At 30.5% G+C, this 115,343-nt stretch carries 111 protein-coding genes and 2 pseudogenes (2 of these 113 cut by a window edge); 22 read left to right on the top strand and 91 right to left on the bottom strand.

The window, feature by feature from the left end; all coding sequences use genetic code 11:
• Window positions 1-371, top strand: partial view of a GNAT family N-acetyltransferase gene (locus tag F6464_RS00215; protein WP_225318002.1) — the 3' portion only. It extends 163 nt beyond the left edge of the window; 371 of the gene's 534 nt are visible here — the last part of the coding sequence; its start codon lies beyond the left edge, outside the window; it ends in the stop codon at window positions 369-371.
• Window positions 372-502: 131 nt separating this feature from the next.
• Here the strand turns inward: F6464_RS00215 and F6464_RS00220 are convergent, their stop codons facing one another.
• Window positions 503-1,684, bottom strand: a complete 1,182-nt coding sequence (locus F6464_RS00220; RefSeq protein WP_151105738.1) for a hypothetical protein — start codon at window positions 1,682-1,684, stop codon at window positions 503-505.
• A gap of 132 nt (window positions 1,685-1,816) precedes the next feature.
• Window positions 1,817-3,100: a fumarylacetoacetase gene (gene fahA / locus F6464_RS00225; protein WP_151105739.1), complete on the bottom strand. Its 1,284-nt coding sequence runs from the start codon at window positions 3,098-3,100 to the stop codon at window positions 1,817-1,819.
• A 110-nt stretch (window positions 3,101-3,210) separates the two neighbouring features.
• On the opposite strand from fahA, the gene glyA reads away from it, so the two are divergent.
• Complete coding sequence (gene glyA, locus F6464_RS00230; RefSeq protein ID WP_151105740.1) at window positions 3,211-4,485, top strand: serine hydroxymethyltransferase; 1,275 nt, start codon at window positions 3,211-3,213, stop codon at window positions 4,483-4,485.
• Window positions 4,486-4,557: 72 nt separating this feature from the next.
• Here the strand turns inward: glyA and lpxD are convergent, their stop codons facing one another.
• From lpxD to F6464_RS00250, 4 genes are all read right to left on the bottom strand, one after another.
• A complete protein-coding gene (lpxD, locus tag F6464_RS00235) occupies window positions 4,558-5,556 on the bottom strand; it encodes a UDP-3-O-(3-hydroxymyristoyl)glucosamine N-acyltransferase (protein ID WP_151105741.1) in 999 nt (332 codons plus the stop codon).
• Between the two features lie 74 nt (window positions 5,557-5,630).
• Window positions 5,631-6,197, bottom strand: coding sequence for a PhnA domain-containing protein (locus tag F6464_RS00240; RefSeq protein WP_151105742.1), 567 nt, complete (start codon window positions 6,195-6,197; stop codon window positions 5,631-5,633).
• 49 nt (window positions 6,198-6,246) lie between these two features.
• Window positions 6,247-6,711, bottom strand: coding sequence for a pantetheine-phosphate adenylyltransferase (gene coaD / locus F6464_RS00245; protein WP_151105743.1), 465 nt, complete (start codon window positions 6,709-6,711; stop codon window positions 6,247-6,249).
• Between the two features lie 98 nt (window positions 6,712-6,809).
• Window positions 6,810-7,784: a D-alanine--D-alanine ligase gene (locus F6464_RS00250; protein WP_151105744.1), complete on the bottom strand. Its 975-nt coding sequence runs from the start codon at window positions 7,782-7,784 to the stop codon at window positions 6,810-6,812.
• Between the two features lie 254 nt (window positions 7,785-8,038).
• Between F6464_RS00250 and F6464_RS00255 the strand changes: the two genes are divergently transcribed.
• Together F6464_RS00255 and F6464_RS00260 are read left to right on the top strand one after the other, a co-directional pair.
• Window positions 8,039-8,623, top strand: coding sequence for a PASTA domain-containing protein (locus F6464_RS00255; protein ID WP_394349378.1), 585 nt, complete (start codon window positions 8,039-8,041; stop codon window positions 8,621-8,623).
• Window positions 8,613-9,656, top strand: a complete 1,044-nt coding sequence (locus tag F6464_RS00260; RefSeq protein WP_151105746.1) for an RluA family pseudouridine synthase — start codon at window positions 8,613-8,615, stop codon at window positions 9,654-9,656. Before F6464_RS00255 ends, F6464_RS00260 begins: the two co-directional genes overlap by 11 nt.
• Window positions 9,657-9,672: 16 nt before the next feature.
• Here F6464_RS00260 and ypfJ read toward each other — a convergent pair whose 3' ends face one another.
• The 16 genes from ypfJ to F6464_RS00340 form a co-directional block, all read right to left on the bottom strand.
• A complete protein-coding gene (gene ypfJ / locus F6464_RS00265) occupies window positions 9,673-10,533 on the bottom strand; it encodes a KPN_02809 family neutral zinc metallopeptidase (RefSeq protein WP_151105747.1) in 861 nt (286 codons plus the stop codon).
• Window positions 10,534-10,560: 27 nt separating this feature from the next.
• Window positions 10,561-14,025, bottom strand: a complete 3,465-nt coding sequence (locus F6464_RS00270; RefSeq protein WP_225318003.1) for a PAS domain S-box protein — start codon at window positions 14,023-14,025, stop codon at window positions 10,561-10,563.
• A gap of 697 nt (window positions 14,026-14,722) precedes the next feature.
• Entirely contained in the window at window positions 14,723-15,499 is a 777-nt protein-coding gene (locus F6464_RS00275; RefSeq protein WP_151105749.1) for a hypothetical protein, read from the bottom strand.
• Window positions 15,500-15,543: 44 nt separating this feature from the next.
• Window positions 15,544-16,908 carry a DUF5723 family protein gene (locus F6464_RS00280; protein ID WP_151105750.1) on the bottom strand — a complete coding sequence of 455 codons (1,365 nt, stop codon included), beginning with the start codon at window positions 16,906-16,908 and terminating at the stop codon, window positions 15,544-15,546.
• 63 nt (window positions 16,909-16,971) lie between these two features.
• Complete coding sequence (locus F6464_RS00285; protein ID WP_191963299.1) at window positions 16,972-17,661, bottom strand: RluA family pseudouridine synthase; 690 nt, start codon at window positions 17,659-17,661, stop codon at window positions 16,972-16,974.
• A 188-nt stretch (window positions 17,662-17,849) separates the two neighbouring features.
• Complete coding sequence (panB, locus tag F6464_RS00290; RefSeq protein ID WP_151105752.1) at window positions 17,850-18,668, bottom strand: 3-methyl-2-oxobutanoate hydroxymethyltransferase; 819 nt, start codon at window positions 18,666-18,668, stop codon at window positions 17,850-17,852.
• Between the two features lie 156 nt (window positions 18,669-18,824).
• Window positions 18,825-19,796, bottom strand: coding sequence for a YeiH family protein (locus tag F6464_RS00295; RefSeq protein ID WP_151105753.1), 972 nt, complete (start codon window positions 19,794-19,796; stop codon window positions 18,825-18,827).
• A gap of 102 nt (window positions 19,797-19,898) precedes the next feature.
• Window positions 19,899-20,600, bottom strand: coding sequence for a hypothetical protein (locus F6464_RS00300; RefSeq protein ID WP_151105754.1), 702 nt, complete (start codon window positions 20,598-20,600; stop codon window positions 19,899-19,901).
• Window positions 20,590-21,387, bottom strand: coding sequence for an urease accessory protein UreD (locus tag F6464_RS00305; RefSeq protein ID WP_151105755.1), 798 nt, complete (start codon window positions 21,385-21,387; stop codon window positions 20,590-20,592). Before F6464_RS00305 ends, F6464_RS00300 begins: the two co-directional genes overlap by 11 nt.
• Window positions 21,384-22,022, bottom strand: coding sequence for an urease accessory protein UreG (gene ureG / locus F6464_RS00310; protein ID WP_151105756.1), 639 nt, complete (start codon window positions 22,020-22,022; stop codon window positions 21,384-21,386). The genes F6464_RS00305 and ureG overlap by 4 nt, the downstream gene beginning before the upstream one ends.
• Window positions 22,023-22,048: 26 nt before the next feature.
• Window positions 22,049-22,735: an urease accessory protein UreF gene (locus F6464_RS00315; RefSeq protein ID WP_151105757.1), complete on the bottom strand. Its 687-nt coding sequence runs from the start codon at window positions 22,733-22,735 to the stop codon at window positions 22,049-22,051.
• Window positions 22,728-23,231, bottom strand: coding sequence for an urease accessory protein UreE (gene ureE, locus F6464_RS00320; protein ID WP_151105758.1), 504 nt, complete (start codon window positions 23,229-23,231; stop codon window positions 22,728-22,730). Before ureE ends, F6464_RS00315 begins: the two co-directional genes overlap by 8 nt.
• A gap of 45 nt (window positions 23,232-23,276) precedes the next feature.
• Window positions 23,277-24,998: an urease subunit alpha gene (ureC, locus tag F6464_RS00325; protein ID WP_151105759.1), complete on the bottom strand. Its 1,722-nt coding sequence runs from the start codon at window positions 24,996-24,998 to the stop codon at window positions 23,277-23,279.
• Window positions 24,999-25,003: 5 nt separating this feature from the next.
• On the bottom strand, window positions 25,004-25,321 hold the full coding sequence (ureB, locus tag F6464_RS00330; protein WP_151105760.1) for an urease subunit beta: 318 nt from the start codon (window positions 25,319-25,321) through the stop codon (window positions 25,004-25,006).
• A 26-nt stretch (window positions 25,322-25,347) separates the two neighbouring features.
• Complete coding sequence (gene ureA / locus F6464_RS00335; RefSeq protein WP_151105761.1) at window positions 25,348-25,650, bottom strand: urease subunit gamma; 303 nt, start codon at window positions 25,648-25,650, stop codon at window positions 25,348-25,350.
• A gap of 197 nt (window positions 25,651-25,847) precedes the next feature.
• The gene (locus F6464_RS00340) at window positions 25,848-27,275 is read right to left on the bottom strand and encodes an L-serine ammonia-lyase (protein WP_151105762.1); all 1,428 of its coding nucleotides are present in this window, start codon (window positions 27,273-27,275) and stop codon (window positions 25,848-25,850) included.
• A gap of 293 nt (window positions 27,276-27,568) precedes the next feature.
• Between F6464_RS00340 and F6464_RS00345 the strand changes: the two genes are divergently transcribed.
• A complete protein-coding gene (locus F6464_RS00345; RefSeq protein ID WP_151105763.1) occupies window positions 27,569-28,399 on the top strand; it encodes an ATP cone domain-containing protein in 831 nt (276 codons plus the stop codon).
• Between the two features lie 2 nt (window positions 28,400-28,401).
• Window positions 28,402-29,757, top strand: a complete 1,356-nt coding sequence (locus F6464_RS00350; RefSeq protein ID WP_151105764.1) for an MBL fold metallo-hydrolase RNA specificity domain-containing protein — start codon at window positions 28,402-28,404, stop codon at window positions 29,755-29,757.
• A 13-nt stretch (window positions 29,758-29,770) separates the two neighbouring features.
• On the opposite strand, the gene F6464_RS00355 is transcribed toward F6464_RS00350, so the two are convergent.
• The 30 genes from F6464_RS00355 to F6464_RS00495 form a co-directional block, all read right to left on the bottom strand.
• The gene (locus tag F6464_RS00355; protein WP_151105765.1) at window positions 29,771-30,163 is read right to left on the bottom strand and encodes a hypothetical protein; all 393 of its coding nucleotides are present in this window, start codon (window positions 30,161-30,163) and stop codon (window positions 29,771-29,773) included.
• 5 nt (window positions 30,164-30,168) lie between these two features.
• On the bottom strand, window positions 30,169-30,399 hold the full coding sequence (locus F6464_RS00360) for a hypothetical protein (protein WP_151105766.1): 231 nt from the start codon (window positions 30,397-30,399) through the stop codon (window positions 30,169-30,171).
• Window positions 30,400-30,440: 41 nt separating this feature from the next.
• Window positions 30,441-31,718 (bottom strand): NRAMP family divalent metal transporter, encoded by a 1,278-nt coding sequence (locus tag F6464_RS00365; protein WP_151105767.1) that lies wholly within the window; start codon window positions 31,716-31,718, stop codon window positions 30,441-30,443.
• Window positions 31,719-31,778: 60 nt separating this feature from the next.
• A complete protein-coding gene (locus F6464_RS00370; RefSeq protein ID WP_151105768.1) occupies window positions 31,779-32,126 on the bottom strand; it encodes a DUF6799 domain-containing protein in 348 nt (115 codons plus the stop codon).
• A gap of 155 nt (window positions 32,127-32,281) precedes the next feature.
• Window positions 32,282-33,340: an MlaD family protein gene (locus F6464_RS00375; RefSeq protein WP_151105769.1), complete on the bottom strand. Its 1,059-nt coding sequence runs from the start codon at window positions 33,338-33,340 to the stop codon at window positions 32,282-32,284.
• A 20-nt stretch (window positions 33,341-33,360) separates the two neighbouring features.
• Complete coding sequence (locus F6464_RS00380; RefSeq protein WP_151105770.1) at window positions 33,361-34,137, bottom strand: ABC transporter ATP-binding protein; 777 nt, start codon at window positions 34,135-34,137, stop codon at window positions 33,361-33,363.
• A 4-nt stretch (window positions 34,138-34,141) separates the two neighbouring features.
• Window positions 34,142-34,900 (bottom strand): MlaE family ABC transporter permease, encoded by a 759-nt coding sequence (locus F6464_RS00385; protein ID WP_151105771.1) that lies wholly within the window; start codon window positions 34,898-34,900, stop codon window positions 34,142-34,144.
• An 8-nt stretch (window positions 34,901-34,908) separates the two neighbouring features.
• Complete coding sequence (locus tag F6464_RS00390) at window positions 34,909-35,412, bottom strand: TspO/MBR family protein (RefSeq protein WP_151105772.1); 504 nt, start codon at window positions 35,410-35,412, stop codon at window positions 34,909-34,911.
• A gap of 192 nt (window positions 35,413-35,604) precedes the next feature.
• Entirely contained in the window at window positions 35,605-36,444 is an 840-nt protein-coding gene (locus F6464_RS00395) for a universal stress protein (protein ID WP_151105773.1), read from the bottom strand.
• Window positions 36,445-36,746: 302 nt separating this feature from the next.
• Window positions 36,747-38,387, bottom strand: a complete 1,641-nt coding sequence (locus F6464_RS00400) for a L,D-transpeptidase family protein (RefSeq protein ID WP_151105774.1) — start codon at window positions 38,385-38,387, stop codon at window positions 36,747-36,749.
• A 390-nt stretch (window positions 38,388-38,777) separates the two neighbouring features.
• Window positions 38,778-39,434 (bottom strand): BON domain-containing protein, encoded by a 657-nt coding sequence (locus tag F6464_RS00405; RefSeq protein WP_151105775.1) that lies wholly within the window; start codon window positions 39,432-39,434, stop codon window positions 38,778-38,780.
• Window positions 39,435-39,641: 207 nt separating this feature from the next.
• Entirely contained in the window at window positions 39,642-40,529 is an 888-nt protein-coding gene (locus tag F6464_RS00410) for a DnaJ C-terminal domain-containing protein (RefSeq protein WP_151105776.1), read from the bottom strand.
• Between the two features lie 19 nt (window positions 40,530-40,548).
• On the bottom strand, window positions 40,549-40,722 hold the full coding sequence (locus F6464_RS14445) for a hypothetical protein (protein WP_191963300.1): 174 nt from the start codon (window positions 40,720-40,722) through the stop codon (window positions 40,549-40,551).
• A 29-nt stretch (window positions 40,723-40,751) separates the two neighbouring features.
• The gene (locus tag F6464_RS00415) at window positions 40,752-43,061 is read right to left on the bottom strand and encodes a glycosyltransferase (protein ID WP_151105777.1); all 2,310 of its coding nucleotides are present in this window, start codon (window positions 43,059-43,061) and stop codon (window positions 40,752-40,754) included.
• A 28-nt stretch (window positions 43,062-43,089) separates the two neighbouring features.
• Entirely contained in the window at window positions 43,090-44,136 is a 1,047-nt protein-coding gene (locus tag F6464_RS00420) for a glycoside hydrolase family 130 protein (protein ID WP_317132223.1), read from the bottom strand.
• Window positions 44,137-44,259: 123 nt separating this feature from the next.
• The gene (locus tag F6464_RS00425) at window positions 44,260-44,937 is read right to left on the bottom strand and encodes an ABC transporter ATP-binding protein (RefSeq protein ID WP_151105778.1); all 678 of its coding nucleotides are present in this window, start codon (window positions 44,935-44,937) and stop codon (window positions 44,260-44,262) included.
• A gap of 2 nt (window positions 44,938-44,939) precedes the next feature.
• Window positions 44,940-46,196 carry an ABC transporter permease gene (locus tag F6464_RS00430; protein ID WP_151105779.1) on the bottom strand — a complete coding sequence of 419 codons (1,257 nt, stop codon included), beginning with the start codon at window positions 46,194-46,196 and terminating at the stop codon, window positions 44,940-44,942.
• Complete coding sequence (locus F6464_RS00435) at window positions 46,196-47,281, bottom strand: efflux RND transporter periplasmic adaptor subunit (RefSeq protein ID WP_151105780.1); 1,086 nt, start codon at window positions 47,279-47,281, stop codon at window positions 46,196-46,198. Before F6464_RS00435 ends, F6464_RS00430 begins: the two co-directional genes overlap by 1 nt.
• A gap of 58 nt (window positions 47,282-47,339) precedes the next feature.
• On the bottom strand, window positions 47,340-47,645 hold the full coding sequence (locus F6464_RS00440; protein WP_151105781.1) for a cupin domain-containing protein: 306 nt from the start codon (window positions 47,643-47,645) through the stop codon (window positions 47,340-47,342).
• Between the two features lie 17 nt (window positions 47,646-47,662).
• Window positions 47,663-48,277, bottom strand: coding sequence for a hypothetical protein (locus tag F6464_RS00445; RefSeq protein WP_151105782.1), 615 nt, complete (start codon window positions 48,275-48,277; stop codon window positions 47,663-47,665).
• Window positions 48,278-48,439: 162 nt separating this feature from the next.
• Window positions 48,440-48,874: an Hsp20/alpha crystallin family protein gene (locus tag F6464_RS00450; RefSeq protein ID WP_151105783.1), complete on the bottom strand. Its 435-nt coding sequence runs from the start codon at window positions 48,872-48,874 to the stop codon at window positions 48,440-48,442.
• Window positions 48,875-49,202: 328 nt separating this feature from the next.
• Entirely contained in the window at window positions 49,203-50,285 is a 1,083-nt protein-coding gene (locus tag F6464_RS00455) for an AI-2E family transporter (protein ID WP_151105784.1), read from the bottom strand.
• Window positions 50,286-50,308: 23 nt separating this feature from the next.
• Window positions 50,309-52,837 carry a cation-translocating P-type ATPase gene (locus F6464_RS00460; protein ID WP_151105785.1) on the bottom strand — a complete coding sequence of 843 codons (2,529 nt, stop codon included), beginning with the start codon at window positions 52,835-52,837 and terminating at the stop codon, window positions 50,309-50,311.
• 158 nt (window positions 52,838-52,995) lie between these two features.
• Complete coding sequence (locus F6464_RS00465; RefSeq protein ID WP_151105786.1) at window positions 52,996-53,367, bottom strand: heavy-metal-associated domain-containing protein; 372 nt, start codon at window positions 53,365-53,367, stop codon at window positions 52,996-52,998.
• Window positions 53,368-53,613: 246 nt separating this feature from the next.
• Window positions 53,614-54,048 carry a response regulator gene (locus F6464_RS00470; RefSeq protein WP_151105787.1) on the bottom strand — a complete coding sequence of 145 codons (435 nt, stop codon included), beginning with the start codon at window positions 54,046-54,048 and terminating at the stop codon, window positions 53,614-53,616.
• 3 nt (window positions 54,049-54,051) lie between these two features.
• Entirely contained in the window at window positions 54,052-56,328 is a 2,277-nt protein-coding gene (locus tag F6464_RS00475) for a PAS domain-containing hybrid sensor histidine kinase/response regulator (protein WP_151105788.1), read from the bottom strand.
• 1 nt (window position 56,329) lies between these two features.
• Window positions 56,330-56,914 carry a helix-turn-helix domain-containing protein gene (locus tag F6464_RS00480; protein WP_151105789.1) on the bottom strand — a complete coding sequence of 195 codons (585 nt, stop codon included), beginning with the start codon at window positions 56,912-56,914 and terminating at the stop codon, window positions 56,330-56,332.
• 96 nt (window positions 56,915-57,010) lie between these two features.
• Window positions 57,011-57,493 (bottom strand): universal stress protein, encoded by a 483-nt coding sequence (locus F6464_RS00485; protein WP_151105790.1) that lies wholly within the window; start codon window positions 57,491-57,493, stop codon window positions 57,011-57,013.
• Window positions 57,494-57,688: 195 nt separating this feature from the next.
• Window positions 57,689-58,543, bottom strand: coding sequence for a polysaccharide deacetylase family protein (locus F6464_RS00490; RefSeq protein ID WP_151105791.1), 855 nt, complete (start codon window positions 58,541-58,543; stop codon window positions 57,689-57,691).
• A gap of 3 nt (window positions 58,544-58,546) precedes the next feature.
• Window positions 58,547-59,632 (bottom strand): hypothetical protein, encoded by a 1,086-nt coding sequence (locus F6464_RS00495; RefSeq protein ID WP_225318004.1) that lies wholly within the window; start codon window positions 59,630-59,632, stop codon window positions 58,547-58,549.
• Between the two features lie 436 nt (window positions 59,633-60,068).
• Here F6464_RS00495 and F6464_RS00500 point away from each other — a divergent pair, with 436 nt between their 5' ends.
• The 7 genes from F6464_RS00500 to F6464_RS00530 all read left to right on the top strand — a co-directional run bounded on the left by F6464_RS00500 (window position 60,069) and on the right by F6464_RS00530 (window position 64,182).
• Window positions 60,069-60,278 carry a dodecin family protein gene (locus F6464_RS00500; protein WP_151105792.1) on the top strand — a complete coding sequence of 70 codons (210 nt, stop codon included), beginning with the start codon at window positions 60,069-60,071 and terminating at the stop codon, window positions 60,276-60,278.
• A complete protein-coding gene (locus F6464_RS00505) occupies window positions 60,265-60,924 on the top strand; it encodes a dienelactone hydrolase family protein (RefSeq protein WP_151105793.1) in 660 nt (219 codons plus the stop codon). Before F6464_RS00500 ends, F6464_RS00505 begins: the two co-directional genes overlap by 14 nt.
• Window positions 60,908-61,555: a phosphoribosyltransferase gene (locus tag F6464_RS00510; RefSeq protein ID WP_151105794.1), complete on the top strand. Its 648-nt coding sequence runs from the start codon at window positions 60,908-60,910 to the stop codon at window positions 61,553-61,555. The genes F6464_RS00505 and F6464_RS00510 overlap by 17 nt, the downstream gene beginning before the upstream one ends.
• Window positions 61,552-62,895, top strand: coding sequence for an erythromycin esterase family protein (locus F6464_RS00515; protein ID WP_225318005.1), 1,344 nt, complete (start codon window positions 61,552-61,554; stop codon window positions 62,893-62,895). Before F6464_RS00510 ends, F6464_RS00515 begins: the two co-directional genes overlap by 4 nt.
• A gap of 35 nt (window positions 62,896-62,930) precedes the next feature.
• Window positions 62,931-63,257 (top strand): four-helix bundle copper-binding protein, encoded by a 327-nt coding sequence (locus tag F6464_RS00520; RefSeq protein WP_151105795.1) that lies wholly within the window; start codon window positions 62,931-62,933, stop codon window positions 63,255-63,257.
• Window positions 63,258-63,330: 73 nt separating this feature from the next.
• Entirely contained in the window at window positions 63,331-63,552 is a 222-nt protein-coding gene (locus F6464_RS00525) for a DUF2188 domain-containing protein (protein ID WP_225318006.1), read from the top strand.
• A 108-nt stretch (window positions 63,553-63,660) separates the two neighbouring features.
• Window positions 63,661-64,182, top strand: coding sequence for a hypothetical protein (locus F6464_RS00530; RefSeq protein ID WP_317132224.1), 522 nt, complete (start codon window positions 63,661-63,663; stop codon window positions 64,180-64,182).
• A gap of 184 nt (window positions 64,183-64,366) precedes the next feature.
• Here F6464_RS00530 and F6464_RS00535 read toward each other — a convergent pair whose 3' ends face one another.
• From F6464_RS00535 to F6464_RS00575, 9 genes are all read right to left on the bottom strand, one after another.
• Entirely contained in the window at window positions 64,367-65,596 is a 1,230-nt protein-coding gene (locus tag F6464_RS00535) for an amylo-alpha-1,6-glucosidase (RefSeq protein ID WP_151105796.1), read from the bottom strand.
• Window position 65,597: 1 nt separating this feature from the next.
• A complete protein-coding gene (locus F6464_RS00540; protein WP_151105797.1) occupies window positions 65,598-66,740 on the bottom strand; it encodes a glycosyltransferase family 4 protein in 1,143 nt (380 codons plus the stop codon).
• Between the two features lie 17 nt (window positions 66,741-66,757).
• A complete protein-coding gene (locus tag F6464_RS00545; RefSeq protein ID WP_151105798.1) occupies window positions 66,758-67,387 on the bottom strand; it encodes a PIG-L family deacetylase in 630 nt (209 codons plus the stop codon).
• Window positions 67,388-67,968: 581 nt separating this feature from the next.
• Window positions 67,969-70,380 (bottom strand): PAS domain-containing sensor histidine kinase, encoded by a 2,412-nt coding sequence (locus tag F6464_RS00550; RefSeq protein ID WP_151105799.1) that lies wholly within the window; start codon window positions 70,378-70,380, stop codon window positions 67,969-67,971.
• A 218-nt stretch (window positions 70,381-70,598) separates the two neighbouring features.
• Window positions 70,599-71,291 carry a phosphoribosyltransferase gene (locus F6464_RS00555; protein ID WP_151105800.1) on the bottom strand — a complete coding sequence of 231 codons (693 nt, stop codon included), beginning with the start codon at window positions 71,289-71,291 and terminating at the stop codon, window positions 70,599-70,601.
• 40 nt (window positions 71,292-71,331) lie between these two features.
• Window positions 71,332-71,979: an alpha/beta hydrolase family protein gene (locus F6464_RS00560; protein WP_151105801.1), complete on the bottom strand. Its 648-nt coding sequence runs from the start codon at window positions 71,977-71,979 to the stop codon at window positions 71,332-71,334.
• Window positions 71,980-71,997: 18 nt separating this feature from the next.
• Entirely contained in the window at window positions 71,998-72,516 is a 519-nt protein-coding gene (locus F6464_RS00565) for a YciE/YciF ferroxidase family protein (RefSeq protein ID WP_151105802.1), read from the bottom strand.
• 224 nt (window positions 72,517-72,740) lie between these two features.
• On the bottom strand, window positions 72,741-73,169 hold the full coding sequence (locus F6464_RS00570; RefSeq protein ID WP_151105803.1) for a hypothetical protein: 429 nt from the start codon (window positions 73,167-73,169) through the stop codon (window positions 72,741-72,743).
• 77 nt (window positions 73,170-73,246) lie between these two features.
• Window positions 73,247-73,918 (bottom strand): BON domain-containing protein, encoded by a 672-nt coding sequence (locus F6464_RS00575; RefSeq protein ID WP_151105804.1) that lies wholly within the window; start codon window positions 73,916-73,918, stop codon window positions 73,247-73,249.
• A 389-nt stretch (window positions 73,919-74,307) separates the two neighbouring features.
• Here F6464_RS00575 and F6464_RS00580 point away from each other — a divergent pair, with 389 nt between their 5' ends.
• Window positions 74,308-75,357, top strand: coding sequence for a response regulator (locus tag F6464_RS00580; protein WP_191963301.1), 1,050 nt, complete (start codon window positions 74,308-74,310; stop codon window positions 75,355-75,357).
• A gap of 144 nt (window positions 75,358-75,501) precedes the next feature.
• Window positions 75,502-75,957, top strand: a complete 456-nt coding sequence (locus tag F6464_RS00585) for an Hsp20/alpha crystallin family protein (protein WP_151105806.1) — start codon at window positions 75,502-75,504, stop codon at window positions 75,955-75,957.
• An 89-nt stretch (window positions 75,958-76,046) separates the two neighbouring features.
• Here F6464_RS00585 and F6464_RS00590 read toward each other — a convergent pair whose 3' ends face one another.
• The 3 genes from F6464_RS00590 to F6464_RS00600 form a co-directional block, all read right to left on the bottom strand.
• Window positions 76,047-76,502 carry an OsmC family protein gene (locus tag F6464_RS00590; protein WP_151105807.1) on the bottom strand — a complete coding sequence of 152 codons (456 nt, stop codon included), beginning with the start codon at window positions 76,500-76,502 and terminating at the stop codon, window positions 76,047-76,049.
• A gap of 343 nt (window positions 76,503-76,845) precedes the next feature.
• Window positions 76,846-77,466 (bottom strand): hypothetical protein, encoded by a 621-nt coding sequence (locus tag F6464_RS00595; RefSeq protein ID WP_151105808.1) that lies wholly within the window; start codon window positions 77,464-77,466, stop codon window positions 76,846-76,848.
• Between the two features lie 95 nt (window positions 77,467-77,561).
• The gene (locus tag F6464_RS00600) at window positions 77,562-78,446 is read right to left on the bottom strand and encodes a universal stress protein (RefSeq protein ID WP_151105809.1); all 885 of its coding nucleotides are present in this window, start codon (window positions 78,444-78,446) and stop codon (window positions 77,562-77,564) included.
• A gap of 1,208 nt (window positions 78,447-79,654) precedes the next feature.
• Between F6464_RS00600 and F6464_RS14750 the strand changes: the two are divergent.
• Window positions 79,655-79,768 (top strand): annotated as a pseudogene (locus tag F6464_RS14750) (hypothetical protein); the annotation flags it as partial.
• 211 nt (window positions 79,769-79,979) lie between these two features.
• Here F6464_RS14750 and F6464_RS00610 read toward each other — a convergent pair.
• Together F6464_RS00610 and F6464_RS00615 are read right to left on the bottom strand one after the other, a co-directional pair.
• Window positions 79,980-81,305: an ammonium transporter gene (locus F6464_RS00610; protein ID WP_151105810.1), complete on the bottom strand. Its 1,326-nt coding sequence runs from the start codon at window positions 81,303-81,305 to the stop codon at window positions 79,980-79,982.
• A gap of 331 nt (window positions 81,306-81,636) precedes the next feature.
• Entirely contained in the window at window positions 81,637-82,014 is a 378-nt protein-coding gene (locus tag F6464_RS00615) for a PH domain-containing protein (RefSeq protein ID WP_151105811.1), read from the bottom strand.
• A gap of 93 nt (window positions 82,015-82,107) precedes the next feature.
• Here F6464_RS00615 and F6464_RS00620 point away from each other — a divergent pair, with 93 nt between their 5' ends.
• Window positions 82,108-83,643, top strand: a complete 1,536-nt coding sequence (locus tag F6464_RS00620) for a YifB family Mg chelatase-like AAA ATPase (RefSeq protein WP_151105812.1) — start codon at window positions 82,108-82,110, stop codon at window positions 83,641-83,643.
• A 51-nt stretch (window positions 83,644-83,694) separates the two neighbouring features.
• On the top strand, window positions 83,695-84,453 hold the full coding sequence (gene yaaA / locus F6464_RS00625) for a peroxide stress protein YaaA (RefSeq protein ID WP_151105813.1): 759 nt from the start codon (window positions 83,695-83,697) through the stop codon (window positions 84,451-84,453).
• Between the two features lie 13 nt (window positions 84,454-84,466).
• Here yaaA and F6464_RS00630 read toward each other — a convergent pair whose 3' ends face one another.
• The 13 genes and pseudogenes from F6464_RS00630 to F6464_RS14780 all read right to left on the bottom strand — a co-directional run.
• Entirely contained in the window at window positions 84,467-86,053 is a 1,587-nt protein-coding gene (locus F6464_RS00630; RefSeq protein WP_151105814.1) for an MDR family MFS transporter, read from the bottom strand.
• A 10-nt stretch (window positions 86,054-86,063) separates the two neighbouring features.
• Window positions 86,064-87,143, bottom strand: coding sequence for an HlyD family secretion protein (locus F6464_RS00635; protein WP_151105815.1), 1,080 nt, complete (start codon window positions 87,141-87,143; stop codon window positions 86,064-86,066).
• 17 nt (window positions 87,144-87,160) lie between these two features.
• Window positions 87,161-88,507 carry a TolC family protein gene (locus F6464_RS00640; RefSeq protein WP_151105816.1) on the bottom strand — a complete coding sequence of 449 codons (1,347 nt, stop codon included), beginning with the start codon at window positions 88,505-88,507 and terminating at the stop codon, window positions 87,161-87,163.
• On the bottom strand, window positions 88,497-89,120 hold the full coding sequence (locus F6464_RS00645; RefSeq protein ID WP_151105817.1) for a TetR/AcrR family transcriptional regulator: 624 nt from the start codon (window positions 89,118-89,120) through the stop codon (window positions 88,497-88,499). The genes F6464_RS00640 and F6464_RS00645 overlap by 11 nt, the downstream gene beginning before the upstream one ends.
• A 161-nt stretch (window positions 89,121-89,281) precedes the next feature.
• Window positions 89,282-90,043, bottom strand: a complete 762-nt coding sequence (trpA, locus tag F6464_RS00650) for a tryptophan synthase subunit alpha (RefSeq protein ID WP_151105818.1) — start codon at window positions 90,041-90,043, stop codon at window positions 89,282-89,284.
• Between the two features lie 47 nt (window positions 90,044-90,090).
• Window positions 90,091-90,411, bottom strand: a complete 321-nt coding sequence (locus tag F6464_RS00655) for a gamma-glutamylcyclotransferase family protein (RefSeq protein WP_151105819.1) — start codon at window positions 90,409-90,411, stop codon at window positions 90,091-90,093.
• Window positions 90,412-90,432: 21 nt separating this feature from the next.
• Window positions 90,433-91,614: a tryptophan synthase subunit beta gene (trpB, locus tag F6464_RS00660; RefSeq protein WP_151105820.1), complete on the bottom strand. Its 1,182-nt coding sequence runs from the start codon at window positions 91,612-91,614 to the stop codon at window positions 90,433-90,435.
• Entirely contained in the window at window positions 91,598-92,221 is a 624-nt protein-coding gene (locus F6464_RS00665) for a phosphoribosylanthranilate isomerase (protein WP_151105821.1), read from the bottom strand. The genes trpB and F6464_RS00665 overlap by 17 nt, the downstream gene beginning before the upstream one ends.
• Window positions 92,222-92,224: 3 nt before the next feature.
• A complete protein-coding gene (gene trpC, locus F6464_RS00670) occupies window positions 92,225-93,004 on the bottom strand; it encodes an indole-3-glycerol phosphate synthase TrpC (protein WP_151105822.1) in 780 nt (259 codons plus the stop codon).
• A 2-nt stretch (window positions 93,005-93,006) separates the two neighbouring features.
• Entirely contained in the window at window positions 93,007-93,999 is a 993-nt protein-coding gene (gene trpD / locus F6464_RS00675; RefSeq protein WP_151105823.1) for an anthranilate phosphoribosyltransferase, read from the bottom strand.
• Between the two features lie 89 nt (window positions 94,000-94,088).
• On the bottom strand, window positions 94,089-94,685 hold the full coding sequence (locus F6464_RS00680; RefSeq protein ID WP_151105824.1) for an anthranilate synthase component II: 597 nt from the start codon (window positions 94,683-94,685) through the stop codon (window positions 94,089-94,091).
• A 53-nt stretch (window positions 94,686-94,738) separates the two neighbouring features.
• On the bottom strand, window positions 94,739-96,139 hold the full coding sequence (locus F6464_RS00685; RefSeq protein WP_151105825.1) for an anthranilate synthase component I family protein: 1,401 nt from the start codon (window positions 96,137-96,139) through the stop codon (window positions 94,739-94,741).
• 297 nt (window positions 96,140-96,436) lie between these two features.
• Window positions 96,437-96,789, bottom strand: a pseudogene (locus F6464_RS14780) (IS982 family transposase); the annotation flags it as partial.
• A gap of 157 nt (window positions 96,790-96,946) precedes the next feature.
• Between F6464_RS14780 and F6464_RS00690 the strand changes: the two are divergent.
• Window positions 96,947-98,074 (top strand): cysteine desulfurase family protein, encoded by a 1,128-nt coding sequence (locus F6464_RS00690; protein ID WP_151105826.1) that lies wholly within the window; start codon window positions 96,947-96,949, stop codon window positions 98,072-98,074.
• Window positions 98,075-98,132: 58 nt separating this feature from the next.
• On the opposite strand, the gene lpdA is transcribed toward F6464_RS00690, so the two are convergent.
• The 3 genes from lpdA to truA form a co-directional block, all read right to left on the bottom strand.
• On the bottom strand, window positions 98,133-99,521 hold the full coding sequence (gene lpdA / locus F6464_RS00695) for a dihydrolipoyl dehydrogenase (protein WP_151105827.1): 1,389 nt from the start codon (window positions 99,519-99,521) through the stop codon (window positions 98,133-98,135).
• A 239-nt stretch (window positions 99,522-99,760) separates the two neighbouring features.
• The gene (locus F6464_RS00700; protein ID WP_151105828.1) at window positions 99,761-101,521 is read right to left on the bottom strand and encodes an ABC transporter ATP-binding protein; all 1,761 of its coding nucleotides are present in this window, start codon (window positions 101,519-101,521) and stop codon (window positions 99,761-99,763) included.
• Between the two features lie 148 nt (window positions 101,522-101,669).
• The gene (gene truA, locus F6464_RS00705) at window positions 101,670-102,404 is read right to left on the bottom strand and encodes a tRNA pseudouridine(38-40) synthase TruA (protein ID WP_151105829.1); all 735 of its coding nucleotides are present in this window, start codon (window positions 102,402-102,404) and stop codon (window positions 101,670-101,672) included.
• A 131-nt stretch (window positions 102,405-102,535) separates the two neighbouring features.
• Here truA and F6464_RS00710 point away from each other — a divergent pair, with 131 nt between their 5' ends.
• Window positions 102,536-103,033: a metallophosphoesterase family protein gene (locus F6464_RS00710; protein WP_151105830.1), complete on the top strand. Its 498-nt coding sequence runs from the start codon at window positions 102,536-102,538 to the stop codon at window positions 103,031-103,033.
• On the opposite strand, the gene F6464_RS00715 is transcribed toward F6464_RS00710, so the two are convergent.
• The 3 genes from F6464_RS00715 to F6464_RS00725 form a co-directional block, all read right to left on the bottom strand.
• Window positions 103,030-104,727 (bottom strand): ATP-binding protein, encoded by a 1,698-nt coding sequence (locus tag F6464_RS00715; protein WP_151105831.1) that lies wholly within the window; start codon window positions 104,725-104,727, stop codon window positions 103,030-103,032. The two genes, F6464_RS00710 and F6464_RS00715, sit on opposite strands and share 4 nt — an antisense overlap.
• Window positions 104,728-104,824: 97 nt before the next feature.
• A complete protein-coding gene (locus tag F6464_RS00720) occupies window positions 104,825-105,487 on the bottom strand; it encodes a response regulator transcription factor (RefSeq protein ID WP_151105832.1) in 663 nt (220 codons plus the stop codon).
• 134 nt (window positions 105,488-105,621) lie between these two features.
• Window positions 105,622-106,035 (bottom strand): DUF4293 family protein, encoded by a 414-nt coding sequence (locus tag F6464_RS00725; RefSeq protein ID WP_151105833.1) that lies wholly within the window; start codon window positions 106,033-106,035, stop codon window positions 105,622-105,624.
• 182 nt (window positions 106,036-106,217) lie between these two features.
• On the opposite strand from F6464_RS00725, the gene rho reads away from it, so the two are divergent.
• Window positions 106,218-107,942, top strand: a complete 1,725-nt coding sequence (rho, locus tag F6464_RS00730) for a transcription termination factor Rho (RefSeq protein ID WP_151105834.1) — start codon at window positions 106,218-106,220, stop codon at window positions 107,940-107,942.
• A 91-nt stretch (window positions 107,943-108,033) separates the two neighbouring features.
• Here the strand turns inward: rho and F6464_RS00735 are convergent, their stop codons facing one another.
• The 4 genes from F6464_RS00735 to F6464_RS00750 form a co-directional block, all read right to left on the bottom strand.
• Window positions 108,034-109,134: an endonuclease gene (locus F6464_RS00735; protein WP_151105835.1), complete on the bottom strand. Its 1,101-nt coding sequence runs from the start codon at window positions 109,132-109,134 to the stop codon at window positions 108,034-108,036.
• Between the two features lie 122 nt (window positions 109,135-109,256).
• Window positions 109,257-110,339: an endonuclease gene (locus tag F6464_RS00740; protein ID WP_151105836.1), complete on the bottom strand. Its 1,083-nt coding sequence runs from the start codon at window positions 110,337-110,339 to the stop codon at window positions 109,257-109,259.
• A 176-nt stretch (window positions 110,340-110,515) separates the two neighbouring features.
• Window positions 110,516-111,733 carry an RsmB/NOP family class I SAM-dependent RNA methyltransferase gene (locus F6464_RS00745; protein WP_151105837.1) on the bottom strand — a complete coding sequence of 406 codons (1,218 nt, stop codon included), beginning with the start codon at window positions 111,731-111,733 and terminating at the stop codon, window positions 110,516-110,518.
• Window positions 111,734-111,839: 106 nt separating this feature from the next.
• Window positions 111,840-113,816, bottom strand: coding sequence for a KUP/HAK/KT family potassium transporter (locus tag F6464_RS00750; protein WP_151105838.1), 1,977 nt, complete (start codon window positions 113,814-113,816; stop codon window positions 111,840-111,842).
• 200 nt (window positions 113,817-114,016) lie between these two features.
• Here F6464_RS00750 and F6464_RS00755 point away from each other — a divergent pair, with 200 nt between their 5' ends.
• Window positions 114,017-114,688 (top strand): carbonic anhydrase, encoded by a 672-nt coding sequence (locus F6464_RS00755; protein WP_151105839.1) that lies wholly within the window; start codon window positions 114,017-114,019, stop codon window positions 114,686-114,688.
• 77 nt (window positions 114,689-114,765) lie between these two features.
• Here F6464_RS00755 and F6464_RS00760 read toward each other — a convergent pair whose 3' ends face one another.
• Window positions 114,766-115,221 carry a sensor of ECF-type sigma factor gene (locus F6464_RS00760; RefSeq protein ID WP_151105840.1) on the bottom strand — a complete coding sequence of 152 codons (456 nt, stop codon included), beginning with the start codon at window positions 115,219-115,221 and terminating at the stop codon, window positions 114,766-114,768.
• A gap of 25 nt (window positions 115,222-115,246) precedes the next feature.
• Window positions 115,247-115,343 carry the 3' end of a hypothetical protein gene (locus tag F6464_RS00765; RefSeq protein WP_151105841.1) on the bottom strand. 323 nt of this gene lie beyond the right edge of the window, so the window shows 97 of its 420 coding nt (coding positions 324-420); the start codon falls outside the window, past its right edge; the stop codon is at window positions 115,247-115,249.

Raw genomic sequence — 115,343 nt, forward strand, 5'->3', positions numbered from 1 at the left:
TGTTCTATTCAGACGAAATGTTGCACAAGAATTTAGAAAGTAATCACCATTTTATTCTAGCAAAGGAAGAAGAGAAAAGTTTAGGGTTTGCTTCTTATGAACATCATTATCAAAACAAACACCAAACCCGATTGCATAAATTATATGTATTGCCACAAGCTCAAAAAAGAGGAGTAGGTCAGTTGCTTATTGAAACAATTGAAAATAAATCAAAAGCAAAGAATGATTTATCAATATCCTTAAATGTAAATCGAAATAATTGCGCTTATCTTTTTTATAAAAAAATGGGTTTTCAAATTGTTGAAGAAGAAAATATAGCAATTGGGAATGATTATTTTATGGAAGATTATAAGATGGAAAAGGTATTGTAATCTCTTTAAGTTTAATTCATTACGGCTATGTTTTAATTTTTACCACAAATTATAAAAATTTGCGAGCCTAAGGTCAATATTTTTTTGAATTTGTTCTGTCGAAGTAATTTATTTAAAGAAGTGATTTAAACTTATTTTCTAAACTTATTTTTAGTGATTATATTTTTTAATTTTGCTTTCAAATCTTCTCCAGTATCATAAACCATTTGTTCACTAGAAGGATACGGAACTGCTCGTTTGTCAAAATAGAAGTAATTATCATCCGAAGCCCTGCGATCCCCTTTGTAAGTAGAATATATATTCTCGAAAATATATTCACTTGTAAGTGGAAAAGCTTGTAGCAATTGATTGGATTTAAAATCTAAATAATCTACTTTGGCGGTAATTTGGCATGATTTTAATTGTCTGATTTCATAAATATGAATTCCAACTGTTTTCATATTGTCAACCATAATTTCTTTTCCTTTATCATCTATAACCACTTTTCCATTGGCATCTAATAATTTTATTTGACCGTCTTTTATTTGACGTTCTTTATCAAATTCTTTTTCTTTTGTTTGTTCAGGTGAAATATTTATTTCTCTAAAATTAATAGTCATTCCGTAGTCATAATTAATACCTTTTTGTTTGTTACTCTGATAAATAGTCCATTTATCGTTGAGTCCATAAGTACTAAAATTTAGTAAATCATTTTGCAAGCGTACAGGAATTATTAGATTAGTTTCGTTTTTAGTATTTACAAAAACATAATCTGTACCTTTAAATTGTGCTTCATCCATTAGTTTTAGCACATCTTTATAATTTGAATTTATCTGGTTTAAATAAATCAAATCATCATAAGCTCTTCTAAAATTCATTTTGTTTGAAGTAAGTAATAAAGCTTTGGCATTAGTATATAAATAATTAGACAATGCGTTTTTACTAGAAATAATTTCTTCACTATAATTTTCTAAAGGGAAAATCGCATTTCTACCTTCTTTTAATAATACTAACGGAAGTAGTGGTTTTATTTTTTCCTGACGGTTATTTAATTGCAAATATAAATTGTATAATTTTTCGATTTCACGAGGATTTGCTTCTTTTACAAGAAAATTAATAGTATTTAAATCACGTTCTTTCGCTTTTGCAAAAGCTTCTTCTAGCAAGTAAATATAATCTTGTTTGCCTTTTTTATCCTTACTAGTGCGTAAACTAGAAATAGCATTATCAATTGCTTCATCATAATTTCCTGAGCTCAATAAACTTTGAGTTTGTTTAACTCCGCAAGCGGAAATAATTAGAATGAATACTATTAAAGGAGTAATTTTTTTCATGTTAAATTTTTTTATAAATTTAGTATTTAATTTTTTTTGAATTCTTTAAAAAATTCTTTTTGAAATCGAACAACGATGCCAAAAAAATCCGACAGTTTTAATTTGTCGGATTTTAATACTTAAAAAAATTATCTACTTCCTCACAAAAGGTGGTAATAATTTATTAGCTACTTCACCAAAACCTATCCTCACCTCATTTTTTTTACAATATCCTTTAATGATTACGGTATCATTATCATTTATAAATTTACGTTCGGTACCATCTTTTAAAACTATGGGATTTTTACCACCCCAAGATAATTCAAGCATCGAACCATAATTGGACGGTGTTGGTCCCGAAATTGTTCCAGAACCCATTAAATCACCAGAATTAACTCGACAACCATTAGAAGTATGATGCGCTAACTGTTGGCTCATTGACCAATACAAATATTTAAAATTTGAATTAGAAACTAGAGTAGCTTCACCATTTTCGGGTTTAATTATTACTTCAAGATTAATGTCAAAAGTATGCTTGCCATTTTGTTGTAAATAGGGTAGAGGATTAGGATTTTGTTTCGGCCCTTTTGTTCTAAAAGGTTCTAAAGCATCCATAGTAACTATCCAAGGAGAAATTGATGTTGCAAAGTTTTTAGCCAGGAACGGTCCTAAAGGTATATATTCCCATTTTTGAATATCTCGTGCGCTCCAATCATTTAGTAAAACCATTCCAAAAATATAATCTTCAGCTTGGTGAACAGGAATATTTTCCCCCATTATATTCACATCAGTAGTAATAAATCCCATTTCAAGTTCAAAATCAATAGATCGTGAAGCTCCAAAAACAGGAGTAGTTTCTCCATTTGGCAACATTTGTCCCATAGGTCTGTGTATCGGGATTCCAGACGGAATTATGGATGAACTTCTGCCATGATATCCTACAGGAATATGCAACCAATTGTCTAAAAGTGGGTTTTCGGCATCACGAAACATTTTTCCAACATTAGTGGCATGCTCTTTACTTGAATAAAAATCAGTATAATCACCAATTAAAACAGGTAATTGCATTTCTACATCTTTCATCTTACAAACAATAATTTCTTTGTGATCAGTATTATCTCTTAATAAAGGATTAGTGCTTTCAAAAATTTCAGAAATTCTATTTCTAACCAATCGCCAAGTTTTTTTTCCATCTGATATAAAATCATTCAAAGTGTCTTGCATGAACATATCATCAGTTAATTCTATACCTTCAAAATAATTTAATTGTTGTAAAGCTCCTAAATCAATCGCGTAATCACCAATTCGAGTACCAATAGTAATAACATCATCCTTTGTAATAAATACACCAAAAGGGATATTCTGTATTGGAAAATCGCTGTTATTTGGTACATCTAACCAAGACTTAATTTTTGGATTATTGGCTGTTATTAACATTACGTTGTGTTGATATTATGTTGAAAATTCATTTATCAAATATATCATTATATGTCAATTTAACAAACTGTTTTTGTAAATTTGCATAGTTTTTAACTAAAAATTATAAAATGCAACACGATGAACAAATCTTCAATTTAATTCTTGAAGAACAAGACAGACAAATTCACGGTATTGAGCTTATTGCATCAGAGAACTTTGTAAGTGATCAGGTAATGGAAGCAACAGGCTCTTGCTTAACCAATAAATATGCTGAAGGATATCCAGGAAAGAGATACTACGGAGGTTGTGAAGTAGTTGATATAGTAGAGCAAATTGCTATTGATAGAGCTAAAGAATTGTTTGGAGCTGAATATGCTAATGTACAACCACATTCTGGTTCACAAGCCAACACAGCAGTTTATCATGCTTGTTTAAAACCAGGCGACAAAATACTTGGTTTCGATTTATCTCACGGTGGGCATCTTACTCATGGATCTCCCGTAAATTTTTCTGGCAGACTATATGTGCCATCTTTTTATGGCGTTGAAAAAGAAACGGGAAGATTTGATTATGATAAAATTCAAGAAATTGCTACTCGTGAAATGCCAAAAATGATTATAGCAGGTGCATCAGCCTATTGTCGTGATATGGATTTTGAAAGATTTAGAAAAATTGCAGATTCTGTTGGAGCTTTATTATTAGCCGATATTTCTCACCCTTCTGGATTAATAGCTAAAGGGTTGATGAATGATCCAATACCACATTGTCATATTGTTACAACAACTACTCACAAGACTTTACGTGGACCAAGAGGTGGTTTGATTTTGATGGGGAAAGATTTCGAAAATCCATTTGGACTAACTACACCAAAAGGAGAATTAAGAATGATGTCTAACCTATTAGATTTAGCTGTTTTCCCTGGAAACCAAGGCGGTCCTTTGATGCATATAATTGCTGCAAAAGCGGTTGCATTTGGAGAATGTTTGAGTGACGAATTTTTTCATTATTCTGTTCAAGTACAAAAAAATGCAAAAGCAATGGCAGCTGCATTTATAAGAAGAGGGTATGATTTAATATCGGGAGGTACTGATAATCACATGATGCTTATTGATTTACGAAATAAAAACATTACTGGTAAAGAAGCTGAAAACGCATTAGTAAAAGCTGAAATTACAGTTAATAAAAATATGGTACCGTTTGATGATAAATCGCCATTTGTTACCTCAGGTATTCGAGTGGGTACTCCAGCCATTACTACTAGAGGTTTGGTTGAAGCAGATATGGAAATCATTGTAAACTTGATTGATAAAGTTTTGATGAACCACACCAATGAAGCAATTATTGAAGAAGTTGCCGATGAAGTAAACGAAATGATGGGAGAACGAGCAATGTTCGTTTTCTAAGATTCATATTTAGTAAAACAAAATCCCTGTAAAAGCAATTTTACAGGGATTTTTTTTGAAATTAATAGTAAATTATTTAGACGATTCTTTTACCAATCGTTTTAAAATAGCCCATTGTTTTAAGGCGTCTCTTGCTTCTACAGCAGGGTAACCCAACATTACTTTTCCAGCTGGAATATCTCCTGTAACCCCAGATCCAGCACCTACAATAGCTCCGTCACCTATAGTAGTATGGTCTTTTATAGAGGCACTTCCTCCTATAATTACTCCGTTGCCTAAAGTTACTGAACCAGCCAATCCGCTATTTCCAGCCATAATACAAAAACGACCTAGCTTGCTGTTATGACCAATTTGAACCAGATTATCAATCTTACATCCATCACCTAAAATTGTAGAACTGAATTTTCCTCTATCCACACAAGAATTGGCACCAATTTCTACATTATTTCCTATGATTACATTTCCTATTTGAGGAATCTTGACTAATCCTCTTTCCGGATCGGGACGAAACCCAAAACCGTCTGCACCAATCGTAGCATTGGGATGAAAAATACAATCAGTTCCTATATGGCATCTTTCTCTAATTACGGTTCCTGACCAAATTATTGTATTTTTTCCAATGGTACAATCGTCAAGAATAGTAACATTTGGGTATATAGTTACATTATCACCCAGTTGCACATTAGGACCAATATAACTTCCCGCACCAATTCTAGTCCCATTTCCTATAACAGCCGTTTTATCTACAATAGCTGTAGGATGAATATCAGTATGGAATAGGGGAGTTGGTGGAGCAAAAAGTGATAGTATTTGCGACATCGCCAAATCAGCATTTTTTACTTTAATGAACGCTTTATTCTCGCCTGGTTCTATCGAAATATCTTCATTTACAACAGCTACACATGCTTTTGAATTTGCCCAAAGCTTTTCATATTTTTTGTTTCCAATAAATGAAATTTCAGTTTCACACGCCATTTCTAATTGTTCTGGCGCAGTAATAGTATGGTTTGTATGTCCAACAATAGTACCTTTTAAAATGTCATTTATTTCTAGAAGAGAATAGGATTTCATTATTTTCGATATAATTGGTTAGTATATAATTCTCAAATTAAGTAAATTTGAGTTGAAATACCTAAAGATAATATTTATATTTTCTTCACGTATTGAGTGATGATTACAATTTGTTGCCCATCGACTTTTCCTTCAATGTATTCCCCATTTTCGTGATCTAGTCTAATGTTGCGCACAGCAGTTCCTTGTTTGGCAACCATGCTGGAACCTTTCACTTTTAAATCTTTGATTAAAACTACTGAATCACCGTGTTCTAAAAGGACTCCGTTACTATCGCGATGAATGATTTTATTTTCATCGGCTTCGCCTTCACCAGTTGCTTGTGCCCAGGCTAAAGTGTCCTCGTCTAAATACATTTGGTCTAGTAATTCATGATTGCGCAAGCGACTCAACATTCGCCATGAAACAACCTGAACAGGCAAATGTTCGCTCCACATGCTATCATTTAGGCATCGCCAAAGGTTTGTGTCCATTTTTTCAGGATTTTCGATTTGGTCAATGAAAGTTGTATTTATTAAAATAGTTTCGTCAATTCCTCCTTTTCGTTTTGGCAAAACTTGATATGCTTTTAAATCGTTAGTAAGTCCAGAAAGTTCACATTTTCCTCCACTTCGTTTTTCTAATTCTCTTTCTATACTCATTGTTTTAGGGCTTTTATTTTTGTGATTTTTGTATTATTTAAACTAAATTCTACTTTTTGTTTTTTACTCTAACGGCTTCAGGAACCAACATTTCGTATTGACCTCCATTTCTAATAACATCTCGAACAATACTCGAACTAATATAAGAAGTATTTGCAGCCGTTAATAAAAACACCGTTTCAATTTTAGATAAACGTCTGTTAGTGTGTGCAATGGCTTTTTCGAATTCAAAATCAGCAGGATTACGAAGTCCACGAAGGATAAAATTGGCTTTGAGTTTTTTGCACAAATCAATAGTTAAACCTTCATAAGTAACCACACTCACTTTTGGTTCATCGGCGAAAGCTTCTTCTATAAAACGAGTTCTGTCTTCTAAAGAGAACATGTATTTTTTTTCGGCATTGACACCAATAGCAACAATGATTTCATCAAACAAAGGAATGCTTCTTTTGATAATGTCATAATGCCCTAAGGTGATGGGGTCAAAGGAACCTGGGAATATTGCTTTTTTCATTATTATTTTATCAAAATGGAACGCGGATGAAACTAATTTTCAAACGCAGATTTATACTGATTTTTATTTATTTTTCACAAAGTTAACGAAATTATACTTTATTTAGTTAAAGCCAATTCTATAGCATTAGTAAACAAATCTTCTAAAGAAATTCCTGCTGCCTTGGCTTGTTGCGGAATTAAACTTTCAGTGGTCAATCCAGGAATGGTATTCATTTCGAGCATGTGAGGTTCGCCATCGACAATGATGAATTCACTTCTTGAGAATCCTTTCATTTTTAAAACTTCGTAAGCACGTTTTGCAATGACTCCAACTTTTTCGGTCATTTCGTCTGAAATTCGGGCTGGAGTAATTTCTTGCGATTTCCCTAAATATTTGGCTTCGTAATCGAAGAAATCATTTTCGGAAACGATTTCTGTAATTGGCAAAACGGTAATTTTTCCTTGATAATTGATGACTCCAACAGAAACTTCAGTTCCGTCTAGAAAACTTTCGATGATGATTTCGTTGTCTTCTTTGTAGGCCACTTCTATGGCGATAGGCAATTCGGCTTCGGTTTTTACTTTAGATATCCCAAAACTAGACCCAGATTTATTGGGTTTTACAAAACAGGGCATTCCAACTTTTGCTGCTATTTCTTTAGTATCGATACTATCGCCTTTGTTGAGGTAATAGGAAGTAGCTGTTTTTATTCCGTAGGGTTTTAAAACAGATAACAAATCACGTTTGTTGAATGTTAATGCTGCTTGATAATAATCGCAGGAAGTTTGCGGAATTTGAAGCAATTCGAAATAGGCTTGCATTAATCCATCTTCTCCTGGTGTGCCATGAATGGCGTTGAACACTGCATCGAAAGTAATTTTTGTTCCGTTTACGGTTACTGAAAAATCGTTTTTATCTATAGGAACTTCGGTTTCATTGTCATCGACAAATACCCATTTTTCTTTAAAAATATGGATTCGGAAACCACTGTATTTGGTTTTATCTAAAAATTGATAGACGACATTACCGCTAATGAGTGAAATTTTATACTCACTAGAATAGCCTCCCATGATAATTGCAATATTCTTCATTTTATAACAGAATTTTAAATTGATGACCAAAACCATAGCCCTGATTGCAGCGATATCCTTTTTCTTTTTTTTATTTTGAGGTACGAAACAGTGAAAAAAGGAAAAGATGAAGCGTAAAGCAGGAAATAGCTCCTAAAAATTGTACACAAAATTATCATTTTTTTTGGAATGAATTGCCTTTACTATTTTTATATCTTTGCACAAATATTTTTTTTATGAGTTTACGCAATTACCTGACTAGTAAAGTCTTTTTTATGCAGATGCTAATAGCAATATCGATTGTATTGGTTTTGGGCTATTTGTTTTTTCATTGGCTGACTTATGTTACTGATCATAATGAAGAAATTATGGTCCCTAATTTAAATAATTTGAGTGAACTAGAAGTAGAAGAAAAGTTAGATGATTTGAATTTAGAATACGTTTTGCTTGATAGTGTAGATTTTGATAAACGCTTTAAAAAGCATTGTGTAGTAGAGCAAGACCCTATTGCTGGAGCTAAGGTTAAGGAAGGCAGAAAGATTTATATTAAAATTAATTCGTCGGGTTTCAAGACAGTTCAAATACCAAATTTGATTGAGAAAACCTACCGACAAGCGGTTCCTACCCTTAAATCGATTGGATTGGAAGAAGGAAAGATTACCTATAAACCGTATTTAGGAAAAGATATGGTTCTTGAAATGTATTTGAATGGTAAGAAATTAAATCCTGGGGATAAAGTTTTTAAATCATCAAAAATTGATTTGGTTTTAGGTGATGGGAATGTAGGTTTTGATGATACAGAGTTAGTAGATAGTTTGTCTACTCCAGCAATTGAAGAAACCCCTGTTGATGGACAATAATAGTGATTTTCAGGAAATTGTAGAGGACGAATTGTTTGAACATTTTAGATTTGATGTTCCTAAAGGGCAATTATTATTGCGGATTGATAAATTTTTGATGAATTTGATTCCGAATGCTACTCGAAATAAAATACAAAATGCGGCTACTGCGGGCAATATATTTGTAAATGACATTCCGGTTAAATCAAATTATAAGGTAAAGCCATTAGATGTGGTTCGGATTTTATTATCGCATCCACCATTTGAAAACAGAGTTGATCCTGAAAATATTCCGTTAGATATTGTTTATGAAGATGCTTCTTTACTACTCATCAATAAGCCAGCAGGTTTAGTAGTGCATCCTGGTCACGGAAATTATACTGGGACTTTAGTAAATGCCTTAGCTTATCATTTTGAGAATTTACCCATGAACAGCAGTGAACGCCCTGGACTTGTACATCGAATTGATAAAGACACAACAGGACTTTTAGTGATAGCGAAGACCGAGGCAGCTATGTCGCATCTAGCCAAGCAATTTGAGGCTAAAACATCTGAAAGAGAATATATTGCTATAGTTTGGGGAAATGTAAAAGAAGAGCAGGGAACTATAGAAGGCAATATTGCCCGACATGTAAAAGATAGAATGCAAATGGCGGTTTTTGCCGATCCAGAAATTGGAAAACCTGCTATTACTCATTATAAAGTTTTAGAACGTTTTGGATACGTAACTTTAGTTTCTTGTATTTTAGAAACGGGTCGTACGCATCAAATTAGGGTTCACATGAAGCATATTGGTCATCCTTTATTTAATGATGCCCGTTATGGTGGCGACTTGATTTTGAAAGGAACCACGTTTACCAAATACAAACAGTTTATAGACAATTGTTTTAAAATACTACCACGACAAGCACTTCATGCCAAAACATTAGGATTTATACATCCTACTTCAGGCGAGATGTTGCGTTTTGATACCGAATTGCCTCAAGATATGAAAGAGGTCATCGAAAAATGGCGGGGGTATTCTAAATTGAATATGGTTGATGAGGACGAATAATCAAAAGAGTCAATTTCTAATTCAACTCAGCAAAAGTATCTCCTTGATTAATATTTCCTGATTTGAAGCCTTTATTAAACCAATACATTCTTTGTTCAGAAGTTCCATGAGTAAAACTATCGGGAACTACATGACCTTGCATTTTACTTTGTATGGCATCATCGCCTACAGCATTAGCAGCACTTAAGGCTTCTTCTATATCGCCGGCTTCTAACATTTGATTTGTGTTTTGGTTGTAATGCGTCCATAAGCCTGCAAAAAAATCGGCTTGGAGTTCTAATGCAACTGATAGTTTATTGGCTTCGGCTTCTGATTTTTCTTCTTGCAATTGCCTCATTTTTAAGGAAGTTCCTAATAAAGTTTGGACATGATGACCTACTTCATGAGCAATTACATAAGCAATAGCAAAATCACCACCTTGAGCACCAAAACGAGTTTTTAATTCTTCGAAGAAAGCTAAGTCCATGTAAACTTTTCGGTCACTAGGGCAATAAAATGGGCCAGAGGCTGAAGTTGCAAATCCACATGCAGTTTCTACATTATTTCTAAACAAAACCATTTTAGGCTCTTCATATGTAAGCCCATTTTCTTGAAATATTTTTTTCCAAACGTCTTCCGTATCCGCTAAAACGGTGCTTACAAATTCGCCCATTTTTTGATCAGCTGCTGATAAAGGTTCTGCGTTTTGGGTTTCGGTATTTTGACCTTGTTGTAATTGTTCTAAAATTGGAGTAAGTTGTTGTGCATTTTGTCCTCCAAAAAGATTAATTAATAAAATTATAATTCCAATAGCTCCTCCACCAAGGGCAACTTTACCGCCTGAAAAGCCTCTTCGGTCTTCCATATTATCACTTTGTCTTCTTCCTATCCATTTCATGAGTTTTCGTTTTAGATTAAAATTAGTTTAAACTATACTAATCCATTTAGAAATTATTTTTTCTATAGTATCTTTTACAAATGGTTTTGATGCGTAATCATCCATTCCAGAAGCTATACATCTTTCTTTTTCTCCAACAATCGTTCCTGCAGTAAGCGCAATAATTGGTATATGATTATTTGAAGGTTCCAACTTACGAATTTCCTGCGTAGCTTCATAACCATCCATTGTGGGCATTTGAATATCCATAAAGATAATATCAGGATTTATTTCTTTATATTTTTCTACTCCCTCTTTACCATCAAAAGCTACATGAATTGTACTATTTGGAATAATTTGTTTTATTAATGTTTTTGCCAAAAGCATATTAATTTTATTATCTTCTATGATTAAAACTTGAAACTGTTTGTTATCAAATTTTTTGTTCATTATTTCAATTTCTGTTTTTGGCAATAAAATAGTATCTTTTTCTTTTTTAAGGCTAGTTTTTATTTTTGCAATCTTGAAAGTTACATCAAAGAAAAAAGTACTTCCCTTACTAAATTCGCTTTCTAATTGTAACTTGCTATTCATCAAACTTAATAATTGGTTGGATATGGTTAATCCTAGTCCTGTTCCGCCAAATTTTTTGGTCATCGAGCTGTCTTCCTGAGAAAATGCTTCGAATATTTTCTCTTGATTTATTTTCTTAATACCGATTCCAGTATCTTTAACATAAAATCTTAATTTACAATCTTCATAGTTTGACTCAATAACAGAAATATTCAATTCTACGCTACCCTTTTCAGTAAATTTTAATGCATTGCTCAATAAATTAATTAATATTTGTTTTAGTCTAACATAATCTATAAAAAGTGATTTTGGTACGTCCTCGTTTATGTTTAGAAATAGTTTTATTTTTTTTGTTTCTGATTCATATTTTATCAATTCAATCACATTGTTACACAATTCAATTATATTGTATTTTTCAATATGAAGTTCTAGTTTACCGGATTCAATTTTGGAAAAATCAAGAATATCACTAATAACTTCCATTAATGAATTGGCAGATTGATTAATAGTATTCATATACTGTTTTTGAAAATCCTCTAATTTAGTATTCATTAACAAATCAGTAAAACCAATAATTCCGTTTAAAGGTGTTCTAATTTCATGACTCATATTAGCAAGAAACTCTGATTTTGCTTTACTGGCAGCTTCAGCATATTCCTTGGCTTTTATGGCCTCTTCGGATTCTTTTTTGTTTGTAATATCAAAATATATCCCTACGGTATATTCAATAGTATTATTTTTTGAGATTGCATCTCCAAATTCTTCTACCCAAATATACTCTCCACTTTTTCTTTTTATCCTATAAATAGAATGAAAAGGGACCCCAACTGATAAACTTTCTCTTTGACTATTCATAATTTGTTCACTTTCATCTGGATGAATTAGGGACAAATACGATAAGTTATGTTCAATAAAATCTGATTTAGAATACCCTGTCAGTATTTCAACTTTATCATTAATATATACTTTTGTTGAAGTTTCGTCATACTTAGACAAATAGGCAGTTCCGGGGATGTTATTTGCTAATAATTTAAATTTATCTTCACTTTCACGAATTGCAATTTGGTTAGAAATTCGTTCTAAAGATGACGCAATATTGCTAGCTAATGTTTGTAGAATATTTATTTCATCATCAGACCAATTTCTTTCATTTTCACAATCATCTAAACCTATAAACCCAGTGAATGTGTCTTTAATAAAAATAGGAAAAATTAATATTGATTTTATATCATTATCTTGTAGCAATTTTTTAAAAACTGTATTCTCTAATTCATTTGTAAAAGCATTATAATGTTTTCTGTTTTTTATTTTTTCTAAAATTTCAGAAAAATCGTCATGCGTAAAATTGCGTAAAGGCGTAATTTGTAATTGAATATTTTCTTTACCCCACTTGTATTTTTGTCTTATTAAATTTGTCTCAGGATCATTTTCATAATAATAGATGTGGTCTACATTTGTTACTTTTCCTATTATTGGATAGGTTTCTTTAAAAATATCAATTTGATTATCACTTAACAAGAATTTCTCAGTACACATAGCCATTGCCGAGAGTAATTCGCTTTTATAAGATAACGCTTTTTCGGCTTCTAATCGCATTTGAGAAGTGCCCGCAATTACAATCAAATCAGAAACAGAACGTGCATAGTTTATGTCTTCATTGTCCCAGTTTTTTATTTTTTCTGTAGCTTCTAAACAAATAATTCCTTTTAATTCACCGTCTATAAAAACTGGAGTATCAAGTAATGAAACGATATTATTGATAGGGAAATAATCGTCACAAAATTCTCTTATCATTGTATTTGAATATACATCGTTTACTATGATTTGTGTTTCATTTTCAATTAATTTGAAGTAGTTGGGATAGTCTTTCTTAGTCAAAGACATACCCTCTTCAAATTTATTTATAGCACTAATGTATAAGAATTTACATTTAACTTCGTTTTTATCATAGTTCCAGTAACTTACTCTATTTACTTCAAGAGTTTTTGTGGTAATCTCTAAAATATTTTTTAAAATGCTATCAAAATTCTCATCAACCGAATAACTCTTTATTGTAAATTCATTTAGCGCTTTATTATACTTTTCAATTTTTTGTTGTCTATTCAGATTTTCTATTTCAATATTTTTAAGAATAGAAATATCTCTAGCAATAGCTGAAAAACCAATGATTTTCATGGAATCATTTCTACGAATAATTACTTTTTGAGAGACCCATAATTTTTCACTATTCTTTTTTATTAAAGGAAATTCAATACTAGGAAAATCATTTTTAGTATCTTCTATATTCTTATAAAACAGAGATACTTTTTTTATAAAATCTTTATGGATAAACTCTAAATAATTTTTGTTAAGGATTTCCTTTTCTGTATATCCAAGAGATTTAATTGTAAAATCATTTACAAAAGTAAAGTGGCCTTTATCATCAATTTCAAAAATAATATCTGTAGCGTTCTCAATTAAATTTTTATACTTATTTTGAATTCTATATTCATTTGTTACATCCTGACCAACACCGATAATTAAATTTTCTGAGAATTTTTTATCTTTCCATTGAATGAATTTATAGTCGCCATTTTTACATTTTAGTTTTCTAACGTGCAGTCTATTATCTATAAAATCTTCATGATACGCTTCGCCAATAAAATCAGGATCTTCGGTAAGTTTCCAAAAACTAAATCCTAAAACTTCTTCAGGAGTGTACCCTAAAATTGCTAGTATAGTTTCGCTACAAAAACATAATTCACCCTTTTTATTTGTAGCAATCGTAAGCATATTCCCTTTATTTATAATCGCGTCAGTAAATTTGAGTTTGTCTGTTAAGTTAATAAATGAGATATATTTAATATGATTTACAATTAAAACTAAAAAACTATAGTTGAGTAATAAAACTACTGTTTTGGTTGGAATTATTTTAAATATTAAAACGATTAATAAAAACAAAAAAGTTATGAAAGAAAAACACCAATATATTTTTATTGGTTTTAAAACAACATAGGCAATAAAAAAACAGACAATAAAAGCTATTATAGGAATTATATCGTTAGGGAAGAGGATTAAATTTCTAAAGATGTAAGCAAAGTAGAATAAAAAAAGTACAATAAAAATGTGCTTGATATTGCTAAAAAAAAAACTTTGATTTAGTGGATAAAATATATATAGTTAAAAATAGAAAACCAATAATACAATTAATTAACAACAAGCTTTTTGGTCTTAATTTAAAAAAATGAAAAATAATTTCAATTATTGGAATAATGATACCTAAAAATAGTATGTAATTCTGGTATTCCTTTTTGGCAAGATATGCTTCATTAACTTTATTTATAAATTTTGTATTTATGATTGATTTTAAGTTGTAAATTTTATAAATGAGCACGCTACATAAACCAATTAAAATTAATGCCAATTCAGCTTGTTGATTTATATTGATATGTATGTATAGTTTGGAAATACAATTCATTTTTGGAGATGTTTACTAACATAAAAAAATGTGAATTAATAGATGTCATTAGACAAATTATGTCAGATTTTTTATGTTATAAGGTTAGATTTGGGGGCGGGTGTTGTCTGTAAATATAGGATTTATTTTACATAAATCATAATTTATAGTAAAATTTATTTTGTGGCTTTTTATTAAAAATTATTCTAAAAATGCTTCTAATTCGCTTTTTTCATCTATTCCAATAATTTCATTATAAATAATAAAATACATGGAATACATAAATGGAAATGTAAAGAAAATACCGATGCAAAATCCAATTAGACCAAGACAGGCCATTATAGCACTAACGATAAGTAATGCTAATAAAACAAAAACTTGTTTTGAAACTATGGTGAAACTTCCTTTAATGGCTTCGAATGCAGGAATTTTTCCAAAAATGATAAGAGGAATCGTTAAGAAATTAAAAAATGATATAGCATAGCTTAGTAATGCACCAATAAATCGTATGCCAGATGACTCTAATACAGTGCTAATTCCTAAAGAAAAAATTGAGACTATGGTAGTTGCTATAAACAAGTCTTTTAGAAAGTCACTTTTATAATAGTCAAAAGCGGTAGAAACTGAAAACTCTTCATTTTTGCTTGCTTTATAGGCCATTTTCAGAATCCCAGCTGAAAAAGGGGCCGTTATTCCAGCAAATATTGAAATGCTAAGAGTATAAATAAGTACAGTTGTACCTGAAAAATTTTTTGGTTCCAGTTGTGACATATTTTCTGTTATGGTACTAAACCCCCAAAAAGCAGTAAAAACACCAATAAAAAGAGCAACGATAATTATTGAAAATAGGATAAATGTAAGACCAGCAATTAGTGCAATTTTTTTGTAGTTTTCGATCGCTTTATTAAAAATGGTTCCAAAATCAATTTCATATCCATGCTCTTGAATAGCAGCTATTTTTTCGTTTACGTTTTCCATTTTTAATTATTTTTAGAATTTATATTACAAGTTAGAATATATTTTTATCGAAGACCATATTGAAAACCAATATAAAAGTCGGCTTGCTTGGTATCACTTGTTAATGCGGTTAGTATTGAGCTAGAACCCAAATAAAAACCACAAATTCTTAAACCAAAACCACCTGTAGTTCCTGATATTTCATTATCAGCCCAAGAAGAAAATAACTCGTAATTTTTAAAGGAAAATCTTGGAGTTACCGATACAACATTTTGGGTAATAATTTGATCGTTTTTGCCATTGTCATTCAGTTTTTGTTGGGTGTAAAGCGTAAGATAAAACTTTGAAATTACTTTTATATCTGCATATCCTGAAAATACAGTAGGTAGATTTACTTTAAAATTGGCATTTCCGCCATCTGTTTTAGTTAAAAATCCTTCGTTAATAAGTAGTTTTTCAATTTCTTGCAAACTTTCAATATTTGTGAATTTATTTAAGTCTAAAAATTGAGTATTTGGTAGAGGTAATCTTGGTATTTTTAAATCATAATTTATGGAAGAATTATTATCCGATTTAAATGTCATCGAACCTATATTTTTTACTGCAGCTCCAATATTCAGTTTATATTCTTCTTTATCTTTATTTTTCCATTGATAGTTTATCCCAAAATCAGCTGCATAGCCGCTTAAGCCGCCAAAAACAGATTTCGAATAGTCACTAAAATCTACAAAACTGTTGGCAAGATTTCCTGAATAAGCAAAATTGACATTGGCAGTTGCATTTCTGATGGTTTGCTCAGTTGTATTATTAGTTATAGTTCCAGTAAACTGACTTACACCAAAATTAGCATACGAACCAGGAAACAGTAGTTTTAAGGTTACACCAGCACTAAATTTTTTTGTATCAGTAGCATATAAATTTCTAGCAACCGAAAGACCAACTTCTCCCCAAGTTGTTCCGTTTAATCTTTGATTATAGTCATTTTTTATTTTTGTAGGTTCTCCTCCAATAGATTGGATAGCTTGATTAAGGATAGCATCTCCTAAGCTAGGGTTTACATCTACAACTGATGCTTTAATATATCCTTTGGTATTAAAACCAAAAGACCATTTTTTTAATCGCATGGCAAATCCAGGACCGTAAATTTCAGAATCTAATCTAAAATTTACAGGTTTTTCACCTTTGAATAATAGGTCTTCTAAATTTTCCCCATCAACAATATCATTAAATCCAACAATATTATTTGAAACTATAGTACTTACAGAAAAAAGATTGACTTCATACTTAGAACTTAAATTTGAAAGTTCAGCTGGATTATTGCTCACATTGAGTAAACCAATTCTTTTAGAAGTATTTATTCCAGATAAATGGTCTTGTGCTGAAACAACAAAAAATTGTAGGCTTAAGAGAAGTAGGAGTGGCTTTTTCATTTAAATTAGATTTAGTGATTGATTGTTAAATATATCTTAAATGTAAAAATACATTTTTTTTATTTAAATAGCATTCCAAATAACATCATTTGGTACTGGTGCTATAATTTCAATATTTTCCTTTGTAACGGGATGTGTAAAAACTAATTTTCTTGCATGAAGATGAATGCCTCCATCTGGATTACTTCGGTCAAAACCATATTTTAAGTCGCCTTTAATTGGAGATCCAATCACAGCAAGTTGAGCACGAATTTGGTGATGGCGACCCGTGTGTAAATTAATTTCTAAAGCGAAATAATTGTTTAATTCTTTGATGATTTTATACTCTAAACTGGCAATTTTACTTTCAGGCACTTCTTTTAAATGTGCTTTAGAAGTATTATTTTTCTCGTTTCGTTTTAGATAATGAATAAGTTTGTCTTCAGGATTTTGAGGTTTATTTTTAACGACTGCCCAATAGGTCTTCTGAGTTTCTCGATTGCTAAATAATTCATTCATTCGCGTTAATGCTTTGCTAGTTCTAGCAAAAAGAACGATTCCTGTTGTTGGACGATCTAAACGATGAACAACCCCTAGAAAAACTTCTCCAGATTTATTGTACTTATCTTTAATGTATTCTTTAACAACTTCACTTAATGGTTTGTCTCCTGTTTTATCTCCTTGTACAATATCTCCAACACGCTTATTAACAATAATAATATGATTGTCTTCGTGAAGAATTTGGAGGTTGTTTTTGTTGGAAAGGATTTTCATTTGGATTTTTAGACTTCTTAGATTTTTAGACTTTTTAGATTTTTAGACTTTTTAGATTTTTATAGTAAGATTTAAATTTAGGAGTCAATTTTATAATTTCAAAAAGTTGAAGAAATAAAGATTATAATTTATTAATTTTATTAATAATTCTAGAAATCTAAGTAGTCTAATTAATCTTTGATTCTAAACTAATATTGCTCTTTCTCATTTGGAAAATCTCTCGATTTTATGTCAGCAACATATTGACCGATTGCAGAAGTCATACCTTCGAATAAATTCATATAGCGTCTTAAAAATCTTGGGCTAAATTCGTTATTCATGCCTAGCATATCGTGAATTACAAGTACTTGTCCGTCAACACCTCCGCCAGCACCAATTCCAATAACAGGAATAGAAATACTTTGTGCTACTTTTTCGGCTAAGTCAGCAGGGATTTTCTCAACAACTAGAGCAAAACAGCCTAAACTTTCGAGTAATTTTGCATCTTCAATCAATTTTTCAGCTTCTTGATCTTCTTTGGCACGAACCGTGTAAGTGCCAAATTTATAAATAGATTGTGGAGTTAAACCTAAATGTCCCATTACAGGAATACCAGCGTTTAATATTTTTTTTATAGAATCTTTAATCTCACTTCCGCCTTCAAGCTTCACAGCGTGACCGCCACTTTCTTTCATGATTCGAATTGCGGAGCGTAAAGCAGCTTTAGAGTCTGACTGATAACTTCCAAAAGGCAAATCAACAACAACTAATGCTCTTGAAATTGCTCTAACTACACCCGATGCATGATAAATCATTTGATCTAAAGTAATAGGTAAAGTAGTTTCATGTCCTGCCATAACATTCGAAGCAGAATCTCCTACTAGAATGACATCTACACCAGCTGTGTCTACAATTTTTGCCATAGTATAATCATAAGCGGTAAGCATAGATATCTTCTCACCATTTGCTTTCATTTCAATGAGTGATTTGGTAGTAATTCTTTTGTAATCCTTTTTTGAAACAGACATAATAGATGTATTTAAGATGGTAAAAGTACTAAAATTGTATTGGGTTGAGTAGCACAGACAAAAATTAAATTAGTAAATGATAATTTTAAATTAGTATTACTATCTATCGGAATAAAAATCTAGCTGTAAAAAAACTGAAGAATCAAATAGTAGAAATTAAACCAAAGTTAAAATACTCAATAAAGTTGAAATAGATATAATTATCCATAAAACAACCCCTTGAAATAATGGTTTGTAACCTACTGAAGTGAGTACTTTCCTTGACAATCCACATCCTATAAGAAAGAGTGTTAGGGTTAGTGTGGCTTTTGCAAAACTGGTTACATAGTGACTGTAATTCTGTACTAACGGAGAATAGGAATTAGCAATCATCGCAAGGATAAATAATCCAATAAAATAAGGAATTTTGATTTTGGTTCCTTTATTTTTAAAAATAATTGTCGATAAGAAAGCAATAGGTATTATCCATAACGCCCGAGCTAATTTGACTGTAGTGGCTACTTCTAAAGCATGTGGACCATACTTGCTTGAGGCTCCAACTACTGAACTGGTATCATGAATAGCGATTGCACACCACAAACCAAATTGATTTTCGGTTAAGTTTAGATAATGTCCGATAAATGGAAATACTATTAATGCTACAGAATTCAAAATAAAAATGGTGCCTAAAGCAACTGATATTTGTTTTTCATCGGCTTTAATAACCGGAGAGATCGCTGCAATTGCACTTCCGCCACAAATAGCTGTTCCAGAAGCTATTAAGAAAGAAATCTTTTTTTCAATTTTAAGTGCTTTACCTAATAAAACTCCAATGATTAAAGTGCCAACAATCGAAAGTACCGTAAAGACAATACCTTCTTTTTCTGCTTTCATTGCCGAATTTATATTCATTCCAAAACCCAATCCAACTACTGAAATTTGCAATAAAATATGAGTGGCTTTATGATTTAAATTCAAATAGGGATGACCAATAAATTGAGCAATGATTAATCCCATTAACAATGCAATAGGGGGTGAGATTAATGGCGACAAACACAAAACAACAAAAAACATAAAAATCACTTCACGAGTAGTGATACTTTTGTCTAGAATGCTTTTTTTTGAAGAATTTTCTTCAGGAGTCGTCATCTTTTTCTTGTAATTTGTATTTTTATATTCAACTGTAATTAGTTGTTTATTAATGATTTTTAGTTATATTATTGATATTTAACTTTAAGTAATTATTTTTAATTACCAATCCGTAAATACCATTCCAGCTCCACAAATAAATACCGTTAAACCTCCTAAAGTATGCATGTGTTTTTCTAATTTTTCGGTATTAAATAATGAAATGCTATAGTAACCAAGAAACACCATAACAATCATGGTTACTAATGTAAAAGTAGTATATACAATAATAAGTATTAGCATATCTTGCCACGAATGTTGTGCAGCAGGAAAAAAAAGTAACGGAATCATTGGTTCGCAAGGGCCTAATAAAAAAATGATAAACATAACCCAAGGAGTAACTTTGTGTCTCTCAGTAATTGAAACTGTTTCGCCGTGTTTGTGCTCAAAAACATATATACTTCCATCATCGTAGGTGTCAAAATGCTTGTGCGATTTATTTTTGTAGGTTCGGTATAAGCCCCAAATACAATAGAGTAACCCAAAAAGTAGCATAAACCACCCTGCAATTCCACCTCTAACTCCTTCAAGCCATGAAATTTTAGATAAATTCCAACCAATTGCAGCTCCGCCAAGCCCTAATAAAACCGAACTCCATACATGACCACAACCACAAATAATAGTCCACAGGAGTGTTTTACCAAAACTCCAACCTCTAGATTTAGATAAAGCAATAAAAGGCAGATAATGATCAGGTCCTGTAATCGTGTGCAAACAAGCAATTGTTATGGCAGCTGTAAGTACTATTTGAAACTCATGTTGCATAAATTGGTGTTTTGATGGTTTTAGTTAATTGAGCAATATGATTCAAATAATTAAATAAAGGTTCGCCTTTATAGCCTAAAATTCTAATTATAATTCCATTAGTATGAGTTGTCGAAACTCCAAAACTAATTTCAATTTGTTGTTGTAAATAGTCATTCACAACATTGGTAAAAAAATCAGTATCGATTGTTTCGTCAATAATTATTATACTGGCTTGATGAGTATACCCTTCGAGTTGACCCATTTTTGATGGATTTATGAATGAAGGATGCATGACAATATTTTCTTTAATGATAAGTCTATGATTCAAAAATATTTCTGTGCTATTGTGGTATTTTGAAAAAGTAAAAACCTCGTCTTTTAATGTTCTTCCGCAAGTTATGATTTCTCCCCAAATTAGTTTGCAATTATTGCTAAGATAAATCTTATTTTTTGCTTTAAATATGGAATCTTTATGCGGAACAGAAGGATGAGGCAAGTAGGTAAATGACGAATTAGCATTGCATTTAATCTCCATTTCTTGAACCGCTCCTTTTGTCATGGTAAACAATCGCTGATAGGATTGTGAATGCAGTTGAAGTGAACCATTTTCGACTACTTCAATTTTAATTTCAAAGGCATCTTCGTCTAAAATCCCAGGTGATGAATTCATTAACATGAGATTCAGATGGTTTGCTTTTTTATCTTCGGTTATATTCATTACTTTAAACGGTGGAGAAAAATAACAATTCCCTAGTTTTGTAATACCGTTTTGAAGTGTAGTGTGAATATTAATTTTTGCAATCATCGCAACAATTTTGGTTCTTCGACTTCTTCTAGTAAAGCATATTTTTTAATCCATCCAATAACTTCTTCTAAGCCTTGTAAACTCATTAAGTTTGTGAATACAAAAGGGTTTCCATTTCGCATTTTTTTGGCATCACGCTCCATTACGCCTAAATCTGCATTGACATAAGGAGCTAAATCTATTTTATTAATTACTAATAAATCACTTCTTGTAATACCTGGACCACCTTTTCTAGGTATTTTATCACCTTCAGCAACATCAATTACAAAAATAGTTACATCTGCTAAATCTGGGCTAAAGGTCGCCGACAAGTTATCGCCACCACTTTCAATAAAAATAATTTCAATATCGGCAAAACGATTCGCCATTTCCTCGACAGCTTCTAAATTCATACTGGCGTCTTCTCGAATCGCAGTATGCGGACAACCGCCTGTTTCTACGCCAATGATACGTTCTTTTGGTAACAAGCTGTTTTGTGTTAAAAACTCAGCATCTTCTTTAGTATAAATATCATTGGTTATTACTCCAATGCTATATTCATTAGCCAATTTTCTACTCAAACGTTCAATTAATGCTGTTTTACCAGAACCAACAGGACCTGCAACACCAATTTTTATATAGCTTCTTTCGCTCATTTAATTTTTTTTAAAAGTTTAATTTTTTAGGACATATACAATCTCGAATACAATCTTTCGTGTTGCATACTTTTGATATCAAAACCAGAACAGCACATTCCAATTAAATCAATATCAGGAGTTACTGTTTGTTGAACTAATTCTTCAATCAAATCTTGAATTTCAAATAAAATTTCTTGTCCACTTTGCTGACTAAGCGGAACTAATTTAACGGCATTGGTTACAAAACCAACAGCAGCATTATAATAAAAGCCACTTAGCGTATCTTCTTTCGAAATGGACAATGTAGATGCATACATTGCAAAAGAAATACAATAATGGCCAAGAGCTTTTTGGTTTTTTATTGCCAAAGCGTAATCATTAATGAGTTCATTTTTATTGGATGGCTGAAATATTTTCATCAATCGCAAGCCCAATTTATTACTGGCAACTCTCATTTCTTTGGGGAGTTTTAGAGCTGTGCAATGCTCGTCAAACCGAAGAATTTCTTTTAAATCATTTTTCATTGTAGCTTCATAAACTAACGAAACAAAAGCAGCATCTGTATAACGCAAATTTTGAGATAGCATTTCTACTACAAATTGTAAAGCACTTGATTTGTCTTTTACCAAACCTTGTTGCACATAGGTTTCTAGTCCAGCCGAATGGGAGAATCCTCCAATAGGTAAATTAGGATCGGTTAAATGCAGTAAAGAAATTAGTGCTTTATTCATGTGTTGCTGTGAGCTTCATGATTTTAGTAAATAAAGTCTCATTCGTGCTGCCATGTGGAGCAACGGTTGTTTTTAATGGTTGTACTAATTTGCGCTGTTCCTGTTTCACGACATAGCCTTGAGAAAGTAATAATTTGAATAATGGCATTTCATTAGGCACTAGCAGTTCTTCTTTATCAAAAAAGAGCGGTAGGTGTTTATTGCCAATTTCATAACAAACGCTAGCCATTTCGAACATGTTTTTTGGTGCTACTACAATGCATTCACATGGCAAAACTTCAATAGCAATAATGGTTTTTTCATCTTCAAACAAAATATCACCTTGAGTTAAATTTGGATTTTCTTGTAAAAATTTAATTGCAATTTCTAGACCTGATTCTGTATGTTTTCTTTGGATGCGTTTATTGGATTCAAACCATTGCAATTTAAGCCAATCAATAGTTTTAGTATTGTTTGGATAATCCTTAATATTTCCAATTTTTTGTTGAATTAGCATTACAGAATTCTTTAAATTTTAAGTAAGAAAACCAATAGAGTTAGGTTAAAATAAGAAATATCTTTGCGCTAAAGGCAATTCTTTCATGGGTTCACAGGTAATTATTTCTCCATCAACTTTAACTTGATAGTTTTCAGGATTTACATCAATTTGTGGTGTTTTATCATTATGAATTAAATCTTTCTTAGAGATGTTTCGGCAATTTTTTACTGGTAAAACTATTTTTTGTAAACCATAACTTTGAACAATATTTTTTTCTAAAGATACTTTAGAAACAAAAGTGATACACGTATTGAAAATACCCTTGTTACTTGCCCCAAACATATGACGATAAATCACAGGTTGTGGAGTAGGTATAGAGGCATTCGGATCTCCCATTCGAGAGGCGATAATCATTCCACCCTTAATTATCATTTCAGGTTTTACGCCAAACATTGATGGTTTCCACAACACAATATCAGCAAGTTTTCCTGATTCTAGAGAACCAACATATTCACTGATACCATGAGAAATTGCAGGATTTATGGTATATTTTGCAATGTACCTTTTTACTCTAAAATTATCGTTGTTATTTTCTAGGTCTTCAGTTAATGGACCTCTTTGTACTTTCATCTTATGAGCGGTTTGCCAAGTTCTAGTAATAACTTCAGCTACTCTACCCATAGCTTGAGAATCTGAACTCATCATACTAAATACGCCCATATCATGAAGAATATCCTCAGCAGCAATGGTTTCAGGACGAATTCGACTATCGGCAAAAGAGACATCTTCAGGAACATTTTTATCTAAATGATGGCAAACCATCAACATATCTAGATGCTCATCAATCGTATTTACTGTAAAGGGCCTTGTTGGATTTGTAGATGAAGGCAATACATACGTATACATTGCCGCTTTAATGATATCGGGAGCATGACCGCCACCAGCGCCTTCAGTATGGAAGGTATGAATTACTCTACCATCTATAGCTTTTATGGTGTCTTCTAAGAACCCCATTTCATTTAATGTGTCCGTATGAATAGCAATTTGAACATCATGTTTATCAGCAATTGTTAAAGCTGCATCAATTACAGATGAAGTACTTCCCCAATCTTCATGAATTTTAAGTCCAAGTGCGCCCGCTTCTATTTGCTCTTCTAAAGGGTCTAAAGAAGCACAGTTTCCTTTACCATAAAAACCTAAATTCATAGGGTAGGAGTCGGCAGCCTCTAACATGCGTTGTAAATTCCAGGCTCCTGGGGTTACTGTTGTAGCATTGGTTCCATCGGCAGGTCCGGTACCACCACCTAACATGGTTGTTATTCCGCTAAATAACGCATGATCTATTTGTTGTGGACATATAAAATGAATGTGTGTATCAATACCGCCAGCAGTAGCAATCAAACCTGCTCCACCATGAACTTCTGTAGATGCGCCAATAATCATATTTGGAGTAATTCCATCCATTGTATCTGGGTTGCCAGCCTTTCCAATACCAACTATTTTTCCGTTTTTTATACCAATGTCGGCTTTAACAATTCCCCAATGGTCAATGATCATGACGCTAGTAATAACAAAATCTAAAACGCCTTCAGCTCTTGTGGCTCTTGCCGATTGTGCCATTCCGTCACGAATTGTTTTACCTCCACCAAATTTAGCTTCATCACCATAAACGGTAAAATCTTTTTCAATTTCTATAAACAATTCAGTATCACCCAAGCGAACCTTATCACCAGTTGTTGGACCATACATATTGGCATATTTTAATCTGCTTATTTCTAAACTCATCCTTTTTATTTTTGAATTGCTACACTTCCGTTAACCAAATTATTGAAACCGTAGATTAATTTTTCTCCACCAAAAGCGACCAGCTCTACTTCTTTTTCTTCCCCTGGTTCAAATCGAACTGCTGTTGCTGCGGCAATATTTAATCGCATACCAAATGCTTTTGACCTATCAAATTGCATTTGGGAGTTCACTTCAAAAAAATGAAAGTGAGAACCAATTTGTACGGGTCTGTCTCCAGTATTTACAACTGTCACTTTAGTAGTTGCCCGACCGACATTACATTCGATAGTTCCTTCTTTTAAAATATATTCTCCTGGTATCATAATTAATTTTTTTAAAAATTTGGAATTTATCGAATAGGTTCATGAACTGTAACTAGCTTAGTTCCATCAGGAAAAGTACCTTCTACTTGAATATCGTGAATCATTTCGGAAATACCCTCCATAACATCATCTTTTGTTAAAATAGTTGCCCCATATTGCATGAGTTCTGCAACAGATTTTCCATCACGAATGGCTTCTTGTAGTCTAGAACTAATTAGCGCAATGGCTTCGGGATAATTTAATTTTAAACCTCTTGCTTTTCGTTTTTCTGCAAGTTCTCCTGCTAAGTGTAGCAATAATTTTTCGGTTTCTCTTGGTGAAAGATGCATATATCTTTTAGGTTTATTATTTTAAAAGTTTAAAAATAATAAAAAGAATACAAATATTATTTTTATTGAATGCTTTTTGTCGAATAGTTTATTTCATGGTTTAAAAACTGTATTATTTACAAAATTGAAATGTTTAATTGATAAATATGTATTTCATATACTATATCCTATTTTATAAAATCTAAGATAGTTAACTATTAACAATCCGACATATTGACTGCAACTGCTAAACCGCCTTCAGAGGTTTCTTTGTATTTTGTGTTCATATCTTTTGCAGTTTGCCACATCGTATCAATTACTTTGTCTAATGGTACTTTTGCATTATTTGGATTGGTTTCTAATGCTAATTCGGCTGCGTTAATTGCTTTGATTGCTCCCATAGTATTGCGCTCGATACAAGGAATTTGAACCAAACCGCCAATAGGGTCACAGGTTAATCCCAAATGATGTTCCATTGCTATTTCAGCGGCTATTAAAACTTGTTCTGGAGTTCCACCCATAACTTCACATAAAGCCGCCGCTGCCATTGCTGATGAAACACCAATTTCGGCTTGACACCCACCCATAGCGGCTGAAATAGTAGCTCCTTTTTTAAAAATACTACCAATTTCGCTAGCAACCATCAAAAATTGTTTGATTTGCTCTTCGTCAGCCTTATGATTTTCTATCACTAAATAATACATTAAAACAGCAGGAATTACTCCAGCACTTCCATTAGTAGGTGCGGTTACAACTCGTCCAAGAGCTGCATTGACTTCATTTACAGCCAATGCAAAACAGCTTACCCATTTTAAGATTTGGCGGAACTTTACTTCTGTTTTTCTAATTTCTTCTAACCATGATTGAGGGGAATCATAATTAGCCAATCCAATTAGGTTTTGATGCATGTCAAAAGCCCTACGGCGAACGTTTAAACCACCTGGAAGAATACCCTCAGAGTGACAGCCTATGTACATACTTTCTAACATGGTGTACCATATTCGCATTATTTCTTGGTGTACTTGTTTTTCTGAACGCATCGATAATTCATTTGCATAAACAATCTCTGATATTTTTTTTTGTTCAGAAATTGTATAGGCCAGTAGCATTTCAGCATTTTCAATAGGAAAAGGAAAAGCACATTTTATAGCCAACTTCTTTTTAGCATTACTACGTTCTTCTTTTACAACAAATCCGCCTCCTATAGAATAGAATGTAGCATTGTGCTTTTTTCCATTTTCTAAAAAAGCTCTAAATACCAATCCATTGGAATGAAAAGGAAGAAAGTTTTTATTGAAAATAATATCTATAACTGGATTAAATGCAATACTATGGGAGTTTCCTAAATGAAGTGTATTAGTATCTTGAATTTTTTTAATAATTTCTGGAATATTCTCTACTGGAATCAATTCAGGATCTTGACCGCATAAACCAAGCATAATTGCTAAATCGGTAGCGTGACCTTTACCAGTTAATGAAAGTGAACCGTATAAGTCAACTTGTACCCGTATTGTTTTTTGAATGATGTTTTCACTTCTTAATTCGGTTAGAAAACGCTCAGCTGCACGCCATGGACCAAGTGTATGGGAACTAGAAGGACCTATACCTATTTTAAGCATATCAAATACTGAAATACATTCTTCCATTGCTTTGAACTTTATACAAAGATAGTAGGGAAATAAGTTAAAATAAGGATTAAATTTAATAGTTTTTTTGTGTAATAACCCAATTGGAACTTGTTTGGGGAATTCATTTAACATGTAATTTGCAGATTTAATCTATATTGATTATAAATGACTTACATAATTCTAAATAAAGTTTTATATCAAATACATATCATAAAAAAATCTGTATATAATGTAACTTTAGCATGTAATTATATAAAAAAATATAATATAAAAAATACCAACTTTATACTTTTAAACTTCAATTTTTTTTTATGAAAGTCATCAAACATTCAGGTGATATTGTAGATTTTAACATGAGTAAACTCAAATTGTCATTGATGAAATCTGGTGCCAATAAGAATATAGTTGATGAAGTTATTAAAAGTATAGAGAAAGAAATTTATGAAGGAATTCCAACAAAAAAAATTTATAAACTAGCTTTTAGTTTATTAAAAAAAGCATCCAATTCTCATGCAGCAAGATACAATTTAAGAACTGCTATTGAACTATTAGGTCCAGCAGGTTTTTTCTTTGAAAAATTTATTTCAAGATTATTTGCAGCGGAAAGTTATCAAACCAATACCAACATGGTACTACAAGGAAAATGCATTTCGCACGAAATTGATGTCATTTTAAAAAAGGAAAATACTATTGCAATGGTAGAATGTAAGTTTCATGAAAGAAGAGAATCTAATTCGGATGTAAAAGTACCTATGTATATTTTATCTCGTTTTAATGACTTAAAAGGCAAGCTACATCAAATTTTCTCTAATAAAGACCAAATCTCAAAATGTTGGATTGTTACCAATAATAGATTTACAGCTGATGCTATCACTTTTGCAAAATGTTCAGATTTGCATATTTTAAGTTGGGATTATCCTGAAAACAATAATTTGAGTACTATAATTGATAATAATCAACTTTATCCAGTCACTTGTTTAACAACACTATCAATTACAGAAAAAGAAAAACTATTGATTTTAGATATCATTTTAGTTAAAGAATTAATTAACAATTCTGAAAGTTTAGAAAAAATAGGATTAAGTAATTTTAGAATTAAAAACGTCCAAAAAGAAGCACTAGAATTATGTAAATACATATAATCATGAAAATCAAATTTATTGGAGGAGCAGGAACTGTAACAGGTTCAAAAACATTAGTAGAAAGTAATGGCATCCGAATTTTGATAGATTGCGGACAATTTCAAGGCATAAAGCCTCTACGAGAACTTAACTGGGAACCATTACCAATTCTGCCATCAAGCATCGATTTTGTATTGCTCACACATGGACATTTGGATCATTGTGGTTGGTTACCTCGACTTGTTAATCAAGGATTTGAAGGCAAAATTTACTGCACGAGTCCTACAAAAGACATCACAAAATTAATATTGCTAGATAGTGCAAAAATTCAGGAAGAAGAGGCCAATAAAGCCAACGAAGAGCATTATTCTAAACACGATATTGCCGAACCACTTTATACTGTAGCACAAGCAGAAAAGGTTTTTCCGCATTTTAGAATTATAAAGACCAATGAAATCATTAATCTTGATGCTGAAATTTCAGCAGTTTATAGTAATGCTGGACACATTATTGGGGCATGTACAATTGAATTGTCACTTGAAAATAAAACGTTAGTTTTTTCTGGAGATATTGGTCGAGATAATGATTTATTAGTATTTGCACCAGTAAAACCAAAAAAGGCAGATTATATTTTTTTAGAAAGCACGTACGGTAATAGATTGCATCCAGATACTGATGTAATGGCAGAATTAGAAATGTGCATTAATAGTACTGTTCTAAAAGGAGGTTCAATTATTATTCCAAGTTTTGCTGTAGAACGCGCCCAAACGGTTATGTATTTACTTTGGTTGCTTAAAGAAGAAGGTAAAATTCCTAATATTCCATATATTATTGATACTCCAATGGGAATTAAAGTACTTGATGTTTTTTCTAATAATAGAAATTGGCACAAACTTCCCGAAGAACAATTTGTTGCGATGTGTAAAATGTTTACCATGATTACGGATTACCAAGAAACTATTGATACCATTTACAACAAACAACCTAAAGTAGTTATTGCGGCTAGCGGAATGATAACTGGCGGTAGAGTTTTAAGTTATTTAGAACAATATATTGGTTTACCTGAAACTACAGTAATCATAATTGGTTACCAGGCTGAAGGAACTCGAGGCAGAAAATTATTGGAAGGCGCAAAAGAAATAAAAATTTACGGGAGATATTATGATGTAAAAGCTAACATTTTAGAGATAGAGAGTTTATCTGCCCATGCCGATCAAAAAGGGTTGTTGAATTGGCTTTCTGAATTAAAAGCAAAACCCAAAAAAGTGTTTTTGGTTCATGGAGAAAATCAACCAGCAGATGAACTTCGCATAAAAATTAAGGAGCAATATGGTTTTGATTGTACTGTTCCTTTGATGGGTCAAGAGATTGAGTTGTAAATATTTTTTATTTTTATTTGTACAACGGACTAGAAAAATGTTCAATTATAAAACGCTCTCTTTGATAAGCATTCATTTTATCAGTTTCTTTGATATAGATTTTAATCTTTGCAAAACGATCATCTTCTTTCAAAATATTAAATAATTCTGTTTTGGCACTTGTTGGACCAAAAAGTAAAACTTTATTATAGTTCAAAATTATTTTTGCTATTTTCTTGTAATAATCTGAAAGTAATTGTTTTTCTTTATTGTGCATAAAACTTTCACCTTTTGCTAGACTTTTCTCTTTTTCTTCGTGAGTAAATTTGGTTTCGATAGTTTCTATTTCAAAAGAATTTTCTGAAAATTCGATTAAATGAGCTATTGAATGATCCATCCAAATACCAAGTTTTTTTATTGATTTCATTTTTTCTAATTATTTGATTTAGTTGAAACACTTTGATGGTTTGGAGCATATTTTTTTAAAAGCATTTCTAAAGAATTATAATAATCTTGTAAGATCTTATTACTTATTTCAGGATTTTTTTCTTCAGAAATAGGTACTGGTATTTCATCTAAATATTTTAACAATTCTGGATATTCATCTCGAATAGTCATTGTAATATTTAGAATATCGGCATTTAATTTGTTTAATGTTTTCATTTTATAATTTTTTACTTTTGTAAAATTTTAATTAAAAAAAGTTATTCTATAAATTGTAAATAAATTAAAATTCCAGCGGCTAATGTCATTATTAAAAATGCTAAAAACCCAAGAATATTTGTCATAACATTATTAACATTTTTCCCCATTATTTTTTTATTATTGGCAATGTGTAAAATTATTGCGATTAGAACAGGTGCTGTCAACCCATAAAGAATTGCTGTATATATTAATGCGTTAATTGGTGAAATCCCTATATAGTTTAGAGATAGACCTAAAATTAAAGAAATGGCAATAATTAAATAAAATCCCTTTGCTTCATGAAATTTTTTATTTAAACCCTGTTCCCAGCCAAAAGTTTCTGTGAAAATATAGGATAATGAACCACTTAATACAGGAATAGCAATAAGTCCGGTGCCAATTACCCCAATTGCAAAAAGCAGATATGCTAAATTACCAGCAAGAGGTTTTAATGCAACAGCAGCTTGTTCAACAGTGTCAATTTGATGTATACCACCTTTGAACAATACTGTCCCTGTTGTTAATATAATAAAATACATTACCAACCCTGAAAATGTCATTCCAAAATCTACATCTTGATTTATTTCATGAATAATTTTTTTGTTTACAATAATATGTTTGTTTTTATTTTTCATTTCCTCTACTTCAACAGATGCTTGCCAAAAAAATAAGTATGGTGAAATTGTAGTGCCTAATATTCCAACAATAATTGCAATAAAATGTTTTTCAAATTTTATTGTTGGTATAAAAGTGGCTTGAATAATTTCATTAAAATCTTGTTTATAAAGAAAAGGAACAACAAAATAAACTAACATAACAATGCACAAATATTTTAAAGTTGATGCTATTTTTTGATAGGGGAGATAAATAATTAGACCTAAAAGTATGATCGTAAAAACAACACTAAAAAAAGTTGCATCAATAGATGGAAAAAGCATATTTCCTACAGCACCCATACCAGCAATATCTGCACCAATGTTCATAATAATTGCTGGAAAACTAAATAGAAGCATTAAATATAAGATCGGTCTAGAGTAGTGTTGTTTAAGCGTGCCTGTTAATCCTTGAGAAGTAACTATTCCAATTCTTGCACACATTTGTTGAATAATTGCCATTAAAGGAAAAGCAATAATTGCAGTCCAAAGAGTAGATAATCCAAATTGTGCACCTGCTTGAGAGTAAGTAGCAATTCCTGAGGGATCATCATCACTTGCTCCCGATACAAGCCCAGGTCCTAGAAGCTTCCAAAATTTTTCAATTTTAATAAATCTACCTTTTATTGGCAATTTTATATTCATAATTATGATTCAGAAATGTTGTGAAATCTCAATTGTATCTTAAAGTATCCAAGAATTTTATCACGGTTTTTTTGTTTCCTTTTTAGTTTTAATCTTTTTTGTTTTCTCATCGCACATTTTTCCGCTCATTTCCATACAATCCCCTTCTTTCATTTGTATTTTTGAACCATCCTTCATTCTACATTCTCCATTTACCATACATTTTGTTCCGTTTTTCATTACTATTGTTTTTTCCATTGGCATGGTTTTACCGTCTTTCATTATCATCATTTTGCCCTCTTTCATCATACAACAATCTTTATTTGTTGTTACTTTTTTTGTCTGTGCATTTAAACTTATTGAAAGGATAAGAATAAACAAGGTTAGAAATGATGCCGTTTTTGTCGAAATTAATCCATTAGTTTTCATAATATATATATTAAAATTTCGTCAGTTCTGCTGTTGCCCAGTCTTCAGTTTCGCTGTTGCTCGATTACTATTTTTAGTATAGTATTCAAATTTAAAAATTGTTATAAATCATATTGTTATACAACTATTGTTAAAGATTACAATATTTACAGATTTCAATTTTGTTTCTTTGTTTGCGTTTTTTTATTTTTACTAAAATAACCTTTTAATAAAAAATTATCTTTTGCTGCATTTTCAAGTTCTTTTAGTCCTTTAGCACTATTTTCAAGTTTGGTAATAGTAGAATCAATAGATTTTCCTAATCTTTTATTGTCTATTAATTTAGATAAAACATTGCTTTCATCATTTATTTTAGAAGTAAATTCAGCAAATTCATTGGAACTTTTTTCTAAATTTTTTAGAATTGATTCAAGATTTTTCGCATAGGTTTCATCGGTCATTAATTTTGTAAAAACATTATTTTCATTATTTATTTTGGATGTGAAAACAGCTAAATCATTTGAACTCTTTTGCAAGTTTGAATTTGTAATGTCTAATCCGTTAGCAAAATTTTTATCGGTAAACAATTTTGAAACGGCACTATTAGGATTGTTCATCTTTGGAGTAAAGTTTGCTATTTCTTTGGTAATTATTTCTAGGTTTGATAAAGATCTTTCAATACTATTGGAAAAATTTTGATTGGTCATTATTTTAGATAAAATGCCTTTATTGTCATTCATTTTAAAACTAAAATCTGCCAATTGATGCGTAATTATTTCAGCATTATCAGCACTTTTTTTAACGCTGTTCATAATATCTTCAAGTTCGATTGTACGATTTGACATGATATAGGCATTATTTTTCACGATTTTTTTAGAGGTTGTTCCCGGTGATATAATAAGCACTTTATCACCAACTAAACCGTCAGAACCAATGCTTGCAGTAGCATCGGTTTTAATATATTGTTGCACCTCATCTTTTATTAACAGTTTTACAAGAACCAGCGAGTCTGAAATGAATTCAATCTTGTTTACAGTTCCTATATTGATTCCGGATAAGCGAACATTGCTACCTACTTTAAGGCCACTTACGTTTTTGAATTCTGATTTTAAATTGAATGTTGAACCAAATAAATTTCTGTTTTTTCCAATAAAATATATTGTAATTATAAATAGTAAAACACCAATAATTACAAACATTCCTAGTTTCCATTTACTTCCTGATTCTGTATTCATTTTTTTTGATTTTTTTTAAATTAAATAAAAAAAGAACGAACCCAATTGTCATCACTGTTTTTAAGTGATTCAAAACTTCCTTCGGCATAAATTATCCCATCACGAATAATTAGAATTCTATCTCCTGTTATTTTGGCACAAGCCAAATCGTGTGTAATAATAACGGATGTTGTCTTTCCTTTTTTCTGAATTTTTAATATTAATTCATCAATTTCTCTCGATGTAATAGTATCTAAACCTGATGTTGGTTCGTCATATAAAATAATTTCCGGTTGAATAATTAAAGCTCTTGATAGTCCAATTCTTTTTTTCATTCCACCTGATAATTCCGATGGCATTTTATCAATCGCTTCTTTCAATCCAACATCTTCTAATGCTTCATTAATGGCATTTTCTATTTCGTTTTGATTTAAATTTTTTGAGTGGTGTTTGAGTGTAAAAGCTAAATTTTCTTTAACGGTCATCGAATCGTACAAAGCACCATTTTGAAAAAGAAATCCAATATTCATTCTCACTTTATTGAGTTCATAAATATTTAGTTTCGTAATATCAGTATTAAAAATATAAATTTCGCCTTTATCAACTTTGATCAATCCTACTAAACATTTTATTGCAACTGATTTTCCTGAACCCGATTTTCCAAGAATCACTACGTTTTCTCCTTTTTTAACTGAAAGATTAAACCCCTTTAATACATCATTTTTACCAAATGATTTATATACATTTTTGAATTCAATAATAGTTTGTTGATAATTAGTTTCAATTTTTTTTTGCTTTATATTTTTTTCAATTAACATTGTTTTAGAATAAAAGATCGGTTAGTTGTACTGCAATCATATCAATTATAAAAATAGAAAGTGAAGCTGAAACCACTGCTGAATTTGCCGCTTTACCAACACTTTCTGTCCCGCTTGAAGCATTAAAACCTTTGTAACAACCTATTAATCCTATAAAAAAGCCGAAGAAAAATGTTTTTATTGTTGCTGGAATAATATCTAAAAATTTTATCGACTCAAATACTTCAGAAAAATAGAGAACTAAGTTTACGTCGCCATGCATATTCACACCAATATAACCGCCTAATAGTCCAATTAAATCGGCATAAATTACTAGAATTGGCACCATTAATGTAGCAGCAAGAATTCGAGTAACTACTAAATACCGATAAGGGTTTATGGCTGATACTTCCATAGCGTCAATTTGTTCTGTTACTTTCATAGAACCCAATTCGGCACCAATACCAGAGGCGATTTTTCCAGCGCAAATTAATGCTGTAATGACTGGGGCAATTTCTCTTATCAACGAGAGTGAAACCATTCCAGGAATCCAAGATTCTGCACCAAATTTTGACATGGCAGGTCTTGATTGAATGGTTAGTACCAATCCCATTATGAAACTAGTGATGCTAACTAAAGGAAGTGATTTATAACCAATGACATAACATTGTCGTATAAATTCTTTAAATTCAAATGAAGGACGAAAAATTTCTTCAAAAAATCTTAATCCAAATAGTGATAAGTCTCCTATTTCATAACTTATATTTTTCAGAAAAGTTTCCATGATATCAACTAGTCTTTATAAGAGTTAAACACAAGTAAAATTTTGATATTCAATATTACTTCATAAAAAACCCATACTAAATAAGGAATGAGTAAGTAAAAAGCAGTTTTAGATATCTTGAATGTTTGCATAGTTAACATTAAAATAATGACAATTAAAGTCGAAATATCTAAAAATGCAAATACTATAAAATGAAATTTAAAAAATAATAGAAACCATAAAAAATTCAAAAATAATTGAATTATGAACAATTGAATAGCTTGAGTTTTTATTTTATAATTGATTTTACTTGTCCAAACATACCACATCGAAATACCGACTAAAAAATACAATAAAACCCAAATGGCTCCAAATGAATAAATTGAAATGTTCCATGTTTTTACAATATAAGATTCGTACCAATAATTGTTTTCAATTTCTGAAAATAGTATAGAAGCAATTCCTACTATTTGGCAAAATAAAATTGAAATTACCAGTTTTACCGTTGCTTGTATATTTTCTAGATTTGACATTATGTACTTTTAATTGTTGTAGTTTCATTTCTTATAAATCTATCTGATATTTTTCTTTAATTCTCTAATTGTTCATTTTTGCTGTAAGTAATTCCTTAAAGTTGCAGTTAATGCTTTTATTTGATGCCTAGATGTCTTTATGTTTTAGTTTTAAAAATTATTAAAAATGCAAATAAATAGTTCACTATGAAATTATTTTAATTTTTTTCTAAAAACCAAAATTGGTGTTTTAGTGTCAAAAACCATATCAGCAGTTTTACTAGATAAAAATAGCTTATCAAACCAATTGCGATTTTGTTTTGTAAATGAAATCAATAATGAAGGTTTTGTTTTTAGAATGTATTTTTGAATGTATTTGTTTAAAGGATAAAGTGCATTTAATTCTTTAAAATCAAATTTAATATTGTCAGATTCATATTTTGTTATGAGTTTATTGAACTTGTTTTTATTAGCTCCTAATCGAACTGAATAATCAAAGTGTATGATACTTAATTTTGCTTTTACTTGTTCAGTAAATTGCAGAACCCTACTGAGTTCTTCCTCGAGATTAATTAAATCAGAAGCAAAGCAAATATTTGTAATGATGCTGCTTTTATAATTTTTAGGTATAATAAAGACAGGAATTGGGCAAAATGAGACCAATTGTGATGCGGTAGTTCCAAACAATTGTATCAGTTTTCCAGACCCTATTGTGCTTATGCAAATATAATCTGCCTTGATTTCTTTTGCATAATCAATGATTTGATTGCTGGCACTGATTCCAACTTTACAAATGCATTTATATGCTGTTTTTTGAATAGTGCTTTTTTGATAGATAGCATGAATAAATTGCTCTAATGCTTTTTGACTCCGTTGCAATTCATTGACTTCATATTGACCATAATAAACATGATCCCAAATAGTGGGCCTGAAGATTTCGACTACATTATAAAAAATAAGTTCACATGAAGTTTGTGTTGCCAACTGCATAGCAAAATGAATAGCTTTTCTAGAGTTTGGAGAAAAATCAGTCGTTATTAAAATCTTCATCATGATAAATATTTTTACAACTCACAATATAAAGTTCGTTTACCATGAAATAAAAAGTGTTATAAAACTTTCAAAATTTGTTATATAATTCCTATCTTTTTATATCTAAATATGTGATTAAAATCATCAAACACCTATAAAATCCGAAATGGCTTAGGTTATCTCCATCTTATTTCCATTTTCTTCAACTAATGAAAATATTTCAATTGTATTTGCTGTCATTATAAATAATGAGTTAAGCTATATTCAAACTCGAAAAATATAAATACATTATTTAGCGAAATGATTAGTTAAATAAAATTCTTTTAATCAAATATTTCCTTTTCCAACTGCTTGTCTAAATTGTATACATCATTTCTAAAATTGAGTTCACCTGAATCATCAACCCAAGCGGTAAAATAAACAATGTAAACGGCAACAGTTGGTTTAATTGGAATAGTAACCAATGAATTGGTTTTAAGAATAGTGTCTACTTTTTCCTCATTCCAATTTTCAGTATTGCGAAGTAAATAAAGTGCTAGTTTTCTTGGTTCCTGCACTCGGATACAACCGTGACTAAAGGCGCGTTTGTTTTCGTTAAAAAGATTTTTTGATGGTGTATCGTGTAAATAAATACTAAAATTATTAGGAAAAACAAATTTTATTTTCCCCAAAGCATTGCCAACACCAGGTTTTTGTCGAATAGAAAAAGGAATGCTTTTTTTATAATATTTCCAATTTATTGAATATGAATTAATGATTTTATTTCCTAAAAGTACTTCCATATTATTTTTTGATAAATAGGAAGAATTTCGTTTTAAAATGGGTAACATTTCGTTTCTAATAATACTATTGGGGACATTCCAATAAGGATTTAGAATAATTTGCGAAATGTTTCCTTTAAAAATGCTGGTTTTTGTAGCTTCTTTTCCAACCACAACTTTAGTATTCCATATTTCAATGTACTTTTCAAAAACATGCAATTTGAATTCAGGTATATTTATGATTAAAAAATTGCTTTCAATTTCGTCAGGAAACCATCGCAAACGCTCCATGTTGATCATGATTTGCTTAATGCGAAATTCTATCGGTTTGTTTAATTCGGCAATGGTTGAAACTCCAATTTTGCCATCTTCTGGCAGACCCATTCTATGTTGAAATTGTGAAACAGCTTTTACTAATGAATCTGTAAATACAATTGAATTATCGTTGCTTTTTAAATCGCCAGATAAAAATAAATATTCTTTTATTTTCAATAAACAAGAATCACTTTCGGAAAACAGTAGTAATTTTTTTGTCGTAGCTATTTTTGGAAAACCGCCTCTTTTTTCAATTATTCGATATTGTTTCAGTTTTTCTTTTAGTTTTTTATAATACTGATTTGGCGGTTCCCAAGCTTTTTTTTCATTATTAGACATTACCAATGAATCTAAAAGAATTTGATAGTTTTTCTTATTTCTAGGGATAAACCAATTTAGGTTATAAGGATTGTTTATGATACCACTATATACTTTTTTAGAATATTTAAAAAAAGTAGTAGTAAGTATTAATTCTAATTTTTTTACTCGGTTTTCATTTAAATTTGAAATACTCTTGTCATTTTTTATTAAGACAATTAAAGAATCTAATTCTTTGTTTATTATGCTATTATCTTGAAAATCGATAATATAGTTTTGTAATTGATTTTGAAAGGTTAGTACCGCTAATGTCATTCCTTTTTTATTAAACCAAGCATATTGATAGTTCCGATTTTTATAGTAGAGATTTACTTCATTTACTATGGTCTTATCCTCAGAATAGGACTTAAAAAAAGCTATAATATCGGATTCTTTTAATATTAAGTCAGTAAAATATTGAGTAGTATAGATTCCTGTATCATCAAAAAAATCCTCCTTTTTGCCTTTAGAATTATAGCATCCTACTATTAGAATTATTGTAATTAAAATTATTTTTACTAATGTTTTCACAGTTAAAATAAATTAAGAAACGTATAGTTTATCAGCTTAATTTTAATAGCTAATCTTAAATTATGATTGTTAATTATCACTAACATTCAGCCTCCATAACTTTTATTTTGAGTAATATAAATATTCTCTTTTGCTGCTTCAGGATAGCCAAGTGTCTCTAATTTTTGTGTTATCTTATCCCGATTTGCATTTTCATAAGTTACTTCAATTATATTATTATCGGGTTCGATTTCTACAATTATTACTCCTTTTACTTTAAATAATTCTTTCTGAATTGTTGCTGTACACAGTTACGCTTTAAGTTTTCGACAACTTTTTTTTCGGTTATCATTTTCTTATTTTTAAATCATTATTAGAAATTATATATCAACTTTTATTCTTTCTTGTTTTTTATGCAAAATATTTTATTGTCAGTTCATTATCAACATCGCAAATTCCAGGTATATTCCAAGCTACTCTTTCGGCTTCATCTTTTTCATAGCGGTAATCAACAGTCCCAATAAGTGTTACTTTGCAACCCAAAACATCTACATGAATAGTATTGTAATTGATTGTCCAATTTTGATCTAATATATTTTCTATAGTTTGTTTCTCAATTGGGTCTTTAAGTTCTGATTTAATCTTAATATTATTTATGATTCCTTTTACACCACTAATATCAGACACCACCTTATTTGCGAATTCTCTCTGATAATTCCAATCTAGAGTACCATTGAGATAAATCCACCCTCGATGAACTTTTATGACTATTTTTTTTTGAAGAACAGTCATATTTAATTTTAAGGCTTTTATAACCTCATCAGCAATTTCATTATCCTTTTTACAGACATGTCTACAATCAACTTCCATTTTTTCAATAATAACTTTTACGCCAGAAACTTTTTTAGCTGCATTTTCTGCTTCAACTATTTTTGAACTACTATCAACAGTTCCTGTTAATGTTACTACACCGTCATTTACAACCACGCTAATTTCAAACGCATCTAATGAGGTTTCCCATTTTATCGCATCTTGTATTTCATTTTGTAATTTTTCATTTGTTTTCATAATTTCAAGTGTTCAAAAGTGAATTTATTTTCCTAAACCAAAATTGATTTATTTTGATTATAAATACGTTATAAATATTTTAAGAAAACTTTTAATATTTACAGATTGATATATTAAAGGAAGTTGTTGTGCTCTTTATTTAGTATTAGGTTTGGATTTTTTAAAATAAAATGAAATATTTCGATTAGTCTTAATAACAGTAAAAAATTAAGATATTGCCTTCAATTCTTCAAATAGCTTTTTTTGCTTTTCGTTTATATTTTCTGGAATTTGCACTTGAATCAAAAGATACAAATCACCAAAAAAAGTTGGTTTTTCATAAATTGGCATTCCTTTTCCTTTAAGCCGAATGGTTTTGCCATTTTGAGTTCCTGGAGTGATTTTTATCTTTAATTTACCAGATAAAGTTTCGACAATAATATCGCTGCCTAAAACCGCATCATATACGGTAATAGGTACCGTTTGATATAAATCGTTTCCTTTTCGGATAAATTTTGGATTTTCTTTTATTCTAATTCGTACAAATAAATCGCCACGATTAGCCTCATTACTGCCTTTAGCACCTTTGCTTTTTATTCTCAATTGTTGGTCGGTGTAGGCACCGGGTTTTGTGGTTACTCGAAGTTTTTCATCCTCTAATTGAATAATCCTGCTAGTTCCGGTATAAGCCTCTTCCAATGAAATTTCCATTTCGGTTTCATAATCGCTACCTCGCCTTGGTTGTTGTTGTCTTGCTCTTTGGCCTCTGCCTCCAAAAAACTGAGTGAAAAAATCGGAAAAATCTTCTTGATTTCTTCCAAATCCTTGATTAAAATTACTTTGATAATAGTGTCGACCAGAATCTCGTTGTTGGTTATAAGCTTGTTGATTTTGTTGCCAATTTTCTCCTAACTCATCGTATTGCTTTCTTTTTTCGGGGTCGCCCAAAACTTCATTGGCCTCATTGACTAGTTTAAATCGTTCTTCTGCTTTTTTATCTCCTAAATTCTTGTCAGGATGGTATTTTTTAGCCAATGTGCGATAAGCCTTCTTAATCTCGTCAGCGGTGGCTTTTTTATCAATTTCTAATATTTTATAATAATCAGTATAATCCATGTTTTTTATCAATTAGATTCTACTCCAAAATATTATTAATAAGTAATGGATTGATAATGCTTTCATCTTCCAATTCAATTTCTCTCGTATTGAAAGTACGTTTAGTAAAATTGGACTTATTGAGGCTGTGTTTTTTAACTTTTTTCTGACTTTTTTTTAAAGGAACATTTTTTTTTCTTTTTGCTATTGTCATTGTAGTACGTTTTAAAATTTATACTAGTTTTATTTTTCTTGAAACTGTTTGACTATTAATTTATTCTTGCATTGTTGTTTTTTCTCTGAATATTTTTCAATTGTTAATCTGGCCATTAAATAACTCACCGTCGATTCTGCTCCTTGATTCAGATTGATATAAGTATCTTCTAAACCATCATAACAGCCTCCTGTGCATGGATTGTATACAATTTGGTTTAAATGATTATTCCCTAAAAACCAACTGAAAGCAGTTTTCATTTTAATTAAATAATCTTCGTCTTTAAAGACATCATAAAATTTACTTAACGTTAATATAGTATAAGCAACATCTATAGGCTGTTCTCCTCCTTTTTTTTCATCACTTATTTCCTCGCCATTATGCAACCATCCTTTATTAGAAATTACTTTAATAGTATTATTTATAAATATTTTTGATAATAAAAAATCAAACGAGACTTGTGCAATAATTTTATACCCAATATTACCAGTAACTTGCCAAGCATTTAACATTGCCTCAGATAAAATACTGTTTGCATAGGTTAAATAACTCTCGAACCAATACCAATTAGTATCTGTCTCGTGTTTATACATTTGCAACATTTTATCGGCCAAATGCTTTATTTGAAAAATATTTTCTAAAGAATTATTTTTTAAATTGTAATAATAAAGACCTTTAATTATAAATGCCATTGCTCTTGTGGAATGCATTTTGTTGACATTTTTCAATACTTTTTTTAATATTTTTTCTGCATTTAATGACAATTCATTAGGCAATATATCACCTAAAGAAATCAAAAAACCTAAAGCCCAAATTGCTCTACCGTTAGAATCTTCTAAATTTGTTTGGTAATTTTGCGCTGTAAATTCTTTGTTTTCATTGACATAATTCAAAAAATAGCCATCAGGCTGTAAACAATATTTTATAAAATTTAGATATCTATTGATGTATACTAAATCATCATTATTATTAGTTAATTCATAATGCTGGCAAAACGCCACCAGAGCACGGGCATTATCGTCGAGAGTATATCCTGAATTTATATCGGGCTGGTTAATGATAGAAAATTGAATGATTCCGAAAGAAGTTGTTAATCTTTTGATATGATTGAGATTTATTTCAGGAATTTTATAGTGTAATGAAATGGCATAATCAGCAATATTTTCAAATAATTTTGCATGCGCAATAGATGAGTTTTCCCAAGCGGTTGGAGCCATTTTATGCAATCCATTGGAACTGATATCTTTCATTAATTGTTGATTATTTAATAAATCAATAATTTTTTGAGCTAATTGTTTTGGATTTTCAAAATCTACTATACTCCCTGTTCCATCTTTTAACACTTCGCAAGCATGAGGAATTGGAGTCGATATTACTGGGCATCCACAACTGATGGCATATGAAAATGTACCACTTACTGCTTGATTAGGATCTTTGGAAGTAAACAAATAAATATCTGTAAGTTGCAAGTATTCTAACAAAATATCAAGAGGCAAATATTCATTTACAAACCGAACGTTATTTTGCAAATGCAAAGTTTTAATTTTTGCTTCAAGCATCTCTCTATATTTTTCGCCATCGTGTTTTATAACCGATGGATGCGTTTTTCCGATGATTAGAAAAATCACTTCGGGATTTTCTTTTACTATTGAAGGCAATGCATCTAAAGTAGTTTCAATACATTTTCCGGCATTTAATAATCCGAAAGTTGAAAGCACTTTTTTCCCTTCTACATTATACTTTTTTTTCAAAGTTTCTTTATCTTTAAATTCAACCAAGTGTGTACCATGTGGAATTACAGAAATTTTATCTTTAGAAATTTGATAATCATCAATGAGAATGTTCGAAGACGAATGGGTCATTACAATAATGCCATCGGCTGATTTTGCAATTTGTTGCACATTTTGTTGCATTAATTTATTAGGCTCAGGCAAAATAGTATGAAAAGCCACTAAAACCGATTTGTTGAGTTTGTTTAAAAACTGTAATAAATCCTGCTCTTTATTTTTGAACAATCCAAATTCGTGCTGGATTAAAACAAGATGAATATTTTCATTTTCATTAATTTCATTTGCTAATTTTAAAAATGAATCTGGAGCGTTTATATCTAAAAAATAATCAATAGTATCAATATAATGGTGCCTTTGCTTTTCTGAATCTAATGCACAAACTTTTATTTTAAACGATTCTTTAAATTTGTTCTTTAATGATTTTACTAAATCTTGCGTATAAGTTGCTATACCACATTCTCTTGGTGGAAAAGTTGATATAACTAAAACTTCGGGTAATTTATTTTGATATATAGATATTGATTTTCTATTCCGAAAAGTATTTTTCATTAACTTTTTAACCGAATTATGATTAGCATTATTTTTCATCTTTTATAGTATTAAGTATTAATTCTCTTAATAATTCGGATAAACTGACAGATGCACATGCAATATGCTCATCGGCAGCGCCATAATAAATATAAAGTGTATCATTATTTACAATTGCTCCTGTTGGGAAGCAAACATTATTTACTATTCCGTGCAATTCCCATTCATATTCGGGTTGAAATAGGGGATAGGGTAGGCGAGCTATTTCTTTTTTGGGATCATCTAAGTCTAATAATGCAGCACAAGCACAATACACATAACCATCTACTGTATCATGAACACCATGATAAATAATGAGCCAGCCCAATTGTGTTTCAATTGGAGGGCAGCCACCACCCAAGTAACTTACTTCATGGTCGTATTTTGGAGAAATTACTATGGAATCATTAAACTGAAGGAAAAAATTATCCCAAAATGTATGAGTCAATTCACTTAAATTATAGATTGATACAATTTGGATGTCTGGTTTTATTCTATGCAAAAAATAGAATTTCCCATTAATTTTTCTTGGAAAAAGAATTATATTTTTATCCCATAATAATGCTTTTCTGCCTAGTTTTTGCGGAAGAATATATTTACCATTAAAACGAAAATATTTTTCATTGAGCTCTCCTTTTGTTTCTGCCAAATGCTGAAATTCTTCATATGAATACTGAGGTACAATTAGCCCCCACTTCTCCCAGGTAATTAAATCTTTTGAAGTTGCTAGGGCTCCCATTGCGTTTAATCCATCATTTGCGGTATAGGTTAGATAGTATGTATCGTCAATTTTTACAATTCTTGGATCTTCTACACCTTGTTTTTCATAATCATATTGAGGAAAAAGTAAGGGCACATCTAAGCGACTTTTTACTTCTTGAAGCATGTTTAATTTACAATATCCTATTGTCGAATAATTGTCTTTGCCTACAGCTCTATAAAAAAGATGAATATCTTCACCGTCAACTATTACAGCTGGATTTAAAACGCCTTCTTTTTCAAAACCAAATGCTCTTTTTTCTAATATAATACCTTCTTTTTTTAACTGTAACATCATTTTATATTTTTAGTTATAAATTCTATACTAGGAATATAAAGTTCTATTTATAATATTAAGAAATTGTTATACAACTTTTTGAATAAGTTATATAATTACTATATTTTATTTTATTTTTTTAATTTATAAAAGAATTCGTCCGTCTTCCATCGTAATAATCCTATTGGTTTTTTGAGCAAAATCATTGTCATGAGTTACAATGAGTATAGTTTGTTTTTTTTCTAAAGTCAGCTTTTTTAAAATATCGAATACTAAATCACTATTTTTTTTGTCTAAATTCCCGGTAGGTTCATCACCCATAATAATTAATGGATCGTTAATTAAAGCACGAGCAATGGCAACTCTCTGTTTTTGTCCACCACTCAATTGATTGGGCATTTTGAGTGCTTGATCTTCCATATCGAGTGTTTTTAGGTGTTCCATAGCTCGATTTTTAATTTCTGTTTCAGAATATTTACCCAGTTTCAATCCTGGAAGCATGACATTTTTTAACACATTATATTCTGAAAGTAAATAGTGAAATTGAAATACAAAACCGATTTTTTCATTTCTAATTTGAGCCAATTCATTATCTTTCTTACCAGTAATGAGTTCGTTTTTGATGAGTAGTTGTCCTTCATAATCAGTATCCATTGTAGAAAGTAAATACAATAATGTTGATTTTCCGCAACCCGATTTGCCTACAATAGAAACAAATTCGCCATGATTGATACCAATATTAATTTCTTTGAGAACCTGAAATTTGATGGGATCATAAAAATATTTAGTTAAGCCTTTGGTTTCGATAACTTTATTTTCCATTGCTACTTTCCTCTAATAATTTCTACTGGATCTACTTTACTGGCTTTGAGTGCTGGAAAAAGTCCTGCAATAGTGGTGGTAAAAAGAGCAAAAACAATTCCTATTAAATAAAAAATACCGCTATAATGTATCGGATAGGTTTTTACAGTGGGTAACGAAGCGGTTTCAAAAGGTACGACATCAATTATTGAAGAAAAAATATACCCAAAAAACAAACCAATAAGACCTCCAACAATTCCTATAATTAGAGAAAGTGATACAAAAATCCACTTGACATCACTGCCTGAAAAACCTGTTGCTTTTAGAATTGCGATGCTGTCCATTTTTTCGTAAATCATCATATTTAAAATATTATAAATGCCAAAACCAGCTACAATTAGTAAAACAATTCCAACGGTATAAGAAATAATTGTTCTCACTTTGCTTCCAGTTTCAAACTGTGAATTGGCGGTGTTAAAATCGATTGTATCCAAATTGAATTTCTGTTCAAACTCTTTTGCTAATGCTGCAGCTAAGCTCATATCAAACAATTTAATTTGAATATCAGTGATATAATTGGTTGGTTCACCTAATACTTTTTGTGCTGTATCCAATGATGTATAACTCATAGAATCATCAATATCGGCAATCCCAATTTGTGAAATTCCAACAATTTTTAAAGAAGATAAATTGCCTCGGGTAGAAGTGATTTTGATGACATCGCCTTTCGTTAATAGCATTTTATCAGCAAGACCTTTTCCGATAATTATACTGTTATTTTGAAGTAAATCGACAACGTTACCATCGATAATATAATCACTAATTTTAAATAATTTTTCTTCAGATAAGACTTCAATTCCATTGATTGTTCCAGAAATCTCGATGGTTCCAGAATTAAAAAAAACAGGAGTAGTAATTTTTGGTGCCACATCAATAATTCGAGGATCTTTTTTTAAATAACTGATAATGGCTTTGCTGTTATAAATAGATTTTCCGCGATCTTTAGGTTTTATAGAATTAATAAAGTTAGTATTATTTTTATATTCTTTTGATAATGAAATAGGTTGATTTTCTGACGGTTTTATTTCGTTGTATAATCTTATATGAGGTGTTCTATTGAGCATCAACCCATCTAGCAAGTCGTTTAACCCATTCATAAAACTCACCAAAGTAATAAACATAGCAATACTAAAAGTGACACCAACAGCGGCGACAATAGTTTGTTTAAGTCGTGCTAAAAGCAAATGAGTTGCAATATTTAAAATGAGTGTGTAGTTCATCATTGTGGTTTGTATATCATTTCATCGGCATTTAAACCATCCAAGATTTCTGCTTTTTGATAATCACTTAAACCTACTTTTACTTTGCGTTTTTCGGTTTTATTGATTAAAACAAAATCATCTTTCAATAAATATTCTTTTGGAATTGTAATTGTATTTTTTTTAGTTTGAATAATAATATTAGACTCTACAGAAAGGTTAGGATATAATTTTTTAGGAGCATTTATAAAATGGGCTTCAATTTTAAAAGTTCTGGAACGCTCATTCATAATGGGATAAATTTTATCGACTTTAGCTTCAAAAACTTGATTTTTATAACTGTCCATAGTAACTAAGATGGGTTGGTTTAGGTTAACCCGAGCCATATCGTTTTCATCAACTTCTAATTCTAATAAAAAGGCATCTTTTTGACCAATAATTGCCAGAGGAATTTGTGGAGAAATCAACGTTCCTTCTTTGACTAAAACATCAAATAATAGTCCTGAAAAAGCACTTCTAATGTTGAAATCACTTTGAGACTTCTGATTTATTTTCAAGTTGATGTTATTCTTATTTTGATCGCTTTGCAATTGAGCTTTCAGTTGCGACAATTGTTTTTTAGCTGATTCATAGTTGAGTTTTGAATTTTTATAGGCCAATTCTACTTTTTCAAAATCTACTTCTGAGATTACTTTATACTCTTTTATTCTGCTGTTCCTATCGAAGATTGACTTATCTAATGCGAGTTTATCATTAGCAGATTGGACTTTCATTTCCATTTCGGCAATTTTGTCTTGAATGTAATGATTGCTATTTTGGCTTAATTGATACGTTAAGAGTGCATTTTGGGTGTTTAATTGGGCTTTTTCACTTTCAATTTCAAACAATGATTGTCCTTTAGAAATGGACTGTCCTACACTTACATTTATTTTCTTTAGAATCCCATTCGTTGTCGAAAAAACAGTGTATTGGTTTTCGGATTTAATTACACCTGAAGCATAAACACTTTCAGTCACTTCGCCAATAGTAGGCTTAATTCCATCTTCTTTGTTAGTGCAAGAAAAAAAAAGAAGAAGAGAAACTATTGCGAAGATTTCATTTTTCATTCTAAATTGGAATTAAATACAAGTTATAAGTTATATTCTCCCAAGGTTACAACCATTATTAATTTCTATATCCTTGAATTAATAAACAAAGAGAATCCTTTAGAGCTTCTAGGGAATAGATTTCTTCCAAAGGAATTTCGAGTTCTTCATATTTATCGATAGTTTTTTGCATATCAGTACTCGTAAACTTTATTTTTCCATCTATAACTATCAATTTTGTTGGGACGATGGTTATATGTTCATTTAAAACCATATCTTTTTTGAAAGCCAATACAATCACATTAAAGGCAATTCCAGTATGCATTATTTTTGCCACTGGGGAAGTTGTGACTGCTAATTCTGCTAATGCCTCTTTAATTATCATATAATAAAATTTTTGATTTAATTTTTAATAAACCCTTCTTGAACCATTTGTTTGTATATTACTTTTGAAATTTCGTTTGTCATTTTTTTGATGCCAGGAGGTTCAAAAGTTTCGGTAATTCCTGTCCAAATAATTTTTTCGGCTTTTAGAGAATAGATATCTGTTTTAAGTACGTATGTTTTGGTATTTATATAATATTCAGAATCTTTGTAGTTATAATTGTTTTTCAAATAATAATTTCCAAATCCCTCATAATCGTCTTCTATATACTGTCTTTGAGATGGGGCAAAGACTTTCTCTTTATCAATATCAATCAAATGCATTAATACAATACCGTCAAAACCATCAGTTTTTATTTTCTTTGTAATTTGCTCTTTATATTTATTGTTAAAATCATCAGTAAGATAATCATGTGATACTACACCTTTACTTTTGAGATATTTAACTATTTGATGTTCTGCTTTGAAACGATTTTTTTCATTATCTAAAAGAGCAATGATGAGCACTTTACTTAACTCGTTTGTGTGTATATGAGATTCAGGCATTCTCCAACTTGATATAATTTTTGTTGAAGAACAAGAAGTAAGAAGCATTGAGAATAGCAAAGAAGTGCAAATCAATGAGTTTTTCATTCTAATTTTCTTTTACAATTTATACTAACAAAGTACCATATAGAGTTGCTTTTTTGTTTTATATAAATTCTTGTAAAAGTTATAAAATTTACTGATTTTTTGTTTGGTAAATCCTATAAAAAAAGCCCAATCTGTTAGGAATGGGCTTAAAAAAAAAGAGGCCTATGCAACTTTTATTTGCTTTTTTGGAAGTAATTTAGTCACTTCCATTTTAGGAATGCTTAGTTTAAGAATTCCGTCTGTGTATTTGGCATCAATTTTATCTCCATTTACAGTTTTTGGAAGTGTAAATGATCTAGAAAATGAATTATAAGAGAATTCTTTTCTTGTAAAATTCTCGTTCTCTTCGTTTTTTTCTTTCTCTTTTTCAGCACTAATTGTGAGAACATTATCATCCAAATCTATATTAAAATCTTTTTTTGTAAAACCCGGAGCAGCAAATTCTATATTAAATTCGTTTTTGTTCTCCTTAATGTTTACTGCTGGAAGTGTGTGTTTTAATTTTTTTTCTAACCATTTGTTATCAAAAAAATCATCATCAAAAAAATTGTCCATTCCAAATGGGATTAAATTTCCGTTTGATTTAATGAGTGTCATAATTTTAAAATTTAATTGTTAAACTTAAATTGATTTTCAATAGTAAAGTTCATTTTATTTCAAGTATTTCGATTTATAAAATTTTTGAAAAGAATTACAAAATTTACATATTTTTTACCAATCGATTCATTGTTTAAACAGTTTTTTACTGTTGGGAAATCCCAAAGTATATTGAAAATTTTATTAATTCCCCTTTATTATACAAACTACAAACAATACTAAGAATTGTCAGAATTTAGATTTAGTTATGATTTTTTTACGAATTAAAAAACTGCTTTTATAGGGTATAGGACTAAAATAATAGTAATCAAATTACATATTAATTATATTAGTTAATGTTTTTAGAATCATTCCCATTACTGAGTAATAAGGATAAAATTTTTAAACTTTCAGTTCTATCAGCAATTAGTTTTACAATACTAATGAATGGAATAAATACAATCATTCCTGCTGCTCCCCATAAAATTCCACCCATAATAATAATTACGATAATTACTAGTGTGTTTATTTTTAATCGATTACCTACAGCAAAAGGAAAAATAATATAGGCTTCTAATAATTGTACTATCGTGAATACCACAATAACCCCAATAGGATACCAAATTGAATTAAATGTTATCCAAGAAACAGCAATTGGTAAAAGTGAAGAAATGATAATACCAAAATAAGGAATAAATGTTAATATGGAAGCAATAAACCCAAACAAGATTGGATGTGGTACTCCAATAATAGCTAAACCAATAGCATTTAAAGTTCCAACAATTAAATAAACCAATCCCATTCCTTTGATAAAATTGTAATATTCGTGAATTGTTTCGATAAGAATTTCATGAATGGCCTCCTTTTTATACCTTGGAAATAGTTGATAAAGTACGGCCGATAATAAATGGCGATAGTATAATAATAAAGCTGAGAGAATAGGAATAAGTATCAAATTGAAGGCTGTTTCCGATAAGGAGTAAGTTGCATTCTTAAGTAATGGAAAAATTTCAAAATTGTTAGTAAAATTTTTAATGAATGTTAATTGTTTTTCAGAATTCATGCCAAATTGTTCTTCGACATAATTTCCCAATTGTTTTACCGATTCTACTATTTTTGTACTTAGTGAATGCCATTCATTTGAAAAAGAGGCTATTTGCAAAAATAATAAGTATGAAACTAAAAATATTAAAATTGATAATCCAAATAACGAAATTGCAATAGCTCCTGTTTTCCTAATTCCTTTTTTTTCTAACCATTTGCATTCAGGATAAAGTATAAAACTGATGAACAATGAAAAGCTTAGCGGAATGAAAAGAGTCCTCCCAAAATAAAGTATTACCGTTAGAAATACAATGTATTGGAGTATTTCTAGTAAAGATAATTTCCTTTTTGGGTTCACTTGATTTTCTATTTTAAGAATCTCTTTCATTTTTTGTAATTAAAAAAATAATTTTAGTTATTCTCGATAAATTTCGATAGTCTCGCATTTTCTCTTTTATATAACTTTATTAATTCATACCAAATAACTGATAGCAATCCAATTCCGGTACTTATTCCTAATTGTGAAATAGTCAATTGCTCAAATTGAAAAAATCTATTAATTAATGGAATAAAAAGAATCAATCCAGTAAGAATAAAGGTTGCGCTGACAATAAGCACAACTAGATTGTTTTTGTATTTTATTGTTGTAAAAATCGAATAAAAAAAGGAGCGATTCACTAGGGTTAAAATAATATTGGCAGTAACTAAACCTGTAAAAACCATTGTTCTGGTTATGTCTTCACTTGCTCCATTGACCACCGCATATTGATAAATAATTAGTAAACCTATAGTTATTATTAATCCCTGTAAAATGCTCGTTGTTAATTCTTTAATATTAAAAAAAGAATTACTGTATGGTTTTGGTTTTTGGCTCATTGTGTTTTTTTCAATCGGCTCATTTTCATAAACAATCGAGCAAGTAGGATCCATTATTAATTCTAAAAAAGCAATATGAATAGGCGAAAAAATACTAGGATAATCCCATTCTAAAGCTAAGGGAATAAAAACAATTAGTACAATGGGAATGTGAATAGAAATGACAAATTGTATGGCTTTTTTAATATTGGTATAAATTCGTCTACCCATTGCAATTGCATCAACCATTGTTGATAAATCATCATTAACTATTATAAGTGATGCAGTTTGTTTCGCAATTTCTGTTCCTTTTTTCCCCATCGCAATGCCAATGTGAGCCGATTTTAAAGCCGGACCATCATTTACGCCATCTCCAGTCATTGCCACAATTTCACCATTCGATTTTAAGGCGTTGATAATTTTAAGTTTGGCTTCAGGAAACATTCTGGTGAATATTTGCTTTTCCATTACCGTTTTTTTTAATTCTGATTCAGACAATTTCATTAATTCATCGCCTGTAATACATTGATCAAAACCCTTAAAACCTACTTGTTTTGCAATGGAAGTTGTGGTTAAACCATAATCACCAGTGATGATTTTTACATTAATTCCTGCTTTATAAAAATCTTGCAACACCAAATGAATATTCTTTTTTGGGGGATCATAAAAAGCAACTAATCCTTTGAAAATAAATTGGAACTCTTGTTGGGTTTTAGGAAATTCACTCTCATTAAAATTGGCTTCTGCAACTCCTAGAATACGATAACCCTCGGTTGTAATGGTTGTAATTGCCTTTTCTATTTCTTGCTCTTCAATTGCTGATAAATTTGATAAATGCATTAATGCTTCTGGCGCTCCCTTTGCAACAATAATTTGCTTTCCTTGCTGGTTTTGATAAACATGTGTCATAATTGGGGGTTTTCCACTCAATGGGTATTCGTGAATCATTTTATAATGATGTCGTTTCCCTTTTGCTATCATTTTTGAATAAGCCGTGTGTAAAGCTACTTCCATTGGATCAAAAGGAATAGGTTCGCTTGCTAACATGGCTAATTCAATTAATTCTTTTTCATCGCTGTTTAAATCAACTTCAGGAGCTGTTATTTTTTTAGATTTTAACCCAAATATTTTGGCTAAAGTCATCTTGTTTTCAGTAATAGTTCCCGTTTTGTCAATGCAAATTACAGTGGCACTGCCCAGAGTTTCGACAGTTTTTGTTTGCTTCACGATAATTCCTTTTTTCATCATTCGCCATGCTCCTATAGCCATAAAAGTGGTAAATGCAACGGGTATTTCTTCAGGTAATATACTTAAAGCTAGTGTAAGTGCTTTTAGTAAACTATCAATTATATTATACGATTTTATATAGTTTAAGGCTAAAACAATCAGAAAAACAACCAGTCCAATAGAAGCCATTTTTTTTACAAAACTGTTGAGTTTTAATTCGAGTGCTGTCTTTTCTTCTACAATTTCCTCTATGCTTTTTCCAATTTTCCCTAATTTGGTTTGAATTCCAATCGCTGAAATTGTGGCAATTGCCATTCCGGTGGTAACGGTTGTGCCTTGAAATATTTGATTGTTATTTTGGGTTTTGTCTTTGTGAACTGGAAATGATTCACCTGTGAGAATAGCTTCGTTTACAGAAAAATCATTCGAATATACAATCAATCCATCGGCAGAAATGTCAATACCTTCTTCTACCAAAATACTATCGCCAAGAACTATTTCTTCAGTTCTTACTTCAGAAATAATTCCGTTTCGTATGACTTTACATTTGGGTTTTGTATAGGTTTTTAGTTTTTCTAAAGCATTGCGGCTTCGTGTGTCTTGATATAATGAAATGAGAGAAACAAATAGAATGGCAAAAAGTAAAAATATTCCATCTGCAGTTTCTCCTGTAATAAAATAGATTGATGATGAAACTAGTAAAAGGATAATTATTAAAGGATCCTGTAAAAATTTCTTTAAGGATTCGAGTATAATATTAGGCTTTTTAAATTCTGTAGTGTTGCTTCCATATTTATTTCTTGATTCGAGAACTTGCTTATTGCTCAATCCTTTAATATCGAAGTTTTTCATTGACATTTCTAATCTTTTTAAATTAGGTAGCAACAACAATTTTTTCTTTAATTTTTAAATACAATTTTATATATTTTTAGTAATGAATTGTATAATTCATTGATTATTTTAAATAAAAAAATACCCATATCTTTTGTATAGGGATTTTTACTTTAGTAATTAATTTATTCTTTTAAAGTTCTATAATGACAGCATTCCGGCAATTTATCATATGCTTCATCGCTAGCTTTATATTTTTCAGTATCATTCCCTTTTTCTGCCACTTTTTGTTGGACCAAATCCATAGTATTTTTTTTATAACTATCATATTTTACAGTAAGTATTTTTGAGTCTAAATCCCAAACAGCAGATTTTACACCACTAACACTCCGAGAGGCTTTTTCGATTCGGTGTTTATCCATATCACAACTGCCACTTACTTGTATTTTTTCAGTTTTAATGCCTCTTTCTGCTTTGTCTGTTGAGATTTGTGCAGATGTTTTTTGTGTGATTGCAAATACAAATAGTATAGCAAAAAAGAGTTTTAGAATTTTCATTTTTATTTTACTTTAGGAGTTAAACATTCAATTTCTTATACAAAATTGAATAATTTATTCGCGCAAAGTTTTATATAATTATTGTATTGAGTTATATAATTCATCGGTTTCGTGAACGCGTGAGGGATAGTAACGTAAATCCTTTTTTGAGCCTTTAGGCAAAAAAAAGATTGAAGTGAATAGCCCGACCTGCAGTTGCAAGGAGGAATGACGAAGCAATCTGAGGGTCACGCCCCAATTTGAAATCTACATTCTATCTATATACCAATTCAATGCTTTTTCCATTTTTTGATATTTAAAAATTGATGTAATTATTTTTTGAAGTCGTACAAATGCGGTTTCACTTTTTACCACATAATCAAAGGCTTTGTGGTGCATACAACTTACAGCTACTTCAATTTTATCTTGTGAGGATAACATGATAACAGGAATATCAATATTATACATTTTGATTTCATCTAAGGTTTTGAGCCCATTTATTGCTGTTTTATCAATGCCATCAAGATGATAATCCAGAATAATTACATCAGGGTTTTTATATAAATTCTCGATACAAAGTTCACCAGTAGCGAAGGTTTCAATTTCAAAATCGGCATTGTCTAGAAATTGTATTTCTAATGCTTTTAGATATAGCGCATCGTCATCGACAAGGAATAATTTTATTTTTTTTGAGTGTTGCACGATTTATTTTTTTAAATTATTGAGTTCCATTTTAAGCTCTTCACTCGCTTGTAGAAAAATATTTTCGAGTTCAAGTATCCACTTATGAGATTCGGCTGTTATAGTTTCGTCTTCAATTTTTCGGGCCATTATTTCATATTTTTTATCAATTCCAACAATTGTAAAAGATGGAATTAATTTATGAACTGCTGATTTTAATGTGTCTAAATCTTGCTCTAACCAACTTTTCTTAATAGAATTAATTAATATAGGTGTTTGATCGAGATACACATTAATCATTTCTGTCATTAATTTGTGATTTGATTTGGTAATTATTTTTAAGTAACTAATATCAATACATTTTTGACTTTTAGATTCATGATTTTCTAAAGTTTTGAATTCGATTCTTGAAGTTGATTTTTTGATTAAAGCTTCTATTTTTCTATATAATGTTTTATCATCGATTGGTTTTGCAATATAATCATTCATGCCTACAGCTTTGCATTTTTCTATATCTACACTGGTCACATCTGCGGTGAGAGCGATAATAGGGATGGAAGATTTTAAAGTATTCCGAATATAATCGGTTGCTTGAAAGCCGTTCATTACGGGCATTTGTAAATCCATTAGAATAATATCATAGCTATTTTTTTTAAGTTTTTCAACAGCTATATCCCCATTCTCTGCTATTTCACATTCAAAACCAAAATCATCCAATATAGTTTTCATTAATAATTGATTGAGTTCTACATCTTCAACAACTAAAACCTTAACGTCTTTAATACGATTGTCTACAAACTCTATAATTTCACTATCTAAAACAGTTGTTTTATCGGCTTTTTTAAATGCTAAAACAAAACTAAAAGTAGAGCCTTTGCCTAGTTCACTTTCTACTTTAATACTTCCTCCTTGACCCTCAACAAGTTGTTTTACTATAGCAAGTCCCAAACCCGTACCTCCGAAAATTATTGAAGTTTGGCTATGTGCTTGTTGAAAATTCTCAAAAATTTGATCCATTTTATCAACTTCAATTCCTATTCCTGTGTCAGAAATGGAAAATTCTAAAGTTACATTTTCATTGTCTTCGGTAAGCTTTCGAATGCCAATTGCAATTTTTCCTTTGAAAGTAAATTTTACTGCATTGCTCACTAAATTTAAAATTATTTGGTGTAAGCGAATGGCATCTCCCAATAAAACCTCTGGAATTTTTTGATCATATTTTACTACTAATTCTAAATTTTTTTCTCGTATTTTATTTTCAAATAAATGTAAAATAGTCGATATAGATAATGCCAATTTAAAAGGAGCTTTGTTAAAAACCATCTTACCTGAATCTACTTTGGCCAGATCGAGAATATCGTTGATAAGAACAATTAAAGTGTCACCGCTCATTTTTATGGCGTTTATATATTCCTTTTGTTTGGGTGTTAACTCAGTTTTTAACATCACTTTTGTAAATCCTATAATGGAGTTCATGGGCGTTCGAATTTCATGACTCATATTGGCAAGAAATTGTTGTTTTGATTTGGCTCCATTTTCGGCTTTTATGATGGCATCTGTTAATTCTTCTTCGATTCTTTTTTGGTGACTTACATCACGAATGGAAGCACAAACCAAGAATTTTTCTTCAATATCTAATTTGCTTAAACTAATTTCTACTGGAAACTCTGTTTGGTTTTTATGTTTGGCAAATAGTTGCATTCCTTCTCCCATTTTTCGAACTTTTGGGTTCGCAAAATAATATTGCATGTGGTGATTATGTGATTCTTTGAATCGAGAAGGCATCAAAAACGCTATTTGTTTTCCAATAATTTCGGTTCTGTTGTAGCCAAAGAGAGTTTCTGCTTGTATATTTACAGATCGAATATTTCCGTCATTGTTAACAATAATAATTGCATCTGGAAGTGATTCTAAGAAATCTTGAAATTTAGTGTCATATTTTTTTTGCACAGAAATGTTCCGACCAATTATAACAGACTCCAAATTTTCTTTTTTTTCATTTTTATAAATGAAACCATTATATAAAATATCTTTTTCATTATGACCTAGTAATTCTAATTCCTCATCGTGAAAGAAACCAATCTCAAATAATTTTGCACAGTTTTTTTTAACTTTTTCTGAGTCTTTAAAGTAATCGTAACAATAAGTTCCTAAAATATCTTCTCTCTTTTTATTAGTTATGCTAACAAATTTGCTATTCATATCTGTGATTTGATAGTCGCTATTAATAACAATTACGGGTTCAGGATGAATTTCAGTCAAACTTTTATTATAAATAAAATCGTGATTTTCAGTTTTCATATTAATTTTTTTTACCCGTATCGTATGCTATTTCTTCAATCTGATTTCTACGTTTATCTTTGAGTTGTTTGAAATGTGATGGTGACAATCCGGTAACTTTTTTGAATTGCGATGATAAATGGGCAACACTACTATAATTCATTTTATAGGCAATTTCAGTAATTGTCAATTCGCCATAAATCATCAATTCTTTGACCCTTTCAATTTTATTATAAATGATATAATGCTCTATGGTTGTACCTTGAGCATCAGAAAATAAATTGGCTAAATAATTATAATTGTGGTGTAGTTTTTCACTCAAATAGTCAGAAAAATTGATTTTGATATCTTCTTGAGTATGATGAATCATTTGAATAATTATAGTTTTTATTTTTTCTATTAAAATAGATTTTTTGTCATCCATCAATTCTAATCCTGACTCGAGTAATTCCTTTTTTAGAAATTCTCTTTGTTCTAATGAAATATCTTCCATAATCTCGACTTCGCCAAAATCGACAAGAATAAAGGGCAAATTCAATTCTTTTAGTATTTCTTTGACCACCATTTTACAGCGGTTGCTTACCATGTATTTGATGAATAGCTTCATTTATTTCAAGTGATTTAATTCTTAAGAAATATTATCATAAAGTTAATAAAAATAATATACCTAAAAGATAACTTGTTATTTATAATTTGAAATAAATCACTGTTTTTTCTTAGTTGGTATTATTAAAAGCGGAATATTCGTGTCGTGTAATATTTTTTCAGTGGTACTGCCCATTACTATTTTTTCTAGCCACTTTTTACTATGACTCCCAATGACTATAATATCGGCTTTATACAAATTGGCAGTTTCTAAAATAGTTTCAGCATATTCTCCCTCTTTAACTAAAGTTTCGATAGATGAATCACCTAAATGTTTTTTTACATTATCTAGAAAATCTAAAGCCGTTTTTGATAAAATTTCAGTGTTTTGTTGGTAGGCATCTAAATTTGAAAAACCAGCAAAACCCATAATAGGCTCATAAGCTACAGATGAATAATCGACAGGTGTTAAGAAGACATGAAGTAAAATAATTTTGGCATTCATAGCTTTGGCTAACGAAAAACCTACTTCTGCAATTTTTTGATCTGTAGGGTTGTAGTCTAGCGCAATTAAAACTGTATTCATTTTGATAGTTTCCATTTTTAATCATTTTAAATTAATAGAAAATTTACATCAATATTGCTAAAGTTCGGAATTAAAAAAGTGTATCGTTTTATATAACTTTGAATAATAGTTATATAATTTACGGGTTAATAATCAGTCTTTATGAATCAGTGAGTTATTGTTTTCTCATATTTTAAGAGATATTTTAACCTTTTTTTTAAATTTTCAATTTCATGATTGTGTTTTATTTTTTATGATATCAAGTAAATCTTTTATTGAGTAGGTACTTTGAACAATTATTCGAGGAACTGTATAATAGGGTTTTGTAGGGTTGCTTTTACCATATACAATAAATGCCATTTTATAACCATGCTTTTTTATAGAATCTGCAGCACTAAGGCTCCAAATACCAAAAGGATAGGCAAAATAATCAATTGGTTTTTCTATAATATTTTCTAGCCTCTTTTTAGGTTTATCTAATTGAAGATTCCAATCTTCTTTTTTATATTGAGTTATCTTTTGATGATCCCAGCTATGCACACCAATAGTGTGACCTTTTAGTGAGAGTATTTTAATATCTTCTTTTGTCATATAATTTTTTTTGCCAATAGAAATGGTCATAATAAAAAAAACCCCCTTAAAATGATAGTGTTCCATGATAGTAGCACCAATCGTGAATTGTTCTTTCCTACCATCATCAAAAGTAATAATTATTGGCTTGTCTGGCAGAGGTTTATTTTTTGTCCAATGCTCATATAGTTGATCAGGAGAAATGGTTTTATAACCATTTTCAGCTAATGCTTTCATCTGTAAAGCGAAAGCTTCTGGAGTTACACTATAAGTTTTTTTCTTGGGACTGTCTGTTTTACTAATTTTTCTAATGGCGTGATAGCAAAGTACAGGTATGTTTTTTATTGGTAATATTTTAGAATGATTGATACAATTATTTTTGGCAATCCATTCTATATCTTGAATATTAGTTTCAGCAACTTTCTTTTCCTTTTTTAAATTTGTGGAATAGTCCACAAAAAACAGAAAAAATCCATTAATTAAAATCCACTTATATGTAGGAAAAAAGTAAAACATTATTTATTGATATTGGATATAAATAGGCTTTGGAGTAAACTTCAGTAGCTCATGTGGTGAATATAGTCTGTTTTTTCCTTGAGTATCATTCTTATAAAACAATTTAACACCAGTAAACTGAACAGGCTCTTTAGATATCGCCATATCATAAGAGGATTTTTTAAGTTCTTTAGTACCAAATCCATCCATATTCATAACAATTTGAACTTCTGATGTTGGTCTAATTTTTTTATAATCAGTAACCATTGGTTTCGTAAAACGGTGTACTACAAGTATTTTTGGAGGAAGTTTATTTTCTTTAACAATAGCCTGTAAAATTGTAATAGCCTTGTTAATATCCTCAGACGAAAGAGTTCCTATTTTAGTTCCTGGGACTTCTCCTTTTTTCATTGCAAATTCAGGATCTATTCCTAAATGTACATTTGGATATTTGAGGTATTTTAGTAATGAATTCACTTCCTCTTCTACAGTACTTTGCCCTACTTGCACATCGAGAAAAACAATTGCATTTATAGATTTTGCCCATGACATTATAGTATCAATTTGTTTAAAAGGCATTCTTAGCCTATACTTCCCATTTTTTCCAGGACTACTTTGTGCTGTTATAGCAATGTAATGCAGAGCAGGAATAGCAGTAGTAGTGGGATCTGCTATTTGCCATTGTTCAACTTCCTCTTCTAATTTTTTGAGCATCTGGTATTTTGGAAGTTGTCCCAAAATCCCCATTTTTTTAGAATATAGATTTCCATAAAACGCAATTACTCTTTTAAAGGGTAATACTGCCCCTGGGAGTGGGTAAGGAGTCTTTACATGCAATTTTAGCCAAGATCCTGAATTATAAAGAACCTGCATTCTTTTGTTATATTCATTAGTGTCAATTGATATGAACTTATTTTTCTTTATTGAATCACTTTTTTTAATTACATTTTTAGTTTCTTTTGCTTTAGATTTATTACATCCTATAGTGACACCAAGAAAGAACCCAAATAGCAGTAGCAATGCAATAAAACATCTTTTGTTCCAAATATATTTTATAGACTGGAGTCCAGAATAGAATGCTTTTACTTTTGATAGTTTTATCGTTTCCATTAATTTAAATTGATTTAATGGTTGATTTTGAAGTACTAAAAACTTAATTGTTTATACTAAAGTTACTATTAATTTAGGAAATAGAAATAGTTTTTTTATAATTTAATTTGATAGTAATGTTATAAAGAAAAATTATTATAACATTTAATTTCCCTTTTTCAGAATAAAAATAAAACATTGAGTAGATTTTTAAATAATTTATAATGTAAATTATTTAAAAATAATTTTTTTGTTTTAAAATCGGCTAAGTCAATTATTTAATATTAATAGACTTTATTTATTAAAATTAAATTTGATTATGATGCTTTAAAAATTATGATTGAAACAAAATAATTCTTAATAATAACTTAATTTTTTGTGAGTGTGATCTATATCAAGTTTTTAATTTTATTCTTTTTATAATTTCGTTGATATAATTACTAAAAATAATATCATTATGGCACTAATTAAGATTATTGAATTGTTAGTAGAATCCGATAAAAGTTGGGAAGATGCTGCTGAAAAAGCAGTTGAAAAAGCTTCTGAAACTTTGCATAATATTCGTTCTATATGGGTTAGAAATTTGAGTGCACAGGTTCAAAAAGGTAAAATTATTTCTTGGCAGTTGAATTGTAAAATAAGTTTTGAAAAAGATGAAAACAATTGAAATTCCAGTAATAGGCCCTACTCTAAAAGGGAATTTAAGTATTCCCAATGAACCAAAGGCTTTGGTTTTGTTTTCTCATGGAAGCGGTAGTAGTCGATTTAGTAAAAGAAATAATATGGTTGCTGAAATTTTAAATGAACACAGTATGGCTACTCTATTAACTGATTTGTTATCCCCTGAAGAAGATAAAATTTATGAAAATCGTTTTAATATTGAATTACTAACTGAAAGGTTAGTATCAATAACAAATTATGTAGAGCAACTTCCTGAACTAAAAAATCTTCCAATTGCTTATTTTGGTGCAAGTACAGGTGCCGCTTCAGCTTTAAAAGCCGCCGCACACTTACAAAAAAAAATTCATGCTTTAGTTTCTCGAGGAGGACGTCCAGATTTGGTTTATTCAGATCTTAAATTTGTAAAAGCTCCTACTTTATTAATTGTTGGGAGTTTAGATGGTGTAGTTGTTGAACTTAATAAACAAGCCTTTAAATTCCTTAAATGTGAGAAGAATATTGAAATTATTAACGGTGCAACTCATTTGTTTGAAGAGCCTGGTAAATTGCAACAAGTGGCAGAAATTGCTACTAAATGGTTTGAAAAATATATAATTAATCCAAAAATACACCAAAATGCTTTACAACAATAGACAAGATGCTGCGGAAAAACTTATTCCACTTTTGAAGGAATATATCGATTCAGAGAGTGTTGTTTTAGCGGTTCCTAGGGGAGGTGTACCTATAGGATACGCTATTGCTCGCCACTACAAATTACCTTTAGATTTGTTGCTTATTAAAAAAATTGGACACCCTTCTAATCCAGAATTAGCAATTGGAGCCGTAAGTTTAGAAGATGAAATTTTAGATGATTATTTTTCAATTTCAAATGATTACACCAATAAGAAAATCAAAGAAATAAGAGAAAATCTAAAATTAAGATTCAAAAAATTCATGGGTAATCGATCTTCTGTAGATTTAAAAAACAAAACAGTCCTTATTGTTGATGACGGAATTGCTACAGGTAATACACTCTTGTCTGCAATACAATTAGTGCGTCGTAAATCCCCAAAAAAAATTATTGTAGCTGTTCCAGTTGCTCCTTATGATACTGCTGTAAAAATAAGAAGCAAAGTGGAAGCATTTATTTGTCCTAATATTCCTGTAAATTTTAGAGGAGTAGGGGAGTTTTATTATGATTTTGCTCAAGTGTCAGATGAAGAAGTGATTCATTTAATGGAAGAAATGAGAAGAACGCCAACAAAAACAATTAAAACATCATGAAAACATTTTATGTAAAAACCGATCCAAAGAGTGATGGCGAAATGATGGATGTGAGCAAAATAATTTTTGATAATTCCATACCATTAAAAGATGAAAATGCACTTCAAGAGTTGGTAAACCAAATTGGAGATGCAAAATATGTATTGTTAGGCGAAGCTTCTCATGGTACTCATGAATACTACAAGTGGCGAACCAAATTAAGCAAGCTTCTTATTGAAAAAAAAGGATTTTCATTTATAGCTGTAGAAGGAGATTGGCCTGATTGCTATAGATTGAATCGTTATATAAAAAATTATCCGGATTCAGGAAAATCGGCACATGAAGTTCTACATGGTTTCAACCGTTGGCCAACTTGGATGTGGGCCAATTGGGAAATAGTAGCCTTGGCAGAATGGTTGTACGACTATAATGTAAAACAAGAGGAAGAACAAAAGATAGGATTTTATGGTTTAGATGTCTATAGCCTTTGGGAATCATTAGAAGCCATAGTTGATTATTTAGACAAAAATGATTTTGCTACAAAAGAAGTAGCCATGAAGGCTATAAAATGTTTTGAACCTTTTAAAGATAGTGAAGGGCAGGAGTATGCAAAATTTTCTCGAATAGTTCCTTCACTTTGTGAAAATCAAGTCGTGGACTTATTATCACAAATAAGACTAAATGCCCCAAATTATAATAATGATCCTGAAACAATCATGAGTTTAAAACAAAATGCACAAATAGTTGTGAATGCTGAAAAATATTATCGAGCTATGGTAATAGGAGGCCCCGATTCATGGAATATTCGTGATCGACATATGGTTTTAACGCTCAATAATTTAATGGAATTTCATGGATCACAGGCCAAAACTATTATATGGGAACATAATACTCATATTGGTGATGCTCGAGCAACCAATATGGCAGAGGAAGGAATGGTCAATGTAGGACAAATTATTAGACAGCAACACAAAGCAGAAGAAGTCTTTTCAGTCGGTTTCGGATCATATAAGGGAACCGTTGTTGCTGGTCGAGAATGGGGAGATAAAATGCAAGTAATGACCGTTCCTGAAGCGAAAGAAAATAGTTGGGAATTTGAATTACATCATTTAGATGCTAATGACCGAATTATTTTTATGAATGATGCTATGAAAGAAATTATAGGTAAAAAACACTTTGATCATCGCGCTATTGGCGTAGTTTATCGCCCTCAATTTGAATATTATGGAAATTATGTACCGAGTAAAATGGCCTATCGCTACGATGCTTTTATCTATTTAGATGAAACATCAGCATTGCATCCACTTCATATAATTCCTGATGGAAATCAAATACCAGAGACATATCCTTTTGGAGTTTAAATATAAAAAAGTATAATAATTTAAATTTAATAATCATGGAAAAACAAAAATTAATAGACGCGCTACAATTTTGCGCTGCACAATGTACACATTGCTATGATGCTTGTCATTTAGAAAAAGATAGTGACATGGAACTCTGTATGAAAAACGACCAAGATTGTTCTGAAATTTGTCGTTTAACAGCACAATTGTTAGAAAGAAATTCACCCAATGTAAATATTTTCTTGAAATTATGTAGACAAATGTGCGAAAGATGTGCTGAGGAATGTACCAAACACGCTTCTAAAGCGCATTGTAAAGAATGTGCTGATGCATGTCACAAATGTGCAGAAATATGTCATGAAAATGAAATAGTATATTAAAAAAATGCAGCCTTCTTTATAAAATCAAAACAAGTATAGTTTTGGTTTTTAGAGATAAGCAAAAATGGTAATTATGTGGTCAAAAACGGATTTCCCAGCTGCAATGAAAAATTTAGCTCCGATGGTTAGAAATAAAGCCATTCAGATTGGCAATGCGTTACTTGAAAAATCAAAATTAAATATAGGAATCATTATTGCGACGGCGATTAGCAAAGCAAAAAAATGGGTAGGAAACAATAAATTGATTTTTAAGAATAATAATTTTAAAACAGGAATTAAAAAGAATAAAATATAAGGAGATAGAAAAAAATAGTCTATCATTTTTTTAGAGATAAATTTTTAAAATATTTATTTTCAATAACTTGATATCTACTAATTAAAGCTATGCTTAAATAAATTGGTTGTGACTATTATTATAATTATTAACGAACTATTAACTGTTATGAAAAATCTGCACCTATTCCTTTTGCTGTTGTTCTGTATAGGATTCCAAAATTGCAAAAAAAATCAAAACCAAAAAGATGTTAAGGCTATCAATACCGATACTGAGGTGCCTATAAACACAATATGTTATAAAGCACTTTATGAAAATGATACTATTGAATTAAAAATCAATACTTTAAAAAACAGAAAAATAACTGGTAATATGGTTATGAAAATTTTTAATAGGCCAAATAAGGTTGGGAAATTAGCTGGAGAATTTCGAGGCGATACATTATTTGCTGCCTATACATTTATTCAAGGTGCAAATACAAAAGTAACGTATAAAAATCCAATTGCTTTGCTAAAGCAAGGTAGTAATCTCATTTTAGGAAATGGAAAAATGGAAACTATTATGGGAGCTACTTATTTTGTTAAAGGCATTCCAATAGATTTTGATCGTGTGAAATATAAATTTAAAACGGTTGAATGCGAAATGGATTGATAATAATTGATGAAAGTTATTCCTAATTTTTATATTTAGGTATAACTTATTTTATCATTAAATGATTTTAGATGCTATAGATAGAATTGTTTTAATCACTACTTTTTTGCCTCCACCACGATATAATATTTTTATTTCTACAAAAGAGAAGAACTGAAAAATTTTAATTTCAGACAGCACTAATTTATTTCATTCGTATTTTATCAAAAAAAGGGGTTTCTCTTTTTTCAACACATTTACATGCATATAGGTACATTGATGCACTCCATGTTTGCCAATTTTGACCTTTAGGATCACCATTTTGAGCTTTTATCCATTCGTTAAAACCAAATTGCATATTTTCTGCATTTATATTTTTAACATTCTTATCATTATTTTTAGTAGCAGATTCTGTTAACAGGTTCGTTTTTTTTATGCATTCAGTTAATGCTATTAATTTTTTTTCGGCTAATGTAAATCTTTTTGCCGCTACTAATGCTGCAATATAAAAACCACATATAAAAGGCCATATCCCACCATTATGGTATTCGCCAGGGTTATTAAATTCTGAATATCTATCGTGCCAGTCAGGATCATTCGGGTTAGTAAAAGGGAAAAAATTAGGAGGTAAATCTAAAGCTAATATTCCTTTATTTTTCATTGATTCACATTCGGCTTCTATCCAGGAAATCATTTCATTAGCTCTTGTAGGCGATGCAATTCCTGATAAAATAGCAAGGCTATTTCCTAACAAATCAAAACGCTCACTGCTATAAATTTTATAGGACCAAAAGGCATAATAAGGTTTGTTTTTTAATACTAAACCTTCATGTACATGGTCATGTATGACACCTCCTGTAATGGTAAAACGACTCATTTTTTTGTATACTTCGTTGGCTCTTTCAGATTTATTTAATATTTTTAAATAACTATATACTAAAGTATTAACAAACAATCCATAACCGAGCACCCATTGTTCATCCCGCCAATCGCTTGTTGGCTGTTGGGCAACTAAATACATATCAGACGGGCTTTGATATTCCATCCAAACTAGTGCTTTTTGTACGATATCTTTTAAAAAAATAGGATTATTAATTACTTGTCTATAAATTCCAACTGCCAATAAAAACAGAGGAGTTGTATCGCTTGCTCCTCTATCATCAGCATCGTGTACCAAAGATGGAATGTGTCCTCTTTCTGATTGATTTTCCGATAAAGTTTCTAAAACCTTCCCAATACTATTTATTAATTCTTCATTTCCAGAAACGGCAATTCCGAGAATAGAAATCAATAAATCTCTAGTATAAGGTTCAGGATAACCCCAACCCGCAGTTCTTGGAAGCCCGTGAAATGGACCATGCATATTATGCAAAAGCACATCAAGTGCTGCTTTTTTGGCTGCATCTATAAATGAATTTTGTTGAGAATTTATCATTTTAATTTATACCTAATTTATCAGTTATTATATCTAAAAACCTTTGAGCAACAATTCTATAATCAAAATTTTCGACTACTCTTTTTCGACCTGCTTTTCCAGTTTTTTCTCTTAATTCTGCATCGTTCATAAAAGTTAATAATCCAGTGGCTATATCTTGAACATTAGCTCGATAATCTACGGTTCTGGGCTCTTTAAATATTACTTTATAATTATTCTCAAATCCCGATTCATCGCCAAGTATAACTTCATTAACCACTATTTTTTTTTCAACATTGGCTAAAAAAGCAGTTTCTCCATGAACTAATGTGTCTAACATTCCCATTGCTTTAATGCCAATAACCGGTTTTTCACAAGCACCTGCTTCTACTTGAGGCATTCCAAACCCTTCTAGTCTTGACGGCGCAGCATAAATATCACAGGCAGATATGAGATAAGGCATAAAATTGCGAGAAATGGTGTTGGTCGCATAGGTAATATTTTTTTCTATACCCAAAATGGTTGCCATCTGTAGGTCTTCGAGGTTTTGAGATTTTGTTCGTTGTTGTGGCCATACTTTACACACATATTTCCAATCTGGTGCTTTAGTATCAATAATTGCCAAAGCCTGCATGACTTCTTGTGCCCCCTTTGAAGCGGCATCTCCACCAACAGTTAAAATCATTAATTGATCAGGAGAAATGCCTAAAGATTCTCTAACTGCCTTTATTTTAGGGTCATTTTTGTTATATGGTCTGAAAGAATTGGTATCGCAACCCACTGGTAAAACTTCAATTTTATCTCCATTTATACCATCTCTAATATACATTTCTTTTACCCAATGGGAAGTAACTAATATTAAAGGAAGTTCATTTAAAACCTCTTGGTAATTGGCTATGTAACCATCTGCAACCAACCAAGGAACTGGTAATACACCATATCGCTGTGGATGTAATATCAACTGTGGCGTATGTCCCCAATACCCAATACCGACTACTACATCGGGTTGAAACCAGCGATAATACCACTCTTTTTCTTGTGCAGATTCAAAGTGAACCGCATGTGCATTAACACCTAATTCGAGTAAACCCCTGTATAAAAGATCGCCTTGAGTTGCTAATCCGCCCGGTGATGGAGGATAATCATAGAGTACTAATACTTTCATATAATATGATTTTAATGTTATTTATTTAAAAAATCAAGTGCATTATTCGGGTTTTTAAAAATCCAAAAGGCTTCAACTATTGGTGTTGTTTTTGCTTCCCAACTGTTTTTCTTGAAGCCATATATTTTGGTTATTAAATTATATTTTTTAATCCAAGTCTCTTTTTGAAGCTTTTCAAAATAAAAAGCATTTTCAATTGCTTTTGGATAATATTTTTTATTTCCGTCATCATAAGCGAATGCCCAAAGCTGATTTGTAGCAATTTCACCCTTATTCCATAATAAAATTACTGCTTTACCTATTTCCTCATGTCTTAAATGTTTGGTGTATTCTCCAAATGGACTATGGGTCATTACTAAATCAAAATGCTTTTTAGGCAATAATTCTAATATTTTTTGCTCCACTTCAAAAATATTCAAAGGCTTCTGCTCGGGTTCATCATCAAGATTGCCCATAACGCCTTGAGCATTTATAATTTTCAGAACCCTATAAAACTTAAGCGAACGGTCTTCATCATTTTTTCTACAAAGGCTAATAATAAAACATTCCCATTGTGGATTATTTAGTAAAGTTCCTCCTGCCCAAAGAATTTCATCGTCAGGATGAGCAACTATTATGGCTACTGTTTTATGGGCTTTACTTTCCATTTCCAAAATTGTTTTCGACAATTTGAATAGTTAAGTTATTAAAGCAAAAAAAGGATAAAAAAGTACGTTAATATAATCAGGTTTTATTTTTCTAAACGGTGTACTAATTGTATTTTTTAGAGTCTTTCCTGAATTTGGATTAATCATACAATGTCTTAAACCAAAAATCACTAAATATTACCATAAATATACTGATTTTCAACATTTAAAACAATTTTTTTTAACTATAATTAAATAGAGTTTAGCTTTATTTGTATAGTGATTTATGTTCATAAAGAGAATATAAATATTTAGAAAGGTTTTTAATAAAACTTGTAAATAGAAGCTTTAAAACACACTTATTATTTAATCAAATTTATATATGTTTCTAGTGATACTAATCGTATTCGTTTAAATTAGAATTATTTTCCTTTGTTTAAAGATAGTACCATTAATTCATACAAATCTTTATTAATTTATTATTCTGGGAGATAATGATAATGATTTTGAATAAATTGATATTAAGAAAAAACTTGAAATAGAATAGATTTTATAAAAAGTAGTGAATGTTAGAGAAACTAATCCCTCAACATAATTGCTAGTTAAGCCAATTCTTTTAGTTGGGGGAAACTAAAGCTAAAAGAACTTCCTTTATTGGCTTGGCTTTCAAAATAAATTTTGCCATCCAGTAATTCAACATATTTTTTCACAATGCTGAGTCCTAGTCCGGTTCCTTTAATGTTACCTGTATTACTGGCTCTAAAAAAATCAGAAAACAATTTTTGTTGTTCTTCAATAGGTATTCCAATTCCCTGATCTTTTATGGTAATGGTTACAGTGTTTGAAATTATAATAGAATGAATTTCAATTGGCATATTATTTCCAGAGTATTTACTGGCATTTGAAATTAGATTTATTAAAATATTTTTTAATATTTTACGTGATTGCAAAACAATTACTTCACCTTGATGATTGTACTCAATATGCTGTTTTTTTAATACAATTACACTATCCAATTCTTGAGCAATTTCTTCTATAAATTCAGGCAAATTAAAACTTGCTACCTCACCATTTACTATTCCTTTTCTCAATTTTTCTAGTGATAGAAAATCATTCAAAAGACTAACTAAATGGTTTACAGTAGAGGTAATTCTATCAATATGTTTAACCCTAAGTTCTTGTTGATCATAATCCTCATACTTTTTGATTAATGATGCACTTGTTAGAATTGTGGTTAATGGAGTACGGAATTCGTGAGAGGCCATGCTAACAAAGTTTGACTTCATATCATTCGATTCTTTTTCCCGAATAAGAGATTGTGTGAGCTCTAAAGTGCGTAAGACTACTTTTTCTTCAAGCTCTTCTTGAAATTTGATATCGTTTGTTACATCTAAAATAGAAATATGGGCAATACCATTATTTTTATTAAGTTTATTAGCAAATTTGGCCCAAAATAGGGAGCCATCAAGCCTTTTCATTTCTATGATTTTTGATGCTTCTCCTTTTTCAACTAAAATCACAATATTAGTTTCTTGGTCTTTAACATTAACATAATGCAAAATTGGATTAAAATTTTTCAGGAAATCTTCTCTACTTTGGTAACCAAAAAGCGCAACACCTTTATCGTTCACCTCAGTGATTCTGGAGGTTTCAATATCAGTTGTGAAGGTGGCCACAAGAGTATTAGAAAAAATATTTTTGTATTTTTCCTCACTAATTTTAAGAGTAGTATAAATTTTTTCCTGTGCTGTAATATCCACTAGCACTGTTTGTACAGCATCTTTTTGAGTATTTAATTTAGAAAATAATTTTGCCCAGAAAAGAGTTCCATCCTTTTTTTTCAAGGCAACTTTGTCTAAATTTGCCTCACCAGTACTTAAAATTGCTTTTTCCAACTTTTCAAGGTCTTCAATGTTTTCAAAGTGTTTTTCTGGTTCATAATTTTTTTGAAAATCTTTTTCGGATTTATATCCAAAAAGAGAAATTCCAATTTCATTTACAACTATTGTTTTTCTTGTTTTAGGATTGTTGATAAACATGGCTACAAGTGAATTTTCAAATAAATCACGGTATTTTCCTTCACTATTTACGAGATCTTCACCAATTTCTTTTTGATGGGTAATATCCGAACGTAATGCTAGGTATTTAACTGGTTTTCTTTTTTCATTTAGGAATGGAATAATAGTAGTTCGTACCCAATAAAAAGAACCGTCCTTAGCTTTGTTTTTTATTTCACCTTTCCAAATACCTCCTTTTGAAATAGTTTTCCATAGTAAACGAATAAATTCTTTAGAGTGAAATCCAGAGTTTACAATCCTATGATCTTGTCCTATAAGTTCTTCTCTACTGTATTTTGATATTTTGCAGAAATTATCATTAACGTGCAAAATTATCCCTTTTTGGTCTGTTATTGCTACAATATCTGCAGCATCTATGGCGTATTTGTAATCTAAAATTTCGGTTAGGACTTTTTGATTGAAACCATTATTGAGTTCTAAAACTTCATCTAATTCTTGAATTTCTTCTTTTCGTATTTTTAGAGCGGTTTCTAGTAAAAACAATCGATTAAGTAATGTATTAGTAGTTTTATCTTGTGATGGATAATTTTTTTTGAAAGCCACAAGTTCAGTAACATCCTCTATCTCTAATAAAATGTAAATTATTTCATTTTTATTGTCAATGATTGGTTTTGTAGACATTCGCCAATATTTCTCTTCTTGAATACCATTAGGTCTTAAAATATCATATCGGAAAAATGGTACAGAATCAATTTCTGTTAGAAGAATTGTAGTTAATGAATTAGTGCTTGTTTCTTTTTTAAAACCAATTTTCGGATGGTCAGGAAAAATTTCAGAGATATGTTTTCCAATTAAGTTTTTGGCTTCAGTATTTGTTGATTTTTGATAAGCTAGATTTAAAGTAATGATAGTTAAATCATTAGAAAGAACAAGCGAAGGTTTTTGAATGGCTTCAAATACAATTTTATAATCGATTTCATTTTTTGAGAGGCTCATATAAAGTGAAAATTCATATTTGTTATATCAAATGTACCATAAATTAGATAATCTTTTTATGAAATCAGAATTGATTTTTTAGTTTTTTATTATGCATCATTCAAAACAAAATAATACAATTTCATTTTACTAGGCTACTAAAAAAATAAGGCTTGATGCAATTTTAAATAAAATCCATACAAGCTCTTACATAAATAGTTCATTAGAATGACAAGATCCTAAACAATGTTTATACTTTTCCGGGGCAAAAAGGGTTCTGTATTATAAATCGTTTGATTATAAGTAGTTACTTGTTGTTGATTTCTTTTTTCTAAATATAGCATAACATCTTCATCAGAAATAGCTTCAAATTTTTTGTAGAATTCATCTACAGTAGAGAGAAACGGAGGTATTATTAGAACAATTAACTCAGCCACTTCTTCTTTTAAAAGTGCTATTGCTGCATACGAGGCAATTGGAACGGCCACAACAATTTCTTTAGGTTTACTTTTTTGAATTAATCGTATGGCATAAAGTAAAGTATTTCCGTTAACCATTCCATCATCTACAATGAGGACAGTTTTTTTATTTAAACCTTGTATTTTTATTTTGTGTTGATATTTCAACTTCATTTGTTGCAATCGTTGTTGTATTAGCCGTACTTCATTTGTAATATAGCTTTTTGAAACGCCCCTTGGTTTCGTTATTACATAATCAGAAAGTCCAACTACGCCAATGGAATGTTCTTTATGATTTGGGTGTCCTATTTTTTGAGAAAACACTAAGCTAAGAGGCAAATCAAGCTCCTTTGCTATGCAATATCCTATTGGAACTCCTCCAGAGGGCAAAGCTACTACAACTGTATTTTCAGATTTATATTTTAGAAGTTTTTTGGCTAACAAAATCCCTGCTTGAATTCGATTTTTTAACATAATAGTATATTTTAATTATTTTAGAAAGAATATTTAAGTATTACACCGCTTTTTGAATAGGCAAATAGTTTTTGAACCAATTTGTTGATAATTCAGACACCTTTTCCATTGCACCAAGTTCTTTAAAGGAATTATAGGCACCAGGCACTACTTCTAGCTTTTTATCGCAATTTAGCTCTTGAAAGGTAACCTGATTTAATTGAAGTGTATTCTCGTTTAAAGCTCCAACAATTAGTAATATAGGAACATTTACTTTTGCCAAATCGTTTCCTACAAGATCAAGACGTCCCCCTTTAGCGACAATTCCAAAAATTTCGGGGTGCTTTATAGATGCTTTTATAGCTGAAGCTGCTCCGATACTAACACCAAAATAGCCAATAGGAATATGCTTAGTAGTAGATAATGCCTCTAAATATTCGGTTACTTCAATGAGTCTTTTTGTTAATAAATCAATATCCATGCGTTTTTTTGTATCTTCCTCTGGTGTCAATAAATCAAATAATAATGTGCCAAAATTTCTTTTTTGTAAATAATTTGCCACTTGTCGGTTGCGAACACTGAACCGATTATTTCCGCAATTTTGAGAAAAGACAATTAATGCTTTTGCTCTAGGTGGTATGTATAATTCTCCAACTAGGCGCACGTGATCAATAGGTAAACTTATCTCAGTATAATTAGTTACATCCATGATTTCTATAATAAAAGATTAAGTAGTAATTGCTATAGGGTTTCTAGCTTTTCGATTAATTTCACGAATAGCAAGATGAAAAAGACGTTCGTCTATGTTTTTTTCAGATATTTTAGCTTCATTTAAAAATTTAGCATCTTTAGGAAATTCGAGTGCAACAGCCCAGGCAGCAACAGAGTTATAAGCATGAAATTTATAACTACTAATTGCCTGAATGGCTTCTAATAGACTAGAATCTAGAATAGTACTGCTACATCGTTTCAGCTTCTCATTGGTTTCTTCAATATAGGCTTGCATAACTCGATCAATAACACAATGATTTCTATTTTCTTTATGAGAATCGCATAGTGATTTCAATCGATCTAAATGAACATTAATTTGATAGTAATAATTTTGCAACATATTTTTCAGTGGCAAGTTTTGCGTTTCATCAATCCACTTAGGCATAGCATTTTTAAGCAAAGTTTCACTTGCTATTAATCTATAAATTTCGTCATGAAATAATTGTTGTAATGAATTTGTTGCTTTTGTTTCCATATTTTGAACTGTTAAACATTTAGAATTTTAAAGATAGTAATACGATTTTTGATAAAAAGTGATTTATATCAATTTGAGAATTGATAGGAATCAATATTAGATTTTAAAAAAAAATAAATTTTGAAGTTTATTCTATTCTTAATTTTCTTTGCTTGAAACCATGATTTAAATTAACAATATATAATTCTGTATTTATTGGATCTATTTACATATTAAACTCAACTTCAATTTTTGTTTAATTTGGTATTTAGACTCTGTATTTCTTTTGTGAATTTCTTTTCAAATTCATAAGTTTTCTGAACTGTATTGGCATCCAAATTCTTAATTTCTTCTATAAACTGTTCATTTCGAATTTGTAGTTTTTGTTTTATAATTTTCAAATCGGCAGATAAATGATGATAAAATAAAGTGTCATTTTTTTGAAGCCTTTTATCAAGAATTTTAATTTTTTTTTCGGCTTGTACAATTAAAGTATCAGCTTCTTTTTTAAATTGAATCCACTCCCAAATTGTTGCAGTATGTGCTTTAAAATAAAACTCTTTTTGTTCAGATTCCGAAGGTTTCGTATCAGCTGCCATAAAATTATCGTAGGATAATACTAAAGAAAATGCGAGTATAAAAATTAATCGAAAGTAGTCAGATTTCCAATTCATAATAAAATATTTAAAATTTGAGAAAGTAATAATGATTAATTAAAAGTTAAAAAGCGAGAGTACAACTCTCGCTTTTTTTATATAGCATATTCATAGTCATATTCTACAACTATATTGTTTTCTACTGACCAAACTCCAGGTGTTTTCCATGCAATTTTCCCAGCTTCTTCTTTTTGATACATTGATTTTACTTTTCCGGAAAGAATTACTTTTGTGCCAGAAACCTCTACATGAATGTTATTAGCATTAATGGATGAATGGCGATGAAGAGCTTTTTCAATCAATTTTTTTTCCAATTCATTTTTAAGAACTGATTTTACTTTGATGTTGTTGATAACTCCTCTAACTCCTGGAATATTATCAATTGAATTTTTAGCTGCTTCTTTTTCATAATTCCAAGAAACTTCTCCTGTTAGAGTAACCCAAGAATCTTCAACTTCAACTTTTATTTTTTCATCTGGTACATTCCAGTTATTTAGCAATGCTTTCAGCACATTATTTGCTATTTCCTCATCGGTTTTAACTCCCGAGTTGGGGTAGGTAACTTCAATTTTTTCTACGATAGCTCTAACACCAGCAACATTTTTTGCTGCTTTTTCGGCAGCTATCTTTTTGCCATAATTGTTTACAGTTCCACTCAAAGACACGATACCATCTTTTGCGGTTACACCAATTTCGGCAGCATGTAATTGTGGTTCCCATTTAAGAGCATCTAATACATCTTTTTGTAATTGTTCATTTGTTTTCATTTTTTAAATAATTTAAATTAAAGAATTAATTAATATGATTTTAGTAATAAAATCATGAACGAAATTAAAATAATTGTACTAAAATAATTTTGCTATAAATCAACTAAAACAATGATTTAAAACACATATCAAAATGGATATAAATTATTTAATCAAAGTATAACAATGAAATTTTATTTATATAAGTAGATAAGAATTGGTTTTTTTTTACTAAATTTGATATATAAAATGCTAATTTTAAGTCTAAGTTTACGCTTTTAAATTTACTTTATACTATTGAAGTATTTCAATAATAGTAAGAAGTAGTATGCATTTTTTTACCCCAAATTTTGTTTTTTATTATAAATTGATCTAGATGTTCTGATTTTTTAACGAATCAAATTCATATCATGAGTATCATACTAATCATTGAGGACAATTTTGAAATTAGAGAAAACATTTCAGAAATTTTACAGCTTGCGAAATATCAGGTTATTGTTGCTGAGAATGGAAAAGAAGGAGCAGAATTAGCCTTAAAACATCTGCCAGACGTCATTCTTTGGGATATTATGATGGATCTATTAGATGGGTATGGTGTTTTATATATGCTAAAAAAACATATTGAAACAAGTACTATTCCGTTTATTTTTATTACTGCTAAAACACAAATGCAAGATTTGCGAAAAGGAATGGAAATGGGAGCCGATGACTACCTCATTAAACCTTTTAATAATATTGAATTATTGAGTGCCATTGAAACTCGGCTTAAAAAAAGAGAAATTCAAAAAGAATATTATAGTAAATCAATGCAAAATATTAATCAATTGGTTTTAAATAAGGAAGGCCTTGAAGAGTTTAAAGAAATTATTGAGCAAAAAAAATACCGAATTTTTAAAAAGAGACAGGTTGTTCATTATGAGGGTGACAAGGTTACTGGAATTTATTTAATAATAGATGGTAAAGTTAAAGTGTCTAAAATTGCAGAAGATGGTCGTGAACTAATTGTAGGGATTTTCAATACGGATGAATTTATTGGTACAAATGTAATCCTTTCCCAAAAAGTATATCCTGATACGGCCATGGCATTAGAAGACTGTACCCTTTGTTTTTTTTCAATTCAACAATTGGAAAAATTAATTTATTTATACCCCAATCTTGCAGGTAAATTTATTAAAATACTTTCTAATGAAATCTGTGAAAAAGAAGAACAACTACTACAATTGGCTTATCATTCTGTTCGTAAAAGAATTGCCGAAGTATTATTAAGATATTCTCGACAAAATTGTCCCAACGGCGAATATATTACGTTAGGTCGTACAGAATTAGCCTCATTGTCAGGAACAGCAACTGAAACTGTTAGTCGAACATTAACAGAATTTGAAAATGAGGGGATGATTACTAAAGTTCGAAATGGATTATCTCTTGTTGATATTCCGAAATTAAGCAAACTAAGAAATTAGCAAATTTTTTTATCTTATTTTTAGTCAGTAATGAAATTTAAACTGATTAATATCATAAAGACAAATGATTGCTATCAAAAGTATTAATTATATTATATTCTAATTTTGGTGTATAATTAATGTTTAACTTAAAAATCAAATCAAATGTCATTAGTAATTCCAAAAAGAAGAAGTGAAAGATTGTTTCCTAGTTTAATAGGGGACTTTTTCAACAATGATCGATTATTATTAGATTTCAACGGAGACTTGTTTAATTCAAATTTTTTAGAGGTAGTTCCAGAAGCTAATATTATTGAAAACAATAAAGAGTACCAAATTGAATTAGCAGCTCCAGGTTTAGAACGTAAAGATTTTAAAGTTGAGGTTAACAATGATGTGCTAAGTATTAGTGCAGAAAAAGAAGAAGAAAGTAAAAAAGAGGATAAAAACTATCGAACTAGAGAGTTTTCATATAATTCTTTTTACCGTTCTTTTGCTTTGCCCCAAAATTTAGTTACAGATAAAATTGATGCCAAATATGAAAATGGGATTTTAAAACTGGTATTACCTAAAATGGAAGTATCAGTACAGAAACCTTTAAAAAAGATTAAAGTAGCATAATTTTGTCAAGAAGAATCCCGAGGTAATTCTCGGGATTCTTGTTTTAATCCTATAAAAATAAATTAATTAGATAATTTTTAATTATTAAATTATTTGTTATCAGATGCATCTTCAACCTTAACTTGTTGAAAAAAAATTAATTCTGATTTGATCGAATTAGAAATAATACAAGATTTTTCAGTAATTTCTAATACTTTTATTCCTTTTAAAAAATCACCTTTATTTGCTATCGTTAATATCGGACTTACAGTAATTTTAGTCACCATCAATTTGTCTTCTTTTTTTTCTATAATTCCGATAGCATTACACTTGAAATGGATAAACTTTAATCTGGATTTTTCGGCTAAAGCTAAAAAAGTAGTCATGACACAGCTAGAGACAGCAGCAACAAACAAATGCTCTGGAGACCAAACACCTATAATTCCTTTTGCAAATTCTGGGGGTGTAGCAACTTCAATTGTTGCATCTAAAACATCTGATTGCAAAAGCCCTTTTCGGCTTTCCAGCCAAGTTAACTGGACTTGATAAGTATAAGGATTTCTCATAAATAATTGATTATTAATAATAAAAATTGATAACTCAAAGTTTTGGAACGTTTTAATAAAGAATAAAAAATGTATTTAATTTTTTATCTAGACTTAATGCCAACTTTAAAATAGTTACAGTCGCATTCTGATCTTTCATCTTAAGATAAAACATTTCTGAATTGGAGATTCACAATCAGATAAAATACAATTATTATATTCTGTTTAATGTAGCTCAAAATTGAATCTGTCAAAAAGATTCTGTAATAAAATCCTAGAAAAAAACTTTTTTAAATGAATCTAAATCATAAAAAATCCTGCTATAATTGCTCTTTTTTATTGATTTTATAATATTAAATACGTTTTATAGTTTTGCTTTAGATGTGTTTGAAATTGAATATCTGAAAAAAACAGCTGAATGAATCATACACATAGGGAAGGATACAATCCAAAAAATTAGAGCCAAGTAAAAAATGGAATAAAAAAAGGATAGAATCAAAAAAGGCAATAGGATTCCATTCCAGACCAAAGATCTATAGAGCCATTTGTGTTTCTTAAAGGCAAAAGCAACAAAAAATGTTGACAAACTTGTAAAACAATATCCTAACATGTTTATTTTTAAAACAAGAGTATTTTGGTCTAACAAGAATATTTTTTCAAAAAAAGTTTTTGATAGTTTCAAGAAATAAGTTTGCGCAAATTGATTAAAGTATATTATTGCAATACTGCTACAATATACAATTGAAAAAACTACTCCCAAGGCTGTCCAAATTTTAAATTCTCGAGATATTGCATAATGTAAACAAATCATTGTGGTTAAAAAGGTTATTGCCATAAATAATGTTGGTAATAACAATATTTCAAGATTTTTTGAATTGGGAATTAATTTTATTTCAGAAAGAACCTGAGGAAGCATGTGAGTAAATCCTAACAATGCTGACAATAATGCTGACCAAAATCCTATCTTATTAAGCGAGTAATTCATATCCATTGAAATAGAATTGGAGATTATAAAAATAAAACACACTTTCCAATTTAATTATGGTACCTGTATCTTATTTTGGTTCTGTTTTCGTTTTTTTACGAATGCATTGTTTTTTGATTTTTAGAAACTTGTTTTGTCTCTGTTTCTTTTCTTTCATATAGTCCTAAAATAGGAATATTGGAATGAAATGTCAATTTTCGGGATAAACTATAGGAAAATATTTTTTCAAAAAATCCTAAGTGATGAATAGGCATAGTCACTAAATTTGTTTTATGAAGCTTCATAAATTCATTAATAGTACCTTCATAATCATTGCTTGTTAAAGTAAAAAAACTTACTTCACTTTTTGGAAATGATTTTTCCCATTCAGAATAAATTGTTTTATGAGTATTGTCAAAAGAAGTGGAGACCTGTAAAACATCCAAATGTGCCTCAAAAACTTTGGCAAGTTTAAAAATTATTTTTAAAATAGGGAAGTGCGATTTTTCATATTTAGTAAGAAATAAAATTCTTTTTATTGGTTGGTATTCACAATTGGAAGGGACTGCAAAAACAGGAATTTTAGCATTATTCATGATGCTTTGAGTTACAGTTCCTAAAAATATTTCTTTGAGACCAGTAGCTCCTTTTGTACCCATTACAATATAATCTGCGCGTTCTTTTTTAACAAGATCCAGTATAGAATCTTGAACATTGCCTTGTTTTAAAACATGACTGATTTTGATATGTTCAAGTTGTTCATTCTCGGCAATAGCTCTCAATTTAGGAACTTCGTCTTTGTAATTTTCAAATTCAGTCCATTCATTGACATTATAATTGTCTATGAGAAAATTTCCATATTCAGAATAAACAATTGCAGGATACTCATATACATGCAATGTTACAATTTCAGCATTAATTTTTTTTGCAAAATGCAAAGCATATCTGAAAGCATTGAACGATGTTTCAGAAAAATCAATTGGAAATAATATTTTTTTCATGATTATTATGTTTAATTAGTAGAAATAAATTTACTTTTTTTTGAAACTTTAATTCATGACATAAATCAAAGAAAATGATGATGGATATCATTATATATATTATAGAGTTTGGCTAAAACGCCAATTATTTTGGAATATAATTACATATAAGACCATTATTCTTTTAAAAGGCTATAATATTTGCAGTAGTGAATAAAAGAATTAAATATGCAATTCTAATTGTAAAATTTTTTATTGTCTGTTTTTATTCATAATGCTGTAATTCAATTAATTACAAGTATATCGAATAATTTTTCTTCAAAATATCTTCGATTTAATACTATTTTGTATATTTTCTTATGTAAAATTGCTTCGCCTGTTCGAGCAAAGATTTAGGGTCAAATAAAATAACTGTAATAGAAAGTGAATTAGAACTTAAGAGTCTTATGAGAGAAAACCTATTCACAAAAAAAGCGCATTCAAATGTTGTTTTGTTAATGCTCAAGAAAAGTCAAAAGTCATTGAGTAAAATTGAATTGGCTACTAATTTAAAAGTAAACTATAATATGAATCAAAAATGGTGAAAGGCCTATTTTGAGAACGGAATTGATAGATTACCGTTTGATGGAGGAATTGGCTTTAAACAATCAATAATAAATAGTGAAATACACCAAGCAATTGAACAAAGACTAACTTCTCCAAATGATGCTTTTACATCTTATGTGGATTTAATTAATTAGATTGATGAGAATTACATTCTAGGCTGTATCAATTATTACATAGTAAACAAATATGTGAAAAGGCATTTTGGAGCCAAACTAAAAGTATCTAGAAAAATTCACATAAATAAAGACCCCAATGCAGTACAGACTTTTAAAAAAACTTCCGAATAATTCTTGAAAACGCTTTGAATAATGCTTCTGGGAAATTCACTCATTTCAATCTTTATGGGCAAGACGAGAGCCTCTTTGGATTATTTAGAAGAAACGGTAAAGCCATAATAGCAAAAGGTGTAAAGCCAATTTGTACTTACCAAAACATATTCAAATCTACTTATATCTTTGGGGCATTTCCCCAATCAATTGGGATAGTTTAGTAATAGAATTACCCTATTGCATTGGCGATAATTTTCAAATCTTCTTAAACGAATTGTCAAATAAAAACACCGCAGAATTTAAAGTAATTATTTTATATAATGGTGCTTTTCATAAAAGAAAGTCGCTAATTATTCCTCAAAACATAGACTTATTTTTCTTATGCCTTATTCCCCAGAACTCAATCCAGCTGAATTTGTTTGGCTTAACATGAAAAGGAAAACTACAAACAAAATCTATAAATATTAAAGGAGCTTAAACTTAAATTAGATGAAATAGTTAAAGAATTAATCACTGAGAAGTTCACAAAAAAACCTATGCAGTTTTGACTATTTTTTTTTACTTAAATTATACAATTAAAATATCTAAACGGTATAAGATAAGCATTTAAAAACAGCAAAAAAAAAACACTCTAAAAACGAATTTTTAGAGTGTTTTACTATTGAATTAAAAGTGATTACTATAAGTATTCACCATGTTGAGAAATATCTAATCCTAATTCTTCTTTTTCTTCAGAAACTCTTAGCGGAGTTATTTTATTTACAATAAAGAACAAAGCATAAGAAACTGCGAAGGCAAATATAGAAACAAGAACTAATGCTTTTAATTGAATCAAAAACAAAGTAGCATCACCGTAGATTAAACCTTGATTATCACCTACAATTGCGTTAACAGATTTAGAAGCAAATACACCTGTTAAAAGCATACCTACCATACCACCAACTCCGTGACAAGCAAATACATCTAATGCATCGTCAATTTTACCTTTAGGGAATTTACTGACTACAAGATTACTTACAATACTAGCAATAAAACCAATTGCTAGTGCAGAAGGAATTGTTACAAAACCTGCAGCAGGAGTAATAGCAACTAATCCTACAACAGCTCCGATACAAGCTCCCATTGCAGAAAGTTTGTGACCTAATATTTTATCAAGGAATACCCAGCCCATTGCAGCAGCAGCAGCAGCTACAGTTGTAGTTCCTAAAGCTTGAGCAGCAAGGCTTCCAGCACCTACAGCAGAACCAGCATTGAAACCGAACCAACCGAACCATAATAAACCTGTTCCTAATAATACATATGTAATACGAGCAGGATTTGCTTTTTGTACTTTTCTTTTTCCTAAGAACATTGCTCCAGCAAGAGCAGCCCATCCAGCACTCATGTGTACTACAGTTCCTCCAGCAAAATCTAATACTCCCCATCCGAAGAAAATTCCATCAGGATGCCAAGTCATGTGACATAAAGGAGCGTAAACAAATAATATGAATAAAACCATGAATAACAAATAGGCCCAGAAACGAACGCGCTCAGCAAAAGCACCTGTAATTAATGCAGGTGTAATTATTGCAAATTTAGCTTGAAATAAAGCAAATAAGATAAAAGGAATTGTTGGAGCTAATTCCCAAGCAGTATTAGCACTTACTCCTTGAAAGAACATATTAGTTGATGGGTCACCTATAAAACCACCAATTGATGGTCCAAAGCATAAACCAAATCCTACTACAACCCAAAGTACAGTAACTATAACCATAGCCATAAAGCTTTGAAGAACAGTACTAATTACATTTTTTTTACCAACCATTCCCCCGTAAAAGAATCCAAGTCCAGGAGTCATTAGTAATACAAGACCAGTAGCTACTAACATCCAAGCTGTATCTCCAGTATCTAATTTGAGATCCACAACATGTGCACCTAAAGTTGTACCCTCTGGAAATAAATGAATTGAAAAAATGGATAACACCAAAATCGTGATTAGAATCACACTTAAAATAATTTTTCGCATTGTTTTTAGTTTTAAAGTTTTGTTAAAAATATAAAATGATTTGTAACCCCTTAAAAAAATCGTCAATTAATAGTTATTTTTATGTTTTTTTCAAAATTTACCCCAAAATTTTAAGGGTATGCGATTAATAAAAGTCAAAATTTATAATTTAATAATGTCTTTTTGTGTTAATCAATATTTTTTTACGTTTTAATAACCTTACATAAATTTTTTTTGTTAAAATTACTTTTCTAAAAATTCAAATACTGCAATTCAGAAAAATATAATAAAAAAAGGAGTAAATAACCATATAGTTATTTACTCCTTAAACAATATAATTCTTACTAAAGATTTACTTTAATATATGTTGGCTTAAAATTTTATATACTTCATTAATATTATTACCGCCTTTTCCAAATTGTTTAGTAATAGGCGTACTTTCGCTTCTAAGCCAAATTTTCAATTCAGCATCTAAATCTAAAATTCCAGCGCTTTCTTTAGAGAATTTTTGAATATTGAAATAGGGTATAGACATGTAGTCAACTTTTGAACCAACCAATTGTTTTTCCACAAGAATTAATCGTTTATTGGTAAATATAAACATGTCTTTAATAAGTTTGTACGCTTTCTCAATAATTTCCCCATCAATTAAGATAGGTTCAAATTCTTTTGCTACTGATTCGATATTTACTTCTGAAGCGTTTCCTAAAATGGCATTAAATAGTCCCATAAATATTTTTTTATTTTTTGATTTTCAAAATTAAATTAATTTACTTGTAGTAACTGCTAATATTTTATTAATTTACGTTCAAAATACAGTTTTATGCTTATTAAAGTTTTTGGAAGCGCCGTTTTTGGAGTCGAAGCCACAACAATCACTGTTGAAGTGAATATGGATAAAGGAATTGGATACCATCTTGTAGGGTTGCCTGATAATGCCATTAAAGAAAGTAGTTATCGTATCGCTGCTGCTTTAAAGAATAATGGGTATAATATGCCAGGAAAAAAAATTACCATAAATATGGCTCCAGCCGATTTACGGAAAGAAGGCTCCGCTTATGATTTAACATTGGCAATTGGTATTCTTGTTGCCTCAGCACAAATCAAAGCTGATGAAGTCGATAAGTATATCATTATGGGCGAATTGTCATTAGATGGGAGTTTACAACCTATAAAAGGAGCGTTGCCTATTGCAATAAAAGCGAAAGAGGAAGGTTTTAAAGGTTTTTTTCTCCCAAAACAAAATGTAAAAGAAGCGGCTATTGTAACTGGAGTAGATGTGTATGGTGTCGAAAACGTTCAGGAAGTTATCGATTTTTTTGAAGGAAAGGGAACTTTAGAGCCTACAACTATAGATACTCGCGCTGAGTTTTATAAAACTTTAGATTTCCCAGAACATGATTTTAGCGATGTGAAAGGTCAAGAAAGCATAAAACGGTGCATGGAAATTGCAGCAGCTGGTGGACATAATATTATTTTAATTGGACCACCCGGTGCAGGAAAAACAATGCTTGCCAAACGTTTACCTAGTATTTTACCGCCAATGACACTGAGAGAAGCATTAGAAACTACAAAAATTCACAGTGTTGCTGGAAAATTAAAAGAGGTAGGATTGATGAATCAAAGACCATTTCGAAGCCCGCATCACACCATTTCAAATGTAGCTTTGGTTGGCGGCGGAAGTTACCCTCAACCCGGAGAAATTTCGATGGCACATAATGGTGTTTTGTTTTTAGATGAATTGCCAGAATTCAAAAGAGATGTATTAGAAGTTATGCGACAACCATTAGAAGATCGAGAAGTAACTATTTCTAGAGCTAAGTTTACCGTAACATACCCATCATCATTTATGTTGGTGGCGAGTATGAATCCAAGTCCAAGTGGTTTTTTTAATGATCCTGACGCTCCTCAAACTTCTTCTCCACATGAAATGCAACGGTATTTAAGCAAGATTTCTGGACCACTTTTAGATAGAATAGACATTCATATAGAAGTAACTCCAGTTCCTTTCGAGAAATTATCGGATAATGCAAAAGCTGAAAGCAGTGTTGATATTAGAGCTCGAGTTACAAAAGCGAGAGAAATTCAAACAGCTCGTTTCGAAACCAATGAAACGGTGAATTATAATGCTCAAATGAATACCAAACACATTCGTGAGTTTTGTAAACTCGACGAAACTTCTCTTCAATTACTAAAAACAGCTATGGAGCGATTGAATTTATCAGCTCGTGCTTATGACAGAATTCTAAAAGTTTCCAGAACCATTGCAGATTTAGAAGGATCAGAAGCTGTTGGTGCTTCCCATATTGCAGAAGCCATTCAATACAGAAGTTTGGATAGAGATGGTTGGCTAGGTTAGAATTTGAATAAATTAATCGAATAAAAAAACATATTTCACAATATACTAAACATGAAAATAGTCATTTCTCCTGCAAAATCATTAGATTTTGAAACAACATTACCAACACAAGAATATACAAACTCTCGTTTCATAAAAGAAAGTACATTAATAAACAAAGTCATCAAGCAAAAATCTCCAAAAGAATTGTCTGAACTGATGTCGATTTCAGATAAATTGGGTGAATTGAATTGGCAACGCAATAAAGACTGGAAAACTCCTTTTACACCAGAAAATGCTAGACCTGCCATTTATGCTTTTGCGGGCGACGTATATATAGGTTTGAATGCAACAACAATTCCAACTGAAAAAGTAGCGTTGTTACAAGAAAAACTTCGAATTTTATCCGGATTATATGGTTTGCTAAAACCCTTAGATTTAATACAACCCTATCGTTTAGAAATGGGAACAAAAATTACCATTGGAGAAAATAAAAACTTATATGATTTCTGGAAGAACAAGATAACTGATACTTTAAATAAGGAACTTCACAAAAGCGAATTATTTATCAATTTAGCAAGCAATGAATATTTTTCGGCAATAGATGTCAAGGCATTAAAAGTTCCTGTAATTACTCCTGAATTTCTAGATTATAAAGATGGAAAGTTAAAGATGATAAGCTTCTTTGCAAAGAAGGCGAGAGGACTAATGGTTCGTTATATCATTGACACGAATGCGGAATCAATTGATGATTTGAAAGGTTTTAATTATGAAGGATATCGGTTTGATGATAATTTATCAAAAAATAATAAATTAGTTTTTACCCGTTAAATCTATTGTTGAATTAGTGCATGGCATCAGCTGGATTAATTTTTGATTTCCCTTTTTTTATCAAAAAAACAATAGGAATACAACACAAGAATAAAATCCCTAAGTATAGAAAAATATCCATATACGATAATATGGTGCTTTGTTTTAGAACTGAATAATCTAAAATTTGATAGGCTTTTCCTAAAGATTCATTTGCACTGTATCCCTTAGACATAAATCCTCGTTGCAATAGCGCTACTCTTTGTTGCACTTCTATTCTGGTAGGGTCCAAATGAGCAATTAAATTTACTCTGTGTTCTTGAGAAAAACGAGTGATGCCTGTTGTTATAATTGCAATACCGAAAGAACCGCCTAATTGTCTCATCATTCCTGTAAAAGCGGCACCTTCACCAATATGTTTTCCTTTTAAGGTCGATAAAGATAAAGTAGTGATGGGTACAAAAAGTAATCCTAAGCCAACACCTCTTATAATGAGAGCCCAATACATATTTTCGACCCCTGTTTCTGGTGTAATAACATTATACATCCAAAATGTAAAAAAGAAAAATATTAAAAAACCAATGCCTACTAAATAGCCTTGAGGAACTCCTTTTTGTATCAAATTTCCAACAATTGGCATCAAAAAGGCAGTTGTTATAGATCCAGGTATCAATAACAAACCAGCATCAGTAGCAGACCAACCCAAAATAGATTGCGTATATATTGGAATAATTAAAGTAGATCCGTACAAACCAAACCCAAGAATAAAACACATGACAATTCCTATTCGTAGATTTCCATCTTTAAGGACACTTAAGTTAACAATTGGATGTTTATAGGTTAGTTCTCGCCATATAAATAATAATAATCCAACTATAGTTACGATACTTAAAAATACAATTAAGTCATTGTTAAACCAGTCGTCTTGTTGCCCATGTTCTAAAACAAATTGAAGAGAACCTACAAATGAGGCTAGAAATACAATGCCCAACCAATCAACTTGACTGGCTTTTAATTTTATGCCATACATTGGACTTTTTACAAAAGTTAATGTTAATAAAGTAGCAATAATTCCGATAGGAATATTAATGTAAAAGATATAAGGCCAAGAGAAATGATCTACTAAATAACCACCAAGAGGTGGCCCTAATGTTGGTCCAACTATAACTCCCATACCGTAAATAGCCTGAGCCATTCCTCGTTTCGCAATTGGATAACTTTCAGTGATGATAGTTTGAGCTGTAACGAGTAATGCGCCACCACCTAAACCTTGTATGAAACGAAAGGCAACCAATTCCCAAATATTTGTTGCATTTCCGCATAGAAAAGAAGCAGTTGTAAAAATAATAATAGAAACTGCGAAATAATTTTTTCTGCCAAATTGTTGCGAAAGCCAGCTTGTCATTGGAATAACTATCACATTGGCAATTGCATAGGCTGTAATAACCCAAGCTACATCCGTTAAGGTTGCTCCAAGACTACCTCTCATATTAGTAAGTGCTACGTTTACAATAGTTGTATCAACAATTTCTAGCAAAGCACAAAGTACTGCTGTAATTGTTATAATGACACGTCTAAAACCGTATTCAACTAGGTCATCTTCTCCTACTGTTGCAGTCATTTTAGGATAATTATTTTAAATGTACATCAACATCCACATTCATTCCAGGGCGTAGTAATTTTACTTTTTCAATATCGTTATCTGTATTGAGAGTAATTTTTATTGGTAATCTTTGAATCGTTTTTACAAAATTTCCAGTTGCATTATCTGGCGGAAGCAATGAAAATCGGGCTCCTGTTGCTGGAGAAAAGGAAGTAATTGTTCCTTCAAAAGCAGTATCGGGATAGGCATCTACTTTTACTGAAACTTTTTGCCCAATAACCATTTTATCCAATTGTGTTTCTTTGAAATTGGCAATTACCCAAGCTTCGGCATTATTGATAATATAAAATAAAGACTGTCCAGGTTGAACCAATTGTCCAGGTTGAATACTTACTTTTGAAACTTGTCCGTCTATTGATGCAGTAACAACTGTATACTCTAAATTCAGTTTTGAAGCATCCAACATCGCTTGTGCTCTTTTGATATTGGCTGCAGCCACTTCAGTTTGTTTATTGGACACGTTTGATTTTGCAACGATAACCGATTTTTGATATTTGCTCGCTTTGAACTGATCTTGTATAATTCGCAATTGACTTTCAGCTTCTTGTTTTGCAGCTAAAGCCTGTTCAAATTGTTGTTTAGTGATAGAATGATTTTTATACAAATTATTATATCGTTCAAAATCGCTAGAAGCACGACCCAATCTAATTTTAGCAGTTTCAATATTTCCTCCAATAGATTGTACATTGGCTTCAGAAACAGAAATGTTTGCAGCTGAGCTTTCTATATCCGCTTTTGAAGCAGCAAAACTACTTTCTGAAGCGATTAATGCCGCTTTTGCATCTTCCAACTTTACAAGGTAATCTCTATTGTCAATTGTGAAAAGGGTATCTCCTTTTTTTACAAAGTCATTGTCTTTTATATATACTTTGGTAATATAACCCGTAACTCTTGGAATTATTGGATTCATATTTTTTTCAATTTGTGCATCATCTGTGGTTTCGTGAGAAAGCGAATGAATATATTTATAGATTCCGTAAACCAAGCCTAAAAGAAAAAGAGCAACAAATATTGAAATGAATTTTTTATTAGTTTTTTTATTTTCCATGATATTAAAATAGTTTTTTAAAAATTGAAAGAAGCAGTTAATTGCCCTGAAGCAGAAAGCATCTCATAGTATTTAAGCATAATGTTTGCTCTAGAATAGGCGTAATTTATTTTTGAATTTAACTGTTCTACATCGGCATCAAGTAGGTCAGTTGTGTTTGAAAGTCCATTGTCGTATTTGTCTTTCACAATTCTATAATTCTCTTTTGCTTGATCTATTGCTTGCTCATAAACCAAATTTTGTTTCAAAGCCAAATTATAATTCTCTATCGATTGTTGCACTTGAATTTTAATATTTTCTGATAAAATGGCTTCGGATTGTTGGGTTTCTAAAACTTTATTTTTTGCAATTTTAACGTCCTTCCCATTTTTGAAAATAGAACTCAAATTGTAAGAAACTCCCAACCCAACGTTTATGGCGTTTTGAACTGTAACTACGTTTTGTAAGTTTAAATTTGTATACCCAGTAACCAATGCAACTGATGGAAAATAGTTGCTTTTTGCAATTTTTACATTGCTTTCGCTAGCTTTTTGAAAGCATCGAATTGCTTCTAAATCTTTTCTATTTTTCAACCCTTCGTCTTCATTTTTAATTACATTTATAGGTTCATTATTATCAAATTGATGTTCGTCAATATTGATTTTATAATCGTCATTTAGTTTTAAGAATGTTACTAAATAATAATTGATTACAGCAACATTTTTATAGGCTTCATCTAATGAAAGTTGCACTTTTGATTGTTGCAATTGCGCTTTTAATAAATCATTTCTTGCAATTATTCCGTTTTGGTTGAAATCTTCAAAATCCTTAACCCGTTGCTTGGCACTTTTCAGATTTTCAGTAATCAAATCAACTGCTTTTTGTGCTCGATACAAGTTGGCATAATATTCAATTACTTTCATAGCAATCTCTTCTTTGGTTTGAATCGATTTTGCCTTTTCTGCCTGATACAGATATTGTGAGGCTTTGATGCTATTTTGAATTTTAAATCCTGAAAAAAGGGGTAAATTAACATTGGCTTGACCAAGAATCAACTGATTCACTTTTGGTGGTTCACTAGAATTTCCGTTATTAGAATTGTTGTTTAATTTTAAATTTACTGTGGCATTAGTCAATTTCATATATTGACCAGAAATTTTCACGTCTGGATATTGATTGTTTTTAACTGATTGCACTTCTAATTTCTTTGTTTCAACCTTAGTATTAGCAAGTATGGCTTCGTTGCTTTTGTTTATGGCTATATCAATAGCTTCTTTAAGATTAAGTTTGCTAGAATCTTCTAAATTCTTTTTTTCATTTACTTGCGAAATAGCTGAATATTGTACAACTAAAAAAAATAAAAGCATTATTTTGTTAATTTTCATTTGCTATTAATGATTTTATAGTTTGTTGAATGTGTTTTGTTAAATCGGTTTTTATGTATTGATTGTATTGCTCATCTGTATTCAGGTTTAGGATTTCCATAAAAAAAGGCTTACTGGTTTGAAAGTGAAAATACGTTCCAAGAATAGTTGGAGTAAGTAAAGGAATATTAATGTCTTTTTTGAATATTTTTTGAATTTGGCCTTCCTCAATAATTTTATATAAAGAACTTAAATTACCTCTCTTAATATCTGTAAAAGCTTTCAAATTCATTGCTCGCTTATTAGAGGAAAGTTCAAAGTGCAAAATTTGATAGATATCTTTATTTTGGTCAATTTTTTCAATATATAACTCGATAAACTTATTTATTTTTTCTAAAGGTTTAAGCTTTTCTTTATATAAGTTTTCTAGTTTTAATTTTAAATCTTGTATTCTAAACAAAATTAATCCTTCTAAAAGCTTTTCTTTTGAACCAAAATAGTAAGAAACCATTGCAATATTAATTTTGGCTTCTTTCGAGATATTTCTAATAGAAGTACCGTCAAATCCTTTTTGGGCAAATAACTTTTCAGCCACCAGAAGAATATCAATTTGTTTGTCGTTAAAATTATTCATTCGATTTATTTTAAACTGATGGCAAATTTAAACGTTTGTTTAAATTAAACGTTTGTTTAATATCTTTTTAACATAATATTAATAATTAAAAAAATGTTCAAAATCTAAATTAAACTACAAAAGACTTAGAAAGGCTTTTGTAAAATATTATTATTTGAGTTCTAAATAATATCCCCAACAAATCTCTCAATACTACCTACTCCGTTTTCAGTCAAATTTTTAATAAAAGCACTACCAATAATAGCTCCTTTAGCGTATTGAGTCGCTTGATTAAACGAAGTTTTATCGCTAATTCCAAAACCTATGATTTGAGGATTTTTTAAATTCATATCAGCAATTCGCTTAAAATAGGCTTCTTGCGAAATTCCAAAACCAGATTGCGAACCAGTAACACTCGCCGAAGAAACCATATAAATAAATCCGTTTGATACGCTATCTATAAATTGTATTCTCTCAGCCGAAGTTTGAGGAGTTATTAAAAACACGTTAATTAAGCCATATTTTTCAAAAATGGCTTTATAATCTTCAGCATAAATCCCGACTGGTAAATCAGGAATAATAAGACCGTCAATACCTATTTCAGCACATTTTTTACAAAACGCTTCTATTCCATATTGCAACATAGGATTAAAATAGCCCATAATAATTAATGGAATTTTTACCGTTTCACGAATGGTTGCCAATTGTTCAAAAAGCAATTTTGTAGTCATTCCGTTATATAAAGCTTGAGTAGAGCTTTCTTGAATAGTAGGCCCATCGGCCAAAGGATCACTAAAAGGCAAGCCAATTTCAATCATATCTACACCGTTTTTTTCTAAATCCTGAATGATTTGTACAGTATCATTTATATTAGGGTATCCAGCTGAAAAATAAATAGATAGTAATTTTTTGTCTTCTTGTAATTTTTTATTTATTCGATTCATTATACATGTTTTTTCAGATATAAAATCTGTTTTTAGTTTAAAAGGAGTTAGTTAGCTACACTATACACCCAAGCTTTTTCGTTTGATTGTAAATATACTTCTACACGTTTGTAATGCATTCCTTCATATAAATCTGCTTGACGCAAATCATTTGCTGAGATTTCATAAACAATTCCTGAAATGGTATCATCAGAATTTTTAGTTTCAATGATAATGGGATATTCAACTATTCCAAATTCTTCTTCAATTTGAATTTTTTTTAACTCATACCCAACTAATGTTTCGCTTGTACCTCTTAATATTCTTCCAAATATATTTTCTTGAATGTCTTTATCTTGTAAGGAACCGTAGGTGAATAATTTTTCCATAAACTTATAGTATTTAAGGATTTACAATTTAAAATAATCAATATATGTATTCAAATCTTTGTCGCCTCTACCGGATAAATTGATTACAACAATATCAGTAGGTTTAAATTTTTTTGTATCAAGAACAGCAAAGGCATGAGCTGTTTCAATAGCTGGTATGATACCTTCGGTTTTTGATAGTTTGATTCCCCAATTCATAGCATCTTCATCAGTTATTGCAATAAATTCAGCACGTTTACTCTCAAATAAATGAGCATGCATTGGACCAACTCCCGGATAATCTAACCCAGCAGAAATCGAATAGGGTTCTGTGATTTGTCCATCAGTACTTTGCATCAAAAGGGTTTTACTACCGTGAATAACACCAATTTTTCCCAAAGCCGATGTTGCAGCACTTTCTCCTGAATTTACACCTAAACCTGCGGCTTCAACAGCAATAATTTTGACTTCTTCATCATCTAAAAAATGATAGAAAGCTCCGGCAGCATTACTACCACCACCAACACAAGCCACAACATAATCGGGATTTTCACGACCTTCTTTTTCTAGTAATTGTTGTTTAATTTCTTCTGAAATTACTGCCTGAAAACGCGCTACCATATCGGGATACGGATGCGGACCCACAACAGAGCCAATGATATAATAGGTGTTTTCAGGGTTGTTAATCCAATCTCGGATAGCTTCATTCGTAGCATCTTTTAAAGTTTTAGAACCTGAAGTAGCTGGACGAACTTCAGCACCTAACATTTTCATTCTCGCTACATTAGGAGCTTGACGCTTAATATCGACTTCGCCCATGTAAACAATACATTCTAATCCCATCAAAGCACACACAGTGGCTGTTGCTACTCCATGCTGTCCCGCTCCAGTTTCTGCAATAATTCTAGTTTTACCTAATTTTTTTGCAACTAGAATTTGACCAATGGTGTTGTTCACTTTATGGGCACCAGTATGACATAAATCTTCTCGTTTTAGATATACTTTTGTATTGTATTCTTTTGACAAGCGTTCTGCAAAATAAAGTGGAGTAGGGCGACCAACATAATCTTTTAACAAGTCCCTAAATTCCTCTTGAAAACTATGTTCTGCAGTTATTTTTAAATAATTTTGACGTAATTCTTCTACATTTGGATACAGCATTTCAGGAATGAAGGCTCCACCAAAGTTGCCATAAAATCCTTTTTCATTAACGTGATAGCTCATTTTTATTTATTTTAAAGTCTTTTAATAATTGTATATTTTTTAAACCGGGTTCGATTTCAAATTTACTATTAATATCTATGGTGTGAATAGGTAAATTGGTTTTTAACAATTGTTTTACAGATGCTATTTCTTCTATTCCAATTCCACCACTCAGGAAAAAGGGTTTCGTTGAAGGGTATTTTTTTAGTACTTCCCAGTTGAAAGCAATTCCGTTTCCACCAGGTAATTTCCCTTTAGTATCAAATAAAAAATAATCACAAACTCCTTCGTATGGTTTTAAAACTTTAAAATTGAAATCGTCATTTAGGGAGAACACTTTAATGATAGGAATACTTTCTTTTTTTAAATTCTCGCAAAATTCAACCGATTCGTTTCCGTGTAATTGAATCAGATTTAAATTGTATTTTTTAATTTTTGAAACAATTTCATTTAAAGTAGCATCAACAAAAACTCCCACTTTTTGAATTGATTTTGGTAAATCCGGCATAACACCGTCAAAAAAACGGCTCGATTTATCCCAAAAAATAAATCCCATATAGTCCGGAAGTAATTCGCTTACTTCGAGAATATTTTTGGGATACTTCATACCGCAGATTTTCAGTTTCATTACTTATAATTTTGAAATAAATTCCTTAGCACTTGCTCCAGCATTATCGGTTTTCATAAAATTTTCGCCAATTAAGAATCCCTTGTAACCATAAGGTTTTAATTCGTTGATAGCTTCAATAGAACTTATGCCACTTTCAGAAACTTTTACAAACTCATTTGGAATTTCGTTAGCCAATACTTTGCTGAAATCTAAGCTCACTTCAAAGGTCTTTAGATTGCGATTGTTTACACCAATCATATTCAAACTCGGCATAATTGATTTTCGTAATTCTTCTAAATTATGCACTTCAAGCAAGACTTCCAAACCCAAAGATTCTGCAAATTCTGACAATTTTTTTATTTCTTCACGTGTTAAAATGGCTGCGATAAGGAGGATTAAATCGGCTCCATGAGCTTTTGCTTCTAATATTTGATATTCGTCAATTACAAACTCTTTTCGTAAAAGAGGTAAATTTACAGAGGCTCTTGCTAAAAGCAAATCGTCTAACGAACCACCAAAATATTTTCCGTCAGTCAAAACTGATATCCCACATACTCCAGCGCTTTCATATCCTTTTACCACTTCTTCAACAGTAAAATTATAATTTATTTCGGCTTTCGATGGCGAACGACGTTTGTGTTCAGCAATAATTCCAGTATGGCTATTCCTTAGTATTTTGCTTAATGAAATGGTTCTGCTATCAAAAAGTACTGAACTTTCTAATTGAGAAACTGGAATTATCGATTTTTTAAGTTCAACTTCCCGTTTTTTATCAAAAATTATTTTATCTAATATATTCATTATTAATTGCTTAATTGTTGTAGTTTTTTCAGGGTATTTGATGCTTTTCCCGAAAATAAACTTTCTTTTGCTAGTTCAAAACCTTGAATTTGAGTGAGTTTTTTTACGGTTGCAATAGCCATTCCTGCATTGGCACAAACTACATTATTTTGAGCTTCGGTTCCCTTTCCTGAAATGATATCGAGAAACATTTGTGCCGATTGTTCTATAGTTGTTCCTCCTTGTATGGATTCTTGCGTCAATTGATTAACTCCAAAATCTTCGGGTTTCAACATTGCTTCAATAGAATTGGTAATGGTTTTAGTATTTCCAGTTAAAGAAATTTCATCATAACCATCTAAACTGTGTAAAATCGTATAATTAATATCTGTTTTTTGGTACAGATAACTATACATTCTAGCCAATTCTAAATTAAAAACGCCTACCAATTGATTTTTTGGGAAGGACGGATTAACCATAGGGCCTAACATATTAAAAAAAGTTTTTACGCCTAACTCTTTTCTAATTGGTGCTACATTTTTCATTGCGGGATGAAATAATGGCGCATGTAAAATACAGATTCCAGCTTGGTCGATACACTTTTCAAGATAATTTTTATCATTACTGAATTTTACTCCCAAATTTTCCATCACATTACTGGAACCCGAAATAGATGAAACGCCATAATTACCATGCTTAGCAACTTTAACACCTGCTCCAGCAGTTACAAACGAAGCTAATGTTGATATATTGAAAGTGTCTTTTCCGTCTCCACCCGTTCCACATAAATCAATAGTGTTATAGGCAGACAAATCCACAGGAATGCATAATTCCAATAGTGCTTCTCGGAAACCGGCCAGCTCGTCTATGGAGATGTTTCGCATCATATAAACTGTTAGAAAACTAGCAATTTGACTTGGGTTGTAACTACCACAAGAAATGTTAACCAAGATGTTTTTGGCTTCTTCTTTGCTGAGAATTTCGTGATTGATTAGTCTGTTGAGTATGGTTTTCATTTTCCTCCCCCAGCCCCTCCAAAGGAGGGGAGAACCTATTGGGGTAAATAGGTTTTAAATTATTTTTAAATTAATGTATTTCAACCTCCTTATTCTAGCCCCTCCTTTGGAGGGATTGGTGAGGAATTAACCCAGTTTTCTAATATCTTTTTTCCATGAGGAGTCAAAACACTTTCGGGATGAAATTGCACTCCTTTTACATCTAATGTTCTATGACGAATAGACATGATTTGACCGTTTTCATCAACTGAAGTTATTTCTAAGGTGTCAGGAAATTCAATAGGATTAATAACCCAAGAATGGTAACGGCCTACCTCAATTTGCTTCTCCAAACCGTTAAAAAGGCTTTCGTCATCTACAAGAGTTGTTACATTGGTTGCTACGCCATGATAGACTTTATCCAAATTAATTAAGTTTCCGCCAAAAACTTCTCCAATAGCTTGTTGCCCTAAACAAACGCCTAGAATACTTTTTGATGGAGAATAAATTTTAATTACTTCTTTTAATAAGCCCGCTTCGTCAGGAATACCTGGGCCTGGTGAAAGCAAGATCTTATCAAATTTTTTGACTTCATCAATATCAAACTCATCGTTTCGGTAAACCGTTACTTCACAATTTAAGTCCTCTAAATAATGAACTAAATTGTATGTAAAACTATCGTAATTGTCTATAACTAGTATTTTCATTTTTATAATGTCATTGCGAGATAAGAAGCAATCTCACATTAGTTAATTAATTTTTAAATTGTTTCCGCTAAATCTAAAGCGGTATTCAAGGCTCTTAATTTATTATACACTTCTTGCATTTCACTTTCTTCATCAGAACTGGCAACAATTCCAGCTCCAGCTTGGTAATGCAATTGATGATTTTTACTTAAAAACGTTCGAATCATAATAGCATGATTAAAGTTGCCGCTAAAATCCATAAATCCGATAGCACCACCGTAAAAATTACGATTGGTTTTTTCATATTCTTCAATCAGTTGCATGGCTCTGTGTTTAGGTGCACCACTTAAAGTCCCAGCGGGAAAGGTATCTGCAACAACTTGCATAGTTGTAGCTTTATCATGTAAATGCCCCGTTACTTTTGAAACCAAATGAATGACATGGGAGAAAAATTGTACTTCTCTGTATTTTTCTACTTGTACATCGTGTCCATTTCTACTCAAATCATTTCTGGCCAAATCGACAAGCATTACATGTTCGCTATTTTCTTTTTTGTCTTCTGAGAGTTGTTTGGCAATTACAGCATCTTTTTCATCATCACCTGTTCTTTTGAAAGTTCCGGCAATAGGATGTATTTCAGCTTTTCTGTTTTTCACAATAATTTGAGCTTCTGGTGAAGAACCAAAAATTTTAAAATCACCATAATCAAAAAAGAATAAATAAGGCGAAGGGTTGATACTACGTAAAGCTCTATAAACATTAAATTCATCCCCTTTAAAACCTTGGGTAAATCGTCTCGATAATACAAGTTGAAAAACATCGCCTCTAAAGCAGTGTTTTTTTGCTAAAGCTACATTTTGTCTAAACTCATCGTCAGTTAGGTTTGAAAAGCCTTCACCTTCTTTAGAGAATTTGTAGGAGGCCATATTTCGGGATTGTAATAATTGTTCAATTTCTGAAATATTATTGGTTTCGTCTAAACGGTGTGAAAAGATATAAGCTTCATTTTTAAAATGGTTAATGGCAATAATATTTTGATAAACTGCATAGTAAACGTCTGGAATGGTATTACTATTTTCTTTTTTGGCAATGGTTATTTTTTCAAAATAACGAACAGCATCGTAAGAAATATAACCAAACAAACCATTATTGATGAATTTGAAATTATTTTTATCTGATTGGAATTCGCTAGAAAATTCCTGAATAATTTCTGGGATATTAGTTTTGTTGTCAATTGCTATTTTCTCTAAACTTCCATCTGGATAGGTTTTAAAAATAGTTTCATTTTCAATTTTAATAGAAGCTATTGGATTACAACAAATATAAGAGAAACTATTGTCATTGCCATGATAATCACTACTTTCTAATAATAAGCTATTTGGAAATTTATCTCTAATTTTAAGATAGACACTTACGGGTGTTATAGTATCAGCTAAGATTTGCTTGTATATTGTTTTTAATTTGAATGATTTCATTTGGTTTGTTTTACTCATTGAATGAATGCTGAACATAAAAAAAGCCTGTCGTGAATGACAAGCCTTTTTTTATATTTGATTAAATATACTTATAAGCAGACTATTTCACGACGTTTGACGTAAACTACTCCACCACCAAGATTTATTTAATATTGTACTCATGATATAATATTGAATTACAAATGTAAAAATGATTTTTAACTTATCAAATATTATTTTGCTTTTTTTCTGAATTTAAACAAATAATAAAAAAATAGTTATATTTCATCACAAGAAAATACTAATTAATTCAAGTTGCTAATTAGTCGTTTTGTTTAATTGGAGTCCAAATACAAATAAAGTTAGTTTTATCAGAGAGCCTTCTAAGGTTAGTGCATGTGTTGTGATTGGGAACATTTTTTTGGTGTCACTTATTGCTGTTTCTTCTCTTTTTCTCATTTTTAGCTTTTCATGTTTTTGTTGCAATTTATTTATTCTCTTAGTTTTTTACTTGCGTTGCATCTTTAATAAGATTTATTATCTCTCTAAAGAAATATATTCTAATCCATAATCTGAATAGGCACTATCAGCATATAATGGGCTTCCTCAGGTAACTTGTTAATCATTTTTCCTAATGATTTTACATCACTCGTTTTTTCTGGTGTAAAATATTATCTAAAATAAAATTGATATAATTTTGTTTTTTCTAAGCATTGTTTCTGTTTAATGGTTTGCAAAACAAATTTACATAACCTTTGCTTTGTCAATATATGGTAGTACAATTAGTAACTTGAATTAATTAACCTAAAAATTCATAACTTTGTTGCAATGAAAAATGTATATTTAGACAACGCTTCAACTACTAAAATCCGTAAGGAAGTCATTCAAGAAATGACTACAATTTTAGCAGATGATTATGGAAACCCCTCTTCAACACATAGTTTAGGTAGAAATGCAAAAAGTATTTTAGAGCTTTCCAGAAAATCTATTGCCAAACAGCTTAAATGTACTTCACAAGAAATTATATTTACTTCGTGCGGAACAGAATCTAATAATTGGATTCTTCATTCTGCTGTTAAGGATTTGAAAGTAAGACGAATCATAACCAGTAAAATTGAGCATCATGCTGTTTTGCACGTTGTTCAAGCTTTGCAAAACGAATATAATATTCAGGTTGATTATGTTTCAATTAAACCAAATGGAGAAATTGATTTTAATGATTTAGTTGAATTGCTTTCGCAAGAAATTAAAACCTTAGTGAGCTTGATGCATGTAAATAATGAAATTGGTACAGTCTTAGATTTATATAAAGTAGGACGTATTTGTAAACAACATAATGCGCTTTTTCATTCAGATACGGTGCAATCAGTGGGGAAAACCGAGATAAATTTACAAGAGATTCCTATAGATTTTATTGTTGCAAGTGCCCATAAATTTCATGGACCTAAAGGAGTTGGTTTTGCTTTTGTTAGGAGAAAATCAGGATTGCGGCCTTTATTTTATGGTGGCGAACAAGAAAAAGGATTACGTCCAGGAACGGAAGGAGTACATCAAATAGCAGGAATGGCTATGGCTTTAGAACTTTCTTACGCTAATTTAGAATCAGATAGAAAACATATTTCTAACTTGAAATCCTATTTAATCAATCAACTCGAATTAACATTTCCCGAGTATAAAATCAATGGAAATGAAGACGGTTTTTATACGGTTTTGAATGTCATGTTGCCTTTTTCAGAAGATAAAACGGCTATGATACTGTTTCATTTAGATATGAAAGGGATAGCTGTTTCTCGGGGAAGTGCTTGCCAATCAGGAAGTATAAGTCCCTCACATGTTTTAGACGAAATTTTATCTAAAGAAGACTCAATTAAACCCAGCTTACGAATTTCGTTTAGTCATTACAATACTAAAGATGATATCGATATTTTAATCGAATGTTTGAAAAATTTAGCATAAAAAAGCCCGATTTGAAATTTCCAAATCGGGCTTTTTAATTTATAATAATAAAGAGATCTTACAAATGAATTACTTCACCGTAAGCATCGGCAACTGCTTCCATAACAGCTTCACTCATAGTAGGGTGGGGGTGAATTGTTTTCAATATATCATGTCCGGTAGTTTCTAATTTACGAGCTACTACTGCTTCTGCAATCATATCAGTAACTCCAGCACCTATCATATGACAACCCAACCATTCTCCGTATTTTGCATCAAAAATTACTTTTACAAAACCATCTGGTGTTCCTGAAGCTTTTGCTTTTCCTGAAGCTGAGAAAGGGAATTTACCAATTTTAAGTTCGTATCCTTTTTCTTTTGCTTGTTTTTCAGTCAAACCTACAGAAGCAATTTCTGGTGTAGCATAGGTACAACCAGGTACATTTCCGTAATCAATTGGTTCAACGTGTAATCCTGCAATTTTTTCCACACAATTTATTCCTTCTGCTGATGCAACGTGAGCCAATGCTTGGCCAGGAGTAACATCTCCAATAGCATAATAACCCGGAATGTTGGTTTGTGAATAGGCATTTACTAAAATTTTGTCTTTGTCAGTAGCAATTCCCACTTCTTCTAGACCTATATTTTCAATATTAGTTTTAATTCCAACTGCTGAAAGCAAAATATCAGCTTCTAAAACTTCTTCTCCTTTTGCTGTTTTTACAAATGCTTTTACTCCAGAACCGGAAGTGTCAATACGTTCTACAGACGATGAAATCATAATTTTTACACCCGCTTTTTTCATCGATCTTTCAAATTGTTTTGAAATGTCCTCATCTTCAACTGGCACTACATTTGGCATGAACTCTACAATGGTAACATCGGTTCCCATAGCGTTATAAAAATGGGCAAATTCTACTCCAATAGCTCCTGAACCTACAATAATCATCGATTTAGGTTGGGCTGGTAAAGTCATAGCTTGACGATAGCCTATTACTTTAACACCATCTTGTGGCAAGTTTGGCAATTCACGCGAACGTGCGCCTGTAGCAATAATAATATGATCGGCACTGTATTCTGTTACAGTTCCGTCAGCTGTTTTTACATCTATTTTTTTGCCTGGTTTTATTTTTCCAAAACCAATGATTACATCAATCTTATTTTTCTTCATTAGGAACTGAACTCCTTTGCTCATATCGCCAGCTACATTTCTGGAACGATTTACAACGGCATTAAAATCTTTATCGAAAGCAGTAACTGTCAAACCATAATCTGCAGCATGCTTTAGATAATCAAAAACTTGTGCCGATTTTAATAAGGCTTTAGTCGGAATACATCCCCAGTTTAAACAAACGCCACCTAAACTTTCTTTTTCAATTACGGCTACTTTAAAGCCTAATTGTGAGGCGCGAATTGCTGTAACATATCCGCCAGGACCACTTCCTAAAACTATAATATCGTATTTCATTTTGTGCTTGTTTATTTGTTATTTGTACAAAATGCAGTCGGCAAAGCCTCGTGTCATTTCAATTTTTTTTATTTGTTTATTAATTGAGAAATGCAGTCGCTAAAGCTCTTGTCATTTTTTCGTATTTAATTTATTTTTGTAAAAATGCAGTCGCAAAAGCTCATGTCATTTTTCTATTTTTTTCTTAATAATTTTCAGTTGCGAAATTAAGGAATATTTATGTAATTGTGAATTGTGAATTAAGAATTGTTTTCAACTAAAAACTGTGAGTTATACAAATTCTTATAAAAACCTCCTTCGATGTTTAATAATTCGTGATGCGCGCCTTGTTCGACTATTAATCCTTTATCCATAACCACAATTTTATCAGCATTGACGATAGTTGCTAATCGATGCGCAATAACAATCGAGGTTCTTCCTGTTGTGATTTTTTCGGTTGCTTTTTGAATTAATTCCTCCGAATATGTATCGATAGAAGAGGTCGCTTCATCTAAAATAAGAATGCTAGGGTTACTTACATAGGCTCGTAAAAAAGCAATTAATTGGCGTTGACCTGATGAAAGCATTACTCCACGTTCTTTTACATTATAGTCGTAGCCTTCGGGAAGACTCATTATAAAATCATGAACTCCGATTTTTGTAGCTGCATGAATTACTTGCTCTCTTGAAATTTTTGGATTATTTAAAGTAATGTTGTTCAAAATAGTATCAGCAAATAAGAAAACATCTTGCAAAACTACGGCTATTTGTTTTCTGATTGAACTTAAACTATACTCGTTTATATTATGATTGTCAATATATATTTCACCTTTGCTAATTTCATAAAAACGATTCAGTAAATTAATTATTGTCGATTTTCCTGCTCCTGTCGATCCCACAATGGCAATAGTTTGACCTTCTTTTACTTCTAAATTAATTCCTTTTATAACTTCTTCATTTTTAATGTAACTGAAATGAACGTCATTGAACTGAATATTACCTTTAAATAATGGTGCTTCAATCGTTCCTGTATCTTGAATTTGATCTTTAGTATCTAAAATATCAAAAACACGATTAGCAGCAATCATTCCCATTTGCATTTCGTTGAATTTATCAGCAATCTGGCGCAACGGATTGAACAGCATCCCTATGAACATGGTATAGGAAAATAAATCACCAAAAGTGGTAAAATTATTACCATTCAAAATTTTTAGTCCCCCATAGAGCACTATAAATCCTAAGGTTAGGGATGAAATAATATCGGCAATCGGAAAGAAAATAGAGTTGTACAGAATTGTTTTTATCCAAGCCTTGTTGTGCTTGCTATTTATTTCACTAAACTTTGAAGCTTCAATATCTTCACGGTTAAAAAGTTGAACAATCTTCATTCCTGTAACTCGTTCTTGAACAAAGGTATTCATATTGGCAATTTGGTTTCTTACTTCTTCAAAAGCAACTTGCATTTTTCCTTGAAAAACCCGAGTGATAAAAACTAGAATAGGCATTGCAACGACAACAATCCATGTTAATTTCCAATTCATAATAAACATAAAAACAAGTACTACTAGCATTTTCATTAAATCACTAATAATCATAAACAATCCTTGGCTAAAAATCCTTGCAATAGCTTCTATGTCAGATACTGATCTAGTTACGAGTTGTCCTACTGGTGCATTGTCATAATATTTCATTCGAAAACTCATCATGTGTTTAAAGAGTTTTATTCGGATGTCTTTAACGATGTCTTGTCCGAGCCAGTTCGCCCAAAAAACAAAATAGAACTGAGAAAAAACTTCTAATAATAAAACTATTCCCATGATGCTTACATAAAAAAGCAAACCTTTAGCATCATGCGTTTTAATATATTCGTCTACTGTTTGTTTCAGCAAATAAGGGCGTAAGGCTGCAAAAACTGAAAGAGAGACGGCAAAAAGAATTACACCATTAAATCGCCATTGATAGGGTTTGGTATATTCTAAAATTCGTTTAAATATTTTAGTATCGAATACTTTTGCTTTCATTATTTTTTTAGGAGCTTAATCCAGCTTTGCGTTTCAATCTTTTGGTTTTTAAAGAAAAAACAAAGGGATTTTCACTGCAATCTGTGCTATTTTTTTAAAATTCCAATGACAAAATCAATGGCAATATCAACTTTATATATTCTTTTTATTACAAATAATCGTATTCAATTTTTGTTAAATACAATCCGTGAGCAGGAACTGAAAAACCAGCTTCGTTTCTGCTTTTACTTTCTATTATTGCGTTAAATTCAGTTAATGTTATTTGATGCAAGCCTACTTTAATCAAAGTTCCTACAATGGCTCGTACCATATTTCTAAGAAATCGGTTGGCCGATATGGTAAAGACGTATTGATTATTCTTTTTTTGCCAAAAGGCTTCCGTAATTTTACAATTAAAAGTGTTAACCTCAGTGTTTACTTTCGAAAAACATTGAAAATCATCATGCTTCAATAAAATCATAGCGGCTTCATTCATTAAATTTACATCTAACTCTTTTTTATAATACCAACTTTGTTCCTCTAGAAAAACATTTTTAAAGGAGTGAATATGATATTCGTAGGTTCTTTTAGTGGCATCAAAACGGGCATGTGCTTCATCTTTTACTAGTATAATATCAAATATAGCAATATCGCTAGGAAGATAGGAATTGAGTTTATGAATAGTTTTTAAAGAATCGATTGTCGTTTCTAAATCAAAATGTGCATACATTTCTTTAGCGTGAACACCAGTATCAGTGCGTCCGGCCCCCATCAAATTAATTTCAGAATGTAATACGACTGATAAAGCTTTATTCAGCGTTTCCTGAACAGAACTTGCGTTGGGTTGCGATTGCCAACCGTGATAGTTCGTGCCTTTGTATGAAAATTTGATGAAATAACGCAAGTAAATTCTTTTTTGATTAGGCAAAGATACTTATTAATGTACGATTTTTTCAATTTGAAAATACAACATAATGTTAATTTGGATTTGGAAATGTATTGTTTAATTTTACAGTTCAATCCAATTCTCATTCGATGAAAAAAATTCTACTGCTTTCAGATACACACAGCCATATAGACGATACGATTTTAAAATATGTAGATCAAGCAGATGAGGTTTGGCATGCAGGAGATATTGGCGATTTAGTAGTAACTGATACTTTAAAAAAACTAAAACGGTTACGTGCCGTTTATGGCAATATTGATGATGATAAAGCCCGATTAGAGTTTCCGTTGCACAATAGATTTATGTGTGAATATGTCGATGTTTGGATTACTCACATTGGAGGTTATCCTGGTAAATATAATCCCAACATTAGGACTGAACTAACAACAAATCCGCCAAAATTATTTATTTGTGGACATTCTCACATTTTAAAAGTGATTTATGATAAAAAACTAAACTTATTACACATGAATCCTGGAGCTGCAGGAAAAAGTGGTTTTCATCAAGTGCGAACAATGCTCCGATTTGTTATTGATGGAGAAAAGATAAGCGATTTAGAGATTATAGAAATCGAAAAGAGGGATTAATTTTTTTCTTGAATAGGTACTATTATTATTACAAGTGTTCCTTTATCTACAATTGAATTTACAGAAAATTTTCCATCCATACTTGATACTCTGGCTCTAATTTGGGTTAATCCGAATCCTTCATTAGATATAGTTTTAGTAGTTTTAAATCCTTTTCCGTTGTCTTCTAAAATAATAGTTAGTATATTATTATTTTCTTCTATTGCCACTTTGACTTTACTAGCTTCGCTGTGTTTAAGGATATTATTAAATAATTCTGAAATAATATTAAATATTTTTGTTTCAAAATCTTCCTGATATCTTTGATTTATAACTATAGCACTTGAATATTCAAATTGAATTAAAGTATTAGAGTTTTTTTTGCATAAATCCTGAATGGAATAAAATAAACCAAACTTTACTAGCAAAGTAGGTAATAATTCATGAGATAAATTTCTAATTTCATCATGAATTTCTTTTATTATTTCTTTGGATTTTTTTATTTCTTCAGCATCGATTTTATTAATAGCTGAAAAAGCGGATAGTTGTAATCCCGCTGAAGATAATTTTGAACTAATGTTATCATGCAAAAAAGCAGCTATCTTTTTCCGCTCTATTTCCTGACCGTCAAAAGTGGCATTAATAACTTTTAGCTGTAGTTTACTTCTTAATTTATTGAGTTTATTTTTTTGTTTTAGTTTAGTGTTTTGAAAGAAAAAATATATCATGATTGCACTTAAAATACATAATCCAATAATTATTATGAATATTTTCTGTTTTTTAGAAGCTTTTTCCTGAAGTAAATATTGTTTTTGTTTAAATCCATTTTCGACTCTTTTTAAATCTCTTTTACTTTCATCTAATTCAAGATTGACTCCTGCTGCATTAACCGTAGCTAAAATTTGTTCATTAAACATTTCTTCATAAATTTTGGAGTATATTTCTAAATATTCATATGCTTTTTTATAATGACCTATTTTTACTAAAAATTTAGAATATTCTAGATAAGCAAAAGACAAATCTGATTTGTCATCACCTTTGAGCCCTAATTTTATAGCATTTAAAAAATATGAATTGGCTTCTTTATTTTTATTGATATGGCTAGAATAAAGTCCATTTAACATATTTAAATTGACCATATTTGAAGAGTCACCGAATTTTTTTTGAAACTTGTTTGCAAAGTTTAAGTAAGGCAAACCCTTTTTGTACAATTTATTATCAAAACAGGCCCAAATGAGGTTTATAGTAGTAAAATAAATTTGAGAAGAATCCTTAATTTTAGTACTTAAGGCAATTGATTTTTTATAATGATTAAATCCTATTTCAAATTGTTTTTTATCAAAGCAATAGATATTTCCTAAATTGTTGTTTAGCTTATTTTTAAGATTGTCATTATTCGTTTTATCAGCATAAAATAGACTTTTATTATAATAAAATAACGCTTTATCGGGATAATTCAATTCATCAAGATTAGCTGCAATGGTATTGTAACACGTTGCAATTAAATCATAATCATTAATTGCCTTGGATTGTGCAAGTGCATGTCTAGATTTAGTTAAAGATTGATCATATTTGCCAACTTTCATTAAGTGAGTAGCTTGACTAACTAATGAGGTAATTTCTATCTTTGAAAGTGTTTTTTGTTTTGCAAAAGCATTGTTGCTAAAATGAATTAGTATTATAGAAACAATTATATAGACTTGTCTTTGTAACATAATTTTATTAGACTATAAAATAAATATATGATAAAAACAATGACTTTTTTGTAGGTTTTTTAGTCTAAATATTTACATTTTAAGTAAAGGTAACTATTTAAAAATGAATCAAATTATTTTTGATGGCATATTTTGCTAAACCTATGGAGCTTTTTAAATTTAATTTCTTTAATAAATTTTTTCTATGCGTCTCTACAGTGTTCGTACTTATAAATAATTTTTCGCTTATCATCTTACCACTATATTCTAAAGCAATAAGTTTTATAATAACAAGTTCGCGTTCTGTTAAATAAATTTGGGGTACTATTTTTACTTGATTAATATTTTGGGTATTGTGTGAAAATGAAGCTAATATTTTTTCTTGCATTATTTTGCAAAAATATTCCTCACCATTATGGACTTCGATTAAAGCCTCTATGATGCTATCTCCAACACTTTGCTTTGTTAAATATCCTCTTGCTCCTAATTTTATAACTTCCTTAACTAATTTTAAATCGTCATAACTAGAGAGAACAATTACTTTAAAGGGTGTTTCATAACTTGATAATTCTTTTAAAACTTCTATTCCGTCTTTCTCAGGCATGTTAATATCCATTACAAGAATGTCAGCTTTAGCCTTTACAACTTCTTCAATTAGTCGCATTCCGTTTAGTGAATAGCCTACTACTTCAAAATCTTCGTTTGTTTTTATTACAGCTTTCATCCCTTCAATTAGCATTTGATGGTCGTCAGCGAGATAAACTTTTATTTTTTCAGTCATTGTAACAATTCATTTCAACAAACTTAGCTTAAATTATGTAGGAATCATATCACTAAAATTAGTGATTTTTCAAAAAAAAAACCTGAACGTTAAGTTCAGGTTTTTCTTCGCACTAATAAACTAAGTTTATAGGTTTATCTCAATCTATCCACAGATTTTACGAGATCTTCGTCCTTTTTAATAGCTTTGTTTGCCAAAACTAAAAAAACGATAGAAATAATAGGTAGAAACATCCCAATACCTTTCTCAGAAACAACAACTGCTTCTCCAGATATATTTAGCGAACGATATACAAATAATCCTAATAAAATTAAATTTAATATGATATTCAATCTGCCAATAACAAATTGATGCTGTCTTTTTTTATAAAATAAGATGCTTAATAATGATAAAGAGGTACTTAAACCAAATAATGCAACGTAACCCTGATTTAACATAAAATAGAATTCTTTGCCATCACTTAAAATCCATAAAGGAAAAATAAATGGTAAAACTCCTGTAATTAGTAAGGAAAGAATTAGATATACAGTTTGTATTCTTTGAATCATAAATTAATTTTCTTGTACAAAAATATATTTTCTTTTTTATAAATACTATTGTATGATAAAATTTTATTCGTATTATTGCAAAGCAAAAACGTAAGTACTTCATTTTACGAACAATTCCAAGAATAAAAAAACACCACACATTTTATATCGTATACCAAATCAACTAAATTCAAATAACATTCATGTTTGATATTTCTGTATTAAAAGAAATGAAGCTTGCTGAGCTTCAAGACATAGCTAAATTAGCTAAAACTATAAAAATCGCTGGCACTAAAAAAGAAGCTTTAATAGATTTAATTTTGAAGCATCAAGATGCAAGTCAGTCTAATGAAACTCCAGTTAATGATTCTCAAGAAGCTATAGACAATAAGCCCAAAAGAGTTAGAATTGCACTGGAAAAGAAGCCTGCTATTCAAAATAAAAAGGAAGATACTCTTTTTTCTAAAATTGAAGATCCAATTGCAGAAATAGTTCCAATAGTTGAAGAAAATGTAGTTACTCAAGAAGACACACCAATTGTAGCTAATGCTCCCAAAATTGTAAAATTCAAAAAATCAGATTACGAAAAAAAGATTGCAATAAAGGCAGAAAAAGCATTGCCTAAAGAGGAGAATGCAAATATTGAGGAAGAAAAAGAAACATTAGTTGCTGAAGAAAATACAGAAACGAAATTTCCTGACAAGAAGATAAACCCCAATCAATTGCATAAGCAAAATGGTAATCAAAATTCAAATAACGTAAATCCAAATTTTAAAAATAAAAAAAATAATTTTAGAGATTCCGATTTTGAATTTGATGGAATAATAGAAAGTGAAGGAGTTCTTGAAATGATGCCTGATGGATATGGTTTTCTGCGTTCATCAGATTATAATTATTTAGCTTCGCCAGATGATATTTATTTATCCACTTCACAAATCAGATTATTTGGATTAAAAACGGGTGATACTGTAAAAGGAGTCGTGCGTCCACCAAAAGAAGGCGAGAAATTTTTTCCATTAGTACGCGTTTTAAAAATAAATGGACACGATCCTCAAGTAGTTCGAGATAGAGTTTCATTTGAGCACTTAACACCTGTTTTTCCAACAGAAAAGTTTAGATTGGCTGAAAAGGGTAGCTCCATTTCAACTCGAATTATTGATTTGTTTTCGCCGATAGGGAAAGGGCAACGTGGTATGATCGTTGCTCAACCTAAAACGGGTAAAACTATGCTTCTTAAAGATATTGCAAATGCTATTGCAGCTAATCATCCTGAGGTATATTTGATAGTCTTACTTATTGATGAGCGTCCAGAGGAAGTTACCGATATGCAACGTTCGGTTCGTGGTGAAGTAATCGCATCCACTTTTGATAGAGAACCACAAGAACATGTAAAAATTGCCAATATAGTTTTAGAAAAAGCAAAACGATTGGTGGAATGTGGGCATGATGTTGTTATTTTATTAGACTCTATTACCCGTTTAGCAAGAGCCTATAATACTGTTCAGCCAGCTTCTGGTAAGGTTTTGAGTGGGGGAGTTGATGCTAATGCTTTACAAAAACCAAAACGATTTTTTGGAGCCGCACGAAATGTAGAAAATGGTGGTTCATTGAGTATTATTGCTACTGCACTTACAGAAACGGGGTCTAAAATGGACGAAGTGATTTTTGAAGAATTTAAAGGAACTGGAAATATGGAATTGCAATTGGATAGAAAAATTGCGAATAAACGTATTTTTCCAGCTATCGATTTAACTTCATCAAGCACAAGAAGAGACGATTTACTTTTAGATGAAAAAACATTGCAACGCATGTGGATTATGAGAAAGTACCTGTCTGATATGAATCCTGTTGAAGCAATGGATTTCATCAACGAACGATTTAAGAAAACCAGAAATAATGAAGAGTTTTTGATATCAATGAATGATTAGTCATTAATAGATTCAATAATTTGCAATAAAAAAAACTCCGATGTAGGAATGTACATCGGATTTTTTTGGTTTATTAAATTTACGATTGAAATTAGTTCACAATTACTTTTTTAGTAACAGATTGTTTATTAGAAGTTAATTTTAAAAAGTAAAATCCTTTCGTTAAATTTTCTAAGGAGTAGGTATTATTTTGCAATATAGGATTCTTAATTTGCTGAATTAATTGACCGTTAATATTTATCAAAGTTATTTCGTCAAGAATAGTTTCGGTTTTAATGTCTATTTTGTTGTTGCTTGTTGGATTTGGATATATAACCAGCGATGAAAATAAATCAAAATTAATGGTCGACAATAAAACATTAGGCCAGCGATTTTCTGCTTTTGTTCCGCCCCAAATTAGAGTTGCTAAATATGGATTGTCTATAAATGGATTTCTATTGCCTTGAGCATAAAAATTGTTTACGTTTCCTAGATAGGTATTTCTATTATCCTCAAATTGAGATACAGGATCTTCAGCATTCCAATTTAAAAATAAATCAATCATGGCAGGATCATTTGCAACAGGCTTTCCAACTCCAACATTTCCTGGCAAACATTGATCTCCATAGCGCAAATACATATACATCATCATTCTTGCAATATCGCCTTTCCATTCATCTCCTGGATACCATTCATTTCCAACAGTTCCAGAATTGCCTGAGCCAATGCCAAATTTTTCACTACCACGATCTGCATTCCTTTCTACATCTGAAGGGCGTAAATGGTGTACATCAGAATTTGCTTCTGTAAACTCTAGATTAGGAGTTCCTAAAGACCTCGCATAGGTGTGCTCTCTATTCCATTGGCAAGAACCAGTTCCATCATCATTTTTATTTCTTCTTCTATGATCATTCTCATCTAATGGTATTTCACTGCCATCACAAATTGATGGACTAAACCCATACACCAAAAGCAAATTGGTTTTAGTGGCATCATCAGGATCTAAATCGGTAAATCGAATCGCATTTTCTGCTTGAGCATAAGTCAAGATATAGGTATGAGTTTCGGTAATTTTTTTTGCTAAAGCTTGTTTTAATGCTAATCCAGTTTGATTAAAATTAAATCCGTTATAGTACGGTGTAGCAGGAGCTCCAGCTTGCGAGTATGCAAAATTAATGCAAAGTAGAAGAATAGGTATAATTAGTTTTTTCATTCGACAAATTTCGATTTTACAAAAGTATTTTATTTTGGTTGTAATAATTGCAGTTGTTCATTGTAAACAAAAAAATGTCCTCTATTAATGAAGACATCTTTAATTGTTAAAATATTTGAGAATTAATTTATAATTACCTTTTTAGTTATGGTTAGACCTCCAGAAGTTAATTTTAAAATGTAAAATCCTTGTGTTAGGTTACCCATTCTATACAAATTATTTTGTAAAATAGGGTTCTTTATTTGTTGTATCAATTGACCATTTATAGTAATTAATTCAATAGCATCAAGGGTACTTTCGGATTGAATATTTATAGCACGACTATTAGTAGGATTAGGAAAGACAGAAATTTTAGATACCATTTCATACGTACTTGTTCCTAGAGGAGTTCCCCATATTTTTGCAACATAAGAATTATTATCGATATATGGATTCCTGTTTTTTTGTCGCGAATAAATAGCATTATTTCGTCTTATTTCTCTAGGACTGACAGGATCTTGAGCATTCCAAGTGAGTAATATATTTTTAAATGTATCAGTAAAAACTTGGTTAGAAGTATTATTAAACATTGTAAAGTTATAACTAGCAACAACATCTTCATATCGAGTAGCAAAGTACAATAAACATCTTGCAACATCTCCTTTAAATTCGTCAATTGGCTCAAAAACGGTTCCTACATAACCTGCGGAATAGCCAGAATTTAAATTAGACCCTCTTTTTGAACCATTCATTGAAGTCCAATTAGCAACATTTACAACACCAAAAGGCAAGTCACCTCTCTGCCCATTTACATGTTTGTCAGAAGGTAAAACAAAATGAGCGTCAGAGTACATTGGAGTTGCAGATGCAAATACAGATTGTGGAATTAAATGTTCTCTATTGTATCTTTCACATTCATTATTTCCTAAAGTTCCATCGTCTCTGCCAGTAGGATATGTAAACTCACATTCTGGACCTGTTGGATTTTCAGTGTAAACATCTAACATAGTCCCGTCGTTTTCATAAAATAAATCTACATCAGATGTAGTATAAGTATTGTACAATCCAGGATAGGTTTGATCTAAATAATTTTTAGTAATAATCGTAGCAAGTTGAGTTTTTAAAGCATATCCAGTGCCAGTAGCTGTATTGTAATATCCAGCTGGTGGTTGGGCGACTGCTATAAAAACAAAAAGGAGTAGAAAAAGAGAATAATTATTTTTCATAGTAAAATTTAATAACAATTTAATGTAGATTGTTTTAAGGAAACAAATTTAGCTTATATTCTTAAATAAAAATCATTGTTTACAGTATAAAAATCATTTTTATTTAAAATTTAACAAATGTAATTGTAGAAAAAACAATTTTAGAGACTGTTTTTTGTAATTTATGTGTTTTAAAATTAATTAATTTTTCGTTCTAATAGCGCCATGTAAAATCCATCAAATCCAGATTCGGAAGCGAGAATTTTTGCATCTTTTATAAAATTAAAACTTTTACCAATATCAGTTGTTAGGAATTTTTTTACTTGTTCTTGATTTTCAGACGGTAACACTGAACATGTTGCGTATACTAATTTTCCACCAGGCTTTACTATTTTAGAATAACTTTCTAGAACTTCAGCTTGTACTTTCCTTATATTATCAATAAATTCGGGTTGCAATTTCCATTTGGCATCCGGATTTCTTTTTAAAACCCCTAATCCACTACATGGCGCATCAATCAAAACTCTATCTGCTTTTTCATGTAATTTTTTAATGACTTTTGTGGTGTCAATAATTCGGTATTCAATATTAAAAGCACCATTTCTTTTGGCTCTGAGTTTCAATTGTTTCAATTTACTTTCATACAAATCCATCGCAATCAATTGCCCTTTATTTTCCATTAACGAGGCTATGTGTAGTGTTTTTCCACCCGCGCCTGCACAAGTATCTACAACTCGCATGCCTGGTTTTACATCTAAAAAATGCGCAACCAACTGAGAGTTGGCGTCTTGTACCTCAAAAAATCCTTCTTTAAAAGCATCCGTAAGAAATACGTTAGCTCTTTCTTTTAAGACTAATGCATCTGGTTGGTTTTTTAAAAACTCCGTTTCAATGTTCAAATCCATTAAAATGGCATGTAATTTTTCTTTAGTAGTTTTTAATGTATTGACTCTCAAAATTACTTTAGCTGGTTGGTTTTGTGCAGCAATTTCTGTAGCCCAAACTTTTTCACCTAATTCTTTTACACCTAATTCATCCATCCAATCCGGAATAGATTCCTTGAGTGCTCTAATTTTAGAAAGTTCGTCAAAGCGTCCTTTAATTTTTCGTTCAGGTGTTCCTTCAAGTTGTCTCCAATCAGGAATAGGGTAGCCTCTTAAAACTGCCCAAACCGAAAACATTCTCCAAAGATTGTCTCTATCGAAAGGCTCTTTAACTTCAGCAATTTCAGCGTATAATCTTTTCCAACGAACAATTTCGTAAATAGTTTCTGCTACAAATTTTCTATCAGAACTTCCCCAACGCTTGTCTTTTTTTAAGGCTCTTGCCACTACTTTATCGGCATATTCACCTTCATTAAAAATCGCATTGAGGGAATCAATAGTAGTGTAAACTAAATTTCTGTGTAATCTCATTTTTTATATTTGAGCCGCAAAGGTACTATTTAAAGACGAATTTTACCTGTTATTATTTGTTGCTTTTGATTCAAAAAAAATACTGCTGAAAGCAGTATTTTATTAATTATTTTATTCGAGTTAAATATATTTTTTCTGGTGGATGCAATACTAAAGGGAATTGTTCAATTTTTACAGAACTACTGTCTAAACCAAACGCATTTCCTTCAGACAAACTGAATTTTTTAATAAAGAAATAGGTGTTCATAATTAACTTTTCGTGCCACAACATATCACTATCATTTGACAAGAATTTTTCGGACAATACAAATTTAAAATCACCAAGGATATTATTTTTATTAAGGGATTCGTAACGACTGGTAACATCTACTTCTCCATTTTTTACCATATCTTTCAAAACTTCTTTGAACATTAAATTGATTTTTGTAGGTTCTCTAAATCCTAAATTAAAATCTATTCTAAAAATGTCATCTTTTATAATTTCAGTAACTTTATATTCTTTTTTATAAGGTTCATTTAATATATTTACATGTACAAACCAATAAAGATCGGCTCTTTTTGGTCTTTTCTGTAATATGGAGTACATTACCTTTTCTTCTATTTCATCTGTTCGGCTTGCATTAGTCATGTAAACTAAATGTGTGGCGTATTTAGGAATAGACAAGTCAACACTTAGCTCTGCCATTACTTTTTTATAGTCATCAATTTTAACAAACTTAGTATAATTTTTACTAATTTGTTTGGCCATATACCAGGTAGACATTAGTAGAATTAATATTGTTGCAATTATTAGGGTTACATAACCTCCATCAGCAAATTTTGTAACATTTGCATACAGAAAACAAAATTCTATTATTACATAAATGGCTATAAGTGGCATAATAAAATACAGTTTTACTCTTTTCATTATTAAATAATAATTTAATAATACCGTTGTCATAATCATACATAAAATAATTGCTAGTCCATAGGCATGCTCCATATTACTTGACTCTTCAAAATGCAAAACAATTCCTACGCAACCTAAAAATAAAAGCCAATTTATGGATGGAATGTATAATTGCCCTTTTAGTTCAGTAGGGTATTTTATTTTTACTTTTGGCCAAAAGTTTAAACGCATAGCTTCGTTTATTAATGTAAAAGAACCACTAATTAATGCTTGAGAGGCAATTACTGCCGCCATAGTTGCAATCACAATTCCTATTGGTTGAAACCATGTTGCCATTGATAAATAAAACGGATTTGCATTAGAGCCGCCTAAACTTCTAAGAGTTACTCCTTCATGTTTCATTAAAAAAGCAGCTTGACCAAAATAGTTTAAAATAAGTGTTGTTTTAACAAATATCCAACTAATCCGTATGTTTTTTCGTCCGCAATGACCCATATCTGAGTAAAGCGCTTCAGCACCTGTTGTACATAAAAAAACAAACCCTAGAACAAAAAAACCTTCAGGATTAATCCCTTTATCTGCCATTAAAAGATGATAGGCATAATACGGATTTACAGCTTTTAAAACTTCTAAATTACCTGAAATTTGAATGATTCCTATTATAGCTAACATGGAGAACCATAGTAGCATTATAGGGGCAAAAAACTTTCCAACAAGTTTAGTGCCGAATTGTTGAATAGTAAATAGAACAAATAAAATCCCAATAACAATTGGGATTGTATTAATTTTAGGATAAAAATTTCTAATTCCTTCAACAGCAGAGGATACTGAAATTGGAGGGGTTATAATACCATCTGCAAGTAGAGCACTTCCTCCTATAATTGCTGGAATAATAAGCCATTTTATTTTTGTGCGTTTGACTAATGCATATAGAGCAAAAATACCACCTTCTCCATTATTATCTGCACTCAAAGTAATAAGGACATATTTTATGGTAGTTTGTAACGTTAAGGTCCAAAAAACTAAAGAAATTCCGCCAAGCACAAGGTCTTTATTTATAGCAAAGTCCAATCCTAAAATTGCTTTCATTACATATAAAGGAGATGTACCAATGTCACCATAAATTATTCCTAAAGAAATTAATAAACCACCTAAAGTTAATTTTTTGTGAAGGCTTTGATGTAGAGAGCTCATATTTTATATTTATAAAAACTACAAAATTACTATTATAATATTAATTTGAATAAATTAAATTCAAAATCTTGAATAATTGTAGTTAATAAAAAATAAAATCAAAATTCATTAATAATTTTTATATTTTACATTAAAAACATTAATTATGTTTATATATTTAGTTATTTTATCTTTGCCACAACTTAAAACAAATATATATTATGAAAAAGATTACTTTAGTTTTTACAGTATTATTATCAATTACATTTTCAACTTTTCAAGCACAAGTAACTGCCGAAAGTTCATTGCAACTATTAAAAGAAGGAAACAAACGTTTTGTGGAAGGCAAAAGTATTCGTCCACATCAAAACTTAGAACGTGTTAAAGAAGTGTCTTTGGGTCAAAAACCCTTCGCAATAATTGTTGGATGTTCTGACTCGAGAGTTCCTAGCGAAATTATTTTTGATCAAGGTTTAGGAGATCTATTTATTGTTAGAACTGCTGGACAAGTTTCTTCATTTGCATCTTGGGGAAGTATAGAATTTGCAAATGCTGTTTTGGGCGCAAAATTAATTGTGGTTATGGGGCATACAAAATGTGGTGCAGTAGCTGCAGCTTGTAAAGTTCCTGATGTTCCGGGTCATATTGTGACTTTAATAAACGCTATAAAACCAGCAGCGCAATTAGCAAAAACTCACGATGGTGACCAAATAGAGAATGCTGTTAAAATTAATGTAGCTATGCAAGTGCAACAATTGCAAAATATGGAACCTGTATTGACAAAAGCTGTTGTAAGTGGAGATACTAAAATAGTTGGTGCGGTATATGATTTAGCATCCGGAAAAGTTGAATTTTTAGAACCTGATTTTTTGAACACTTTCCAAAAAAAATAATTTTAATTTAAACCAATTTCAATAGTTTTTAATCTTTGTATCCGGATTAAAAACTATTTTTTTTTTTTGATTAAACTCTATTTAGGATTGTTTTTGTCTCGGTATTGTTGAAGTAGTTTTCTGTTAAAGTCATCTTCGGCTTTTTTGAGTTTTATAATTTTTATAGGAGCCAGTATTCCTTTTAAATTTATAATGAATTTTTTACGAAGCTGAAATAATTCTTCTTCAGTATTCTCCATTTGATTCAAGAAATTTAAAGCCTCTTTTTCACTCATTTTTTCAACTTCACCGCCATTAAAACGATCCATATAAGAGCGCATTTTTTCTTGTTTTAACTCACGTTGTTTATCATCAAAAGCATTGTAAATTGGCCAAAACTTAGCAGCTTCATCGGAATTGAGTTTGAGTTCATCAGTAATATAAGCTACTTTTAAGGCTTTAATTTTTTCTCTTTTTTCTTTAAATCGGTTTTGAGAAAAACTATTTACTGTTAATAAAATAAAAAACAGATATAGTAAATTTTTCGTTTTCATAAATTTATGTTTTTATAAAATAAGATTAATTAATTATGTATTCTTCTAAATTAGAATTTGTAGAAAGTAAATCTTCGATAGCTTTATCTTCAATATTAAAATTTATTTTCATTTTTTGAATA

This window comes from Flavobacterium luteum (assembly GCF_008806775.1).
GTDB classification, from domain to species: domain Bacteria; phylum Bacteroidota; class Bacteroidia; order Flavobacteriales; family Flavobacteriaceae; genus Flavobacterium; species Flavobacterium luteum.

Bases quoted from the DNA above. Each gene is read 5' to 3' on its own strand.
- F6464_RS00220 (WP_151105738.1), bottom strand. From the start codon at position 1,684: ATGAAAAAAATTACTCCTTTAATAGTATTCATTCTAATTATTTCCGCT.
- fahA (WP_151105739.1), bottom strand. From the start codon at position 3,100: ATGTTAATAACAGCCAATAATCCAAAAATTAAGTCTTGGTTAGATGTA.
- glyA (WP_151105740.1), top strand. From the start codon at position 3,211: ATGCAACACGATGAACAAATCTTCAATTTAATTCTTGAAGAACAAGAC.
- lpxD (WP_151105741.1), bottom strand. From the start codon at position 5,556: ATGAAATCCTATTCTCTTCTAGAAATAAATGACATTTTAAAAGGTACT.
- F6464_RS00240 (WP_151105742.1), bottom strand. From the start codon at position 6,197: ATGAGTATAGAAAGAGAATTAGAAAAACGAAGTGGAGGAAAATGTGAA.
- coaD (WP_151105743.1), bottom strand. From the start codon at position 6,711: ATGAAAAAAGCAATATTCCCAGGTTCCTTTGACCCCATCACCTTAGGG.
- F6464_RS00250 (WP_151105744.1), bottom strand. From the start codon at position 7,784: ATGAAGAATATTGCAATTATCATGGGAGGCTATTCTAGTGAGTATAAA.
- F6464_RS00255 (WP_394349378.1), top strand. From the start codon at position 8,039: ATGCAGATGCTAATAGCAATATCGATTGTATTGGTTTTGGGCTATTTG.
- F6464_RS00260 (WP_151105746.1), top strand. From the start codon at position 8,613: ATGGACAATAATAGTGATTTTCAGGAAATTGTAGAGGACGAATTGTTT.
- ypfJ (WP_151105747.1), bottom strand. From the start codon at position 10,533: ATGAAATGGATAGGAAGAAGACAAAGTGATAATATGGAAGACCGAAGA.
- F6464_RS00275 (WP_151105749.1), bottom strand. From the start codon at position 15,499: ATGGAAAACGTAAACGAAAAAATAGCTGCTATTCAAGAGCATGGATAT.
- F6464_RS00280 (WP_151105750.1), bottom strand. From the start codon at position 16,908: ATGAAAAAGCCACTCCTACTTCTCTTAAGCCTACAATTTTTTGTTGTT.
- F6464_RS00285 (WP_191963299.1), bottom strand. From the start codon at position 17,661: ATGAAAATCCTTTCCAACAAAAACAACCTCCAAATTCTTCACGAAGAC.
- panB (WP_151105752.1), bottom strand. From the start codon at position 18,668: ATGTCTGTTTCAAAAAAGGATTACAAAAGAATTACTACCAAATCACTC.
- F6464_RS00295 (WP_151105753.1), bottom strand. From the start codon at position 19,796: ATGACGACTCCTGAAGAAAATTCTTCAAAAAAAAGCATTCTAGACAAA.
- F6464_RS00300 (WP_151105754.1), bottom strand. From the start codon at position 20,600: ATGCAACATGAGTTTCAAATAGTACTTACAGCTGCCATAACAATTGCT.
- F6464_RS00305 (WP_151105755.1), bottom strand. From the start codon at position 21,387: ATGATTGCAAAAATTAATATTCACACTACACTTCAAAACGGTATTACA.
- ureG (WP_151105756.1), bottom strand. From the start codon at position 22,022: ATGAGCGAAAGAAGCTATATAAAAATTGGTGTTGCAGGTCCTGTTGGT.
- F6464_RS00315 (WP_151105757.1), bottom strand. From the start codon at position 22,735: ATGAATAAAGCACTAATTTCTTTACTGCATTTAACCGATCCTAATTTA.
- ureE (WP_151105758.1), bottom strand. From the start codon at position 23,231: ATGCTAATTCAACAAAAAATTGGAAATATTAAGGATTATCCAAACAAT.
- ureC (WP_151105759.1), bottom strand. From the start codon at position 24,998: ATGAGTTTAGAAATAAGCAGATTAAAATATGCCAATATGTATGGTCCA.
- ureB (WP_151105760.1), bottom strand. From the start codon at position 25,321: ATGATACCAGGAGAATATATTTTAAAAGAAGGAACTATCGAATGTAAT.
- ureA (WP_151105761.1), bottom strand. From the start codon at position 25,650: ATGCATCTTTCACCAAGAGAAACCGAAAAATTATTGCTACACTTAGCA.
- F6464_RS00340 (WP_151105762.1), bottom strand. From the start codon at position 27,275: ATGGAAGAATGTATTTCAGTATTTGATATGCTTAAAATAGGTATAGGT.
- F6464_RS00345 (WP_151105763.1), top strand. From the start codon at position 27,569: ATGAAAGTCATCAAACATTCAGGTGATATTGTAGATTTTAACATGAGT.
- F6464_RS00350 (WP_151105764.1), top strand. From the start codon at position 28,402: ATGAAAATCAAATTTATTGGAGGAGCAGGAACTGTAACAGGTTCAAAA.
- F6464_RS00355 (WP_151105765.1), bottom strand. From the start codon at position 30,163: ATGAAATCAATAAAAAAACTTGGTATTTGGATGGATCATTCAATAGCT.
- F6464_RS00360 (WP_151105766.1), bottom strand. From the start codon at position 30,399: ATGAAAACATTAAACAAATTAAATGCCGATATTCTAAATATTACAATG.
- F6464_RS00365 (WP_151105767.1), bottom strand. From the start codon at position 31,718: ATGAATATAAAATTGCCAATAAAAGGTAGATTTATTAAAATTGAAAAA.
- F6464_RS00370 (WP_151105768.1), bottom strand. From the start codon at position 32,126: ATGAAAACTAATGGATTAATTTCGACAAAAACGGCATCATTTCTAACC.
- F6464_RS00375 (WP_151105769.1), bottom strand. From the start codon at position 33,340: ATGAATACAGAATCAGGAAGTAAATGGAAACTAGGAATGTTTGTAATT.
- F6464_RS00380 (WP_151105770.1), bottom strand. From the start codon at position 34,137: ATGTTAATTGAAAAAAATATAAAGCAAAAAAAAATTGAAACTAATTAT.
- F6464_RS00385 (WP_151105771.1), bottom strand. From the start codon at position 34,900: ATGGAAACTTTTCTGAAAAATATAAGTTATGAAATAGGAGACTTATCA.
- F6464_RS00390 (WP_151105772.1), bottom strand. From the start codon at position 35,412: ATGTCAAATCTAGAAAATATACAAGCAACGGTAAAACTGGTAATTTCA.
- F6464_RS00395 (WP_151105773.1), bottom strand. From the start codon at position 36,444: ATGATGAAGATTTTAATAACGACTGATTTTTCTCCAAACTCTAGAAAA.
- F6464_RS00405 (WP_151105775.1), bottom strand. From the start codon at position 39,434: ATGAAAACAAATGAAAAATTACAAAATGAAATACAAGATGCGATAAAA.
- F6464_RS00410 (WP_151105776.1), bottom strand. From the start codon at position 40,529: ATGGATTATACTGATTATTATAAAATATTAGAAATTGATAAAAAAGCC.
- F6464_RS14445 (WP_191963300.1), bottom strand. From the start codon at position 40,722: ATGACAATAGCAAAAAGAAAAAAAAATGTTCCTTTAAAAAAAAGTCAG.
- F6464_RS00415 (WP_151105777.1), bottom strand. From the start codon at position 43,061: ATGAAAAATACTTTTCGGAATAGAAAATCAATATCTATATATCAAAAT.
- F6464_RS00420 (WP_317132223.1), bottom strand. From the start codon at position 44,136: ATGATGTTACAGTTAAAAAAAGAAGGTATTATATTAGAAAAAAGAGCA.
- F6464_RS00425 (WP_151105778.1), bottom strand. From the start codon at position 44,937: ATGGAAAATAAAGTTATCGAAACCAAAGGCTTAACTAAATATTTTTAT.
- F6464_RS00430 (WP_151105779.1), bottom strand. From the start codon at position 46,196: ATGAACTACACACTCATTTTAAATATTGCAACTCATTTGCTTTTAGCA.
- F6464_RS00435 (WP_151105780.1), bottom strand. From the start codon at position 47,281: ATGAAAAATGAAATCTTCGCAATAGTTTCTCTTCTTCTTTTTTTTTCT.
- F6464_RS00440 (WP_151105781.1), bottom strand. From the start codon at position 47,645: ATGATAATTAAAGAGGCATTAGCAGAATTAGCAGTCACAACTTCCCCA.
- F6464_RS00445 (WP_151105782.1), bottom strand. From the start codon at position 48,277: ATGAAAAACTCATTGATTTGCACTTCTTTGCTATTCTCAATGCTTCTT.
- F6464_RS00450 (WP_151105783.1), bottom strand. From the start codon at position 48,874: ATGACACTCATTAAATCAAACGGAAATTTAATCCCATTTGGAATGGAC.
- F6464_RS00455 (WP_151105784.1), bottom strand. From the start codon at position 50,285: ATGAAAGAGATTCTTAAAATAGAAAATCAAGTGAACCCAAAAAGGAAA.
- F6464_RS00460 (WP_151105785.1), bottom strand. From the start codon at position 52,837: ATGTCAATGAAAAACTTCGATATTAAAGGATTGAGCAATAAGCAAGTT.
- F6464_RS00465 (WP_151105786.1), bottom strand. From the start codon at position 53,367: ATGAAAATTCTAAAACTCTTTTTTGCTATACTATTTGTATTTGCAATC.
- F6464_RS00475 (WP_151105788.1), bottom strand. From the start codon at position 56,328: ATGAAAACTGAAAATCACGATTTTATTTATAATAAAAGTTTGACTGAA.
- F6464_RS00480 (WP_151105789.1), bottom strand. From the start codon at position 56,914: ATGAAGCTATTCATCAAATACATGGTAAGCAACCGCTGTAAAATGGTG.
- F6464_RS00485 (WP_151105790.1), bottom strand. From the start codon at position 57,493: ATGGAAACTATCAAAATGAATACAGTTTTAATTGCGCTAGACTACAAC.
- F6464_RS00490 (WP_151105791.1), bottom strand. From the start codon at position 58,543: ATGTTTTACTTTTTTCCTACATATAAGTGGATTTTAATTAATGGATTT.
- F6464_RS00495 (WP_225318004.1), bottom strand. From the start codon at position 59,632: ATGGAAACGATAAAACTATCAAAAGTAAAAGCATTCTATTCTGGACTC.
- F6464_RS00500 (WP_151105792.1), top strand. From the start codon at position 60,069: ATGGCACTAATTAAGATTATTGAATTGTTAGTAGAATCCGATAAAAGT.
- F6464_RS00505 (WP_151105793.1), top strand. From the start codon at position 60,265: ATGAAAACAATTGAAATTCCAGTAATAGGCCCTACTCTAAAAGGGAAT.
- F6464_RS00510 (WP_151105794.1), top strand. From the start codon at position 60,908: ATGCTTTACAACAATAGACAAGATGCTGCGGAAAAACTTATTCCACTT.
- F6464_RS00515 (WP_225318005.1), top strand. From the start codon at position 61,552: ATGAAAACATTTTATGTAAAAACCGATCCAAAGAGTGATGGCGAAATG.
- F6464_RS00520 (WP_151105795.1), top strand. From the start codon at position 62,931: ATGGAAAAACAAAAATTAATAGACGCGCTACAATTTTGCGCTGCACAA.
- F6464_RS00525 (WP_225318006.1), top strand. From the start codon at position 63,331: ATGTGGTCAAAAACGGATTTCCCAGCTGCAATGAAAAATTTAGCTCCG.
- F6464_RS00535 (WP_151105796.1), bottom strand. From the start codon at position 65,596: ATGATAAATTCTCAACAAAATTCATTTATAGATGCAGCCAAAAAAGCA.
- F6464_RS00540 (WP_151105797.1), bottom strand. From the start codon at position 66,740: ATGAAAGTATTAGTACTCTATGATTATCCTCCATCACCGGGCGGATTA.
- F6464_RS00545 (WP_151105798.1), bottom strand. From the start codon at position 67,387: ATGGAAAGTAAAGCCCATAAAACAGTAGCCATAATAGTTGCTCATCCT.
- F6464_RS00550 (WP_151105799.1), bottom strand. From the start codon at position 70,380: ATGAGCCTCTCAAAAAATGAAATCGATTATAAAATTGTATTTGAAGCC.
- F6464_RS00555 (WP_151105800.1), bottom strand. From the start codon at position 71,291: ATGTTAAAAAATCGAATTCAAGCAGGGATTTTGTTAGCCAAAAAACTT.
- F6464_RS00560 (WP_151105801.1), bottom strand. From the start codon at position 71,979: ATGGATGTAACTAATTATACTGAGATAAGTTTACCTATTGATCACGTG.
- F6464_RS00565 (WP_151105802.1), bottom strand. From the start codon at position 72,516: ATGGAAACAAAAGCAACAAATTCATTACAACAATTATTTCATGACGAA.
- F6464_RS00570 (WP_151105803.1), bottom strand. From the start codon at position 73,169: ATGAATTGGAAATCTGACTACTTTCGATTAATTTTTATACTCGCATTT.
- F6464_RS00575 (WP_151105804.1), bottom strand. From the start codon at position 73,918: ATGAAAACAAATGAACAATTACAAAAAGATGTATTAGATGCTCTTAAA.
- F6464_RS00580 (WP_191963301.1), top strand. From the start codon at position 74,308: ATGAGTATCATACTAATCATTGAGGACAATTTTGAAATTAGAGAAAAC.
- F6464_RS00585 (WP_151105806.1), top strand. From the start codon at position 75,502: ATGTCATTAGTAATTCCAAAAAGAAGAAGTGAAAGATTGTTTCCTAGT.
- F6464_RS00590 (WP_151105807.1), bottom strand. From the start codon at position 76,502: ATGAGAAATCCTTATACTTATCAAGTCCAGTTAACTTGGCTGGAAAGC.
- F6464_RS00595 (WP_151105808.1), bottom strand. From the start codon at position 77,466: ATGAATTACTCGCTTAATAAGATAGGATTTTGGTCAGCATTATTGTCA.
- F6464_RS00600 (WP_151105809.1), bottom strand. From the start codon at position 78,446: ATGAAAAAAATATTATTTCCAATTGATTTTTCTGAAACATCGTTCAAT.
- F6464_RS00610 (WP_151105810.1), bottom strand. From the start codon at position 81,305: ATGCGAAAAATTATTTTAAGTGTGATTCTAATCACGATTTTGGTGTTA.
- F6464_RS00615 (WP_151105811.1), bottom strand. From the start codon at position 82,014: ATGGGACTATTTAATGCCATTTTAGGAAACGCTTCAGAAGTAAATATC.
- F6464_RS00620 (WP_151105812.1), top strand. From the start codon at position 82,108: ATGCTTATTAAAGTTTTTGGAAGCGCCGTTTTTGGAGTCGAAGCCACA.
- yaaA (WP_151105813.1), top strand. From the start codon at position 83,695: ATGAAAATAGTCATTTCTCCTGCAAAATCATTAGATTTTGAAACAACA.
- F6464_RS00630 (WP_151105814.1), bottom strand. From the start codon at position 86,053: ATGACTGCAACAGTAGGAGAAGATGACCTAGTTGAATACGGTTTTAGA.
- F6464_RS00635 (WP_151105815.1), bottom strand. From the start codon at position 87,143: ATGGAAAATAAAAAAACTAATAAAAAATTCATTTCAATATTTGTTGCT.
- F6464_RS00640 (WP_151105816.1), bottom strand. From the start codon at position 88,507: ATGAAAATTAACAAAATAATGCTTTTATTTTTTTTAGTTGTACAATAT.
- F6464_RS00645 (WP_151105817.1), bottom strand. From the start codon at position 89,120: ATGAATAATTTTAACGACAAACAAATTGATATTCTTCTGGTGGCTGAA.
- trpA (WP_151105818.1), bottom strand. From the start codon at position 90,043: ATGAATCGAATAAATAAAAAATTACAAGAAGACAAAAAATTACTATCT.
- F6464_RS00655 (WP_151105819.1), bottom strand. From the start codon at position 90,411: ATGGAAAAATTATTCACCTACGGTTCCTTACAAGATAAAGACATTCAA.
- trpB (WP_151105820.1), bottom strand. From the start codon at position 91,614: ATGAGCTATCACGTTAATGAAAAAGGATTTTATGGCAACTTTGGTGGA.
- F6464_RS00665 (WP_151105821.1), bottom strand. From the start codon at position 92,221: ATGAAACTGAAAATCTGCGGTATGAAGTATCCCAAAAATATTCTCGAA.
- trpC (WP_151105822.1), bottom strand. From the start codon at position 93,004: ATGAATATATTAGATAAAATAATTTTTGATAAAAAACGGGAAGTTGAA.
- trpD (WP_151105823.1), bottom strand. From the start codon at position 93,999: ATGAAAACCATACTCAACAGACTAATCAATCACGAAATTCTCAGCAAA.
- F6464_RS00680 (WP_151105824.1), bottom strand. From the start codon at position 94,685: ATGAAAATACTAGTTATAGACAATTACGATAGTTTTACATACAATTTA.
- F6464_RS00685 (WP_151105825.1), bottom strand. From the start codon at position 96,139: ATGAAATCATTCAAATTAAAAACAATATACAAGCAAATCTTAGCTGAT.
- F6464_RS00690 (WP_151105826.1), top strand. From the start codon at position 96,947: ATGAAAAATGTATATTTAGACAACGCTTCAACTACTAAAATCCGTAAG.
- lpdA (WP_151105827.1), bottom strand. From the start codon at position 99,521: ATGAAATACGATATTATAGTTTTAGGAAGTGGTCCTGGCGGATATGTT.
- F6464_RS00700 (WP_151105828.1), bottom strand. From the start codon at position 101,521: ATGAAAGCAAAAGTATTCGATACTAAAATATTTAAACGAATTTTAGAA.
- F6464_RS00710 (WP_151105830.1), top strand. From the start codon at position 102,536: ATGAAAAAAATTCTACTGCTTTCAGATACACACAGCCATATAGACGAT.
- F6464_RS00715 (WP_151105831.1), bottom strand. From the start codon at position 104,727: ATGTTACAAAGACAAGTCTATATAATTGTTTCTATAATACTAATTCAT.
- F6464_RS00720 (WP_151105832.1), bottom strand. From the start codon at position 105,487: ATGACTGAAAAAATAAAAGTTTATCTCGCTGACGACCATCAAATGCTA.
- F6464_RS00725 (WP_151105833.1), bottom strand. From the start codon at position 106,035: ATGATTCAAAGAATACAAACTGTATATCTAATTCTTTCCTTACTAATT.
- rho (WP_151105834.1), top strand. From the start codon at position 106,218: ATGTTTGATATTTCTGTATTAAAAGAAATGAAGCTTGCTGAGCTTCAA.
- F6464_RS00735 (WP_151105835.1), bottom strand. From the start codon at position 109,134: ATGAAAAAACTAATTATACCTATTCTTCTACTTTGCATTAATTTTGCA.
- F6464_RS00740 (WP_151105836.1), bottom strand. From the start codon at position 110,339: ATGAAAAATAATTATTCTCTTTTTCTACTCCTTTTTGTTTTTATAGCA.
- F6464_RS00745 (WP_151105837.1), bottom strand. From the start codon at position 111,733: ATGAGATTACACAGAAATTTAGTTTACACTACTATTGATTCCCTCAAT.
- F6464_RS00750 (WP_151105838.1), bottom strand. From the start codon at position 113,816: ATGAGCTCTCTACATCAAAGCCTTCACAAAAAATTAACTTTAGGTGGT.
- F6464_RS00755 (WP_151105839.1), top strand. From the start codon at position 114,017: ATGAAAAAGATTACTTTAGTTTTTACAGTATTATTATCAATTACATTT.
- F6464_RS00760 (WP_151105840.1), bottom strand. From the start codon at position 115,221: ATGAAAACGAAAAATTTACTATATCTGTTTTTTATTTTATTAACAGTA.